Origin of the sequence: Mesorhizobium sp. 113-3-9 (assembly GCF_016756515.1) — a bacterium.
GTDB lineage: Bacteria > Pseudomonadota > Alphaproteobacteria > Rhizobiales > Rhizobiaceae > Mesorhizobium.
In genome coordinates, this window is sequence record NZ_AP023246.1 from 4,375,778 (window position 1) to 4,487,677 (window position 111,900).

115 protein-coding genes and 1 tRNA gene (2 of these 116 only partly in view) are annotated in these 111,900 nt (G+C 62.5%); 75 read left to right on the top strand and 41 right to left on the bottom strand.

What is annotated here, in order from left to right:
• The 9 genes from MesoLj_RS21170 to MesoLj_RS21210 all read right to left on the bottom strand — a co-directional run.
• Positions 1-275, bottom strand: the 5' portion of a protein-coding gene (locus MesoLj_RS21170; RefSeq protein WP_202322245.1) for a GGDEF domain-containing protein. Its footprint begins 874 nt before the window's first position; the window shows 275 of its 1,149 coding nt (coding positions 1-275); its start codon is at positions 273-275; its stop codon lies beyond the left edge, outside the window.
• A 170-nt stretch (positions 276-445) separates the two neighbouring features.
• Positions 446-1,252, bottom strand: a complete 807-nt coding sequence (locus tag MesoLj_RS21175; RefSeq protein ID WP_202322247.1) for a DUF72 domain-containing protein — start codon at positions 1,250-1,252, stop codon at positions 446-448.
• Positions 1,253-1,287: 35 nt separating this feature from the next.
• Positions 1,288-1,752: a GNAT family N-acetyltransferase gene (locus MesoLj_RS21180; protein WP_202322249.1), complete on the bottom strand. Its 465-nt coding sequence runs from the start codon at positions 1,750-1,752 to the stop codon at positions 1,288-1,290.
• The gene (locus MesoLj_RS21185; RefSeq protein ID WP_202322251.1) at positions 1,749-2,159 is read right to left on the bottom strand and encodes a DUF302 domain-containing protein; all 411 of its coding nucleotides are present in this window, start codon (positions 2,157-2,159) and stop codon (positions 1,749-1,751) included. Before MesoLj_RS21185 ends, MesoLj_RS21180 begins: the two co-directional genes overlap by 4 nt.
• Complete coding sequence (gene uvrA, locus MesoLj_RS21190) at positions 2,159-5,080, bottom strand: excinuclease ABC subunit UvrA (protein WP_202322253.1); 2,922 nt, start codon at positions 5,078-5,080, stop codon at positions 2,159-2,161. The genes MesoLj_RS21185 and uvrA overlap by 1 nt, the downstream gene beginning before the upstream one ends.
• Positions 5,081-5,783: 703 nt before the next feature.
• Complete coding sequence (locus tag MesoLj_RS21195; protein ID WP_202322254.1) at positions 5,784-6,083, bottom strand: hypothetical protein; 300 nt, start codon at positions 6,081-6,083, stop codon at positions 5,784-5,786.
• Between the two features lie 88 nt (positions 6,084-6,171).
• Entirely contained in the window at positions 6,172-6,777 is a 606-nt protein-coding gene (locus tag MesoLj_RS21200) for an ATP-dependent Clp protease proteolytic subunit (protein ID WP_140773421.1), read from the bottom strand.
• A gap of 20 nt (positions 6,778-6,797) precedes the next feature.
• Positions 6,798-7,274 carry an SRPBCC family protein gene (locus MesoLj_RS21205; RefSeq protein ID WP_202322255.1) on the bottom strand — a complete coding sequence of 159 codons (477 nt, stop codon included), beginning with the start codon at positions 7,272-7,274 and terminating at the stop codon, positions 6,798-6,800.
• Between the two features lie 14 nt (positions 7,275-7,288).
• On the bottom strand, positions 7,289-7,603 hold the full coding sequence (locus MesoLj_RS21210; protein ID WP_015317709.1) for an ArsR/SmtB family transcription factor: 315 nt from the start codon (positions 7,601-7,603) through the stop codon (positions 7,289-7,291).
• A 226-nt stretch (positions 7,604-7,829) separates the two neighbouring features.
• Between MesoLj_RS21210 and MesoLj_RS21215 the strand changes: the two genes are divergently transcribed.
• Both MesoLj_RS21215 and MesoLj_RS21220 read left to right on the top strand, forming a co-directional pair.
• A complete protein-coding gene (locus MesoLj_RS21215) occupies positions 7,830-8,351 on the top strand; it encodes a single-stranded DNA-binding protein (RefSeq protein ID WP_202322256.1) in 522 nt (173 codons plus the stop codon).
• Positions 8,352-8,497: 146 nt separating this feature from the next.
• On the top strand, positions 8,498-8,923 hold the full coding sequence (locus MesoLj_RS21220; protein WP_140773425.1) for an OsmC family protein: 426 nt from the start codon (positions 8,498-8,500) through the stop codon (positions 8,921-8,923).
• Positions 8,924-8,965: 42 nt separating this feature from the next.
• Here MesoLj_RS21220 and MesoLj_RS21225 read toward each other — a convergent pair whose 3' ends face one another.
• The 3 genes from MesoLj_RS21225 to MesoLj_RS21235 form a co-directional block, all read right to left on the bottom strand.
• Positions 8,966-9,595 (bottom strand): MarC family protein, encoded by a 630-nt coding sequence (locus MesoLj_RS21225; protein ID WP_140773427.1) that lies wholly within the window; start codon positions 9,593-9,595, stop codon positions 8,966-8,968.
• A 101-nt stretch (positions 9,596-9,696) separates the two neighbouring features.
• Positions 9,697-10,074, bottom strand: coding sequence for a VOC family protein (locus tag MesoLj_RS21230; protein WP_202322257.1), 378 nt, complete (start codon positions 10,072-10,074; stop codon positions 9,697-9,699).
• Positions 10,075-10,106: 32 nt separating this feature from the next.
• Complete coding sequence (locus tag MesoLj_RS21235) at positions 10,107-10,634, bottom strand: hypothetical protein (RefSeq protein WP_202322258.1); 528 nt, start codon at positions 10,632-10,634, stop codon at positions 10,107-10,109.
• 85 nt (positions 10,635-10,719) lie between these two features.
• Here MesoLj_RS21235 and MesoLj_RS21240 point away from each other — a divergent pair, with 85 nt between their 5' ends.
• Positions 10,720-11,613, top strand: coding sequence for a helix-turn-helix transcriptional regulator (locus tag MesoLj_RS21240; RefSeq protein ID WP_244735117.1), 894 nt, complete (start codon positions 10,720-10,722; stop codon positions 11,611-11,613).
• Here MesoLj_RS21240 and MesoLj_RS21245 read toward each other — a convergent pair.
• Both MesoLj_RS21245 and MesoLj_RS21250 read right to left on the bottom strand, forming a co-directional pair.
• A complete protein-coding gene (locus tag MesoLj_RS21245; RefSeq protein ID WP_140773433.1) occupies positions 11,577-12,200 on the bottom strand; it encodes a ParB-like protein in 624 nt (207 codons plus the stop codon). The genes MesoLj_RS21240 and MesoLj_RS21245 overlap by 37 nt on opposite strands.
• Positions 12,197-13,903 (bottom strand): SulP family inorganic anion transporter, encoded by a 1,707-nt coding sequence (locus MesoLj_RS21250; protein ID WP_202322259.1) that lies wholly within the window; start codon positions 13,901-13,903, stop codon positions 12,197-12,199. Before MesoLj_RS21250 ends, MesoLj_RS21245 begins: the two co-directional genes overlap by 4 nt.
• 210 nt (positions 13,904-14,113) lie before the next feature.
• On the opposite strand from MesoLj_RS21250, the gene gyrA reads away from it, so the two are divergent.
• Complete coding sequence (gene gyrA / locus MesoLj_RS21255; protein ID WP_202322261.1) at positions 14,114-16,918, top strand: DNA gyrase subunit A; 2,805 nt, start codon at positions 14,114-14,116, stop codon at positions 16,916-16,918.
• Between the two features lie 68 nt (positions 16,919-16,986).
• On the opposite strand, the gene MesoLj_RS21260 is transcribed toward gyrA, so the two are convergent.
• Entirely contained in the window at positions 16,987-17,139 is a 153-nt protein-coding gene (locus tag MesoLj_RS21260) for a hypothetical protein (RefSeq protein ID WP_081294748.1), read from the bottom strand.
• 193 nt (positions 17,140-17,332) lie between these two features.
• Here MesoLj_RS21260 and coaD point away from each other — a divergent pair, with 193 nt between their 5' ends.
• The 7 genes from coaD to tgt all read left to right on the top strand — a co-directional run bounded on the left by coaD (position 17,333) and on the right by tgt (position 21,912).
• Entirely contained in the window at positions 17,333-17,833 is a 501-nt protein-coding gene (coaD, locus tag MesoLj_RS21265) for a pantetheine-phosphate adenylyltransferase (protein ID WP_056576824.1), read from the top strand.
• A gap of 109 nt (positions 17,834-17,942) precedes the next feature.
• Entirely contained in the window at positions 17,943-18,437 is a 495-nt protein-coding gene (locus MesoLj_RS21270) for a peptidylprolyl isomerase (RefSeq protein WP_446720333.1), read from the top strand.
• A gap of 30 nt (positions 18,438-18,467) precedes the next feature.
• Complete coding sequence (locus MesoLj_RS21275; protein WP_202322263.1) at positions 18,468-18,980, top strand: peptidylprolyl isomerase; 513 nt, start codon at positions 18,468-18,470, stop codon at positions 18,978-18,980.
• Positions 18,981-18,992: 12 nt separating this feature from the next.
• Entirely contained in the window at positions 18,993-19,442 is a 450-nt protein-coding gene (locus MesoLj_RS21280; protein ID WP_140773445.1) for a DMT family transporter, read from the top strand.
• Positions 19,442-20,530 (top strand): tRNA preQ1(34) S-adenosylmethionine ribosyltransferase-isomerase QueA, encoded by a 1,089-nt coding sequence (queA, locus tag MesoLj_RS21285; RefSeq protein WP_202322265.1) that lies wholly within the window; start codon positions 19,442-19,444, stop codon positions 20,528-20,530. The genes MesoLj_RS21280 and queA overlap by 1 nt, the downstream gene beginning before the upstream one ends.
• Entirely contained in the window at positions 20,520-20,789 is a 270-nt protein-coding gene (locus MesoLj_RS21290; RefSeq protein ID WP_172350397.1) for a hypothetical protein, read from the top strand. The genes queA and MesoLj_RS21290 overlap by 11 nt, the downstream gene beginning before the upstream one ends.
• Positions 20,782-21,912, top strand: coding sequence for a tRNA guanosine(34) transglycosylase Tgt (gene tgt, locus MesoLj_RS21295; protein WP_202322267.1), 1,131 nt, complete (start codon positions 20,782-20,784; stop codon positions 21,910-21,912). The genes MesoLj_RS21290 and tgt overlap by 8 nt, the downstream gene beginning before the upstream one ends.
• Before the next feature lie 4 nt (positions 21,913-21,916).
• Here the strand turns inward: tgt and MesoLj_RS21300 are convergent, their stop codons facing one another.
• A complete protein-coding gene (locus tag MesoLj_RS21300; RefSeq protein ID WP_140773453.1) occupies positions 21,917-22,336 on the bottom strand; it encodes a DUF4864 domain-containing protein in 420 nt (139 codons plus the stop codon).
• A gap of 251 nt (positions 22,337-22,587) precedes the next feature.
• Between MesoLj_RS21300 and MesoLj_RS21305 the strand changes: the two genes are divergently transcribed.
• The 17 genes from MesoLj_RS21305 to MesoLj_RS36335 all read left to right on the top strand — a co-directional run bounded on the left by MesoLj_RS21305 (position 22,588) and on the right by MesoLj_RS36335 (position 39,390).
• Entirely contained in the window at positions 22,588-22,824 is a 237-nt protein-coding gene (locus MesoLj_RS21305) for an Lrp/AsnC family transcriptional regulator (RefSeq protein ID WP_010909609.1), read from the top strand.
• A gap of 170 nt (positions 22,825-22,994) precedes the next feature.
• Positions 22,995-24,407, top strand: coding sequence for a circularly permuted type 2 ATP-grasp protein (locus MesoLj_RS21310; RefSeq protein ID WP_056576849.1), 1,413 nt, complete (start codon positions 22,995-22,997; stop codon positions 24,405-24,407).
• A 134-nt stretch (positions 24,408-24,541) separates the two neighbouring features.
• A complete protein-coding gene (locus MesoLj_RS21315; protein WP_140773455.1) occupies positions 24,542-25,483 on the top strand; it encodes an alpha-E domain-containing protein in 942 nt (313 codons plus the stop codon).
• A gap of 7 nt (positions 25,484-25,490) precedes the next feature.
• Complete coding sequence (locus MesoLj_RS21320) at positions 25,491-26,282, top strand: transglutaminase family protein (protein ID WP_056576855.1); 792 nt, start codon at positions 25,491-25,493, stop codon at positions 26,280-26,282.
• 31 nt (positions 26,283-26,313) lie between these two features.
• Positions 26,314-27,045 carry a peptidase gene (locus MesoLj_RS21325; RefSeq protein WP_140773457.1) on the top strand — a complete coding sequence of 244 codons (732 nt, stop codon included), beginning with the start codon at positions 26,314-26,316 and terminating at the stop codon, positions 27,043-27,045.
• 207 nt (positions 27,046-27,252) lie between these two features.
• Entirely contained in the window at positions 27,253-28,674 is a 1,422-nt protein-coding gene (locus tag MesoLj_RS21330; protein ID WP_202322269.1) for a pyridoxal phosphate-dependent decarboxylase family protein, read from the top strand.
• Positions 28,675-28,792: 118 nt separating this feature from the next.
• Positions 28,793-29,560, top strand: a complete 768-nt coding sequence (locus MesoLj_RS21335) for a DeoR/GlpR family DNA-binding transcription regulator (protein WP_027044602.1) — start codon at positions 28,793-28,795, stop codon at positions 29,558-29,560.
• A gap of 125 nt (positions 29,561-29,685) precedes the next feature.
• Entirely contained in the window at positions 29,686-31,212 is a 1,527-nt protein-coding gene (gene glpD, locus MesoLj_RS21340) for a glycerol-3-phosphate dehydrogenase (RefSeq protein WP_202322271.1), read from the top strand.
• A 41-nt stretch (positions 31,213-31,253) separates the two neighbouring features.
• Positions 31,254-32,333, top strand: coding sequence for an ABC transporter ATP-binding protein (locus MesoLj_RS21345; protein WP_202322273.1), 1,080 nt, complete (start codon positions 31,254-31,256; stop codon positions 32,331-32,333).
• 10 nt (positions 32,334-32,343) lie between these two features.
• Positions 32,344-33,411: an ABC transporter ATP-binding protein gene (locus MesoLj_RS21350; RefSeq protein ID WP_140773465.1), complete on the top strand. Its 1,068-nt coding sequence runs from the start codon at positions 32,344-32,346 to the stop codon at positions 33,409-33,411.
• The gene (locus MesoLj_RS21355; RefSeq protein WP_140773467.1) at positions 33,412-34,278 is read left to right on the top strand and encodes a carbohydrate ABC transporter permease; all 867 of its coding nucleotides are present in this window, start codon (positions 33,412-33,414) and stop codon (positions 34,276-34,278) included.
• A gap of 1 nt (position 34,279) precedes the next feature.
• Positions 34,280-35,200, top strand: a complete 921-nt coding sequence (locus MesoLj_RS21360; RefSeq protein ID WP_056576877.1) for a carbohydrate ABC transporter permease — start codon at positions 34,280-34,282, stop codon at positions 35,198-35,200.
• Between the two features lie 2 nt (positions 35,201-35,202).
• Positions 35,203-35,490, top strand: a complete 288-nt coding sequence (locus MesoLj_RS21365; protein WP_056576880.1) for a DUF2160 domain-containing protein — start codon at positions 35,203-35,205, stop codon at positions 35,488-35,490.
• A gap of 79 nt (positions 35,491-35,569) precedes the next feature.
• Positions 35,570-37,294 (top strand): ABC transporter substrate-binding protein, encoded by a 1,725-nt coding sequence (locus MesoLj_RS21370; protein WP_202322275.1) that lies wholly within the window; start codon positions 35,570-35,572, stop codon positions 37,292-37,294.
• Positions 37,295-37,386: 92 nt separating this feature from the next.
• Positions 37,387-38,880: a glycerol kinase GlpK gene (gene glpK, locus MesoLj_RS21375; protein WP_202322277.1), complete on the top strand. Its 1,494-nt coding sequence runs from the start codon at positions 37,387-37,389 to the stop codon at positions 38,878-38,880.
• A 32-nt stretch (positions 38,881-38,912) separates the two neighbouring features.
• On the top strand, positions 38,913-39,227 hold the full coding sequence (locus tag MesoLj_RS21380) for a DUF6882 domain-containing protein (protein WP_244735118.1): 315 nt from the start codon (positions 38,913-38,915) through the stop codon (positions 39,225-39,227).
• Positions 39,228-39,237: 10 nt separating this feature from the next.
• Positions 39,238-39,390, top strand: coding sequence for a hypothetical protein (locus tag MesoLj_RS36335; protein WP_244735119.1), 153 nt, complete (start codon positions 39,238-39,240; stop codon positions 39,388-39,390).
• Between the two features lie 111 nt (positions 39,391-39,501).
• On the opposite strand, the gene MesoLj_RS21385 is transcribed toward MesoLj_RS36335, so the two are convergent.
• A complete protein-coding gene (locus MesoLj_RS21385) occupies positions 39,502-39,990 on the bottom strand; it encodes a BA14K family protein (RefSeq protein WP_202322279.1) in 489 nt (162 codons plus the stop codon).
• Between the two features lie 301 nt (positions 39,991-40,291).
• On the opposite strand from MesoLj_RS21385, the gene MesoLj_RS21390 reads away from it, so the two are divergent.
• Positions 40,292-40,367, top strand: a tRNA-Lys gene (locus tag MesoLj_RS21390).
• A 73-nt stretch (positions 40,368-40,440) separates the two neighbouring features.
• On the opposite strand, the gene MesoLj_RS21395 is transcribed toward MesoLj_RS21390, so the two are convergent.
• Both MesoLj_RS21395 and MesoLj_RS21400 read right to left on the bottom strand, forming a co-directional pair.
• Positions 40,441-42,507 carry an acyltransferase family protein gene (locus MesoLj_RS21395; RefSeq protein WP_202322281.1) on the bottom strand — a complete coding sequence of 689 codons (2,067 nt, stop codon included), beginning with the start codon at positions 42,505-42,507 and terminating at the stop codon, positions 40,441-40,443.
• Positions 42,508-42,764: 257 nt separating this feature from the next.
• The gene (locus MesoLj_RS21400; protein WP_202322283.1) at positions 42,765-43,262 is read right to left on the bottom strand and encodes a hypothetical protein; all 498 of its coding nucleotides are present in this window, start codon (positions 43,260-43,262) and stop codon (positions 42,765-42,767) included.
• A 168-nt stretch (positions 43,263-43,430) separates the two neighbouring features.
• On the opposite strand from MesoLj_RS21400, the gene MesoLj_RS21405 reads away from it, so the two are divergent.
• The 5 genes from MesoLj_RS21405 to MesoLj_RS21425 all read left to right on the top strand — a co-directional run bounded on the left by MesoLj_RS21405 (position 43,431) and on the right by MesoLj_RS21425 (position 49,583).
• On the top strand, positions 43,431-44,492 hold the full coding sequence (locus tag MesoLj_RS21405) for a glycosyltransferase family 4 protein (protein ID WP_202322285.1): 1,062 nt from the start codon (positions 43,431-43,433) through the stop codon (positions 44,490-44,492).
• Between the two features lie 42 nt (positions 44,493-44,534).
• Positions 44,535-46,697: an amylo-alpha-1,6-glucosidase gene (locus MesoLj_RS21410; protein ID WP_202327386.1), complete on the top strand. Its 2,163-nt coding sequence runs from the start codon at positions 44,535-44,537 to the stop codon at positions 46,695-46,697.
• A gap of 110 nt (positions 46,698-46,807) precedes the next feature.
• Complete coding sequence (locus MesoLj_RS21415) at positions 46,808-48,577, top strand: alpha,alpha-trehalose-phosphate synthase (UDP-forming) (RefSeq protein WP_202322287.1); 1,770 nt, start codon at positions 46,808-46,810, stop codon at positions 48,575-48,577.
• Positions 48,577-49,374 carry a trehalose-phosphatase gene (gene otsB / locus MesoLj_RS21420; RefSeq protein WP_140773484.1) on the top strand — a complete coding sequence of 266 codons (798 nt, stop codon included), beginning with the start codon at positions 48,577-48,579 and terminating at the stop codon, positions 49,372-49,374. The genes MesoLj_RS21415 and otsB overlap by 1 nt, the downstream gene beginning before the upstream one ends.
• Positions 49,371-49,583, top strand: a complete 213-nt coding sequence (locus tag MesoLj_RS21425; RefSeq protein ID WP_140773485.1) for a hypothetical protein — start codon at positions 49,371-49,373, stop codon at positions 49,581-49,583. The genes otsB and MesoLj_RS21425 overlap by 4 nt, the downstream gene beginning before the upstream one ends.
• A gap of 9 nt (positions 49,584-49,592) precedes the next feature.
• Here the strand turns inward: MesoLj_RS21425 and dprA are convergent, their stop codons facing one another.
• From dprA to MesoLj_RS21445, 4 genes are read right to left on the bottom strand one after another with little or no spacing between them, the layout of a single operon-like run.
• Positions 49,593-50,723, bottom strand: coding sequence for a DNA-processing protein DprA (dprA, locus tag MesoLj_RS21430; protein ID WP_202322289.1), 1,131 nt, complete (start codon positions 50,721-50,723; stop codon positions 49,593-49,595).
• Complete coding sequence (plsY, locus tag MesoLj_RS21435; RefSeq protein WP_140773489.1) at positions 50,720-51,307, bottom strand: glycerol-3-phosphate 1-O-acyltransferase PlsY; 588 nt, start codon at positions 51,305-51,307, stop codon at positions 50,720-50,722. The genes dprA and plsY overlap by 4 nt, the downstream gene beginning before the upstream one ends.
• A 56-nt stretch (positions 51,308-51,363) precedes the next feature.
• Positions 51,364-52,650, bottom strand: coding sequence for a dihydroorotase (locus tag MesoLj_RS21440; RefSeq protein ID WP_140773490.1), 1,287 nt, complete (start codon positions 52,648-52,650; stop codon positions 51,364-51,366).
• Positions 52,647-53,627 (bottom strand): aspartate carbamoyltransferase catalytic subunit, encoded by a 981-nt coding sequence (locus MesoLj_RS21445; protein WP_140773492.1) that lies wholly within the window; start codon positions 53,625-53,627, stop codon positions 52,647-52,649. Before MesoLj_RS21445 ends, MesoLj_RS21440 begins: the two co-directional genes overlap by 4 nt.
• Before the next feature lie 226 nt (positions 53,628-53,853).
• Between MesoLj_RS21445 and MesoLj_RS21450 the strand changes: the two genes are divergently transcribed.
• The 3 genes from MesoLj_RS21450 (at position 53,854) to MesoLj_RS21460 (ending at position 56,490) form a co-directional block, all read left to right on the top strand.
• Positions 53,854-55,482, top strand: coding sequence for a DNA alkylation response protein (locus MesoLj_RS21450; protein ID WP_202322290.1), 1,629 nt, complete (start codon positions 53,854-53,856; stop codon positions 55,480-55,482).
• Between the two features lie 118 nt (positions 55,483-55,600).
• On the top strand, positions 55,601-56,149 hold the full coding sequence (locus tag MesoLj_RS21455; RefSeq protein WP_140773496.1) for a hypothetical protein: 549 nt from the start codon (positions 55,601-55,603) through the stop codon (positions 56,147-56,149).
• Positions 56,149-56,490, top strand: coding sequence for a DUF6105 family protein (locus MesoLj_RS21460; protein WP_140773498.1), 342 nt, complete (start codon positions 56,149-56,151; stop codon positions 56,488-56,490). The genes MesoLj_RS21455 and MesoLj_RS21460 overlap by 1 nt, the downstream gene beginning before the upstream one ends.
• Here MesoLj_RS21460 and ruvX read toward each other — a convergent pair.
• The gene (ruvX, locus tag MesoLj_RS21465; protein ID WP_202322292.1) at positions 56,408-56,914 is read right to left on the bottom strand and encodes a Holliday junction resolvase RuvX; all 507 of its coding nucleotides are present in this window, start codon (positions 56,912-56,914) and stop codon (positions 56,408-56,410) included. The two genes, MesoLj_RS21460 and ruvX, sit on opposite strands and share 83 nt — an antisense overlap.
• Positions 56,915-57,038: 124 nt before the next feature.
• Between ruvX and MesoLj_RS21470 the strand changes: the two genes are divergently transcribed.
• From MesoLj_RS21470 to MesoLj_RS21500, 7 genes are all read left to right on the top strand, one after another.
• Positions 57,039-57,746, top strand: a complete 708-nt coding sequence (locus MesoLj_RS21470; protein WP_202322294.1) for a metal-dependent hydrolase — start codon at positions 57,039-57,041, stop codon at positions 57,744-57,746.
• A 24-nt stretch (positions 57,747-57,770) separates the two neighbouring features.
• Positions 57,771-58,187: a hypothetical protein gene (locus MesoLj_RS21475; RefSeq protein ID WP_140773503.1), complete on the top strand. Its 417-nt coding sequence runs from the start codon at positions 57,771-57,773 to the stop codon at positions 58,185-58,187.
• A gap of 5 nt (positions 58,188-58,192) precedes the next feature.
• Positions 58,193-59,041 (top strand): radical SAM protein, encoded by an 849-nt coding sequence (locus MesoLj_RS21480; RefSeq protein WP_244735556.1) that lies wholly within the window; start codon positions 58,193-58,195, stop codon positions 59,039-59,041.
• An 80-nt stretch (positions 59,042-59,121) separates the two neighbouring features.
• Complete coding sequence (gene gatC, locus MesoLj_RS21485; protein ID WP_027044576.1) at positions 59,122-59,409, top strand: Asp-tRNA(Asn)/Glu-tRNA(Gln) amidotransferase subunit GatC; 288 nt, start codon at positions 59,122-59,124, stop codon at positions 59,407-59,409.
• Between the two features lie 7 nt (positions 59,410-59,416).
• Entirely contained in the window at positions 59,417-59,872 is a 456-nt protein-coding gene (locus MesoLj_RS21490) for a GNAT family N-acetyltransferase (protein ID WP_202322296.1), read from the top strand.
• Positions 59,872-61,437 (top strand): amidase, encoded by a 1,566-nt coding sequence (locus MesoLj_RS21495; protein WP_140773506.1) that lies wholly within the window; start codon positions 59,872-59,874, stop codon positions 61,435-61,437. Before MesoLj_RS21490 ends, MesoLj_RS21495 begins: the two co-directional genes overlap by 1 nt.
• Before the next feature lie 55 nt (positions 61,438-61,492).
• Entirely contained in the window at positions 61,493-62,290 is a 798-nt protein-coding gene (locus tag MesoLj_RS21500; RefSeq protein ID WP_202322298.1) for a YdcF family protein, read from the top strand.
• Here MesoLj_RS21500 and MesoLj_RS21505 read toward each other — a convergent pair.
• On the bottom strand, positions 62,263-62,982 hold the full coding sequence (locus MesoLj_RS21505) for a DUF599 domain-containing protein (protein WP_140773509.1): 720 nt from the start codon (positions 62,980-62,982) through the stop codon (positions 62,263-62,265). The genes MesoLj_RS21500 and MesoLj_RS21505 overlap by 28 nt on opposite strands.
• A 178-nt stretch (positions 62,983-63,160) precedes the next feature.
• On the opposite strand from MesoLj_RS21505, the gene MesoLj_RS21510 reads away from it, so the two are divergent.
• The 3 genes from MesoLj_RS21510 to MesoLj_RS21520 all read left to right on the top strand — a co-directional run bounded on the left by MesoLj_RS21510 (position 63,161) and on the right by MesoLj_RS21520 (position 66,050).
• Positions 63,161-64,564 (top strand): L-serine ammonia-lyase, encoded by a 1,404-nt coding sequence (locus MesoLj_RS21510; RefSeq protein ID WP_202322301.1) that lies wholly within the window; start codon positions 63,161-63,163, stop codon positions 64,562-64,564.
• 69 nt (positions 64,565-64,633) lie between these two features.
• The gene (locus tag MesoLj_RS21515; RefSeq protein WP_202322303.1) at positions 64,634-65,071 is read left to right on the top strand and encodes a DUF1489 family protein; all 438 of its coding nucleotides are present in this window, start codon (positions 64,634-64,636) and stop codon (positions 65,069-65,071) included.
• Between the two features lie 277 nt (positions 65,072-65,348).
• Positions 65,349-66,050, top strand: coding sequence for a DnaJ domain-containing protein (locus MesoLj_RS21520; RefSeq protein WP_202322307.1), 702 nt, complete (start codon positions 65,349-65,351; stop codon positions 66,048-66,050).
• Positions 66,051-66,097: 47 nt separating this feature from the next.
• Here MesoLj_RS21520 and MesoLj_RS21525 read toward each other — a convergent pair whose 3' ends face one another.
• A complete protein-coding gene (locus tag MesoLj_RS21525) occupies positions 66,098-67,522 on the bottom strand; it encodes a D-alanyl-D-alanine carboxypeptidase family protein (protein WP_202322308.1) in 1,425 nt (474 codons plus the stop codon).
• A 285-nt stretch (positions 67,523-67,807) separates the two neighbouring features.
• Here MesoLj_RS21525 and MesoLj_RS21530 point away from each other — a divergent pair, with 285 nt between their 5' ends.
• The 4 genes from MesoLj_RS21530 (at position 67,808) to MesoLj_RS21545 (ending at position 71,923) form a co-directional block, all read left to right on the top strand.
• Complete coding sequence (locus MesoLj_RS21530; RefSeq protein WP_140773518.1) at positions 67,808-68,137, top strand: phasin family protein; 330 nt, start codon at positions 67,808-67,810, stop codon at positions 68,135-68,137.
• 276 nt (positions 68,138-68,413) lie between these two features.
• Positions 68,414-68,743, top strand: a complete 330-nt coding sequence (gene clpS / locus MesoLj_RS21535; RefSeq protein ID WP_010909565.1) for an ATP-dependent Clp protease adapter ClpS — start codon at positions 68,414-68,416, stop codon at positions 68,741-68,743.
• A 6-nt stretch (positions 68,744-68,749) separates the two neighbouring features.
• Positions 68,750-71,218 (top strand): ATP-dependent Clp protease ATP-binding subunit ClpA, encoded by a 2,469-nt coding sequence (gene clpA, locus MesoLj_RS21540; protein ID WP_056576958.1) that lies wholly within the window; start codon positions 68,750-68,752, stop codon positions 71,216-71,218.
• A gap of 63 nt (positions 71,219-71,281) precedes the next feature.
• Positions 71,282-71,923 (top strand): chloramphenicol phosphotransferase CPT family protein, encoded by a 642-nt coding sequence (locus MesoLj_RS21545; RefSeq protein ID WP_202322309.1) that lies wholly within the window; start codon positions 71,282-71,284, stop codon positions 71,921-71,923.
• Here MesoLj_RS21545 and MesoLj_RS21550 read toward each other — a convergent pair whose 3' ends face one another.
• The 5 genes from MesoLj_RS21550 to MesoLj_RS21570 all read right to left on the bottom strand — a co-directional run bounded on the left by MesoLj_RS21550 (position 71,924) and on the right by MesoLj_RS21570 (position 76,190).
• Complete coding sequence (locus MesoLj_RS21550) at positions 71,924-73,060, bottom strand: phosphatase PAP2 family protein (RefSeq protein ID WP_202322311.1); 1,137 nt, start codon at positions 73,058-73,060, stop codon at positions 71,924-71,926.
• 111 nt (positions 73,061-73,171) lie between these two features.
• Positions 73,172-73,609: an HIT family protein gene (locus MesoLj_RS21555; protein ID WP_202322313.1), complete on the bottom strand. Its 438-nt coding sequence runs from the start codon at positions 73,607-73,609 to the stop codon at positions 73,172-73,174.
• A 107-nt stretch (positions 73,610-73,716) separates the two neighbouring features.
• Complete coding sequence (locus tag MesoLj_RS21560) at positions 73,717-74,934, bottom strand: GNAT family N-acetyltransferase (RefSeq protein ID WP_202322315.1); 1,218 nt, start codon at positions 74,932-74,934, stop codon at positions 73,717-73,719.
• A 55-nt stretch (positions 74,935-74,989) separates the two neighbouring features.
• Positions 74,990-75,718 (bottom strand): glycerophosphodiester phosphodiesterase, encoded by a 729-nt coding sequence (locus MesoLj_RS21565; RefSeq protein WP_202322317.1) that lies wholly within the window; start codon positions 75,716-75,718, stop codon positions 74,990-74,992.
• A gap of 7 nt (positions 75,719-75,725) precedes the next feature.
• A complete protein-coding gene (locus MesoLj_RS21570; RefSeq protein WP_140773528.1) occupies positions 75,726-76,190 on the bottom strand; it encodes a RidA family protein in 465 nt (154 codons plus the stop codon).
• Positions 76,191-76,328: 138 nt separating this feature from the next.
• Here MesoLj_RS21570 and MesoLj_RS21575 point away from each other — a divergent pair, with 138 nt between their 5' ends.
• The 5 genes from MesoLj_RS21575 to tsf all read left to right on the top strand — a co-directional run bounded on the left by MesoLj_RS21575 (position 76,329) and on the right by tsf (position 80,072).
• Positions 76,329-77,159: a cell envelope integrity EipB family protein gene (locus tag MesoLj_RS21575; RefSeq protein WP_140773529.1), complete on the top strand. Its 831-nt coding sequence runs from the start codon at positions 76,329-76,331 to the stop codon at positions 77,157-77,159.
• A gap of 36 nt (positions 77,160-77,195) precedes the next feature.
• Positions 77,196-77,474 carry a DUF4031 domain-containing protein gene (locus MesoLj_RS21580; protein ID WP_202322319.1) on the top strand — a complete coding sequence of 93 codons (279 nt, stop codon included), beginning with the start codon at positions 77,196-77,198 and terminating at the stop codon, positions 77,472-77,474.
• Positions 77,471-78,082 carry a LysE family translocator gene (locus tag MesoLj_RS21585; RefSeq protein ID WP_202322322.1) on the top strand — a complete coding sequence of 204 codons (612 nt, stop codon included), beginning with the start codon at positions 77,471-77,473 and terminating at the stop codon, positions 78,080-78,082. The genes MesoLj_RS21580 and MesoLj_RS21585 overlap by 4 nt, the downstream gene beginning before the upstream one ends.
• Positions 78,083-78,259: 177 nt before the next feature.
• Positions 78,260-79,042, top strand: a complete 783-nt coding sequence (gene rpsB / locus MesoLj_RS21590; RefSeq protein WP_023777441.1) for a 30S ribosomal protein S2 — start codon at positions 78,260-78,262, stop codon at positions 79,040-79,042.
• A 109-nt stretch (positions 79,043-79,151) separates the two neighbouring features.
• Positions 79,152-80,072: a translation elongation factor Ts gene (gene tsf, locus MesoLj_RS21595; RefSeq protein WP_056576988.1), complete on the top strand. Its 921-nt coding sequence runs from the start codon at positions 79,152-79,154 to the stop codon at positions 80,070-80,072.
• 13 nt (positions 80,073-80,085) lie between these two features.
• On the opposite strand, the gene MesoLj_RS21600 is transcribed toward tsf, so the two are convergent.
• Complete coding sequence (locus tag MesoLj_RS21600) at positions 80,086-81,021, bottom strand: LysR family transcriptional regulator (protein WP_202322324.1); 936 nt, start codon at positions 81,019-81,021, stop codon at positions 80,086-80,088.
• A 116-nt stretch (positions 81,022-81,137) separates the two neighbouring features.
• On the opposite strand from MesoLj_RS21600, the gene MesoLj_RS21605 reads away from it, so the two are divergent.
• The 13 genes from MesoLj_RS21605 (at position 81,138) to lpxB (ending at position 94,264) form a co-directional block, all read left to right on the top strand.
• Complete coding sequence (locus MesoLj_RS21605; RefSeq protein ID WP_202322326.1) at positions 81,138-81,665, top strand: nuclear transport factor 2 family protein; 528 nt, start codon at positions 81,138-81,140, stop codon at positions 81,663-81,665.
• 37 nt (positions 81,666-81,702) lie between these two features.
• Positions 81,703-82,812, top strand: coding sequence for an aldo/keto reductase (locus MesoLj_RS21610; RefSeq protein ID WP_202322327.1), 1,110 nt, complete (start codon positions 81,703-81,705; stop codon positions 82,810-82,812).
• Positions 82,813-82,973: 161 nt separating this feature from the next.
• Complete coding sequence (gene pyrH / locus MesoLj_RS21615; protein ID WP_140773541.1) at positions 82,974-83,696, top strand: UMP kinase; 723 nt, start codon at positions 82,974-82,976, stop codon at positions 83,694-83,696.
• 109 nt (positions 83,697-83,805) lie between these two features.
• Positions 83,806-84,360 carry a ribosome recycling factor gene (gene frr, locus MesoLj_RS21620; RefSeq protein ID WP_027051885.1) on the top strand — a complete coding sequence of 185 codons (555 nt, stop codon included), beginning with the start codon at positions 83,806-83,808 and terminating at the stop codon, positions 84,358-84,360.
• A gap of 32 nt (positions 84,361-84,392) precedes the next feature.
• Positions 84,393-85,127, top strand: a complete 735-nt coding sequence (locus tag MesoLj_RS21625) for an isoprenyl transferase (protein WP_140773545.1) — start codon at positions 84,393-84,395, stop codon at positions 85,125-85,127.
• Complete coding sequence (locus tag MesoLj_RS21630) at positions 85,124-85,939, top strand: phosphatidate cytidylyltransferase (protein WP_202322328.1); 816 nt, start codon at positions 85,124-85,126, stop codon at positions 85,937-85,939. Before MesoLj_RS21625 ends, MesoLj_RS21630 begins: the two co-directional genes overlap by 4 nt.
• A 97-nt stretch (positions 85,940-86,036) precedes the next feature.
• Positions 86,037-87,179, top strand: a complete 1,143-nt coding sequence (rseP, locus tag MesoLj_RS21635; protein WP_140773548.1) for an RIP metalloprotease RseP — start codon at positions 86,037-86,039, stop codon at positions 87,177-87,179.
• 217 nt (positions 87,180-87,396) lie between these two features.
• Entirely contained in the window at positions 87,397-89,775 is a 2,379-nt protein-coding gene (gene bamA, locus MesoLj_RS21640) for an outer membrane protein assembly factor BamA (RefSeq protein ID WP_202322329.1), read from the top strand.
• A gap of 75 nt (positions 89,776-89,850) precedes the next feature.
• On the top strand, positions 89,851-90,906 hold the full coding sequence (gene lpxD / locus MesoLj_RS21645) for a UDP-3-O-(3-hydroxymyristoyl)glucosamine N-acyltransferase (protein ID WP_202322330.1): 1,056 nt from the start codon (positions 89,851-89,853) through the stop codon (positions 90,904-90,906).
• The gene (fabZ, locus tag MesoLj_RS21650; RefSeq protein WP_140773554.1) at positions 90,899-91,366 is read left to right on the top strand and encodes a 3-hydroxyacyl-ACP dehydratase FabZ; all 468 of its coding nucleotides are present in this window, start codon (positions 90,899-90,901) and stop codon (positions 91,364-91,366) included. The genes lpxD and fabZ overlap by 8 nt, the downstream gene beginning before the upstream one ends.
• Positions 91,367-91,379: 13 nt before the next feature.
• Positions 91,380-92,213: an acyl-ACP--UDP-N-acetylglucosamine O-acyltransferase gene (lpxA, locus tag MesoLj_RS21655; RefSeq protein WP_202322331.1), complete on the top strand. Its 834-nt coding sequence runs from the start codon at positions 91,380-91,382 to the stop codon at positions 92,211-92,213.
• A complete protein-coding gene (locus MesoLj_RS21660; protein ID WP_202322332.1) occupies positions 92,200-93,099 on the top strand; it encodes an LpxI family protein in 900 nt (299 codons plus the stop codon). Before lpxA ends, MesoLj_RS21660 begins: the two co-directional genes overlap by 14 nt.
• The gene (lpxB, locus tag MesoLj_RS21665; protein WP_202322334.1) at positions 93,092-94,264 is read left to right on the top strand and encodes a lipid-A-disaccharide synthase; all 1,173 of its coding nucleotides are present in this window, start codon (positions 93,092-93,094) and stop codon (positions 94,262-94,264) included. The genes MesoLj_RS21660 and lpxB overlap by 8 nt, the downstream gene beginning before the upstream one ends.
• A gap of 67 nt (positions 94,265-94,331) precedes the next feature.
• Here lpxB and gltA read toward each other — a convergent pair whose 3' ends face one another.
• On the bottom strand, positions 94,332-95,660 hold the full coding sequence (gltA, locus tag MesoLj_RS21670; protein ID WP_056577025.1) for a citrate synthase: 1,329 nt from the start codon (positions 95,658-95,660) through the stop codon (positions 94,332-94,334).
• A 184-nt stretch (positions 95,661-95,844) separates the two neighbouring features.
• On the bottom strand, positions 95,845-97,269 hold the full coding sequence (gltX, locus tag MesoLj_RS21675) for a glutamate--tRNA ligase (RefSeq protein ID WP_202322336.1): 1,425 nt from the start codon (positions 97,267-97,269) through the stop codon (positions 95,845-95,847).
• A gap of 102 nt (positions 97,270-97,371) precedes the next feature.
• Here gltX and MesoLj_RS21680 point away from each other — a divergent pair, with 102 nt between their 5' ends.
• On the top strand, positions 97,372-99,822 hold the full coding sequence (locus MesoLj_RS21680; RefSeq protein WP_202322337.1) for a ComEC/Rec2 family competence protein: 2,451 nt from the start codon (positions 97,372-97,374) through the stop codon (positions 99,820-99,822).
• On the opposite strand, the gene lexA is transcribed toward MesoLj_RS21680, so the two are convergent.
• The 3 genes from lexA to MesoLj_RS21695 all read right to left on the bottom strand — a co-directional run bounded on the left by lexA (position 99,816) and on the right by MesoLj_RS21695 (position 102,649).
• Positions 99,816-100,553: a transcriptional repressor LexA gene (gene lexA / locus MesoLj_RS21685; protein WP_096446241.1), complete on the bottom strand. Its 738-nt coding sequence runs from the start codon at positions 100,551-100,553 to the stop codon at positions 99,816-99,818. The genes MesoLj_RS21680 and lexA overlap by 7 nt on opposite strands.
• A gap of 351 nt (positions 100,554-100,904) precedes the next feature.
• Entirely contained in the window at positions 100,905-101,879 is a 975-nt protein-coding gene (locus MesoLj_RS21690; protein WP_202322338.1) for a threonine ammonia-lyase, read from the bottom strand.
• Entirely contained in the window at positions 101,876-102,649 is a 774-nt protein-coding gene (locus MesoLj_RS21695) for a GntR family transcriptional regulator (RefSeq protein WP_202322339.1), read from the bottom strand. Before MesoLj_RS21695 ends, MesoLj_RS21690 begins: the two co-directional genes overlap by 4 nt.
• Positions 102,650-102,803: 154 nt before the next feature.
• On the opposite strand from MesoLj_RS21695, the gene MesoLj_RS21700 reads away from it, so the two are divergent.
• The 4 genes from MesoLj_RS21700 to kynU are packed head-to-tail and all read left to right on the top strand — an operon-like array spanning position 102,804 to position 106,837.
• Positions 102,804-103,790 (top strand): ABC transporter substrate-binding protein, encoded by a 987-nt coding sequence (locus tag MesoLj_RS21700; protein ID WP_202322340.1) that lies wholly within the window; start codon positions 102,804-102,806, stop codon positions 103,788-103,790.
• Between the two features lie 57 nt (positions 103,791-103,847).
• A complete protein-coding gene (locus MesoLj_RS21705; protein ID WP_202322341.1) occupies positions 103,848-104,627 on the top strand; it encodes an ABC transporter ATP-binding protein in 780 nt (259 codons plus the stop codon).
• 5 nt (positions 104,628-104,632) lie between these two features.
• Positions 104,633-105,556, top strand: coding sequence for an ABC transporter permease (locus tag MesoLj_RS21710; RefSeq protein ID WP_202322343.1), 924 nt, complete (start codon positions 104,633-104,635; stop codon positions 105,554-105,556).
• 33 nt (positions 105,557-105,589) lie between these two features.
• Positions 105,590-106,837, top strand: coding sequence for a kynureninase (kynU, locus tag MesoLj_RS21715; protein WP_202322344.1), 1,248 nt, complete (start codon positions 105,590-105,592; stop codon positions 106,835-106,837).
• 65 nt (positions 106,838-106,902) lie between these two features.
• Here the strand turns inward: kynU and kynA are convergent, their stop codons facing one another.
• A complete protein-coding gene (kynA, locus tag MesoLj_RS21720; protein WP_081294742.1) occupies positions 106,903-107,739 on the bottom strand; it encodes a tryptophan 2,3-dioxygenase in 837 nt (278 codons plus the stop codon).
• Positions 107,736-109,361: an AMP-binding protein gene (locus MesoLj_RS21725; protein WP_202322345.1), complete on the bottom strand. Its 1,626-nt coding sequence runs from the start codon at positions 109,359-109,361 to the stop codon at positions 107,736-107,738. Before MesoLj_RS21725 ends, kynA begins: the two co-directional genes overlap by 4 nt.
• Before the next feature lie 315 nt (positions 109,362-109,676).
• Between MesoLj_RS21725 and MesoLj_RS21730 the strand changes: the two genes are divergently transcribed.
• Positions 109,677-110,507, top strand: coding sequence for an alpha/beta hydrolase (locus tag MesoLj_RS21730; protein WP_202322346.1), 831 nt, complete (start codon positions 109,677-109,679; stop codon positions 110,505-110,507).
• A gap of 45 nt (positions 110,508-110,552) precedes the next feature.
• On the opposite strand, the gene MesoLj_RS21735 is transcribed toward MesoLj_RS21730, so the two are convergent.
• Both MesoLj_RS21735 and moaC read right to left on the bottom strand, forming a co-directional pair.
• The gene (locus tag MesoLj_RS21735; RefSeq protein ID WP_202322347.1) at positions 110,553-111,758 is read right to left on the bottom strand and encodes a molybdopterin molybdotransferase MoeA; all 1,206 of its coding nucleotides are present in this window, start codon (positions 111,756-111,758) and stop codon (positions 110,553-110,555) included.
• A protein-coding gene (gene moaC / locus MesoLj_RS21740) for a cyclic pyranopterin monophosphate synthase MoaC (protein ID WP_140773598.1) crosses the window boundary here: on the bottom strand, positions 111,758-111,900 show its 3' portion. It continues 340 nt past the right edge of the window; the window shows 143 of its 483 coding nt (coding positions 341-483); its start codon lies off the right edge, out of view — the gene reads right to left on this strand; its stop codon occupies positions 111,758-111,760. Before moaC ends, MesoLj_RS21735 begins: the two co-directional genes overlap by 1 nt.

The following is a 111,900-nucleotide window of genomic DNA, read 5'->3' on the forward strand; positions in this document are numbered from 1 at the left end:
GGTGAATCGCCCGTTCTGAACTGATAGGCAGCGCCCAGCATGGTTGAAAAGCCGATCAGCAGGAAGCCCAGCGCGGCGATGCCGAGCAGGCGCCCGGGCATGTCGATATAGGCGTCATAGAAGAAGATATCGCCGACCACGAACACGAGGCTGATTGCCCATGTCAGCAGGAAACGCTCGGAGCGAGCGGTTAGCCACATGCCGAACAAGGTCAGACTAAGGCAGGCCGCGGAGAACCCGACAGCCAGCAGAAGCGAAGTGTAGTCGAGCGACATGCCCCTCTTTCCTTGCCGGCGGCGGTTCCAGCTCTGCGGCTTGGCGTCGCCGCATTCATGCAGCAAGGAAGTGTCGATAAGGTTACGATGGAGGCGAAGATGCCACCAAAAGGCGCTTTGCCAAGCGCAAAACGCACAGGTGGCGCCTATGGCATTTGGCCTGTTGCTCGTCAGTCCGCCAACCGTTTCATCAGCGCCATCGCCCCGAAGGGCGCGCGCACCTTGCCCTCGGTGATGAAGTAGACGAACACGTCGCGCGGCCGCACCGGAGCGTCGGTTGCAGGGTCGGCACGCCGCAGGTCGGACGGCTGCTTTCCTTCCGCCCAGATCCTTGCACGCGCCGCCCATTGATCGAGCCCCTTCGGCGTATAGCAGTCGGGATTGTCGTCTGAGCCGGTCTGCAGCCGGGCGTAAATGAAATCGCCGGTCACATCGGCGATATCGGGATATTTGGCATGGTCGGCATAGACGATCGCCGCCTTGTATTTGCGCGCGAGCGCGGCGAATTCCGGCACGATGAAACTGTCATTGCGCACTTCGAGTGCATGGCGAAGCGCGACACCATCCTGCTTTTCCGGCAGCAGTTTCAAGAAGGCTTCGAAATCGTCCGGATCGAATTTCTTGGTCGGTGCGAACTGCCACAGGATCGGGCCGAGCTTGTCGCCGAGCGCGGCAACGCCGGAACCGAGGAAGCGCATCATCGATTCACCGGCTTCGCCCAGCACACGCCGGTTGGTGACGAAGCGGTTGCCTTTCAGCGAATAGACAAAGCCGTCCGGCGCCTCGCTTGCCCATTTGACGAAGGTCGGCTCCTTGAAGCTGGAATAATAGGTGCCGTTGACCTCGATGCTCGGCACCTGCCGGCTGGCGTATTGCAACTGCTTGGCCTTCGAAAGCTTGTCCGGATAGAAGGACGTGTCCCAGGGCTCGAAGGTCCAGCCGCCCATGCCGGAGCGGATTGTTCCCGATTTGCTCATTGTCGTCCTCCCGAGTGCAGAAGTCTGGCTAAAAATCAGACCGTCGTGGTTTCGTCGACCGGTTTTGCCATGTCGACCAGCACCCATCCTGGCCTGTAAGGGTTGGGCCGACGACCCGTTTCGCGATAGCCGTAAGCGAGATAGAGCGCGATGTTCCGTTCCATTTTCGCGTTGGTGTAGAGCCGTATCTCCGGCAGGCCCCACGAACCCGTCCGCTCGTCGGTGTGTTTCAGCAATGCGATACCGAACCCCTTGCCCTGAAAGGCGGGCGACACCGCGACGGAGAAGATCATCGCGTGGTCCTGATGCCGTTCCAGCGTGAGCACTCCGGCAAGTTCGCCGCCGCTCTCGAGCAGCCAGACCTCGCCGTTGGCGATGCGCGGCGCATAGTCCTCGGTCACCGGGATCGGCGGCGCGTCGAGTACGGCGTTATAGGGAGCGTAGGCTGCTTCCGTCAGCGCGACGATCGCGGCGAGATCTTCGGAGCGCGCAAGCCTCATGATTGATCCATTCCAGCGGCAGCGGCGATCACCTTCTTCATGCCGGCAACCATCGCCTCGACCGCGGCGCGGCTGGCTTCGCCCAGGCCATGGCGCTCGGCGATCCAGCGCGGATCATTGTAGGACAGCCAGATCTTGCCATCTTCATTTTCCCAGGCCAGCGCCTTCACCGGCAGGTCGATGCCGGCAAGTTGCCTGTCCTGCATGAGTGGTGTGCCACCTCTGGGGTTGCCGAAAATCAGCAACTCGGTCGGCCGCAGCGAGGCGCCGACATCGCGTGCGCCGGCTGCGTGATCGATGCGTGCAAAGACAAGCAGCCCTGCGCGCTTGACCACCTCGGTGAGGCGGTCGATGGTTTCGGTCACGCCAAAACGGCTCTGGACCGTGATGAGACCATCCTCAGCCATCACTCCGCCGCTTCGCGCTTGCCTCCGGGGCGCCGCTCCAGCAATTCCTTGAGGAACTGGCCGGTGTAGCTGCGCTTCTCGCGCACGATCGCTTCCGGCGTACCCGAGGCAACCAGTTCGCCGCCGCCGTCGCCGCCTTCAGGACCAAGATCGAGCACCCAGTCGGCGGTCTTGATCACTTCGAGATTGTGCTCGATGACCACTACCGTATTGCCCTGGTCGACCAGTTCATGCAGCACTTCCAACAGCTTGGCGACGTCGTGGAAATGCAGGCCGGTGGTCGGCTCGTCGAGGATGTAGAGCGTCTTGCCGGTCGCCTTACGCGACAATTCCTTGGCGAGCTTGATGCGCTGCGCTTCACCGCCCGAAAGCGTCGTCGCCTGCTGGCCGATATGGATGTAGCCGAGACCGACCTGCTTCAGCGTGTCGAGCTTGTCGCGCACGCCGGGCACGGCGGCGAAGAAATCGACACCTTCCTCGACCGTCATGTCGAGCACGTCGGCGATCGACTTGCCCTTGAACAGGACATCGAGGGTTTCGCGGTTGTAGCGCTTGCCGTGGCAGACATCGCAGGTGACGTAGACGTCGGGCAGGAAGTGCATCTCGATCTTGATGACGCCGTCGCCCTGGCAGGCCTCGCAGCGGCCGCCCTTGACGTTGAAGGAGAAACGGCCCGGCTGGTAGCCGCGCGCCTTGGCCTCGGGCAGGCCGGCGAACCAGTCGCGGATCGGCGTGAAGGCGCCGGTATAGGTGGCGGGGTTCGAACGCGGTGTTCGTCCGATCGGCGACTGGTCGATGTCGATGACCTTGTCGAGGAATTCGAGGCCCTCGATGCGGTCATGCTCGGCCGGATGCTCGCGCGAGCCCATGATGCGGCGCGAGGCCGCCTTGAACAGCGTCTCGATGAGGAAAGTCGACTTGCCGCCGCCCGACACGCCGGTGACGGCGGTGAAGGTGCCGAGCGGGATTTCGGCGGTGACGTTCTTCAGATTGTTGCCGCGCGCGCCGACGATCTTCAGGCGCCGGTTCTTTTTCGCCTCACGCCGAACACCAGGGGTGGCGACTTCAAGCGCGCCCGACAGGTACTTGCCGGTGATCGAATTGGGGTTGGCCATCACCTGCTGCGGCGTGCCCTGGGCGATGATCTCGCCGCCATGGATGCCGGCCGCCGGTCCCATGTCGACGACATAGTCGGCATGCAGGATGGCGTCTTCGTCATGCTCGACGACGATCACCGTGTTGCCGATGTCGCGCAGGTGCTTCAGCGTATCAAGCAGGCGCGTGTTGTCGCGCTGGTGCAGGCCGATCGACGGCTCGTCCAGCACATAAAGCACGCCGGTGAGGCCGGAACCGATCTGCGACGCCAGCCGGATACGCTGGCTCTCGCCGCCCGACAGCGTGCCGGAATTGCGAGACAGCGTCAGATAGTCGAGCCCGACATCGTTGAGGAAGCGGAGCCGTTCACGGATTTCCTTCAGCACCCTGACCGCGATCTCGTTCTGCTTGTCATTGAGTTGGGCCGGGAGATCGGTGAACCACTGGTCGGCCTTGCGGATCGATTGTTCCGTGACTTCACCGATATGCTTGCCGCCGATCTTCACCGCCAGCGCCTCGGGCTTCAGCCGATAGCCTTTGCACACGGGGCAGGGCGTCGCCGACATGAAGCGCTCGATCTCCTCGCGCATCCAGGCGGATTCGGTCTCTTTCCAGCGCCGTTCGAGATTGGCGATGACGCCTTCGAAGGTCTTGGTGGTCTTGTAGGAGCGCAGCCCGTCATCATACTGGAAGGTGACTTCCCGCTCGCCGGTGCCGCGCAGGATCGCGTCCTGTGCTTCCGCGCTCAAATCCTTGAACTTGTCGCCGAGCTTGAAATCGTAAGCCTTGCCCAAGGCCTCGAGCGTCTGCACGTAATAGGGCGAGGTCGACTTCGCCCACGGGCTGACGGCGCCGTCGCGCAGCGACACGTTCTCGTCGGGCACGACGAGATTGGGATCGATGGCGCGCTGGCTGCCGAGACCATCGCAGGTCGGGCAGGCGCCGAACGGGTTGTTGAACGAGAACAGGCGCGGCTCGATCTCCGGAATGGTGAAGCCCGACACCGGACAGGCGAATTTTTCCGAGAACAGGATGCGCTCATGCGTCTCGTTCTTCGACTTGTTGACCGAATCCTCGCCGGTCTGGCTGGCGTCGAGCGGCTTGTCGGCGAACTCGGCCACCGCCAGCCCCTCGGCTAGCTTCAGTGCTGTTTCAATCGAGTCGGCGAGACGCGTGGCGAGATCGCCGCGCACCACGATGCGGTCGACGACGACGTCGATGTCGTGCTTGTATTTCTTATCGAGCGCCGGAACATCCGCGATCTCGTAGAAGACGCCGTCGACCTTTACGCGCTGGAAGCCTTTCTTCTGCAGTTCCAGCAATTCCTTGCGGTACTCGCCCTTGCGGCCGCGCACGATCGGCGCCAGCAGGAACAGGCGCGTGCCTTCCTCGAGCGCCAGCACCCGGTCGACCATCTGGCTGACCGTCTGGCTCTCGATCGGCAGGCCGGTGGCCGGCGAATAGGGCACGCCGACACGGGCGAACAGCAGGCGCATATAGTCGTAGATCTCGGTGACGGTGCCGACCGTCGAGCGCGGGTTCTTCGAGGTGGTCTTCTGCTCGATGGAGATGGCAGGCGACAGGCCGTCGATCTGGTCGACGTCAGGCTTCTGCATCATTTCGAGGAATTGCCTGGCATAGGCCGACAGGCTCTCGACATAGCGGCGCTGGCCTTCGGCATAGATGGTGTCGAAGGCGAGCGACGATTTGCCCGAGCCGGACAGGCCGGTCATGACGATCAGGCTGTCACGCGGCAGGTCGAGATCGACGTTCTTGAGATTGTGTTCGCGCGCCCCGCGAATGGAAAGGAATTTATGGTCGGCCATAGCCGGTCGCCGCCTCAGATCTGGAATTCGTGGGATTGGCGGGTTCTTCCCGGCCATCCCCTATGTAGGTCTTTTTGCCGCCACGTCGAGAGACGCCACAACTCCCGACAGAAGTCGTTTAACCGCCTTTCGCGCGAACGGGCAAGCGGAAAGAACAAAGGCTGAACACGCTCCTGACAAAGCTGTGTAAAAACCTGACCTGGACGTAACCTCCCAGCGATCACGTTTTTCGGTAACCGGCTATTGATGGTTGACGCGGCCGGCGCATGGGAGCAGTCTTCAAAAGTCAGCGAAGCCGGCCGTCTTTCGATGGCCTCGCCGCCCAAAGGCGGCCTGCGAGACGCCGCAGGCATTTGCGATTTGCGCTTCGCGACGGCAATGTCGCAACGGACACAGGAGCGGAGCATGACGCCACCGGACAGTCCCCAAGGGCTCCACGCCTCGTTGGAGCCGCGGCAGGCATAAGTGCCAGGGTTTAGCGTTTGCGCCACCCGACAAACCGTGACTTGCCGTATTCCCTAAAAATCAGAGACTGCTAGTCGGATCGTCGGCTGACGCCGCGAAGCATCCGAAATCAAACGCCGGCAGTACACTCCCGGCAAAAAATGGATTTGAGATCCAGAAAAGCCCCGTCCGTTTGCCCAAGGCACGGCGGGGCTGTTCTTTTGAGGAAATGGCTGAACTGGCCCTCGCGGAGGGCTGCTCACCTCGGGGGCTTAAACCCGCCCGTGGCCATATCGACCGTGATGCTGCCGGAAATCCTGACATCGGTATCGCCGATCTTGAACGTGCCGTTCCCGTTGCTGGGAAATGCGTCGTCGGGTTCCGGCTGGGGAGCCGGCTTGGCGATGCGATAATCGCCGGCCACGCCGGGCAGGGCGCCTTTCTGCGCCGGCGCTGCGCTGTCGTCGGCGAGTGCCATGCCGCTCGCAAGGCTGGCGAAAGTGAGCACCGCGGCGGCGATGACGCGATGCGACGTCCTGGGTGAATGAGTGTCGATCATCCCCGGATTATAGGGACGAGCCGCTGCCGGAACCAGACCGGTGTCGTCAAATCTTCGACAACCGCCAGGAATCCGATCTGGCTTGGGCTTATGCCGCCTTTTTTCGCGTATCGAAAACGTGGTCGACAATGCCCCATGCCTGGGCCTCGCGGGCGGTCATGAAATGGTCGCGGTCGAGCGTGCGTTCGACCTCCTCATAGCTGCGGCCGCAATGCTGGGCATAGAGTTCCGCCATACGCCGTTTGGTCTTGCCGATCCGCTCGGCATGGCGCTGGATGTCGGAAGCCTGGCCCTGGAAGCCGCCCAGCGGCTGATGCAGAAGGATGGTGGCGTTCGGCAGCGCAATGCGGCGCCCCGGCGTGCCCGCCATCAGCAGGAACGACCCCATCGAGGCGGCAAATCCCATGCACACGGTCGACACCGGGCAGCTGACATATTGCATCGTGTCGTAGATGGCGAAGCCGCTGGTCACCACGCCGCCCGGCGAGTTGATGTAGAGCGAGATCTCCTTGTCGGGATTGTCCGACTCCAGCGACAAGAGCTGCGCGCAGACCAGCGCCGAGACGTCGTCGTTGATCTCGCCATTGATGAAGACGATGCGCTCGCGCAGCAGCCGCGAGAAAATGTCGAAGGCGCGTTCGCCGCGGCTCGACTGCTCGATCACCATCGGCACCAGACTGGCAATACCGCTCATTTTCTTCTCCAATTCCGTGTTCAGGCCGCGCGCAGCACAAGGCGCGGTGTGTTCGCCGCGATGGGCTTTCCGGCCCCGCGCAGCCCGAGCGAAAGCCGGCAGCCGGCGCCCGCCATGACAACGGCAGGCATCGCCTTGCGGGAAAATCCGTCATGGACGATGCGCAGATGCGTGCCGCCCGAAACGGTGCGGGCGAGCGTGAAGGTGACGACGCTGTCGAGAGGATCCCGCCGTGCAGGATCGTCCGCCTGCTCTCGCCAGGAATAGCGCAGGAGGCGTTCGGGCTCGGCGTCGAGGATTTCGCACTCGATCGCAGCGTCCGTCCCGGCGAAAGCAAAGCGATTGCCGATTTCCGGCGTGATGTCGTTGGGCATCATCCAGGCGGCGAGCAGTTCCGGTACCGTCAGCGCCCGCCAAACCTTTTCCGGCGGCTCCGCAAGGTCATATTCGAACTCGAGCGCATCCGAGGCGGCTTCGCTTTGGCTTTCGGCGTTCATTGATCCGACTTCCTTCACTGGTCCATGTCCTTCAAAACCGTCTTCAGCCTTTCGATGCGCTCCGGCCAGAAGGTCCGGTAGCGTTCGATCCAGGAGAGCAAGGGGGCAAGCCCCTGCGGATCGGCACGGTAATAAGCGTTGCGGCCGGCCCGCCGCTCGACCACGAGGCCGGCCCCACGAAGTACCGCCAGATGCTGCGAGACGGCCGGCTGCGACACTGTCAGGCCGCTGCGCAATTCCGAAACGCTCATCTCACTTGTGGCGAGGCGCTCGAAGACGGCGCGGCGTGTCGGGTCGGCCAGGGCGCGGAAAATCTCTGCTTCGATCATGACAAAAGCATAAGTCGATACTTATTGATTTGGCAAGCGCTGTTTTGAAACCCATATGAAGGCCTCGGGCATTGCTGCCATTCCTTGACAATCAGCAGCAGTGCATATAGGAACGAAAAGGGAACAAAAACCTTGTGGGAAAAGCCAGCCTTAGCAGGCGGCAGACGTGCGCAGCCTGTAAGGTGCTGCGACAAAAATTTGTTTCGGATGAGCGCGGAGAAAAATCATGGCGGGTAGCGTCAACAAGGTCATTCTGGTCGGCAATCTTGGCGCGGATCCGGAAATCCGTCGCCTGAACTCGGGCGAGCCGGTCGTGAACATCCGCATCGCCACGTCGGAAAGCTGGCGCGACAAGAATTCAGGCGAGCGCAAGGAAAAGACCGAGTGGCACAATGTCGTCATCTTCAATGAGGGCATCGCCAAGGTGGCCGAGCAGTATCTGAAGAAGGGCATGAAGGTCTATGTCGAAGGCCAGTTGCAGACGCGCAAATGGCAGGACCAGACCGGCGCCGACAAGTACACGACGGAAGTCGTGCTGCAGAAATTCCGTGGCGAACTGCAGATGCTCGACGCGCGCGGCCAGGGCGAGGGCGGCCAGGTCGGCGGTTATTCCGGTGGCGGCAGCAGCCGCGGTTCCGATTTCGGCCAGTCCGGCCCGAACGAAGGCTTCAACCGTGGCGGCGGCGCTCCCAGGGGCGGCGGTGGCGGCGGTTCGTCGCGCGAGCTGGATGACGAGATCCCGTTCTGATCGAAAGCGATACCGAACGGCTGACGTCGTCATATGACTGACGTTACGTGATCGAAACGCCCCGAGGGTCCTGCATGGACTTTCGGGGTTTTGCGTTGTTGATTGGCCTGACAGCAGGCGCGATCTGGGACTGAAAGGACAAAGCGGTGAAGGCACGGGTAAAATGGGTCGAGGAGCGCACCTTCGTCGGTGAGTCCGGCAGCGGTCACAAGCTGGTGCTGGGAACGGCGTTCGGACCTGAAGGCAAGACACCGGGACCGAGCCCGATGGAACTGGTGCTGATCGGCACCGGCGGCTGTTCGGCCTATGATGTCGTGCATATCCTCGAAAAGGGACGCGAGGCGGTTGAGGATTGCGTCGTCGAACTCGATGCCGACCGGGCCGAGACCGAGCCAAAGGTGTTCACCCGCATCCACATGCATTTCATCGTCAAGGGCAGGGCGCTCTCGCCCGACAAGGTCAAGCGGGCGATCGACCTGTCGATCGAAAAATACTGCTCGGCCTCGGCGATGATGGCCAAGACGGCCACGATCACGCATGATTTCGAGGTGGTAGACACGTCGGCGAAGTAGGGCAGTAGGGCAGTAGGGCAGTAGGGCAGTAGGGGCTGCCGTTCACCCCACCATCAGCGCCTTGATGCCGTCGGCGACGAATTGCACGGCGAGTGCGGCCAGGATGACGCCGAGCAGGCGGGTCAGGATCGAGCGGCCGGTCTGGCCGAGGATGCGGTCGATGCGTTCCGACAGCACGAACACCAGATAGGTGATGGCCAGGCAGACGAAGATGATGCCGACAAGGGCGGCCTGCGCGGCAAAGCCCTGAAACGAGCCGGAGAGCAGCACCGTCGCTGAAATCGCACCGGGGCCGGCGATCAGAGGGATCGCCAGCGGGAAGGCGGCGATGTTGTGGATCATGTCCTTGGTGATGGCGACGTCGCCGATCTTCTCCTTGCGGTCCTGCCGGCGCTCGAACACCATTTCGAAGGCGATGAAGAACAGCAGGAAGCCGCCGGCGACGCGGAAGGCCGGCAGGGTGATGCCGAACACCGACAGGATGGAGGCGCCCGCCACCGCGAACAGCGCCATCACCAGGAAGCCGATGACCGAGGCGCGCACCGAAACCTGCTGGCGCTCCTCGCGGTTCATGCCGCGTGTCACGGCAAGAAACAATGGCGCCAGCCCGGGTGGGTCGATGGTCACGAGAATGGTGACGAAGGCATTGAACAGGCTGTCGAAACTCGGCATCGCTGATCCCTCCCACCGGGCCGAGCCCGCTCCACATTGGTAGAGCAAAGCCCGGTCGGTGGAAACAGTCAGGACCGCGAAAGCACGGGCTCCCGGCAGGGCTAGCCGGCAGCGTCGCAATAGGCCTCCAGGCGATAGCCGTCCGGGTCCACGACAAATGCAGCGTAGTAGGTCTCACCATAGTCGGCGCGCAGACCCGGACCGCCATTGTCGCTTCCGCCTTCGCGCAACGCACCGGTATGGAAGGCATCGACGCTGTCCCGCGTCGGTGCGGCGAAGCAGAAATGCAGGCCGGATTTTTCGTCCGCCGGTACCGGCCGCGATGCCTCGTTGACCCATAGTGCGACGCTGTGGGCACCATAACCGAGCGAACCCGGTGACTGGCTGAGACAGCTGTAGCCAAGAGGCCTCAGCGCTGCGTCATAGAAGCGCTTCGAGGCATTGCTGTCGCGAACGCCGATCGAAATATGGTCGAACATGGTTTTCTCCATTGTTACAAAGTGTTGCGACGTCATCTGGCAGATTGACGGCGTGCCAGGAACTCGACTTCGAGGTGCCAGTCCGCGCCGTCGTGCGAGCGCTCGCCGAGCCATCGAAAGGCGTTTTCGGTGATCCGCGAAAAACTCCAGCGCACCGAGGAGCCGATGCCGTCGGCGCCGACCTGCACGATCGTGTCGCCCTCGGCACGGCCGAGCTGGCGGCTGAAATACTGGTTGCGTGGATCGCTCCAGAAGATGTGCCAGGCGTCCGCGCCAGGATCATAGACCCGCAGCGTCGTGCCATAGAATGTCCACTTGCCGAGGGAAGGCTGAGAACCGGTGTTCCGCGCGGGCAGGATCCAGACATCCTGGATGGCGCGGCCTTCCAGCACCCAGCCGAAATGCACCTCGCCGCGTCCGGTCAGCACGGTGCCGTCCTCGAGGTGGCGTGAGGCGTCGAAGGTCCAGGCGCCGACGAAGCGGCCGTAAAGGTTCAGTTTTTCGGCAAGCCCGCCGATCGGTCCGGGACTGTGCAAGGCTTCGGCGAAGGGGGCGAACATGGCTGCGGTCTCTTTCTGTCAGGAGACCGGAAGGAGTAGGCGCTGACGGGGTTATGGGCTTGGGAAAAATTGCTATATTTCAGCCATGACCGCGACGACCCGCACTCTCGCATCCGGACCCGGCTGGCGCGTCGCGGACGTGATCTGCACGGCCGGCGCCGGCGACCGGCCGTTCGAGGAGGCCCATCAGGATTTCTGCGTCGCGGCGGTCACCAGCGGCACGTTCCGCTACCGTGCGCAGCAAGGCACGGCGATGCTGGCGCCGGGCGCATTGCTGCTCGGCAATTCCGGCACATGCTATGAATGCGGGCACGAGCACGGCAGCGGCGACCGTTGCCTCTCGTTCCATTTTGGACCGGCCTACATGGAGCGGATCGTCGCTGGCGTGCCGGGCGCCCGAACACTCACCTTCGAGGCGCCGCGCCTGCCGCCCTTGCCGGCCTTGGCACCGCTGCTGGCCGAGGCGGAAGCCGCGCGTGAGATGGCCGACAAGGATGCCTTCCGGGAACTTTCCCTGCGCATCGCGGGTGCGGCCGTGGCCGCGATTTCCGGCGCCACGTCCGCTAGGCGCGGACCGAGCCGCCGCGACCAGAAACGGGTGGCCGAAGCCGTGCGGCGGATCGAGCTGGATGCCGAAGGGCCGATTTCTCTGTCGGCACTGGCGGATGAGACGGCGACCAGTCCCTATCATTTCCTGCGTATTTTCCGGCAGGTTGCCGGCATGACGCCCTACCAGTTCCTGCTCAAGACCCGCCTGCACCGGGCAGCGGTGCGGCTGCGCCTGTCGGACGATGCGATCTCGGCGATCGCCTTCGACGCCGGTTTCAACGACCTGTCGACTTTCAACCGCCGGTTCCGACGCGTCATGGGCGAGACGCCAGGCGACTATCGCGCGCGCCGATCAAGCAGTTCCGGCATGCGGGTGCCTCGACGGAGACAAGCTCAATCCGAGGTCGGTCCGCACCAGCCCGGCAGATAGTCCGCGTCCTTGCCCTTGGCGAGCGTCAACGCCTCTTTCATCGCCTTGTCGAAATTCTTCGCAATCGCGTTGCGATCGATGCGCCGGCGCAGGAAATCCGCCCAGATGAATTCGCTGAACGGCGTCGTGTCCTTGGCGAAGCCGCCTTGCCGGCGCAACTCGCCGGCCATGCTCCTATAGGGATCATCGATCAGCTCGCCGATTGTCTTTGGAATTGCCGAGTAGTCGCGGCGCCGGCCGTTCTCATCGAACGGGTGCATCCAGCCTCTGTTGTCGAGCACGAAAAGAAACGCGTCCTTGTCGAGCGCGGACAGGTCGCTGATCACGGTCACAAGAACGTCCTTGACGCCTTCCTCGAGCAGGGCGCGAGCGAGGTGATGGTGATCGGTGACGTAGTTTCGATTTTTGGGCCCCAATACGACCGGCACCATGTGTCTGCCGAGAAAAGCGCCGGTCTTCTTCTTGGCGTCCTGTTCCCGGATCATCTGACGTTTCAACGCAACTTCCCGCATGCCGACCGTTATCTGCGTCGGCCTGAGGTCCTCGACGGGAACCGGCGTGACAATGGGTTCTCGGGGGTCAATCATGGCACTCCATCCTGTTCTTGCTGCTGCTGCTGTTGCCCCGGGCCAAGTGATTTGATCGCCGCGTCGACGCTGTGGAATATGCGCTGCGTGCCGACCATTTCAGCGATGCCGAACCGCGCCAGGGCCGCCTGGGCGCGCAGCGATTCCAGCCGCGCTATGGCAAAGATCGCGCCCGCCTTGCGGCAATGAAGGATGGTGTCGATCAGCGCCTGCGCGGCGGTGTAGTCGATTTCGACGATGTTGCTGGCCTCCAGCACGACCAGTTTCACGGTTTCGTTCCTGGCATCGATGAGATCGCAAAGCCCGCGCTTGAAACGGTCTGCATTGACGAAGGACAGCGGCGCCTGGAAGGCCGCGACCAGCACGCCTGGGAGCTGCTCGCCGGCGCTTGGCTTGCCGGGCGGCCACCAGACGGAAGTCCCCGGCACCTGTTCGAGCTCGATCGGCTGCGTCTGGGTGGCGCTCCAGATCCCGTGCAACAGCGACAGGCCGATGCCGACCGCCACGCCGGTCTCGATCGGCAACACGACGATCGCCGCCATGGTGATCAGGATCAAGGCGAATTCGACCGGCGCCTGCCGGTAGACGCTGGCGAACACCTTCCAGCGCAGTATGTGCTGGGCAACGAACATCAGGACGCCGGCAAGGGCTGCCTGCGGAACATTGGCGAGCAGGCCGCCACCAAAGGCGCCGAGCGCCAGCACGATGGCCGCGGCAATGAGGCCGGACAGTTGCGAGCGGCCACCCGACTGGGAGACGATTGCCGTGCGCGGCGGGCTGGCATTGACGGCAAAGGCACCGAACAGGCCTGACACGATGCTGCCGGCGCCGGCGCCGACGAAGTCGCGGTTGACGTCGGGGGCATCGTCCTGCTGCGAGGCGAAGGAACGCGAGGTGGCGGCCGTCTGCACCATGACGACAATGGCGATCAGCAGGGCCAGAGGAACCAGCGCCTGTACATCATCGAGGCCAGCCTCCGGCAGGTAGGCTCGCGGCAGGCCGTTTGGCACGGCGCCGAGCACCTCGACGCCGCGATCCCTGAGGTCGAAGACGATGACCGCGAGCGTGGCAAGCACCATGCCGATCAGGGCGCCAGGGATGCGGGCGCTGATCCGTTCCGAGCAGAACACGATCGCGAACACGCCGAGGCCGAGGCCGAGGGCCCAGGGATTGGTGAGATGGAGACTGCCGGCAATCTCGCCGATACGCCGCAAGGTCTCGCCGCTCTCGGCAGGCAGGCCGAGCAGCCCTGGCATTTGCGAGACGATGATGTGGACGGCGATGCCGGCCAAAAACCCCGTCGTGACAGGCACCGACAGGAGATCGGCGATCCAGCCGAGGCGAAAGACGCCGCTCAGCGTCACGATCGCCCCGACCATCAAGGCCAGCATGGCTGCCAGAGCCAGATAATGCGGCGAGCCGGATGTGGCGAGCAGCGCCAGGCTGCCGGCAAACAGTGGCGTGATGGTCGAATCCGCGCCAACCGAGAGGTGACGATTGGCGCCAAACAGGGCAAACGCCACCGAACCGGCGACAAAAGCGAAGAAGCCGACCTCGGGCGCAAAGCCGCCGAGCCGGGCCGTTGCCATCTGCTCGGGAATGGCGATCGCGGCCAGTGTCAAACCCGCGACCAGATCACCATTGATATCCCGGGGCTGCCAGCCGCTCAGCGCTCGCAAAGGCAGCCATTGGCTCCGATTCATCGTGCTTGCGGCTTTCGCTTGGGGAAATCGGTCCATTGCCGGCTTTTGCCTTGTGGCGGCGAAAAGCGTTGTGGCCATATCGTCGCAATTAGCGGTATCCTTTTGAAATTACCACCAAAAATGACACTGGAAAAGTGCCGCTAACATTGGAGTTTCGGCCGTGCTTCCTATATAAGCGGTCAGTGATTCCTGATTAGATTGTGATCCGATTTGACCGACCAAAAGACACCGCGCGGCGCCGACGGCGGCCCCACCGGCATCGAGCCGATCTCCATCATCGAGGAGATGCAGAGCTCCTATCTCTCCTACGCCATGAGCGTGATCGTCAGCCGTGCGCTGCCCGATGTGCGCGACGGCCTGAAGCCGGTGCATCGCCGCATCCTCTACGCGGCGCATGAAAGCGGCTACCACTGGAACCGCAAATATGTGAAGTCGGCGCGCCCGGTCGCCGACGTGATGGGTAAATACCATCCGCATGGCGACGCCTCGATCTATGATGCCTTGGTGCGCATGGCGCAGGATTGGTCGCTGCGCGTGCCGCTTATCGACGGGCAGGGCAATTTCGGCTCGATCGACGGCGATCCGCCAGCGGCGATGCGCTACACCGAATCGCGGCTGACCAAGGTCGCGCATGAGCTGCTGGAGGATATCGACAAGGACACCGTCGATTTCCAAGACACCTATGATGCCTCGGATACCGAACCAAAGGTCCTGCCGGCGCGCTTTCCCAATCTGCTGGTCAATGGCTCCGGCGGTATCGCCGTCGGCATGGCCACCAACATCCCGCCCCACAATCTTGGCGAAGTCTGCAATGGCGCCATCGCCGTCATCGACAATCCGGCGATCGACCTGCCGGCGCTGATGGAGATCATTCCGGGCCCCGATTTCCCGACCGGCGGCATCGTGCTTGGCCGTTCCGGCATCTACAGCGCCTATTCGACCGGCCGCGGCTCCATCGTGATGCGCGGCAAGGTCAACATCGAGCAGCGCGGCAATGACCGGGAATCGATCATCATCACCGAGGTTCCCTACCAGGTGAACAAGGCCTCGATGATCGAGAAGATGGCCGAACTGGTGCGCGACAAGCGCATCGAGGGCATTTCCGACATCCGTGACGAAAGCGACCGCCAGGGCTATCGCGTCGTCATCGAGCTGAAGCGCGACGCCGTCGCCGATGTCATCCTCAACCAGCTTTACCGGTTCACGCCCCTGCAGACCTCTTTCGGCGCCAATATGGTGGCGCTGAATGGCGGCAAGCCGGAACTGCTGACCCTGACCGACATGCTGAAGGCGTTTGTCTCCTTCCGCGAGGAGGTCATCACAAGGCGGACGAAATTCCTGCTGCGCAAGGCGCGCGACCGCGCCCATGTGCTGGTTGGTCTCGCCATCGCCGTTGCCAATATCGACGAGGTCATCAAGCTGATCCGCACCGCGCCGGATCCGCAGACGGCGCGCGAACAATTGATGGAGCGGCGCTGGCCCGCGGGTGACGTCGAATCGCTGATCCTTCTGATCGACGACCCGCGCCACCGCATCAATGAGGACGGCACCTACAATCTCTCCGAGGAGCAGGCGCGCGCCATCCTCGAACTGCGCCTGCAGCGCCTGACCGCGCTCGGCCGCGACGAAATCGCCGACGAGTTGAACACGATCGGCGACGAGATCAAGGACTATCTCGACATCCTGGCGTCGCGCGCGCGCGTCCAGCAGATCGTCAAGGACGAGCTCGCCGCAGTGCGCGACGAGTTCGGCACGCCACGCCGCACCGAACTCACCGACGGCGGCGCCGACATGGAAGACGAGGATCTGATCCAGCGCGAGGACATGGTCGTGACGGTGAGCCATTCCGGCTACATCAAGCGCGTTCCGCTGTCGCTCTACCGGGCGCAGCGCCGCGGCGGCAAGGGCCGCTCCGGCATGTCGACCAAGGAAGAGGATTTTGTCACCCGGCTGTTCGTGGCCAACACGCATACGCCGGTGCTGTTCTTCTCCTCGCGCGGCATCGTCTACAAGGAAAAGGTCTGGCGGCTGCCGATCGGCAATCCGCAGTCACGCGGCAAGGCGCTGATCAACATGCTGCCGCTGGAGCAGGGCGAGCGCATCACCACGATCATGCCGCTGCCCGAGGACGAGACGAGCTGGGGCGAACTCGACGTGATGTTCGCCACCACGCGCGGCACAGTGCGCCGCAACAAGCTGTCCGACTTCGTCCAGGTCAACCGCAACGGCAAGATCGCCATGAAGCTGGAGGAGGAAGGCGACGAGATCCTCGGCGTCGAGACCTGCACCGACAATGACGACGTGCTTTTGACCGCGAGTTCCGGCCAGTGCATCCGCTTCTCGGTCGGCGACGTGCGCGTCTTCCAGAGCCGCAACTCTGTCGGCGTGCGTGGCATCACCATGGCCGAGACCGACCGCATCATCTCCATGTCGGTGATCGAGAGTGTCGATGCGCCGCCGGCCGAACGCGCCGCCTATCTCAAGCGGGCCGCGGCCGAACGGCGGCTTGCCGCCGGTATCGCGGCCGGCGAAGAGGAAGAAATCGCGCTGACGAATGAAGAGGTCGGCGAGGAGACGGAGCTTTCCGACGAACGCTACGAGTTCCTCAAGGCGCACGAGCAGTATGTGCTGACGGTTACCGAATATGGCTACGGCAAGCGCTCGTCTTCTTACGATTTCCGCCTGACCGGGCGCGGCGGCAAGGGCATCCGGGCCACCGACGTGTCGAAGACGGCCGAAATCGGCCGGCTGGTGGCGACCTTCCCGGTCGGGAATGACGACCAGATCATGCTGGTGTCGGATGGCGGTACCGTCATCCGGGTGCCGGTCAACGGCATCCGTTTCGCCAGCCGCGCCACCAAGGGCGTGACCATCTTCAATACGGCTGAGGGTGAGAAAGTGGTTTCGGTCGAGCGGATCTCGGAGCCGCAAGCGGACGAAGAGAGCGAAGAGGCCGTCGAGGGTGGCGCTGAGTCCGGTCCGGTGACGGACACTGGCTCGGATAGTGCTGAATAAGTCCTGGACCGGTTTTTGACATAGCAACGCCGGCCCATTGGCCGGCGCGGCAGCAAGTCTGGAATGATTTAGTAGTGACGATACGGCTTGCGCGGGCCGAAGCCTTCGAAGCGCTTGACGGTTGCCTTGACGCGGACGCGTTGTGCCTCCTGATGCAGCCCAAAAACGGTGGCGATCAGCATGGCGACGGTCATTGCGGTGGCGAGCATGTAGATCAGCATTTGCGTGTTCTCCTGCGCCTTACAACGGATAGATGGGATTTTGGTTTCATCTTATTAAGGTGCAATCTAGTGAACGCTGCGTGAAGGCTTGGTGATCAGCGTGTTCATCTGTCGTTCATGTGCCGGAAAAGGTTCACGACCCGCCCGCCAATCGGATTTGCCTTTGTGAGAGAGGCTCGCTAGAAGCTCCGCCATGACCGAACGCATCGCCCTTTATGCCGGCTCCTTCGACCCGCTGACCAACGGCCATCTCGATGTGCTGAAGGCGTCGCTGGCGGTTGCCGACATCGTCTATGCCGCGATCGGCATTCATCCCGGCAAGAAGCCGCTGTTCTCCTTCGAGGAACGGGTCCAATTGATCGAAGCCGCCACGAAAGCCGAATTTGGCAGCGATGGCGCCCGCATCAGGGTGGTGGCCTTCGACGGGCTTGTCATCGATGCCGCGAGGAAGCAGGGCGCCTCGATCATGATCCGCGGCCTGCGCGACGGCACCGATCTCGACTACGAGATGCAGATGGCCGGCATGAACGAGACCATGGCGCCTGAATTGCAGACGGTCTTTCTGCCCGCCAGCCCGTCGGTACGCACCATTACCGCCACACTTGTACGGCAGATAGCCTCGATGGGCGGCAACATCCGCCCCTTCGTGCCGGCGGCAGTTGCTGGCGCGCTCACCGCCAAATTCGCGAAATAAGCCTCGGAGAAAACACATGCAGCTGAAAAGGCTCGCCTCGTTCCTTGTCGTGCTCGCCGGTCTTTTGACCGCTTCCGTTTCCGCCTATGCCGCCGATCCCGAAAACACCATGATCATCACGCTGAAGGACGGCGACGTCACCATCGCGCTGCGGCCCGACCTGGCGCCCAAGCACGTCGCGCAGATCAAGAAGCTCGTGCGTGACCATGCCTATGACAATGTCGCCTTCCACCGCGTCATCGACGGCTTCATGGCGCAGACCGGCGACGTCAAGTTCGGCAACATGAAGAAGGGTTTCAACTCGCAAGCCGTCGGCACCGGCGGTTCGGACCTGCCCGACCTGCCGGCCGAGTTCTCGCAGACCGAGCACTACAAGCGCGGCGTGGTCGGCATGGCCCGCTCGCAGGATCCGAACTCCGCCAATTCGCAGTTCTTCATCATGTTCGCGCCGGCGCCGCCGCTCGACGGCCAGTACACCATCGTCGGCAACGTCGTCAGCGGCATGGAACTGGTGGACAAGATCAAGAAGGGCGACGAGGCCGACAACGGTACGGTTGCCGACCCTGACCGGATGATCAAGGTGCGCATCGCCGCGGACAAGTAATTCTGTTTTTTGAGAAAAAGGATATCTGACATGGCTGAGATCAAGGACCGCGAGAACGCGCTCATCCTGGAAACGACCAAGGGCAAGGTTGTCATCGAACTTTTCCCCGACCTGGCTCCCGGCCATGTCGCCCGCATCAAGGAACTGGCCAGGGAAGGCGCCTATGACGGCGTGGTCTTCCACCGCGTCATCGACGGCTTCATGGCGCAGACCGGCGACGTGAAGTTCGGCAATTCGAGCAAGCCGACCTTTGCTCCTTCGCGCGCGGGCATGGGCGGTTCCGACAAGCCGGACCTGAAGGCCGAGTTCTCCAACGCCAACCATGGCCGCGGCACCTGCTCGATGGCGCGTTCGCAGAACCCGAACTCGGCCAACTCGCAGTTCTTCATCTGCTTCGACGACGCCGCCTTCCTCAACCGCCAGTACACGGTCTGGGGCCAGGTCATCGAAGGCATGGACAATGTCGACAAGATCAAGCGCGGCGAGCCAGTGGTCGATCCCGACAAGATCGTGTCGCTGAAGGTCGCGGCCGACGTCAAGTAAGGCGAAACGACAATGATGGGCGTCGTCTGGTCGCTTCTCGGCATCCTGTCCGGCGCCTTCATTGCCATTCAGGCCCCGATCAATTCGCAGCTGGCGCGCGGCCTGGGTCTCCCGGTCGCGGCTGCTGCCTTCTCGTTCCTGTCCGGCGCCGTCGTGCTTGGCATCATCTCCGTCACGGTGGTGAAGCTGCAAGGCATCTCGCTCGACTGGAAGGCGCCGGCGCCGTGGCTGTTCGTCGCCGGCGGCATGCTCGGCGGCTTCTATGTCACGCTCTCCACAATCCTGACGCCGCGCATCGGGGCCGCCGCCTTGATGGCGTTCCTGGTGGCCGGCCAGCTGCTGGCCGGCATGCTTATCGATCGCGTCGGCTTCCTTGGCGTCGCGGTGCGCGAGATCTCGCTCGGCCGGGTCGCCGGCGCGGTGCTGCTGCTGGTCGGAGCGCTGCTCGTCCGGCTCTACTGATGCGCGTCGATCTCTTTGATTTCGACCTGCCGGAAGAGCGCATCGCGCTCCGTCCGGCAGAGCCGCGCGACAGCGCCAAGATGCTGGTGGTCAAGCCGGGCGAAGAGCTTGAAGACCGGGCGGTTGGCGACCTGCCATCCCTGCTCAGGGCCGGCGATGTGCTGGTTTTCAACGACACCAAGGTCATTCCGGCGCAGCTCAAAGGCATCAGGCGGCGCGGCGAAGCGGCGGCGCAAGTCGAAGCGACACTGCATATGCGCGTTGCGCCGGACCGTTGGCTGGCCTTCATGCGGCCAGGCAAGCGTATCGCCGCCGGCGACCGCATCCAGTTCGGTCATGACGGCAATTCCTGTTTCCTCGGCCAGCTCGACGCCACGGTGATCGAGAAGGGCGAGGGCGGCGAGGCGCTGCTTGGCTTCGACCTGTCGGGGCCTTTCCTCGACGAAGCGCTGCATGCCGTCGGCCATATTCCACTGCCCCCCTACATCGCCTCGAAGCGCGACGACGACGAGCGCGACCGGGCCGACTACCAGACCATCTATGCAAGGGAGGAAGGCGCCGTTGCCGCCCCTACCGCCGGCCTGCATTTCACGCCGGAGCTTTTTGCTGCTCTCGACGCCGGGGGTGTCGAGCGCCACTTCGTGACCTTGCATGTCGGCGCCGGCACGTTCCTGCCGGTGAAGGCCGACGACACCGCCGACCACAAGATGCATGCCGAGATCGGATCGGTCAGTGAGGCGACTGCCAACGCGCTCAACGCGGCCAAGGCGAGGGGCGGGCGCATCATTGCCGTCGGCACGACCTCGATGCGGCTGCTGGAGAGTGCGGCGCGTGAGGACGGCACATTGGGTGCCTGGTCCGGCCCGACCGACATCTTCATCACGCCCGGCTACCGCTTTCGCACGGCCGACATGCTGATGACCAATTTCCATCTGCCGCGCTCGACGCTGTTCATGCTGGTTTCGGCCTTCAGCGGTCTCGATACGATGCGTGCCGCCTATGCGCATGCCATTGCGAACCGGTACAGGTTCTACTCCTATGGAGACGCAAGCCTGCTTCATCGAGCGGAGATGAGCGATGGACGATGATCTGCAAGCCCTCGATCGCGAAGGCCTGATCGCCGAAGTCAAAAAGCTGCGCGCCGGCATTCGCGCGCATCGTGACACGTCAGGCCATGATCTCTGCTGGCATCACCCGGATTTGTGGGACCTGCTGCCTGAAAAGACCGAGCCATCGATTGCCGTGCCGCCCTGGCCAAAATTCATGCGCGGCTGCGTGCAATACCGCCAGTCGCTCGACAGGCAGGCGCCTGACGCGCCGGTTCATGACAAGGAATTCAATGGTTAAGCCGTTCAGCTTCAAGGTTCTGGCGACCGACGGCAAGGCGCGGCGCGGTGTCATCGACATGCCGCGCGGCGAAATCCGCACGCCGGCCTTCATGCCGGTCGGCACCGGCGGCACCGTCAAGGCCATGTACATGGACCAGGTGCGCGGCGTCGGCGCCGACATCATCCTGGGCAACACCTATCACCTGATGCTGCGGCCGGGCGCCGAGCGCGTGGCGCGGCTCGGCGGCCTGCATGAATTCGCCCGCTGGCCGCATCCGATCCTGACCGACAGCGGCGGTTTTCAGGTGATGTCGTTGTCGAAGCTGAGGAAACTGACCGAAAAAGGCGTCACCTTCCGCTCACATATCGATGGCGCAGCCTACGAGATGTCGCCGGAGCGTTCGATCGAGATTCAAGGCCTGCTTGATTCCGATATCCAGATGCAGCTCGACGAATGCACGGCGTTGCCAGCTGAATTGAAGGAGATCGAGCGCGCGATGGAGCTGTCGCTGCGCTGGGCCGAGCGCTGCAAGGTGGCGTTCGGCGACCAACCCGGCAAGGCGATGTTCGGCATCGTGCAGGGCGGCGACAACGCCGCGCTCAGGGTGCGCTCGGCGCAGGCGCTGAGCGCGATGAATCTCAAGGGCTATGCGGTCGGCGGCTTGGCCGTCGGCGAGCCGCAAGCGGTGATGCTCGAGATGCTCGACATCACCTGTCCGGAACTGCCTGATGACAAGCCGCGCTATCTCATGGGTGTCGGTACGCCTGACGATATCCTGAAATCGGTGGCGCGCGGCATCGACATGTTCGATTGCGTCATGCCGACGCGGGCCGGCCGGCACGGCCTTGCTTACACAAGGCGGGGCAAGGTCAATCTGCGCAACGCGCGCCATGCCGACGACCCGCGCCCGCTGGATGAGGAAAGCGACTGCCCGGCAGCGCGGGATTATTCGCGCGCCTATCTGCATCATCTCGTGCGCTCGCAGGAGGCGCTTGGCGCGATGCTGCTCACCTGGAACAATCTTTCCTACTACCAGAAGCTGATGCAGGACATTCGCGCCGGGATCGAGACCGGCAGCTTCGAGACGCGTGGGGCCGAGATCACAGAGGGCTGGGCGAGGGGCGACATCCCCGTCCTGTAAGACCTCAGGTGCTCAACGAGTTCGATGCCCGCAGGCTGCAGCCGGTGATCTGGAACGTGCCGTCGGGCTGCTGCTGCAGCGTATAGACCGCCTCATAATCCTTGCCGTCGGGGCCGACGATCAGCACCTGCTGGATGATCGAACCCGGGCCTGTCTGCTCGACCTTGCCGAAGGCATAGGACTGTGGCTTGCGCACCGGCGGGTAGCCATTGGTCACCATGTTCATGAAGGCATCGACGGTCGGGAACACCTGCTTCACGTTCGGGGCGGCGAAGCTGTAGGCCTTGGCGCCATCATCGGCCAGCAAGGCCTTCAACTGACCATCGATGACAGTCTGGCCAGCCTTGATTTCGGCATCGCCGGCAAAGGCCGAGGATATGAAGATGAATGGAATGACTGCGAATGCGAAAAAGGCGCGGCGCATGGCCTGTCTCCGTCGTTCCTCGGAATGGTCCCTCAAAATGATGTCCGAGACCCACGATAACATACGCTTGGCGATGCATCCCGGTTTCACCGATCGCGAATATTCGCCACTGGAATGTCATGCCGGTTGCGGCGCTGCGCGAGGCCGCGGCCAGTGCCCGTGTCGGCCAAGTACGGATTCCAATGCTTGAAAGGCCGGCTCCAGTCTGCCAGAAGGGCCGCTTGGACTTGGACGTTTAGCGGGACGAAGCCATGAAGGCGTTTTTCGTGCAGATCAAATGCGAGCTGGGCAAATCCTATGAGGTTGCCAGCGCGCTTGCCGATGCCGAGATCGCCTCGGAAATTTACTCCACCGCCGGCAACTACGATCTGCTCGCCAAATTCTATGTCGACGATGAGGAAGATGTCGGCCATTTCGTCAACGAGAAGGTGCAGATTCTCCCCGGCATCAAGGACACGTTCACGGTCGTCACGTTTCGCGCCTTCTAGCCGGGAATGCATGTGCCCGGGCGCGAGGCAAAGCCTGATCAAGGCCGTATTTCAGCTGCCTCAATTTTAGGCAGGCGCGACATACTGATCGCCCGGATCTCCCAAATCACCGATTACGCTTGATTTTCTCCGGCGACGCCAGTGAAATGGCGTCACAGGGGAGTATGCGATTGGCAGCGTTCGATGAAATGCTTCCGGAAGTCTCCGGATTGAGAAGACCGTATTCGGCTTATGATCGCTGGCTGAAGGAGCAGGATCCAGCCAGGCTTACCGAGAAGATGCAGGACGCCGAACGCGTCTTTCGCAAAACCGGAATCACCTTTGCCGTCTATGGCGAGCAAGAGGCGTCCGAGAGACTTATTCCCTTCGACATCGTTCCGCGCATCATTTCAGGCAATGAGTGGCGCCGCCTGACGCAAGGCATCGAGCAGCGTGTGCAGGCGCTGAACGCCTTCCTCGACGACATCTACCATCGTCAGGAGATCCTGCGCGCTGGCCGTGTCCCCAGGGACCTCATCGCCAGGAACGAGGCTTTCCTGCCGGAGATGATCGGGGTGCGGCCGCCGGCCGGCGTCTACACTCATATTATCGGCGTCGATATCGTGCGCATCAGCGAGGACGAATTCTACGTGCTGGAGGACAATGCACGCACGCCGTCGGGTGTCTCCTACATGCTGGAGAACCGCGAGACGATGATGCAGCTGTTCCCCGAGCTGTTCCAGAAGATCAAGGTGCGGCCGGTCGAGAACTATCCGCAGCTGCTGCGCCAGTCATTGGCGGCGGTGCGGCCGCAGAGCACCAAGGGCGCGCCGACCATCGCGGTGCTGACGCCAGGCAGTTTCAACTCGGCCTATTTCGAGCACGCCTTTCTTGCCGACCAGATGGGCGTGCAACTGGTCGAGGGGCAGGATCTGCGCGTCGTCGACGGCCATGTCGCGATGCGCACGACCGAGGGCTACAAGCAGATCGACGTGCTTTACCGCCGCGTCGATGATTCCTTCCTCGACCCGCTGACCTTTCGGCCGGATTCGGCCCTTGGCATACCCGGCATCATGGATGTCTACCGCGCCGGCAACATCACCATTGCCAATGCGCCGGGCACCGGTATCGCCGACGACAAGGCGATCTATTCCTACATGCCCGAGATCGTCGAATTCTACACCGGCCGCAAGGCGATCCTCGGCAACATCCCGACTTGGCGCTGTTCCGAGCCGGACAGCCTGAAATATGTGCTCGAGCACATCCACGAACTGGTGATCAAGGAAGTGCATGGGTCCGGCGGCTACGGCATGCTGGTCGGCCCGGCGGCGACCAAGAAGGAATGCGAGGCGTTCGCCAAGAAACTGGCGGCGAAACCTTCCAACTATATCGCCCAGCCGACACTGGCGCTGTCGACCTGTCCGATCCTGACCGACAAGGGGCTGGCGCCGCGCCATGTCGACCTCAGGCCCTACGTGCTGGTTTCCGACCGCATCCAGATCGTGCCCGGTGGTCTGACGCGCGTGGCGTTGAAGGAAGGCTCGCTGGTGGTCAATTCCTCGCAGGGCGGCGGAACGAAAGACACCTGGGTGCTGGATGATTGAGATGAGTGAGTAGGGAATAGTCAGTAGTGAGTGGTCAGCTGTAGAGGGGAAACGCATGCCATATTCCATTGAAATTCAACTATTTGCTACGGACTACTCACTGTTCCCTACTCACTAGCCCGAAGGGCCATTCCATGCTTCTCGGCCGCACCGCCAACGGGCTCTACTGGATGAACCGCTATATCGAGCGGGCCGAAAACATGGCGCGGCTGGTCGATGCCGGGCTGCGCATGGCGCTGACGCGCACGCAAAGCGCGTCGGAGGAATGGAACTCGGTTCTGCTCAGCGCTGGCTCGGATGTCACTTTCACGCAGAAGTACTCGGACTACACGGCCGCGAACGTCGCCGATTTTCTGCTGCGCGACACCTCGAACCCGTCGAGCACGATGTCGTCGATCGAGACGGCCCGCAACAATGCCCGCATGGTGCGCACCGCGCTGACGCGCGAGACCTGGGAAAGCATCAACGAAGCCTGGATGTCGCTGAAGCGGATGCTGGCGAGGCCGATCGACGAGCGCGACCTGCCAAGCGTGCTCGATGCGATCAAGCGCGAGACGGCGCTGATCCGCGGTTCGTTCTACGGCACCATGCTGCGCAACGAAATCTTCGATTTCTCGCAACTCGGCACCTATGTCGAGCGCGCCGACAACACAGCGCGCATCCTCGATGTGAAATATTATGTGTTGCTGCCGTCGATCTCCTGGGTTGGCTCGACCCTCGACAACTATCAGTGGGAATCGATCCTGCGCTCGGTGTCGGCGCATCGCTCCTACCGCTGGGTCTATGATGCCGACTACAAGCCGACCAACATCGCCGACTACCTGATCCTCAACGTACGCATGCCGCGTTCGCTGACTTTCTGCTACCGCTTCCTGTCGGAACATCTGAAGTTCCTCAGCGACGATTACGGCGAGCGTCACGCCTGCCACGCAACGGCGGAGAAGACGCAGACCATGCTGAGGGCAGGGTCGATCAAGGACATTTTTGATGCCGGCCTGCATGAGTTCCTGGCCAACTTCATTCGCGACAACACCAGGCTCGGCGACGAGATCGCGCAGGATTACCGGTTTTATTGAGGAAGCCATGAGGCTCAAGATCACGCACCGGACCGAATACCGCTACGACGCGCCGGTGCAATATCTGCTGCAGCGGCTGCGGTTGCTTCCGGTGAGCGGGCAGACACAGACAGTGCTGTCATGGGCGCTGAAGGTCGAGGGCGCGCGCGAGGAAGTGCGATTTACCGATCACTACGGCAACGACACCAGACTGTTGAGCGTCGAGGGTGACCATGACTTCATCACGGTCGAGGCTTCTGGCGAGGTGGTGACGCGCGACACGTCAGGCGTTAGCGGTCCGCATCACGGCTTCGCGCCGCTGTGGTTGTTTGCGCAGGAGACGCCGCTGACCACCATAGGCGGCGGCATTCGCGATCTTGCCGAAGCGGTCGGCGCGGGCACCGATATCGAAAGGCTGCATCGGCTGATGGCAATGATCGGCGAGCGCGTCGCCTACACGCCGGGCACCACCAATGCGACGACACCGGCTGAAGAGGCGCTGGCGCTGAAAACCGGGGTTTGCCAGGACCACAGCCATATCTTTGCCGCCACCGCGCGCGCCATGGGTTTTCCGTCGCGCTACATCAGCGGCTATCTGATGATGGATGCCGTCGAACAAGCGGCAAGCCATGCCTGGGCCGAAGCGCATGTCCCGGGCCTCGGCTGGGTCGCCTTCGACCCCGCCAACGGTATTTCTCCCGACGAACGCTATGTGAAGGTGGCCACCGGCCGCGACTACCGCGATGCCTCGCCGGTATCGGGAATTCGGCTGGGGCAGGCGGAAGAACAGCTTGCGGTCACCGTCACGGTAGAGCAGTAATCCCGCAAGGATTAGTGCCAGAAGAGATTCCATGACCTATTGCGTCGGCCTGAAGATCGATCGCGGGCTCGTGTTCATGTCGGACACGCGTACCAATGCCGGCATGGATTCGATCTCGACCTTCAAGAAGATGCATGTCTGGGAGCAGCCCGGCGAACGCGTCATCGTGCTTATGTCGGCCGGCAATCTGGCGACGACACAGGCCGTGGTCAGCCTGCTCGACGAGCGTACGAAGGCGGTCGGCGATCGTCACGAGAAGCTCCTGGACACGCCGTCCATGTACCAGACGGTGCGGCTGGTCGGCGACACGGTCAAGGAGGTGATCGCGCAATCCTCGCCGGCCGGCGAGAAGGCCGATTCCTATTTCAACGCCTCCTTCATCCTGGGCGGGCAGATCAAGGGCAGTCCGCCGCGGCTGTTCATGATCTATCCCGAGGGCAATTTCATCGAGTCGACCGACGACACGCCGTTCTTTCAGATCGGCGAGACCAAATATGGCAAGCCGATCATCATTCGCGCCTATGAGCGGACCATGAGCCTGGCCGAGACGGTGAAGCTGCTCCTGGTGTCGTTCGATTCGACGCTGAAATCGAACCTGTCGGTGGGCTTGCCGCTCGACCTGCTGTTCCTGGAGAAGGATACTTTCAAGGTTGGCCTGAAGAAGCGGATCGGTCAGGACGACCAGTATTACCGCACGATCTCCGATGGCTGGTCGAATGCGTTGAAGACGGCTTTTGCCAGCCTGCCGGATTTCCCGGGCTAATGCATGCCGCCCAAAGCGGCTCCGGGTTGGGCGAACGACATGCATGAAAACAAGGGCCTAAAGCGCGTCGACGTCGATCCGATCAAGTACGATGCGATTCAGGGCGCGGCAGGCGAGAGTGTTGCATCTATTTCATGTGTTAACTAATAGCGGAATTCGAGAACCGGGCCAAGGGCTCCGGATGTGCGATCATGTCGGGAGGACAGGATGAACAACAACGAGTTCCGGCAATGGTCGCAGCGTGCCGCCGACTGGGGCGCCGACTATCGCAATTCATTGCGCGAGCGGCCGGTGCGGCCGCTGGTCGATCCGGGCGACATTTTCAGGAGCATCGAAGCCTCTCCGCCCGAAGACGCCGAACCGATGGACAGGATCTTCGCCGACTTCGAGGAGAAGATCGTGCCGGGGATGACGCATTGGCAGCATCCGCGCTTCTTCGCCTATTTCCCGGCCAACGCGGCGCCGGTCTCGGTGGTCGCCGAGTATCTGGTGTCGGCGATGGCCGCGCAATGCATGCTTTGGCAGACGTCGCCGGCTGCGACCGAACTCGAAACACGCACCGTCGACTGGATGCGCCAGGCACTCGGCCTACCCGAAGGGTTCTCCGGCGTGATCCAGGATTCGGCCTCGTCGGCGACACTCAATGCGGTGCTGACCATGCGCGAGCGGGCGCTGGATTGGCAAGGCAACAAAGAGGGATTGGCCGGCCAGGCACGGCTGCGCGTCTATTCCTCCGATCAGGTGCATACTTCGATCGACCGCGCGATATGGGTTTCGGGCATCGGCGAGGACAATCTGGTGCGCATTCCCGTCAGCGGCCGTTTCCGCTCCATGGATGCGACAGCCCTGGAAGCGGCAATCGTCGCTGATCGTGCGGCTGGAATGCTGCCTGCCGGCATCATAGGCAGCGTCGGTGGAACCAGCATCGGCGGCACGGACGATATCGCCGCTATCGCCGATGTGGCGCGCCGGCATGGGCTCTATCTGCATGTCGATGCCGCTTGGGCCGGGTCGGCAATGATCTGCCCGGAGTTTCGTCATTTCTGGGCCGGCGCCGAACAGGCGGATTCTGTCGTCTTCAACCCGCACAAATGGCTGGGCGCGCAGTTCGACTGCTCCATCCAGTTCTTGCGGCAGCCGGAAGACCTGGTGCGCACGCTGGCGATCAAGCCCGAATTCCTCAAGACGCACGGACGTGACGGCATCATCAACTATTCCGAATGGTCGGTGCCGCTCGGCCGGCGCTTCCGCGCCTTGAAATTGTGGTTCCTGCTGCGCGCACACGGACTGAAGAACCTGCGCGCCATGATTCGCAACCATGTCGCCTGGAGCGAAGGCCTTGCTGCACGGCTGGCAGGAGAGCCGGATTTCGAAATCGTCAGCGAACCGATGCTGTCGCTGTTTTCGTTCCGGCACAAAACGACCTCAAGTGCTGATGCCGACGAGCATAATCTGCGACTGGTCAATGCGATCAACGACGATGGCCGTATCTACCTGACGCAGACGAGGGTGGACGGCCAGGTGGCAATACGGTTCCAGGTTGGCCAGTTCGAAACGACCGCTGGTGACGTCGACGCGGCTTTTGCCATCATCACCGAAATCGCCAGGAATGGCGTGATCCAGCCTTGATGGCGTTGCGTTTCGGCTTTGTCTTGGTGATCAGGTAATTTCTGTTAGCCGGCTTATGCCTTTTCATGGCTTTCGCTTTCGTCTATAGACAGGAAAAACGAAAACGGGAGCTTGCCTTATGTATCTGTCTCCGCGCCATGCCGAGATCATCCAGATGGCCAAGGACCATGGCCGTGTGCTGGTCGACGACCTGGCCACTCATTTCAATGTGACGCCGCAGACCATTCGCAAGGATCTCAACGATCTCTGCGACCAGCGGCTGCTTTCGCGCATCCATGGCGGTGCCTTGTTCCCTTCCGGGATCGAGAACATGGAGTATGAGGCGAGGCGCAAGATCGCGGCGGACGAGAAGGAAGCGATCGGCCGCGCCGCGGCAAGGCTGATTCCCGACAATGCCTCGCTGTTCATCAACATCGGAACCACGACGGAGGCGGTCAGCAAGGCTTTGCTCGATCATAATGGCCTCATGGTCATCACCAATAACATCAATGTTGCCAACAGGATGCGCATATATCCTTCGATCGAGGTGGTGATCGCGGGCGGGGTCGTGCGCGGCTCGGACGGCGGCGTCGTCGGCGAAGCCGCGGTCGATTTCATCCGGCAGTTCAAGGTCGACTACGCCGTCATCGGCGCTTCGGCCATCGACCATGATGGCGCCTTGCTGGATTTCGATTTTCGCGAGGTGAAGGTGGCGCAGGCGATCATTGCCAATGCCAGGCACGTCATCCTGGTCTCCGACCAGACCAAGTTCGAACGCACGGCGCCGGTGCGTATCGGCCACCTGTCACAGGTCAACACCTTCATCACCGATCGTTGCGACATCGCATCGGTGCGCAAGATCTGCCAGGAGGCCGAAGTTCAGCTGATCGAGACGTCGCTTGGCTGAGGCTGGTCACGGCCCCCTCACGGTGTCGTGATATTTCGTTTGACATTCGTTATCAGTTCGAAATAATTCCGCCACGGTTTCGCAAAAGACCAAAATGGTGCAATGCGAAATCGTGGAGGCGTTAAGTGGACACAACTTCGGTCCGGGACATTTTCGTAATCGGCGGCGGCATCAATGGCTGCGGTATTGCCCGGGATGCCGTTGGGCGCGGGTTTTCGGTTTTTCTCGCCGAGATGAACGACCTCGCCTCCGGAACCTCCTCAGGTTCGACCAAGCTGATCCATGGCGGCCTGCGTTATCTCGAATTCTATGAGTTCCGCCTGGTGCGCGAGGCGCTGATGGAGCGTGAGGTTCTGTGGAAGAACGCGCCGCACATCATCTGGCCGATGCGCTTCGTGCTGCCCTATGCCAAGGGCCTGCGGCCCGCCTGGCTGATCCGGCTCGGCCTTTTCCTTTACGACCACATTGGCGGCCGCAAATTGCTGCCGGCGACCAGGACGCTCGACATGGCGAGCGATCCGGCGGGCAAGCCCTTGAAGCCGCTGTTCAAAAAGGCCTTCGAATATTCCGACGGCTGGGTGAACGATGCGCGCCTGGTGGCGCTCAACGCACGCGATGCCGCTGATCGTGGCGCGACGATTCGAACCCGTACGAAGGTTGTCGGCGCGCACCGCGAAGACGACCTTTGGACAATCAAGATCGAGAATCTGCAGAACGGCGAGACCGAGGAGGTCAAGGCCCGGCTGCTGGTCAATGCCGCCGGACCATGGGTCGATCACGTGCTGTCCGGCGTCGTCGGCTTGAACGATGTGCATAATGTCCGTCTCGTGCAGGGCAGCCATATCGTCATCGCCAAGAAATTCGACGATCCGCGCGCCTATTTCTTCCAGAACAAGGATGGCCGCATCATCTTCGCCATTCCCTACGAGGAAGAGTTCACGCTGATCGGAACCACCGACCGGGACTATCCCGGCGATCCGCACGACGTGAAGATCAGTGATACCGAGATCGACTATCTCTGCGCCGCGGCCAGCGAGTATTTCGCGCAACCCGTCAAGCGCACGGACATTGTCTGGACCTATTCGGCGGTGCGTCCGCTCTATGATGACGGCGCCTCCAAGGCGCAGGAAGCAACACGCGACTACGTGCTGAAGGCCGATGGCGGCGAGGGCGCTGCGCCGCTCGTCAATGCCTTTGGCGGCAAGATCACCACCTACCGCCGGCTGTCGGAATCGATGCTGGAGAAGATCGAGGGTTTTCTCGGCAAGCGCGGCAAGCCGTGGACGTCGGATGCACCGCTGCCGGGCGGGGATTTCCCGGCCACCGGTTTCGATGCGCAGGTGGCCAAGCTGAAGGCTGCCTATCCGTTCCTCGATGCGCGCCTCGCCCGGCGGCTGACGCGGCTCTACGGGACGCGCGCTCAGGTTCTGCTCGGACTTGCCAAGTCAAATGCCGAGCTCGGCCGCAATTTCGGTGGCGACCTCTACGAGGCCGAGGTTCGCTATCTCGTTGAAAACGAATGGGCCATCACGGCAGAGGATGTGCTGTGGCGCCGGACCAAGCGCGGCCTGCATCTCGCCCGCGAGCAGGTCGCGGCCCTCGATGAATTCATGCGCGGCATAAGCCGCCGGCATGTCGCGGCCGCCGAATGAGGAGATTTTGAGCTGATGCAGAAAGCCTGGGAGGAGGCGTCATGCTTGAACTGAGGAACGTCACCAAGACAGTCGGTGCGGTGGAGCACATACACGACGTGTCGCTGACCCTTCAGCACGGCTCGCTCAACGTCCTGCTTGGGCCGACGCTTTCCGGCAAGACCAGCCTGATGCGGCTGATGGCCGGCCTCGATGCGCCGACCTCCGGTTCGGTCTGGTTCGATGGCCGTGATGTCACCGGCACACCGGTGCAGAAGCGCAAGATCGCCATGGTCTACCAGCAGTTCATCAACTATCCGGCGATGACGGTCTATGAGAACATCGCCTCACCGCTGAGGGTGGCCGGCGTCGAGCAGGGCAAGATCGACAGCCAGGTGCGCGAGGCCGCCGCACTCCTCAAGCTGACGCGCTATCTCGACCGCACACCGCTCAACCTGTCGGGCGGCCAGCAGCAGCGCACAGCGCTGGCGCGCGCCATCGTCAAGAATGCCAGCCTGGTGCTGCTCGACGAACCACTGGCCAATCTCGACTACAAGCTGCGCGAGGAGTTGCGAGCCGAACTGCCGAGGATTTTCGCCGCCGCCGGCACCATCTTCGTCTATGCCACCACGGAGCCGCACGAGGCGCTGCTGCTCGGCGGCAACACGGCAACACTATCGGAAGGCCGCATCACCCAGTTCGGGCCGACAATCGACGTCTTCCGCAGGCCGGTCGACCTGGTGACGGCCAGGACCTTCGCCGATCCGCCGCTCAACACCATCGTGCTGGCCAAGAAAGGCGCCGACTTCCTGCTCGAAGGCGGGGTGAAGCTGCCGGTGCCGTCCGAACTTGTCGGCATCGCCGACGGCAACTACACGATCGGCTTCCAGCCGCACCATCTTTCGCTCGAGCGGCCAAATGCCTCGGCGGTGCCGGTGCGGGCAAAGGTCACCATCACCGAGATCACCGGGTCCGAGAGTTTCATCCATCTCGATTTCGCCGATGTGCGCTGGGTGATGCTGACCCACGGCATTCGCGATTTCGAGACCGACGCGGTGGTCGAGGTGTTCATCGATCCGCGTCACATCATGGTCTTCGACGAGCACGGCCGCGCCGTGACCGCGCCGAAGCTGGCGGCTTGAGGAGGACGATATGGCGCGCATCGACGTCAACCATGTCAGGCATTCCTACCTGCCGAACCCGCGGAAGGATGCCGATTTCGCGCTGCGGGAAGTGCACCACACTTTCGAGGATGGTGGCGCCTATGCGCTGCTCGGCCCGTCCGGCTGCGGCAAGACCACGCTGCTCAACATCATTTCGGGGCTGCTTCATCCCTCGCACGGCCAGTTGCTGTTCAACGGCAGGGACGTGACCAATCTGTCGACGCAGGAGCGCAACATCGCGCAGGTGTTCCAGTTCCCGGTCATCTACGACACCATGACCGTCTATGACAATCTGGCCTTCCCGCTGCGCAATCGCGGCGTGCCGGAGGCCGATGTCGACCGCAAGGTGCGCGAGACGCTGGAGATGATCGACCTGGCGTCGTGGGCGAAGAAGAAGGCGAGGGGCCTGACCGCCGACCAGAAGCAGAAGATCTCGCTTGGCCGCGGGCTGGTGCGCTCAGATGTCAACGCCATCCTGTTCGACGAGCCGCTGACCGTCATCGACCCGCACATGAAGTGGGTGCTGCGCTCGCAATTGAAGCTGCTTCATCGCCGCTTCGGCTACACCATGGTCTACGTCACCCATGACCAGACCGAGGCGCTGACCTTCGCCGACCAGGTCGTGGTCATGTATGACGGCGGTATCGTCCAGATCGGAACGCCGGCGGAGCTCTTCGAGCGGCCGCGCCACACTTTTGTCGGCTATTTCATCGGCTCGCCCGGCATGAACGTCATGCCGGTGGCGATCGACGGCAGGACGGCGACGCTCGGCTCCCAGCGGATCGAATTGCCGGGCGCACCCAAGGCGGCCGGCGGTGCCGTCGAACTCGGCATCCGTCCCGAATATGTGCGTCTCGGCCGCGACGGCATGGCTGTTTCAATCAGCAAGGTCGAGGATCTGGGCCGCCACAAGGTGGTGCGCGCCAAACTGGAGGGGCGCGACATCGCCGCCGTCATCGGCGAGGACGAGGCCGTTCCGGCCGAACCGAAGGTGCGGTTCGAGCCTGCGGGCATCAACATCTATGCCGATTCCTGGCGTGTCGAGATGGGGGCATAGATGGACAAGACCTGGAACAACAAGGCCTGGTTCCTGGTGCTGCCGGTGCTGGTGCTGGTGGCGTTCTCGGCCGTCATCCCGCTGATGACCGTCGTCAATTATTCGGTGCAGGACACGTTCGGCAACAACGTCTTCTTCTGGGCCGGCACCGAGTGGTTCGAGGAACTGCTCCATTCCAGCCGCTTCTGGGAGGCGATGAGCCGCAACCTCATCTTCTCCTTCATCATCCTCGCCATCCAGGTGCCGCTCGGCATCTTCATCGCGCTCAACATGCCGAAGAAGGGCTGGGGGGTGCCGGTCTGCCTGGTGCTGATGGCGCTGCCGCTGCTGATCCCGTGGAACGTCGTCGGCACCATCTGGCAGGTGTTCGGGCGCAATGATATCGGCCTGCTCGGCTATTACCTCAATGCGCTCGGCATCGACTACAACTACGTGCAGGATCCATTCGACGCCTGGGTGACGATCATCATCATGGATGTCTGGCACTGGACGAGCCTCGTCGTGCTGCTCTGCTATGCCGGCCTGGTCTCGATCCCGGACGCCTTCTACCAGGCGGCCAAGATCGACGGCGCCTCGCGCTGGGCGGTGTTCCGCTACATACAGTTGCCGAAGATGCAGCGGGTGCTTTTGATCGCCGTGCTGCTGCGCTTCATGGACAGTTTCATGATCTACACCGAGCCCTTCGTCGTCACTGGCGGCGGCCCGGGCAACTCGACGACGTTCCTGTCGATCGACCTGGTCAAGACGGCGCTTGGCCAATTCGACCTCGGTCCGGCGGCCGCCATGTCGCTGGTCTACTTCCTCATCATCCTGTTGTTGTCATGGGTGTTCTACACCGTGATGACCAATTACGACGCGGAGCGCTGAGATGGCCGGCGCCAATGAACGAACCGAGCGCAATGCGATGAACGGGGCCGCCGCCGCGGAGGGTCTCGCCAGTTCGCTGTCGCAGAGCGAGCTCGACAGGCGCATGCGCCGCCGCGGCGAGGAATCGCGCTGGTGGTGGATCGTGCCGACGCTCTACATCTTCGTGCTGCTGTTGCCGATCTACTGGCTCATCAATATGAGCTTCAAGACCAATGCGGAGATCGTCAACTCGCTGACGCTCTATCCGCATGCGCCAACCATCGCCAACTATGTCACGATCTTCACGCAGAAGGCCTGGTATTCCGGCTATATCAATTCGATCACCTATGTCGTCATGAATATGGTGATCTCGGTGTCCGTGGCCTTGCCTGCGGCCTACGCCTTCTCGCGCTATCGCTTCCTTGGTGACAAGCATCTGTTCTTCTGGCTTCTGACCAACCGCATGGCGCCGCCGGCGGTGTTCGCGCTGCCCTTCTTCCAGCTCTATTCCGCCTTCGGCCTGATCGACACGCATATTGCGGTGGCGCTTGCGCACTGCCTGTTCAACGTGCCACTGGCGGTGTGGATTCTCGAAGGCTTCATGTCGGGCGTGCCGAAGGAAATCGACGAGACCGCCTATATTGACGGCTATTCCTTCCCGCGCTTCTTCATCAAGATCTTCATGCCGCTGATCGCCAGCGGCATCGGTGTCGCCTGCTTCTTCTGCTTTATGTTCTCGTGGGTCGAACTGCTGATCGCCCGCACACTGACCACGACCGACGCCAAGCCGATCGCGGCGACCATGACCCGCACAGTGTCGGCATCGGGCATGGACTGGGGGCTGCTGGCCGCCGCGGGCGTGCTGACGCTGATCCCCGGCGCGCTCGTGATCTGGTTCGTGCGCAACTACATCGCCAAGGGCTTCGCCCTGGGGAGGGTCTGACCATGAATCTCGACTTCTCCTGGATGGCGTGGACCTGGCCTACGGCCGCCTTCTTTATCGTCATCGCGCTGCTGCTGGTCGGCATGGGGGTCTGGGAATACGCGTCGCCAGGCGGCAACCCGCGTGTCGGCGTGCTGCGCTTCGAGACGACGCGCGGCGATCGCCTCTTCGTTTCGCTGCTTGGCAGCGCCTTTATCCATCTCGCTTGGCTGGGTCTGATTGGGCCCAGCCTGTGGTGGGCTCTCGCTCTCTCCGTGGTCTACGCCATCGGCGTGTTCCGCTACGTATAGAGGGGGAAACTGTTGGAGCGGCCGCGTGCTGGCGACCGCTCCAGATCGCACTTGAACCTTGAAAAGTGGAGGAAACACAATGCGACGGCAATTCCTAACATCAACGACTGCCCTTGCGCTATTGCTCGGCGTGGGCAACGCCTATGCCGGTATGGATGAGGCAAAAGCCTTTCTGGACAAGGAGATAGGCGACCTTTCGTCCCTATCACGCGCCGATCAAGAATCCGAGATGCAGTGGTTTATCGACGCCGCCAAGCCGTTTGCCGGCATGGAAATCAAGGTCGTGTCGGAAACGCTGACGACACACCAGTATGAGTCGCAGGTGCTGGCTCCGGCTTTTGCCGCCATCACCGGTATCAAGGTCACGCATGACGTCATTCAGGAGGGCGACGTCGTCGAGAAGATCCAGACCCAGATGCAGACCGGCCAGAACCTCTATGACGGCTGGGTCAACGATTCCGACCTGATCGGCACCCACTGGCGCTATCAGCAGGTGCGCAACCTGACCGACTGGATGGCCAATGAAGGCAAGGATGTCACAAATCCGGGCCTCGACCTGAAGGACTTCATCGGCTCCTCCTTCACCACCGCGCCGGACAAGAAGCTGTACCAGCTTCCCGACCAGCAGTTCGCCAACCTCTACTGGTTCCGCTACGATTGGTTCAACGACGAGAAGAACAAGGCCGATTTCAAGGCCAAGTACGGCTATGACCTCGGCGTGCCGGTCAACTGGTCGGCCTATGAGGACATTGCCGAATTCTTCACCGGCCGCGATGTCGGCGGCAAGAAGGTCTATGGCCACATGGACTACGGCAAGAAGGATCCGTCGCTGGGCTGGCGCTTCACCGACGCCTGGCTGTCGATGGCCGGTAACGGCGACAAGGGCATCCCGAACGGCCTGCCGGTCGACGAATGGGGCATCAAGGTCAATGAGAAATCGCAGCCGGTCGGCTCCTGCACGGCGCGCGGCGGCGACACCAATGGCCCGGCGGCGGTCTATTCGATCCAGAAATACCTCGACTGGCTGAAGGCCTACGCGCCGCAGGAAGCGCAAGGCATGACCTTCTCCGAATCGGGTCCGGTGCCGGCGCAGGGCAACATCGCCCAGCAGATCTTCTGGTACACCGCCTTCACCGCCGACATGGTCAAGCCCGGCCTGCCGGTGATGAATGACGATGGTACGCCGAAGTGGCGCATGGCGCCGTCGCCGCATGGCGTCTACTGGAAGGACGGCATGAAGCTTGGCTACCAGGACGTCGGTTCCTGGACGCTGATGAAGTCGACGCCGGAAGACCGGGCGAAGGCGGCCTGGCTCTACGCCCAGTTCGTGACCTCGAAGACCGTGGACGTGAAGAAGAGCCATGTCGGCCTCACCTTCATCCGCGACTCCACCATCCACGACAAGAGCTTCACCGAACGTGCGCCGAAGCTCGGCGGCCTGATCGAGTTCTACCGCTCGCCGGCTCGCGTGCAGTGGTCGCCGACCGGTACCAACGTGCCGGACTATCCGAAGCTGGCACAGCTGTGGTGGCAGGCGATCGGTGACGCTTCTTCTGGTGCCAAGTCGGCCCAGGAAGCGATGGACTCGCTCTGCGCCGAGCAGGAAAAGGTCATGGGCCGCATCGAGAAGTCCGGCGTCCAGGGTGACATCGGGCCGAAGCTCGCCGAGGAACATGATCTCGCCTATTGGAACGCCGACGCGGTCAAGGCCGGTAATCTCGCTCCTCAGCTGAAGATCGAGAACGAGAAGGAAAAGCCGCAGACCATCAATTACGACGAACTGGTCAAGAGCTGGCAGAAATAGGACTGTCTATGCGGGCGTTCGCGCCCGTGTGAAATTGGGGGAGGCGGCGCGTTGCCGTCTCCCTTCTTTGTGTCAAGGCGGAGGACGCTGGAATGAACGGTTTTGTGCTGGCAATCGACCAGGGAACGACGTCGACCCGGGCGATCCTGTTCGATGGCCAGATGAAAGTCGTGGGCAGTGGACAGAAGGAATTCACCCAGCACTATCCTGCCTCCGGCTGGGTCGAGCATGACCCGGAGGAGATCTGGGTGAGTGTCGTGACGACCGTGAAGGCCGCGCTGAAGGCCGCTGACCGTGAGGCATCCGACGTTGCCGCTATCGGTATCACCAACCAGCGCGAGACCGTCGTCATCTGGGACAGGGCGACAGGCAAGCCGATCCACAATGCGATCGTCTGGCAGGACCGCCGCACCGCGCCGCTGTGCCAGAAACTGAAGAAGCAGGGCCTGGAGAAGAAATTCACACGCAAGACCGGGCTGCTGCTCGATCCCTATTTTTCTGGCACCAAGATCGCCTGGATGCTCGACAAGGTGAAGGGCGCCAGGAAACGCGCCGAGAAGGGCGAGTTGCTGGCCGGCACCATCGACAGTTTTCTGATCTGGCGGCTGACCGGTGGCAAGGTCCACGCCACAGACGCCACCAACGCGTCGCGCACGCTGGTCTACAACATCGCGGAAAACGCCTGGGACGACGAGTTGCTGGCCATTCTCAACATCCCGGCGAAAATGCTGCCTGAGGTCAAGGATTGCGCCGATGACTATGGAGCGACCGAGAAAAATCTGTTTGGCGCCGAGATAAGAATCCTCGGTGTTGCAGGCGACCAGCATGCCGCGACCATCGGCCAGGCTTGCTTCGAGCCCGGCATGATGAAATCCACCTATGGAACCGGCTGTTTTGCGCTGCTCAACACCGGCAGCGATCTGGTGCGTTCGAAGAACCGGCTTTTGACCACCATTGCCTATCGGCTGAACGGCAAGACCACCTACGCGCTGGAGGGTTCGATCTTCATTGCCGGGGCGGCCGTGCAATGGCTGCGCGACGGTATCAAGGTGATCGGTAAGGCCGAGCATAGCGGGCAACTGGCTGCCGAGGCCGACCCGACGCAGAATGTCTACCTGGTGCCGGCTTTCGTCGGTCTTGGCGCGCCGCATTGGGACGCCGACGCGCGCGGCGCCATCTTCGGGCTGACGCGCAATTCCGGCCCGGCGGAATTTGCGCGCGCTGCACTCGAATCCGTCGCCTACCAGACCCGTGACCTGCTCGACGCCATGCGCAAGGACTGGAAGGGGACTTCGGTCAAAACAGTTCTCCGGGTCGACGGCGGCATGGTGGCGTCGGACTGGACGATGCAGCGCCTGGCCGACATTCTCGACGCGCCGGTCGACCGCCCGACCATCCTCGAGACGACCGCGCTGGGTGCGGCCTGGCTCGCCGGCTCCAAGGCAGGGGTCTGGCCGAAGGCGAAGGAGTTCGCGAAAAGCTGGGCACTGGAGCGGCGTTTCAAGCCGGAGATGGACAATTCCATGCGGTCCGCGAAGCTGGCGGGCTGGCGCGATGCTGTGCGCAGGACGTTGAGCGTGCCATAACGGTCACCACGGAATGAGCTGAAGGTGGGGGCATGCAGCCAGACTGGTATCCCGCTTGGCGTGACGAGGCTTTTGAACAGCTACGCGCCAAGAATGCCCGTTTGGAGAAGGAGTTCCGCCTCGGTCACTGGCCGCGCTATGACTACGACCTGACGACCGGCAGGCTTCTGTTCTCGGACCAGGGTGTCGTAAAAGTCGTCACCGAGATTCAGATTGCAGGCTCGACGGGCGCCAAGGCTGGTAACTGGCTTTGGGCCTGGTCGAATTCGAACCTGCCCGACAACCTTCTCGGCGATGCCAAGCGGGTTCGTTCCTTTCGGGGAGAAGAACGATATCGCCGAACTTGAGCAGGCCTATGTGATCGACACGAAAGATGATCTGGAAGCGCTCGGCTGGGAACTGACAGCAGCGATGGTGCGTGTCTGCGAAGCACTCGGTGCTTACCGCTCTCCGCGCGGGGAAGGGGGCGGTCTTTATCTGATCTTCAAAAGCGCAGGCTGGGCCAGCTGACAGGAACTTCATTCCGCCGATCGGGATGGTGCAATTCCAACGCAAAAGGCCCGCGCCATTTCCGACGCGGGCCTTCCGTTCAGAGTTTCCAGCTACTGATATTCGCCTGGGTCAGTAAGGCGAACGGCACTCCTGCCGCGGGCCGTAGTTCGGCTGGAAGGTGTTGTCCGAGGAACGGTAGCTACGGTAGTGGTCGTAGCACCACTGCACATGGGAATTGCCTTCGTAGACGCGGTGGTTCTCGCTGTTGACGATCGCACCCGTGATCAGGGCGCCAGTCGCGAAAGCCGCGAGCGGGAACCAATAGTCGCCATGACGGCGATAGCCGCGATGGTATTCGCGATAACCGCGATGGCCGTTCCAATAGCCGCCGCCGTCATTGTTGCGAGCAAAGTTACGATTGCCGTTGAAATGACGGTTGCCGAAATTGCGGTTGACGTGACGGTTGTTCATCCACGGCTTGTAATCGACCGTCTGCACATCGCTCGAAGCCGATGCCGCCTGCGGCACGAACATCTGCGCTGCATTGGCAGGCACAGCAGCCGCGGCAAACGAAGCTGAAAGTGTGGTCGCCAGTATACCCGTTACGATCTTATTCATGGTCTTCTCCTTCGAAAGGGTGATTGACGTCCCTTGTGGCGAGACAACGGGTGATGTGGGCGAAGGTTCCTCGCCAAATCCCAAGTTGCTGATTTGTAATGTTTCTCCGGCCTGTACCAGGTGCCGACGGGAGGCTGCGCCTCTGCTTTGCCAGGAGCCCGCCACTCGTAACCGAAGCGGGCAGGGAGGCCCGGCGGCGATGCTTGAGAAGTCTGACCAGTGGACCTCTTTTTCCGGTTGACCGGTCGAGGCACTCTCCCTATGTTCCGCGCAATTTCGAGGGCGCCCTTCAAGCCCGCGGGAGCGCGTAGCTCAGCCGGTAGAGCAACTGACTTTTAATCAGTAGGTCATGGGTTCGAATCCCATCGCGCTCACCATTGTTTCCCGAAAACGTCTTCGGTTTCAGTTGGCGGACCGCATGCGCAGGCGCCAAGTCGGCCGGCAGGTAGTTTACATGCCAAAGTCCGGTGCTTGGTCTTTAGAAATTATGGCCTCGATCTCTGACACGAAGCCCTCCACCAGAAGCGAATTGGCGTAGGCCGTGACATGATCGCCGTCGAAGAACAACGGGTGTCCATCCCTGAACGCCGAACATGTAACTTGCGGGCAAAGCGTAGGCAAAGGATCCCAGACGTGAATGTTCGTCAGAGCCGCTGATATCTCAGCGTAGCCCTTCAAAATTGGTGATCGAAGATTTTCTATCAACTTTCGATCGATGTCGAATCCGTTAGTACAGGACGGATTCATTGAATTGAACCAATCACTGCATCGAAAGGCCGGGGCCCTAAAGATTGGCTTTGGGGCTTCGAAAACAATCGATAGTCCCGCCTTGGAGAGGTGGGTAAGTTGATTGATAGCGTTCTTGACGGCTTGTTCTCTCTGCTGCTCGCTGCTCTCCGCGCTACTGTTGGGGCCTGCAGCCTCTTGAAAGCTAAGTCGGGGTAGACGGAGCGAGGGCAGGAACAGCAGGTCGCGAGGCTTGGCAATCTTGGCTATGTAGGCCGCACTGGCAGTCGTGGCATGAGCGCACGTTGGGTCAGTGTCGTGGCGAAGATTCAAGCTGACAAACGGGCAACCGGCGGTCGACACCACCACTGTTCGGATGCCGGTTTCGAGCGTGAAGCGCTTCAGAAGAGGAATGTAGGCTCCGGCGTGAGAGTCGCCCAGCACGAACAAGGTCTCACTGCGCCCTTCGCCCGGGCACCCGTGTTTGGTGAAGAACAGTGCTTCTTCCACGGTTTCTGTGACGACGGCGCAGCCAGCAGACTGGGGAGAGGTGTCTGGTGAGGTCGCATACCATTCGCCTCGATTCCTCATGACTGTGCTCAAGGCGATGTCATATCGATGGTCACGCATCAGTTTGAAGCCGCAAAACACAGCAGCGATGGCAACCAAAAAGAGGGCAACAACGGCTATGTCGGGGGCGGTTCTCAGAAGCCGCAAACGACGCGTCGGTGTTTCGATCCAGAAATACGAGCCGAGGCTGAACGCCACCGCGACCAGCAACGCTGCCAATTTTGTGGCGGTGGTTTCGGTGCCTATCGTCCATCTTGCGATCACGAAGACTGGCCAATGCCATAGGTAGAGAGAGTATGAGATCCACCCGACGAACCTGACCGGCTTTATCTCCAACGCCGCAAAGTGCGGCGCACGATTGCTTCCCAGATGGTAGAGGCATCCGATCAAGACAGTTGTGCAGGCAACTGCGGCGATGTTCTCAAGCCCATGCGAACCCGTGCCAAAGTCGAACGCGAATGTCGCCACGAGCCCTATCAACGCGATCGTGGCTGCAAGATTGCAATGCCTTTCGAAGCCCGGCCGCTTCCCTATCCGGCTGACAAGCTGAAAGCACAATATGCCGCATGCCAACTGCCAAAAGCGAGCATAGGGCATGTAGAAGGCGTGAAGCGGGTTCGCAGCCAGAAGATGAAGCCATATCGCCACCGACGCGACAGCGAGCGCACCATAAACAAGCGCCGAGAATCTCTTCCCGCGCGGTCCTATAACCCAAGGAAAAAACAGCAGCGGGAAAACAACGTAGAATTGTTCCTCAACCCCAAGAGACCAGGTGTGGGTGAATGGGTTAAACTCGGTCACGGGTGAAAAATAGTCGGTTCCCTTGGCCAGGAAGATGTTGCTCAGGCCGACGAAGGCGGAAGAGGCGGTTCTACTGATTGATGTGCTGAGCCAGGCGTCTGGAACAAACAGAAAGGTGGCGAGCGCACTGAACAGCAAGCACACCAACAGCGCCGGCATAATTCTCGTGAATCGGCGCGCATAGAATTCCAAGACAAAATGAAAAGCGGACTGGCCCCGGTAGCGCCTCGACACGGTATAGCTGACGACGAAACCAGAAATTACGAAGAAAACATCAACCCCCAAAAAACCATTGGGGAGACGGTCGCCATACAGATGGTAGAATACGACTGACAGGATCGCGATGGCCCGGAGGCCATCAAGGAAAGCCAGGTAGTCCTTCGACGAGCGTTCCGAGGTCGAACCAAAATTATCGGCCATTGGACGAGACATGCGTTCCTGTAGCTGGAAAATCCAATCGGACAACGTTCTGGTTCAGGCCAGCCTACAGTTGACGCGCAGCAGCCCTAGTCTGCGGGCAATTACAGGATGTGCCGACCATGGGAAAGGCCGGAGACAGGATTTGTTTCGTTCGAAGGCGCTGTGAGGCTGATCCGTGGCTTTCAGTTGCAACCGAATGTCGCCAGCGAGGACATTCGACTTGCTCGTAAGCCTCCGTAGCGCGCCGCGATCGACGCTCAGCCGTTCCGCGACAGATGCACGTCCAGAACGGCGGCCTTCTTGGCGATCAGGCCTTCCAGATCCGCGTCCGAGCGCTTGGTGCCGGTCCGTTCGCGCAGCAGCGAGATCACAGCGCTCATCGAAAGTGGGGTGGTTTGGGAAAGCGGGGCTGTCCGGGTGCCCAGAATGGCATCCACCGCGCCGGCAACATCCGGAGCCTCCGTTGGTGCTCGCATGGGCGGTTCCTTTCTGTTCAGGTCGGCCTCGGTGCCTTCAGCCGGTCCCCTGGCGCCGCGATCGAAGACGACCGCCAGGCGGTTCTTCACCGCGAGTGCGGCGACCATATCGTCGAGCTTGCGGTCGGAAAGGGCTGGATCCGCTGGTTTCAGCATCTTGCGGATAACCCTGGCAGCCTGATCCGTCGATACGAAGCCATAACGCCGTTTTCTGGCCTCGACATATTGCTCGATGATCATGCTCAGGCGTCGGGCCGCGATATCCCTGGGCTCCTGCACTGAGGCCTCCTTGAGCCGAGTGCAACTCGGCAGCCAAAACGAAATAGGGCGGCTCGATCAAACATCAAATGCTCCCGACCATTTGACGCATCTGCGAATGAGGCCGGAACGATCCTGCGGCTGAGGCATTCTCGCTGCATCACCAGCTCATTGAGGGAAGGCCGGGCCATGAAGATTGCCCACGTCGCGCCGCTATACGAATCCGTGCCGCCAAGGCTTTATGGCGGCACCGAGCGCATCATTTCCTACCTGACCGAGGCTCTCGTCGCCCTTGGCCACGATGTGACATTGTTCGCCAGTGGCGACACGAAGACCTCCGCCAGGCTCGTGCCATGCCGCGAGCGGGCACTTCGGCTCGATCCGCGTCCATTGAAGTCCGAGATCGCGGCGCATCTGTCGATGCTCGACGAGGTGAGGAAGCGGGCCGACGATTTCGACGTCATTCATTTTCACCTCAGCCATTTCCTGCACTTCCCGTTCTTCCGAGAGATCCCGCAGCGCACGGTCACGACCCCGCATGGCAGGCTGGATTACGCCGACCTCGCACAAGCCTATGACCGGTTCCCGCGCTTTCCGATGATTTCCATATCCCGCAGCCAGCGGGCGCGGTTCGCGTCCGCGAACTGGCTGGCGACGATTCATCACGGACTGCCCGTCGATCTCTACGAACCCGATTTCGAGGCAGGTTCGGACGGCGGCTATCTCGCCTTTCTCGGCAGGATGTCGCGCGACAAGCGGCCGGACAGGGCGATCGAGATCGCCCGCCGCACCGGGCTCAAACTCAAGCTTGCGGCCAAGGTGGGCGATGGCGATCGAGCCTATTTCGAGGAAGTCGTCCAGCCGATGATCGATGGCGACAGGGTCGAATATGTCGGCGAGATCGGCGAGGACCAGAAGAGCATGTTTCTTGGCAACGCAGCCGCCCTCTTGTTTCCCATTGATTGGCCCGAACCCTTCGGCCTTGCCGTGATCGAGGCCATGGCCTGCGGAACCCCGGTCATGGCCTGGAGTTGCGGCGCCATGCCCGAGATCATCGATTATGGGGTTACCGGCTTCGTCGTCGAAACCATCGAAGATGCCGTCGCCTCGATGCCGGCTCTCCTGCAACTCGACAGGCGGCGCATAAGAGCGGTGTTCGAGAGGCGGTTCTCAGCCGACAGAATGGCCAGGGATTACGTCGCGGCCTATTCGCGGCTGAACAACGGACATGAGCAAAGCAGAGCCTCGTAGGCCTTCACCCGTTCGAAACCAGCACGGGACGATCTTTTGACCATCACCCACCTCGACGAGCGCAAGCTCGATCCTGCCATAGCACTGGCTTCCCTGGACGAAACCGCGCCCAGGGAGCCGCATCGTCTTTTCGCGCTCAAGCATGGTGACTGCTTCGCCGTTGCCGACGCCTATGGCGACATACGCGGTGTCGGCGACGGGTTCTTCCGCGACGACACGCGCGTGCTTTCCGAATTTCGCTTGACCGTCGGCGGGCGGTCGACATCGTTGCTTGGCGCGTCGCTCAGCCAGGACAATGTGCTGTTCACCTCCAATCTGACCAATCTGCCGATCGAGAGCGCGGCGGGTCGCCAGATACCGCAAGGCGCTATCCATATCGAGCGCGTCCGGCTGCTGTGGGAGGAACGGCTGTATGAACGCATAACGCTGTCCAACTACAGCCGTGAGCATTCGACGATCCTGCTGTCGCTGCGTTTTGCCGCCGATTTTCGCGATATGTTCGAGGTTCGGGGCTCGACCCGCTCGAAGCGCGGAACCGCCCATACGGCCGAGATCGCCAGGAGCGCGGTCGTGCTCCGCTACGAAGGCCTGGACAACGTGGTGCGGACATCGGCGATTTCATTTTCTCAGACGCCCGATCAACTGACCTCTGAGCGGGCGGATTTCATCATCGCCGTCACCAAGCGCAGCAGCCAGACGCTTTACGTGGAAGTGGGCAACGAGACGGTTGCCAGTCCCGAAAGCCAGCGGTTTCGCGCTGCCGCCGCCCGTGCTCGTTTCGGCATGCGCGCCAAACGCCGGCATGGCGCGACGCTGCACAGTTCGGGCCGCGTTTTCAATGACTGGATGGCGCGGGCTCGCGCCGATGTCGCGCTGCTCACCACGGAACTGGCGACCGGGCCCTATCCCTATGCCGGCATTCCCTGGTTTTCCACCGCCTTTGGCCGCGATGGTGTGATTTCAGCCTTGCAGATGCTTTGGCTCAATCCTGGCCTGGCGCGCGGCGTTCTGGCGTTTCTCGCCCAGCACCAGGCGACCGAGACCTCTCCCTTCAGCGATTCCGAACCCGGCAAGATCATGCACGAGACGCGCAAGGGCGAGATGGTGGCGCTGAGCGAGCTGCCGTTCGGGCGCTACTATGGCGGTGTCGACACGACGCCGCTCTATATCCATCTTGCCTGCGCCTATGCGGACCGCACGGGAGACACGGCCTTCATCGATGACCTGTGGCCCTCGCTGTGCGCCGCGGCCGAATGGATCGAGACGGCGAGCCGTTCGACGGGATTCCTCACCTACCAGCGTGCCGCGGAATCCGGCCTTGCCAACCAGGGATGGAAAGACAGTTTCGATTCCGTCTTTCACGCCGATGGCCGCATCCCGAAAGGGCCGATCGCGCTGGTCGAGGTGCAGGGCTATGTCTTTGCGGCATTCCAGGGCCTGGCGAAGCTGGCACGGCTGCGCGGTGAAGCGGAGCGGGCGGAAAGCTGGGAAATACGCGCCGACGCCATTCGGCAAAAAGTCGAGCGCCATTTCTGGATCGAGGACCTCAGCTACTATGCGCTGGCGCTGGATGGCGACGGCCAACCCTGCAAGGTGCGCACATCCAATGCCGGTCACCTGCTTTATGTCGGCCTTCCCGAACCGGATCGAGCGCGCATGGTCGCCGACCAGCTGCTGTCGGCCTCGTTCCATTCCGGCTGGGGATTGCGGACGCTGGCGGACGACGCGATCTTCTTCAATCCGATGTCCTATCACAACGGATCCATCTGGCCGCACGACACGGCGATCTGCGCAGCCGGGCTGGCGCGATACGGCATTCGCGACAGCGTTGTGCGGCTGATGAGCGGCACCTTCGAATCCGCCGTTCATTTCAACATGCGGCTGCCGGAACTCTTTTGCGGCTTCACGCGAGCGGCCGGCGAAGCGCCGATTGCCTATCCGGTGGCCTGCCTGCCGCAAGCCTGGTCCGCCGGCTCCGCCTTCATGCTCATGCAGTCGTGCCTCGGCCTGCGGATCGATGGCTGGACAGGCGAGATCCATGTGACCCGGCCGCGCCTGCCTATCGGCATCGACAACCTCGTCATCCGCCATCTTTCGGTAGGGCAGGCGGCGGTGGATCTGACATTCCAGCGCGTGGGAGACCGTGTCGGCGCCTTCCTTGCCGAACCGCATGAGGGGCTGGTGCCGCTCGTGGTCAGGAGCTGAAAAAATCGGAACCATCACGTCCCGCGGGCGTTGGACCACCAGACTATGGGGTGCCGAAACTCCAGCCGATAAAGCCGCTGCGGCATCCCATCGAAGGGTCATCGATTTCAATGCCTGACAACAGTTCGTACCTCGTCGTTCCCGTATTCGCATTGTGGCTGTTTATTCTTGTCGCCGTCTGCGTCCTGGCCGTTGTGCTGGTGACGATGGTGGTACGGGCGCGCAAGGGCAGCAGGCCTACCGCCTCGGAGCTTGAACCCGCTCGCAGCCCTTTGCCGGAATTCGAGAAAAATGGGCAGTCGGCGGCCGCGGCACTGGTGCAGTGGTCGCCCGAAACGCTGCGTCATATCCTTGCGACCGAACTTCCCGATGCCCAGGTGATCGTCGTCTCGAACCGCGAGCCGTATATCCACAACCGCGAAGGCGACGACATCCGGCTGGTCGTACCCGCCAGTGGGCTCGTCTCCGCCCTGGAGCCGATCACGCGGGCATGTGCCGGCACCTGGATCGCCTATGGCGGCGGTTCGGCCGACGCGCTCGTGGTCGACAAGAACGATCGGATCGAGGTGCCGCCCGACAATCCTTCCTACACGCTGCGCCGCGTCTGGCTGAGCGAGGAAGAGCAGCAAGGTTATTATCTCGGCTTTGCCAATGAAGGCCTCTGGCCGCTGTGCCATATCGCGTTCACCCGGCCGATATTCCGCGCCTCGGATTGGGAAGCCTATGAGGCGGTCAACCGCAAATTCGCCGATACAGTCGTCGCGGAAGCCCGCAACGAGCGGCCGATCGTGCTGGTCCAGGATTACCATTTCGCGTTGCTGCCGCGGATGATCCGGGAGCGCCTGCCCGAGGCGATCATCATCACCTTTTGGCATATTCCGTGGCCGAACTCGGAGGTGTTCAGCATATGCCCGTGGCGCGAGAAGATTCTCGAGGGCCTGCTTGGCAGTTCGATCGTTGGTTTTCACACCCAGTTTCATTGCAACAACTTCATCGACAGCGTTGACCGTTTCCTGGAGAGCAGGATCGAGCGCGAGGACTCGGCCATCTCCTATGGCGGCCAGATCAGCCTGGTTCATGCCTATCCGATTTCCATCGAATGGCCGCCGGCGCAACTGGCCAAGCTGCCTGACGTGGCGCAATGCCGTAGGCAGGTCCGCGAGAAATTCGGCCTGGCCGAACATGTCAAACTGTGCGTCGGCGTCGAACGTCTCGACTATACAAAGGGTATCCTTGATCGCTTCAATGCACTCGATGAACTGCTGACGCTTCATCCGGAATGGATCGGCAAGGTGGCATTCCTGCAGATCGCGGCGCCCAGCCGCGGCACTCTTCCTGCCTATCAACAATTGTATGAGGAGTGCCTGCGCCATGCCGAGGATCTCAACCAGCGCTACGGTCGCGAAGGCTATACGCCGGTTCTGATGGTGACGGAACATCACTCGCAAGAACAGGTCTACGAAATCTACCGCGCGGCCGATGCCTGCATGGTGACCAGCCTGCACGACGGCATGAACCTCGTCGCCAAGGAGTTTGTCGCGGCGCGTGAGGATGAACAAGGTGTGCTGCTGCTCAGCATGTTCGCCGGCGCCTCCAAGGAGCTGCTGGAGGCGCTGATCGTCAATCCCTATGACGCGGCTATGATGGGCGATGCCTTGCTGCAGGCCCTGACCATGTCCGAGGACGAGCAACTCCAGCGCATGCGACGCATGCGCGAGATCGTGCGCGACAACAATGTCTATCGGTGGGCGGGCAGCATGCTTCTCGATGCCGCGCGCCTGCGCAAGCGTGATGCGGTCGATCGTGCCGTGGGCGTCGCTCCGACGCCCCCTGGCAATGTGATATCGTTGCTCGATCGCAGACGCGTGGCGGCGCTGTGATGTCGATATCGCCAAACCTGTCCGTGCCTGACGTACCGCAAGCACGGTGGGCACTGTTCCTGGACATTGACGGCACGCTTCTCGAACATGCCGCGCATCCAGATGCGGTGGTTGTCAGTGAGGAGTTGCGCATGCTGCTGGCACGGCTCGAAGCGCAACTGGACGGAGCATTGGCGTTCATCACGGGACGGTCGATCGCCGCTGTCGACCATCTATTCCAACCCCTCAGATTGCGCGCCGCGGGGCTTTATGGTCTCGAGCACAGGCTGGCGCGCGATGGTGCGGTCGAGGCGGCCGGTGAACCGGCGGACATCGCGGCCCTTGCCCGGGAAATCGAAGCGGAATTGGGCAGTGCGGATGTCTATATCGAGCGCAAGGGACCGATCCTGGCCATTCATACACGCGCGGCGCCGCATTTGCTGCGGCACGCCATACAACTGGTCGAACAGGCACTGGACAGGCTGCCCGCAGGCTATCGGGTGTTGGCCGGCAATGCAGGGGTTGAACTGATGCCGCTGGAGGCGGTGAAGGGAGCGGCCATCCGGCGCTTCATGGAGCAACCGGCTTTTGCCGGCCGCAGCCCTGTATTCCTCGGTGATGACACTTCGGATGAAAGCGGCTTTGACGTCATCAATGAAATGGATGGCGTCTCCGTGCGTATCAGACCGCGCGGACCGACCGCCGCGCGCCATGCGCTTGCCGGGGTCGACGAGGCGCTGGCCTGGCTTGATGCCGTTAGCCACGGCAACGCGGAGAGATCGACTGGTCGCCCCACGGAACGAAGGAGCCGGCAATGACCCAGTTCACCAGCCTCATCCGGGAGATCATGCCTGCCTGGCTGCGGCGGCGCTCGCGCCCGAACGTGCATGAGACCGATCCCGACTTCGATCCGTCCCGCCCGGGGGATGCGGACATGGTCTGGCGCGGGATTGTCGAAAGGGATCTTTTTGGAGCGAACACGCAGGACTATGCGGAAAATCAGGACAAAAATACCAATCGGCACTGACGATCGGCTTTAAGGCGCGAAAACCAGCGAAACATTGCCGCCGGCATGGCGTTCGAGCCGACCGGCAAGGTCGAGTTCCAGCAACACCATGAAAACCTGGGCCGGGTGCAGGCCGGTGTGACGGATGATCTCGTCGACCGGCACCGGCGTCGGGCCGAGCGCCTCAATGACGCGGGCGCGGTCACTTTCGCCGGGCGGCGGGGTGGCTGAAAAGTCGGGCGGGTCCTCAAACGGCGGCACATCAGGCGCCCGCATGCCTGTCAGCGGTGCGATCGCCCTGGAAACATCCGATGCCTCGGTGACCAGAGTGGCGCCGTCCTTGAGCAGGCCGTTGCAGCCTGCGGCGCGCGGATCGAGTGGGGAGCCGGGCACGGCAAAGACCAGCCTGCCCATTTCGCCGGCAAGCCTGGCGCTGATCAGCGAGCCGGAACGCTGCGCCGCCTCGACCACCACCAGCCCAAGGGCAGCCCCCGCGACGAGCCGGTTGCGGCGTGGAAAATCCTGGGCGCGCGGCTGCCAGCCGAATGGCATTTCAGAGATGATGGCGCCACGCGCGGCGATCTCCTCGCACAGGCCGGCATTGTCAGGCGGGTAGGGCAGGTCGAGGCCCCCGGCGAGCACACCGACCGTGCCAGTCGCCAGACTGCCCTGGTGCGCCGCCGTGTCGATGCCGCGCGCCAGGCCGGAGACGATGCCGTAGCCGTCGCCGCCAAGATCGGCCGCCAGCTTGCGCGCCATCTTTATGCCGGCCAGCGATGCGTTACGGGCGCCGACGATGGCAATCCCCGGCAACCGGAACACGGCGGCATTGCCCTTGACCGCCAGAAGCGGGGGAGGATTGTCCATGGTTCTCAGCAAGGATGGATAGTCTGGCTCGCCGATACCGACAAAACGCGCGCCAGCCTTGCGAGCTGCCTCGAGCTCGGCTTCGGCTTCGGCGATCGAGGGAATGCGGGCGATCCGGCTGGCGCCGCCCGAAATCATCAGTTCCGGCAGGATCTCCAGCGCCACTTCGGCGGAACCGAAGCGGTTGATCAGGTCGCGAAAGGAAGCGGGGCCGACATTCTGGGTGCGGATCAGCCGCAGCCAGCTCAGCCGCTGCCGGTCGCTGAGGCGCGGCCCGGCGGCTGGCTCGCTCATCCCTTGGCTCCGATCTTGCCCTCGGTGCCGGCAAGCAGCCGTGAAATGTTCGCCCTGTGCTTGATGAAGACGATGATGCTCATCACCACGAACACGACGGCTATCTGCGGTGCGCTCATGAAATACAGGGCGATCGGCACGACGACGGCCGCCGTCAGCGCCGCCAGCGAGGAGAAGCGAAACAGGAAGGCCATCACCAGCCAGACGGCGGCGAAGATCAGCGCCACCTGCCAGGCAAGGCCGATCAGCACACCGAGATAAGTCGCGACGCCCTTGCCGCCCTTGAAGCCCAGCCAGACCGGGAAGAGGTGGCCGAGAAAGGCGCCAAGGCCGGCCCAGACCGCCATTTCCTGCGCGAAATGGCCTGCAATCAGCACGGCGGCCGTGCCCTTCAGCGCATCAAGCAGCAGTGTCGCGGCGGCCAGGCCCTTGTTGCCGGTGCGCAGCACGTTGGTGGCACCGATGTTGCCCGAGCCGATCTTGCGCACGTCACCGAGGCCAGCGGCACGGGTCAGTAGCAAGCCGAATGGGATCGAGCCCAGCAGATAGCCGAACACCAATGCCAGGATCAGGCCGTAAGTCATTGTTTCCCCCGCATTTCCCCTGGCCAGCCGGATCAGGTGCGATGCCTGTTCCCGGTCTATGCCGAGTACACTGTGCGGCCCGCGACCAGTGTTTGCAAGACCTTGCCCTGCAGGCGCGCGCCTTCGAAACAGGTGTTTTTCGAGCGCGAGCGAATGCCGCTTTCACTGACGATCCAGGGTTCGTCCAGATCAACAATCGCAAGGTCGGCGACAGCACCAGGCTTCAGTGTGCCGCCGGGCAATCCGAACAGCCTTGCCGGCGCGGTGGACAGGGTTTCGATCAGACGCAGCAGCGGCACATCGCCATTGTGGTGGAGCCGCAAGGCGGCGCCAAGCAACGTCTCCAATCCGATGGCTCCGGCCGCGGCGTCGGCGAAGGGCAGGCGCTTGGTGTCGACATCCTGTGGATCGTGCGAGGAGACAATGATGTCGACCGTGCCGTCCCTGACCGCCTCGATCATCGCCAGCCGGTCTTCCTCGGCGCGCAGCGGCGGTGTCAGGCGGAAGAAGGTGCGGTACTCGCCAACATCGTTTTCATTGAGCGACAGATTGTGGATCGAAACGCCCGAGGTGACGGCAGCGCCGTCGGCTTTGGCGCGCGTCACGGCGTTTGCCGCCATAGCCGTCGAGATCTTCGCCGCGTGATAGGAACCGCGCGTCAGCCGCGCCAAAGCCAGATCGCGCTCCAGCGGGATGGATTCGGCTTCACGCGGAATGCCGGAGAGGCCGAGCCAGCTGGCGTACAGGCCTTCGTTCATGACGCCGGACGAACCGAGGTCGGCATCCTGCGTCTCATGCACAATGGTGGCGCCGAAGTCGCGCGCATAGGTCAGCGCCCGGCGCATCACCAGCGCGCTTGCTATGGTGTGGCGGCCATCGGTGAAGGCGACGGCGCCCGCCTCGCGCAAAAGGCCGAATTCCGTCATCTCGCGGCCGTCGAGGCCCTTGGTGATCGCCGCCGCCGGAAAGACGTTGACGATCGCCGTGTCCTTGGCGGTACGCAGCACGAATTCGACCAGTGCGACATTGTCGATCACCGGATCGGTATCGGGCATCATGACGATGGAGGTGACGCCGCCGGCCGCGGCCGCAACACTCGCCGAAGCGATGGTTTCGCGATGCTCGCCACCTGGTTCGCCGATGAAGACGCGGCCATCGATCAGGCCGGGGATGATCGCCTTGTTGGCGCAGTCGATGACGGTCGCTCCCCCGGGCACGCCCTGGTTCAACGCCGCCTTGCCGGCGGCAACGATCTTCTTGCCATCGACAATGACGGAGCCGACTTCGTCGATGCCGCGCGAGGGGTCGACGATGCGGGCGCGTTCAAAGACCGTCGTGCTCATGCGCCGCGACCCTCTTGATTGCGGCCCTCTTGATTACGACGGGGATCAAGCAGCGCTTCCATCACCGCCATGCGAACGGCGACGCCCATCTCCACCTGTTCCTGGATGACGCTTTGCGGGCCGTCGGCGATTTCCGAGGCGATCTCGACACCGCGGTTCATCGGGCCCGGATGCATCACCAGTGCGTCCTCCTTGGCCGCCTTCAGCTTTTCGGCGTCGAGGCCGAAATAGCGGAAATATTCGCGCACCGAAGGCACGAAAGCGCCCTCCATCCGCTCGCGCTGCAGGCGCAGCATCATCACCACGTCGGCGTCCTTCAGGCCCTCCGCCATCGAGCGCGTGACGATGACGCCCATCCTGTCGATGCCGGAGGGCAGCAATGTCGAAGGCGCCACCACCCGCACCTGCGCGCCAAGCGCGTTGAGCAGCATGATGTTGGAGCGCGCCACGCGCGAATGCAGGATGTCGCCGCAGATCGCCACGATCAGCTTCGACAGCGGACCCTTGGCGCGGCGGATGGTCAGCGCGTCGAGCAGCGCTTGTGTGGGATGTTCATGCGCCCCGTCGCCGGCATTGACCACCGAGCAGCCGACTTTCTGTGCCAGAAGAGCGGCGGCACCCGCCGACTGGTGGCGGATGATCAGGATGTCGGGCCGCATGGCGTTCAGCGTCATCGCGGTATCGATGAGCGTCTCGCCCTTCTTCACGGAAGAACTCGCCACCGACATGTTCATGACATCGGCGCCGAGCCGCTTTCCGGCCAGCTCGAACGAAGACTGCGTACGGGTCGAGGCCTCGTAGAAGAGATTGATCTGGGTGCGTCCGCGCAGCGTCGAGGTCTTTTTCTCGGACTGCCGCGAGATCGCGACCGCCCTGTCCGCCCTGTCGAGCAAAAGCTCGATATCGGCCGGCGAAAGATCGCTGATGCCAAGAAGATGGCGGTGGGGATAGAGTGGCAGGGACGAAGCGTCGGTCATCTCAAGGGGCTGCTATAGGGTGCGGATTTTGCGCCCGCAAGCACCAGCTTTCGATTGGCGCCGTTCTCCTCGATTTTTTTCGTGTAGATAGCCGATTATATCGGCCGGTATTTTCGTCGCGCACGCGGCGACGCTTGGCTATATCTAGCCGAGGGCCTCGGATTCGTGGCTTTCGCACGATAAGGACCTTCTACCGACACAAGGTCTACCGATAAAAGGATTGGGCGTGACCGACGACGTAACGAACCAGCCGCCGCCGTTGACGGGCGGCAACGCCTGGCGAGGCGATCCGTTGCTGATCCAGCTTGCCGAGCGCTTTTCCGACCCGGTGCGCAAGGACCTGGACGGGCTCGGCCGTTTCGTGCTGACGCAGGAGGCGCAGGAACTGGCCCGCCTCGCCAATGTCGAGACGCCGAAGCTCAGGACCCATGACCGCCAGGGACGACGCATCGACCTCGTCGAATTCCACCCCGCTTATCACGCCTTGATGCGCCGTTCGGTGGCGAACGGCCTGCATTCCTCGGTCTGGGAAAATGGCGACGCCGAGATCGGCCGCCGCCATCAGGTGCGCTCCGCCCGCTTCTATTTGACGGCAGAGCTGGAGACCGGGCATCTCTGCCCGATAACCATGACCAGCGCCTCGCTTGCGGCGTTGATGGCCAGCCCGAAACTGTTCCGCGAATGGGCGCCGCGGGTCACGACGCGCAAATACGACCAGAGCCAGAAGCCGCCGGTCGAGAAGACCGGGCTGACGCTCGGCATGGGCATGACCGAGAAGCAGGGCGGCACGGATGTGCGCGCCAATACGACAAGGGCGGAACGCGCCGGCAGCGGCTTCTACCGCCTGACCGGCCACAAATGGTTCATGTCGGCGCCGATGTCGGATGCCTTCCTGGTGCTGGCACAGGCGCCGGAGGGACTGTCCTGCTTCCTCGTGCCGCGTGTTCTCGGTGATGGATCGGGCAATGGCTTCCGCTTCCAGCGGCTGAAGGACAAGCTCGGCAACCGCTCCAACGCGTCTTCCGAGGTCGAGTTCGTCAACGCCATCGGCGAGATGGTCGGCGAACCCGGCGCCGGCGTGAAGACGATCATGGACATGGTGACCCTGACCCGGCTCGACTGTGCCGTTGCGTCCTCGGCGATCATGCGGGCAGGGCTGGCGGAAGCGGTTCATCATGCCCGCCACCGCCAGGTGTTCGGTTCGACCTTGATCGAGCAACCGTTGATGCAGCGCGTGCTGGCCGACATGGCGCTCGATGTCGCTGCGGCAACCGCGCTGTCGTTCAGGCTGGCGCGCTCCTTCGACGAAGCGGCCAGCGATCGCGGCGAGGCGGCATTCGCCCGCGCCATGACCCCGGTCGTCAAATACTGGGTGTGCAAGATCGCGCCGCCGCTGCTCTTCGAGGCGATGGAGTGCCTCGGCGGCAATGGCTATGTCGAGGAAGCGCCGCTCGCCCGTTATTATCGCGAGGCCCCGGTTAACGCGATCTGGGAAGGTTCGGGCAACGTCATGGCGCTCGACGTGCTGCGTGTGCTCGGCCGCGCGCCGGGCCTGTTCGAAGAGGTGCTGGGAGGAATCGACCGCGACCTCGGCGCCGGTGGGCGCGGCACGATCGGCGTGCTGAAGGCAGCAATGCAGGTTGCTTCAACCGATGAGGGCTCGGCCCGGCTGCTGACCGAACAACTGGCGCTGTCGGCAGCGGCGGCGGAATTGCGCCGGCTGGGGGCAGGGCGGATCGCCGATGCCTTCGTCGAGACGCGCCTGGCCGGCCAGTGGCGCAACACCTATGGCATGCTCGATTCGCGCCACGATGCCCGCATGATCATCGACACGCTCTATCCGCCGGTGAACTGAGCCGAGAACCGCCGGGTCGCTGTGCGCCCTGTGGATCGCCGTTAACCTTAACAAATGGTTTCCATTGCGGCGGCGGGCGGCAAAGCCCACTGTCATGCCTGCCGAAGCAGGATCCACGATGCGACACGTATTGACCTCCTTTCTGTCCGTGCACTGGGCGATTGTTTTCGCCCTGCTGGCACTGATCTGCATCGATGGAAACCGCGGCGTGGCCGCAGCCCTCGGCGTGCTCGGCGTCACCGTCGAGAGCGCCCGGTTCGTCAATCTGGAGAATGTCATCGTTGTCGCGCCGCTGGCGACAGCATTGCTGGTTGTCTCGGTGCTGTTCTTCTGGGCCTTTGTCGATTCCTTGATCAACGATGCGGCCAATCCGGGCGCAGACAGCGTCGTTCGCATGGCCTTCATTTCCGCTTCAGGCGTGCTGTCGATGATCCTGATCGGTGGCGCCGCGCAGGGCATCAACGGGCTTTTCATGGTCGTCGCGGTGCAACTGGCCGCGCTTCTGGCCTCCTATGTCGCTATGCTCGCCGAGCGGCGCTCGGCAGCCGCGTCCGATGACGCGGATTTCCATGCCATGGCGCACAGCATGGCGAAGGCAGCGGCCCATAATTCGCTGCTCTCCCTGATATCGGGCCGAACTGGACCGAACGGGAAGGGAGGCCGCTGATGCGTTATATCTTCGGAATGTGGGCGGCCCCGATGGCGATCTTCTGGGGCTGGTTCTATCTGTCGGCCAACGACCTCAATTTCGGCTACGTCATGCTCAGCCGGCAGACGCACGACTTCTTCTTCCAGCTCTACGGTCAGATGCTGGGCATCGACCCGTCGATCATCCCGGGAATGGTAGCGAAGACGTGTATCTTCGACGGGTTTCTGCTGCTGGCCCTGTGGGCGTTTCGCCGCCGTCGCGAAATCGCCGGCTGGATCAGTCGGCGTTGGGCGGTCCAGGTTCCGTTCGTTCGGCTGCATCGAGCGACCGAAGCCGGTCCAAAACTCCCTGCAGAATAAAGGCGGCCGCCGCCGAATCGATCTTGCCGGCGCGTTTGGCGCGCGAGAAATCCATTTCTATCAGCGTCCTTTCGGCCGCGACCGTCGACAGCCGTTCATCCCACAACACGAAGGGCAGGTCGCTCAGCTGCGCCATGTTGCGCACGAAGGCGCGCGATTTCTGCGCGCGCGGACCTTCCGACCCATCCATGTTGATCGGCAGCCCGATCGCCACCGCGCCGACATTCTCCTTCTCCAGCAAGGCCAGAAGCACGGCGGCGTCGAGGGAGAATTTCCTTCGCATGATGACCGGGCGTGGATGGGCGAAGGAGAATCCCCGATCGGAAACCGCGACGCCGATCGTCTTGTCGCCGAGATCGAGCCCCGCCAGCGTCCTGCCATTGGCGAGCCGCGCCGGCAATTGCTCAATCGTGATGATAGCCAACGGTTTTTCCTTGTCTTTTTCAGCGGCACGCATCCTTCCGGATAGGCGGCGGACACTATACCCTTTGATCTCGGGGCTATCGGCGTTCTATCCTTTGGCCCGGCAAAAATCGAGGAATGCATACATGAAACTGACCTGGTACGGCCATTCGGCCTTCCGTATCGAGACCGCTGACGCCAAGATCCTCATCGACCCCTATCTGATCGGCAACCCATCCTGGACGGGCGGCTGGGAAGGGCCGGCGGAAGGGATCACGCATGTCCTGCTGACGCACGGGCATAGCGACCACATCAGCGGCGCGCTGGAAGTGCTCGGCAAGAGCGGTGCCCAGCTGGTCGCCAATTTCGAGATATGCATGTATCTGGTCGGCAAGGGTGTGGACGGCAACAAGATCAATCCCGGCAACATCGGCGGCACGGTCGATTGCGGCGGCTTCACCACCACTTTTGTCCAGGCGCTGCACTCCTCCTCGTTTGGCGAAGACGGCGGCAGGAATGTCTATCTCGGCAATCCCGGCGGGCTGGTCCTGCATTTCCCGGAAGACCGGACGCTCTACCATATGGGCGATACGGACATTTTTTCCGACATGGCGCTGATCAACGAACTGCATGAGCCGAAGATCGGCATCGTGCCGATCGGCGACCGTTTCACCATGGGCGGCGCGGTGGCGGCACTTGCATGTCGCCGCTTCTTCAACTTCGACACAGTCGTGCCTTGCCACTTCGGCACGTTTCCAATGATCGATCCGACGCCCGAGAAATTCGAGGCCGGCCTGGAAGGGTCCGGCGTGAAGGTCGCATTGCCTGATATCGGTCAGACGATTACGATCTAGAAACAGCCAAAGCGGAACAAATCCATGGCGTTGGGGCGATCTCTTTGTGTGTCGATGTTTGTCGCGGCGTCGCCCGCGCTCGCCGCGGATGATTTCATCGAAGGCGTATATCTGCAGTCCGAGGAGCTTTGCACGCAGGCCAGGAAGGACACGCTGCAGACGTTGATCGACGCCGGCAACATCGTGCTTTCCGTGCATGGCTTGCAGGGCGTCGAATACAATTGCGAGTTCGTCCAGGTCAGCAAGGCGACGCGCTCGCCGAGCTGGGCGGTGACTGCCATCTGCCAGGAACCGGGCTATGTCTTTCCCGATCTCCTGTCGGTGACGCGGATCAGCCCGACGCAACTCGATCTCGTGTCGGTCCGGCCGATCGACGACGAAAGTGAGGCGAGCGGCAACAGCGGCAGCTACTATCTATGCGAGGGCGTTGCCCTGCCATGACGATGATGCAACGCGTCAGGTCGCTTTTTCGCCGTGAGCGGCTGGTGTTCCCAAAACTGGAACTGCACGTCGCGCATGGCTGCAATCTGTCTTGCGAAAGTTGCTCGCACTACTCCAATCACGCCCATTCCGGCACCGTCTCGCTCGATGAGGCGGATCGCTGGATGGGATTGTGGAGCCGGCGCATAGACGTCGTGTGGTTCTCTCTACTGGGCGGAGAGCCCACCATCCATCCGGAGCTGCCTGCCTTTGTCGGGCTGGTCCGGCGGCATTGGCCGGGTGCGCGCATAGAAATCGTCAGCAACGGCTTCTTCCTGCACCGTCACCCGACATTGCCGGCAATTCTGGCCGCCGATGGCAATACCCAATTGTGCGTCTCGGTTCATCACCCCTCCGAGGAGTATCAGGCGAGATTGAAATCGGTCTTCGATCTCGTGGAGGCGTGGCGCCGGGAACACGGGCTGCATATCGAGATCCGCCCATCCGACAAGAACTGGACCCGGCGTTACGAAGGCTTCGGCGACACCATGTCGCCGTTCGAAGACGGCGATCCTCGCGCCAGTTGGGAAATCTGCCCGGCTCGCCATTGCAAGCAACTCCACGACGGGCAGATCTGGAAATGCGGTCCTCTCGCCTATCTGCCAATGCAGAAGGCAAAATACCGGCTTTCCGGCAAATGGGATCCTTATCTGGCATATCGACCGCTTGAGCCAGGTTGCTCCATGGCGGAATTGCGAGCCTTCGCGGCGCTGGAAGACGAGGACGCATGCGGCATGTGTTCGTCCACGAAGCGATTGTTCGAGTTGCCCAACCCGCTGCGGCGCTCCAAGGACCGGGTCGGCACCGCTGCCTAGCGCGATGCCAGGCACGATGCATGTTGCGCAGTGCGCGCCGCGCCGCTATAGCCCGAACTGGTTTTCCCCGAGGCAAATGTATGTCCGTTGATGTCAAGACAGTGAAGCGCGTGGCGCGTCTCGCCCGCATTGCGGTCAGCGAAGAAGATGCCGAGCGCATGACCGGCGAGCTGAACGCCATCCTTGGTTTTGTCGAGCAGCTGAACGAGGTCGATGTCTCCGGCGTCGAGCCGATGACCTCGGTGACGCCGATGGAGATGAAGAAGCGCCAGGACGTCGTCACCGACGGCAACAAGGCGGCCGACATCGTCGCCAACGCGCCGGCGACCGAAGAGAATTTCTTCCTCGTGCCGAAGGTCGTGGAGTAGGGCGCCGATGGCAATCGAGATCGCCATCGAGACGCCGCTGCAGGACGATGTGCGCGGGCTGGTCCAGGAACTCAACGAGACCTTGCTCGAACTGACGCCGCCTGAGCATTGCTACCATCTGACGGTCGAGCAGATGGCGGGCCAGGATACGACCGTTTTCATCGCTCGCGACGACGGAATCGCCATCGGTTGTGGGGCGCTGAAACGCCATGGCGACGCCATCGGCGAGGTCAAGCGCATGTACACGCGGCCTTCGCATCGCGGCCGCAAGATCGGCGCGGGGATCGTCGAACGGGTCGAGGCGCTGGCGCGGCAGGAAGGACTGAGGCGGCTGGTGCTGGAGACGGGCGATCGTCATCCCGCGGCCTGGGCCGTCTACGAACGTGCCGGGTTCTCGCGCTGCGGCCCGGTGCTGGATTATCCCGATTCCGAGTGGTCGGTATTTTACGAAAAGAGCCTTTGATGAGCGACCTGACCCGACTGACGATTTCGCAGGCCCGCGCCAAGCTGCGCGGCAAGGAAATCACCGCGACCGAGATCACCGAGGCCTATCTCTCGGCGATCGATCGCGCCAATCCGGCGCTCAATGCCTATGTCGCTGTGACCGGCGACAGAGCGCGCGACATGGCCAAGGCGTCCGATGCCAGGCTGGTCAAGGGCGAGGGCGGTGCGCTGGAAGGCATTCCGCTGGGGATCAAGGATCTGTTCGGCACCGAAGGCGTTCATACCCAGGCCTGCAGCCATGTACTCGACGGCTTCAAGCCGCGCTACGAATCGACTGTCACCGCCAATCTGTGGGCCGACGGCGCGGTGATGCTCGGCAAGCTCAACATGGATGAGTTCGCCATGGGCTCGTCCAACGAGACATCCTATTATGGCCCGGTCATAAACCCGTGGCGGCGTTCTCGCCTCGACACGGTGGTGATGCCGACGACGCATCAGGGCGACGGCGGCTTCGTATCGGCCGGCGGCACGAAAACCCAGCGCAGCCTGGACAATGCGCAACTGGTGCCGGGCGGCTCTTCCGGTGGTTCGGCGACCGCCGTCTCGGCCTTCCTGTGCGCCGGCGCCACGGCCACGGACACTGGCGGTTCCATCCGTCAGCCGGCCGCGTTCACCGGAACCGTCGGCATCAAGCCGACCTATGGCCGCTGCTCACGCTGGGGCATCGTCGCCTTCGCCTCGTCTCTCGACCAGGCCGGACCGATCGCGCGCGACGTGCGCGACGCCGCGATCCTGCTCAGGTCGATGGCCTCCGTTGATCCGAAGGACACGACCTCGGTCGACCGGCCGGTGCCCGACTATGAGGCGGCGATCGGCAAGCCGATCAAGGGCATGAAGGTCGGCATTCCCAAGGAATACCGCGTCGCCGGCATGCCCGAGGAGATCGAGGCACTGTGGCAGAAGGGCATTGCCTGGCTCAAGGATGCCGGCGCCGAGATCGTCGACATTTCCTTGCCGCACACCAAATACGCGCTGCCGGCCTACTACATCGTTGCGCCGGCGGAAGCTTCATCCAACCTCGCGCGCTATGACGGCGTCCGCTACGGCTTGCGCGTGCCAGGCAAGGACATTGTCGAGATGTATGAGAAGACCCGCGCGGCCGGTTTCGGCCGCGAGGTCAAGCGCCGCATCATGATCGGCACCTATGTGCTGTCGGCCGGCTACTATGACGCCTACTATCTGCAGGCCCAGAAAGTCCGCAACCTGATCAAGCGCGACTTCGAAAACGTCTTCGCGGCCGGCGTCGACGTGATCCTGACCCCCGCGACCCCGTCGGCCGCCTTCGGCATCGCCGACGAGGACATGGCCGCCGACCCGGTCAAGATGTACCTCAACGACATTTTCACGGTCACCGTGAACATGGCCGGCTTGCCGGGCATCGCCGTGCCGGCCGGTCTCGATCCCAAGGGCCTGCCGCTTGGCCTGCAGCTCATCGGCAGGCCGTTCGAGGAAGAGACGCTGTTCCAGACCGCCGCCGTCATCGAGCAGGCGGCCGGCACATTCCAGCCGGAAAAGTGGTGGTAAGGGTATCGCTCGTCTAGCGCGTAAAGGGATGCGCGACGCCGCAATGGGGTGAGCGATGTTCTTCCTTCTTTCCAAGGTCTTCTGGTTCTTCATCCAGCCACTCAACCTGACGATCTTCCTGCTTCTGGCGGGGCTGATCGCCGGGATGATCGGCCGGCGGCGGCTGGCAGTCACCGGCAGCGTGCTCGGGTTTCTGATCCTTGCGCTCTCGACCTGGACGTCGCTTGGCGCGATGATGCTCAACCCGCTGGAAGAACGCTTTCCGCGCCCGCCGTTGCCGCAAAAGGTCGATGGCATCATCGTGCTTGGCGGCGGCTTCGAGGGCGCCATCAACTTGGCGCGTGGCGGCTATGAATTGGGCAGCAGCGGCGACCGCATGGTCGAGACCGCAATCCTCGCCCGGCGCTTCCCACAGGCCAAGGTGGTTGTATCGGGCGGACACGGCTCGTTTTTCATCGACGCCGAGGGGGACGCCGACACCGCGTCCCGCCTGCTCGTCCCGCTTGGTGTATCGGCCGATCGTCTTGTCCTCGAGGACAAGTCCCGCAACACGTACGAAAATGCGGTCTTCAGCCGCAAACTCGTCGAACCGAAGCCGGGCGAGACCTGGCTGCTGGTGACCTCTGCCTTCCACATGCCAAGGGCCAAGGCGCTGTTCGACAAGGCTGGGTTTCCAACCGTTCCATGGCCGGTCGACTATCACACTTCCGGCAAGGAAGGTGTCGGCTTGTTTCGCGACAATCCGATCGATTCCGTGCAGAACACCACCATAGCGCTCCGCGAATGGATCGGGCTTTTCGCCTATTGGCTTTCGGGCCGCATCGATCAGCCGTTTCCGGCGCCGGGCGGCTGACCGATGACGGCGCGCCGCGCCGCCGAGAAGAACTGGCGGCGCACCAGCACGGCCAGCAACAGCAGCGTCGACAGCACAAACACCACCGGGTCGACGAACCAGCCGAGATAGCCGATCGAGAAGAACACGCCGCGCAGGCCCGAGTTGAAATGCTTGCCGGCCAGCATGTTCATCTGCGCCGCCCGCCACACCGCCGTTTCCGTGACCGGATTGCGTGAGGCTTCGCCGTGCGGGATCGGCACCGCGCCGATCAGGATCGAGCAGTAGTTGAACAGCCGGTAGGCCCAGCCGAATTTGAAGAAGGAAAAGGCGAGGATCAGCACCAGTCCCAGCACCTTGATCTGGAAGGCCGGGCGCGACGGCGCTCCGCCGAGCGGCAGGTTGCTCAGCACTTCAAGCACCCGGTCGGACGCGCCGAGCAAGGCAAAGCAGCCGCCGAGCGCGATCAGGGAACTGGAGGCGAAGAAAGCGGTTCCCTGCTGCAGGCCGCTCATGATGGCGGTGTCGACAATACGGATTTCGCGTTCGGCCATGGTGCGCATCCAGGCTTCGCGCTGCGCATTCATCGCCGTCGTCAGCGACATGCGGCTGACCAGCTTGCCGTCGGAGGCGAGCGTGTGCAGCAGCCACGCGATCAGGAAGAAGGCCAGCGCCCCGAAATCAGCCATCGAAAGATAGAAGGAATCGCCCATGGGCTGAATTTATCACATCCAGCGTGGTCGCTTCGATGCGGGCTCACGTGATCGACGGCAATGTCGCTGCCGGAGCAAACAAGGTCGGCAGGTGCTGCGCCGCGATTGCCAAAAGAGCGGAAACATCCGGGGAATTCCTATATCTGTATGTAGTCCTCGACGTGCCCCAGGAGACAGCGTGTTCCTTTCGGTTTTCGACCTGTTCAAGATCGGCATCGGCCCCTCCAGCTCTCACACGATGGGGCCGATGACTGCCGCGCGTCGGTTTCTCGACGAGGTCGCGGGGGACGACTGGCCGCGTCCCGCCGGCGCCAAGGTCGCCCGCATCGGGGCCAGCCTGCACGGCTCGCTCGCCTATACCGGAATCGGCCATGGCAGCGACCGCGCCGTTATCCTCGGCCTCGCCGGCCAGACGCCGCAAACAGTCGATCCCGACCAGGCCGACGGCATTGTCGGCCGCATCACCGCCGACAGGCTGATTTCACCGCCCGGTCACCCGTCCTACCATTTCGACCCGGCCACGGATCTGGTGCTCGACCGCAAGACGCCGCTCACGGGTCACGCCAACGGCATGGCGTTCTATGCCTATGATTCCGGTGGCCGTCTGCTTCTCAAGCGCATCTACTATTCGATCGGCGGCGGCTTCGTGGTCTCGGAAGAAGAATTGCAGCGGATGAAGGCCAAGGGGTCGGTGACGACTGAAGGCAAGAAAGTGCCTTATCCCTTCAAGAACGCGGTCGAGATGCTGAAGATGGCGGCCAAGAGCGGCCTTTCCATCGCCGAGATGAAGCGCGTCAACGAGGAAACGCAGATGTCGCGCGAGGAGCTCGATGCCGGCCTCGACGCGATCTGGAACGCGATGAAGGGCTGCATCGACCGTGGCCTGTCGCAGGACGGCATCATGCCTGGTGGGCTGAAGGTGCGGCGCCGCGCCCGGCAACTCCACGACAAGCTGCAGGAACAGTGGCAACAGAACCGGCCAAATCCGCTGCTCGCCAATGACTGGCTGTCGATCTACGCGATGGCGGTCAACGAGGAGAATGCGGCGGGCGGGCGCGTCGTCACCGCGCCGACCAATGGCGCAGCCGGCACGCTGCCGGCGGTGCTTCGCTACTGGCTGCATTTCCATCCCGAGGCCGACCAGCCGAGCATCCGCGACTTCCTGCTGACGGCAGCGGCCGTCGGCGGCATCATCAAGACCAATGCGTCGATCTCGGGCGCCGAGGTCGGATGCCAGGGCGAGGTCGGTTCCGCCTCGGCAATGGCCGCGGCCGGCTTGTGCGCCGTCATGGGCGGTACGGCAATGCAGGTGGAGAATGCGGCCGAAATCGCGCTCGAACACCATCTCGGCATGACCTGCGATCCGGTCGGCGGGCTGGTGCAGGTGCCATGCATCGAACGCAATGCTCTCGGCGCGGTCAAGGCGGTGACCGCCGCGTCATTGGCCATCAAGGGCGACGGCGTTCACTTCGTGCCGCTCGACTCGGCGATCGAGACCATGCGCCAGACCGGCCTCGACATGAACGAGAAGTACAAGGAAACCAGCCTCGGCGGGCTCGCCGTCAATGTCGTGGAGTGCTGAGGGCGTCTGGCACTGTGGAGAAGTTCGTCAGGCCGTTGACGTGTCGGCGCTCCGGACTAACCTTAGCGAATGGCTCTCAATCTCCTAAAACTGTGCGTCGGCTGCGACAGCGTCGAGGATCTCGAGGAATGGATCGAGTTCCGTCTCGACGAACGGCGCCGGGCCGGTGAACCGGTCGAACACTGGCACACCACGCGCATGGTGCCGACGCGGGGCGCCGAGATCACCGATGGCGGTTCACTCTACTGGGTGATCAAGGGCAACGTGCAGTGCCGCCAGCTGATCACCGAAATCCGGCCGTTCACCGACGACGAGGGCATCGGCCGCTGCCATTTGATGCTCGATCCGCAAGTCGTGCGCACTGACTGGCAGCCGCGGCGGGCTTTCCAGGGCTGGCGCTACCTGAAACCTTCGGACGCGCCACTCGATCTCGGCAAGGGCAAGGCCGGACTGGTCGAGATGCCGCCCAAACTCAGGCGCGAGCTCGCCGACCTCGGCTTGCTGTAGGTCTCCGCGCACAAGCGTTGCCTGTCCTGGCGCGGGCTGTTTCTGGCCCTCAATCTTGCCTCGCACTGGACTTGCAAGCGGAGCCACAACGCCACATCTTGAAATTCATGCGCGATCAAAAGCTGTCGAACTCGACGAAAGCCGCGGCGTTCGCCGGGCCGGCCTGCATGGCGGCCTCTTCCCGCCCGAGGGAAGGCCATCATTCCGGCGCAGAAAAAGTGTTTGATGACATCACGCGGCTGTCCGGGCCGACAGGGTATCCGCGGGGCGGTGGGAAATGTTAGGCGCAATTATCGTTCTGGTCGCATTGCTGCTGGTGCTCTTGGCCGTAGTCTCGGCCTTCCTCCGGGCAGACCCGGCCCGGCTCGCGAGCGCGACGAGAACACTGGGTCCGGTGCTGCTGGCGCTGGCAGGCGGCGCCGTGCTTCTGGTCGGTCGAAGCGGAATCGGCGGCGTCATCCTGTTCGTGGCAATCGGCTGGTATGCCGCCACGCACGCGAACCGACCCAAGGTCAGTTCGGCGTCGGGAAAACGCTCAACGGTGCGGACGGCAGCACTCGAGATGGAACTGGATCACAATACGGGCGGCCTTGAAGGACTGGTTCTGGCCGGCCGTCACGACGGCAAGATGCTTGGCGCGATGGGCCTTGCGGAGCTGCAGCATCTCTACCGCGAACTCTCCGGCGATGCGGAGAGTCGCCAACTGCTAGAGACGTATCTTGACGGCAGATTTCCCGTCTGGCGCAAAAACACTGAGGCGAACGGTGGCGAAGGGCTGGGTGTTGCGCCAGGTCCGGGCTCCATGACTAAGGAGGAGGCCTACAAGGTCCTTGGTCTTGAAGCGGGGGCCGCCGCGGCGGATGTCCGCAAGGCGCACCGCCGCCTGATGCAGCGCCTGCACCCCGATGTCGGCGGCACGTCTTTCCTGGCGGCGCGAATTAACGAAGCCAAGGACGTCTTGCTCTCCAATCACAATTAGTTCTCCTTCGACGCAGCAATTTTCCGGGAGATCGCTTCCACGCCGTCCTATTGCTGGACGGCGTAGCACTCGATTTTCTTCTTCTTCAAAGCAGTGCAGGCCTTCCAAGCGGCGTCCTTCGATCCGAAGCCGCCGAAGCGGGCGCGGTAATAGGTGACGCCGTCCTTGTCGAAGGCAACGGTGAAGCCGGCGGCATCCGCCAGCACCTTGGGTGCCTGCTTGGTGGTCTTGTCGAGGAATGCCTGGGCTTCCGACTGCTTAGGCGACGATGCGACCTGGATGGCCCAGCCCGACGGTACCGACGCCGTGTTGACCGGATCGACAGCCGGTGTCGGTTCGGCATAGGCGGCCACGACCTGTGCCGTGGCGACCTTGGGGGCAGCGACGATGACGGTCTTCACCTTCTTTGCCGGGACTACCAGCTTGGGTGCCTCGGCCTGAGCGGTCTCCTCGTCCTCGCTGTCGCCCTGGGCAACGGTTGCGTCGTCGGCGACGGCCGTGTCGTCTTCAGCGACGGCTACCGGCTTTTCGTCCGGGGTCGGCGCGTCGTGCTTGGGCAGCAGAACCTTGGCAAGTGCCTTGATCGGATTGTTGCTGTCAGCCTTGGCGACCAGATCGCCACCACCGCGGGTCGATGCCCTGGGCATATAGGTGTTGATCAGGCTTGCCATCTGGTTGTCGCGGCTGCCGCCCGACGTTCCGCCCATGACAACGGCGACGAGCCGGCGGTTGCCGTCGGAGACGGACGAGACGAGATTGAAGCCGGAGGCGCGGGTGTAGCCGGTTTTGATGCCGTCGACGCCCTTGATGCGTCCAAGCAGGCGGTTATGCCCGTTGATGCGCTGGCGGCCGTAGAGAAAGGAGCGCTGCGAGAAATAGCCATAGTACTGGGGAAAATGCTCCCGCAGTGCGATGCCCAGCGTGGCCATGTCGCGCGCGGTGGTGAACTGGCCAGGGTCGGGCAGGCCGTTGGCGTTGCGGAAGACGGTGCCGTTCATGCCGAGCTGCCGCGCCTTGGCGGTCATCATGCGGGCAAAGGTGCTTTCATCACCGCCGAGCATTTCGCCGAGCGCGGTGGCCGAATCATTCGCCGACTTGGTGACGATCGACAGGATCGCGGTCTCGACCGTTACCGAACCGCCAGGCTTCACGCCAAGCTTCGTAGGCGCCTCGGCGGAGGCATGGGCCGAAAACACCACCGGCGAGTTTCTGCTGATCTTGCCCTTCGCCATGGCTTCGAAGGTCAGATAGAGCGTCATCATCTTGGTCAGCGACGCCGGATAGCGCCTGCCGTTGGCATCCGCGGAGTACAGCACCTTGCCCGTCTTGGCGTCCACGACAATGGCTGCCGGCCGCGCTGCCAGCGACGTGGCGACGTCAGCGCAAACGAATGTCATCGCCAAGGCGAAGACCATGATCGCTTTGAGGGGGGAGGTGGATTTGGAAACGATGCCCAACAACGCCTGACGCACTGATATTTCCCTTGAATTCTTCGTTGCGCTGGAGGCGGCAAAGGGTCCTGCCTCACTTCCGGCCAAGCTACCGGGGCAGCGTTACCAATCCGTTTATGGTAACCGCCGCGTTCACCATTTTCTTCGGGCTTGAAACTCACTTTATTTGATTTTTAGCCATTGCCTGCGCAGGCAGGCTCCGCACGCGGGCCAAATATTGACTTTTGTGCGGCGCACAATATATTTGAGTGCATTGCACAAGGGCGCCCCGAAGAAGGACGCCTCAACCGTCAAGGGAATCGTGAAATGACCCAGACCTATGAGGACTTCAGCAAATACGGCAAGGAATTCGCCGATACCGGATTGAAGAGCTTCGCTTCGCTCTCCAAGGGCGCGCAGGCGATCGCGACCGAAGCCGGTGAATACACCAAGAAGAGTTTCGAGGCCGGCAGCGCCGCTGCAGAGAAGCTTTTTTCGGCCAAGTCGCTGGAAAAGGCGATCGAGATCCAGTCTGACTACGCCAAGCAGTCCTACGAGGCGTTCGTCGCCGAGGCCACCAAGATTGGCGATCTCTATGCCGAACTCGCCAAGGAAGCCTACAAGCCGTTCGAATCGATCGTTGCCAAGGCGAAGTAATTTTCGCCCGACAGCTGCAAGTCAGGCCCTTTGGGTCTGGGACAAACCCGGTCGCGGAAGCGCGGCCGGGTTTTTTCATGCCAATTTCCGCTCCAGGGCGGCGTAGCGCTTCACGATTGCGAAAATCCGCGAAGTTTGGTCACCTAGCCATATTGTCAGCTAACCAGAAGGGCTTAAAATCGTCCATCGAACACCTACATGTCGAACTCGCATGAGGATTCGAAGAGGCAGGATTACGTGACGATCGGTTTGACTGCCACGAAACAAGTGGCGCGGATGCAAAACGGCGGCGGCGACGGCAATGAGGCCGGCCGCGGGACGGCCGTCATCACGCGCACCAAAACCAAGACCAAGAAGCCCAGCCTTTACCGGGTCCTCATCCTCAACGACGACTACACTCCGATGGAGTTCGTGGTTCACGTTCTGGAGCGTTTTTTCCAGAAGGACCGCGAAGCCGCCACACGCATCATGCTCCATGTTCACAATCATGGAGTGGGCGAGTGCGGGGTCTATACATTCGAGGTGGCCGAGACCAAAGTGTCTCAGGTCATGGATTTCGCCCGACAGAATCAGCATCCGCTGCAATGCGTGATGGAGAAGAAGTGAGGTAACATGCCGGCTTTCTCCCAAGGCCTGGAAAAGGCGCTTCACCAGGCGCTGACGCTCGCCAATGAGCGGCACCATGAATACGCAACCCTAGAACATCTGCTGCTCGCGCTGATCGACGACACCGAGGCGGCCGCCGTCATGCGCGCCTGCAACGTCGATCTCGACGAGCTGAAGCACACTGTTCTCACCTATATCGACACCGAGCTCGACAACCTCGTCACCGGATACGACGAGGACTCCAAGCCGACCGCGGGGTTCCAGCGCGTCATCCAGCGCGCGGTCATCCATGTGCAGTCGTCGGGCCGCGAGGAAGTGTCGGGCGCCAACGTGCTCGTCGCCATCTTCGCCGAGCGCGAGAGCCACGCCGCCTATTTCCTGCAGGAACAGCAGATGACCCGCTACGACGCGGTCAACTACATCTCGCACGGCATCGCCAAGCGCCCGGGCGCATCGGAGACGCGCTCGCCGCGCGGTGCCGATGACGAACAGGGCGGCCAGAATGGCGCCGAGCCGCAAGAGGAAGGCGGCAAGAAGAAGCAGCAGCAGGACGCGCTGACCGCCTATTGCGTCAACCTCAACAACAAGGCCAAGGCCGGCAAGATCGATCCGTTGATCGGGCGCGAGTCGGAGATCAACCGCACCATCCAGGTGCTGTGCCGCCGCTCCAAGAACAATCCGCTCTATGTCGGCGACCCCGGCGTCGGCAAGACGGCGATCGCCGAGGGCCTGGCCAAGCGCATCGTCGAGGGCGATGTTCCCGAAGTGCTGCACAACGCCACCATCTTCGCGCTCGACATGGGCACGCTGCTGGCCGGTACGCGCTATCGCGGCGATTTCGAGGAGCGGCTGAAGCAGGTCGTCAAGGAGCTCGAGGATTATCCGGGCGCCGTTCTGTTTATCGACGAGATCCATACGGTGATCGGCGCCGGCGCCACGTCGGGCGGCGCAATGGACGCGTCCAACCTGTTGAAGCCGGCCTTGTCGTCGGGCGCGATCCGCTGCATCGGCTCGACCACCTACAAGGAATTCCGCCAGTTCTTCGAGAAGGATCGCGCTCTCGTGCGGCGCTTCCAGAAGATCGACGTCAACGAGCCGACCATCGAGGATGCCATCGAGATCATGAAGGGGCTGAAGCCCTATTTCGAGGAATTCCACAAGGTCCGCTACACGAGCGAAGCCATCAAGGCCTCGGTCGAGCTGTCGGCGCGCTACATCAATGACCGCAAGCTGCCGGACAAGGCGATCGACGTGATCGACGAGACCGGTGCCTCGCAGATGCTGGTGCCTGAAGCCAAGCGCAAGAAGACCATCGGCATCAAGGAGATCGAAGCAACGATCGCCACCATGGCGCGCATCCCGCCAAAGACCGTTTCGGCCGATGACGAGAAAGTGCTGCAAGGCCTCGACATCGAACTGAAGCGTGTCGTCTATGGCCAGGACACCGCCATTACCGCGCTGACCTCGGCGATCAAGCTGGCACGTGCCGGCCTGCGCGAACCGGAGAAGCCGATCGGCTCCTACCTGTTCTCAGGCCCGACAGGCGTCGGCAAGACCGAAGTCGCCAAGCAACTCGCCGCCTCGCTCGGTGTCGAGCTGATCCGCTTCGACATGTCGGAATACATGGAACGCCATACCGTTTCACGGCTGATCGGCGCGCCTCCCGGCTATGTCGGCTTCGACCAGGGCGGCCTGTTGACCGATGGCGTCGACCAGCATCCGCACTGCGTGCTTTTGCTGGACGAGGTCGAGAAGGCACATCCGGACCTGTTCAACATCCTGTTGCAGGTGATGGATCACGGCAAGCTGACCGACCACAACGGCAAGCAGATCGACTTCCGCAATGTGATCCTGATCATGACCACCAATGCGGGTGCATCGGATGCGCAGCGCGCGGCGATCGGTTTCGGTTCGACCAAGCGCGAAGGCGACGATGTCGAGGCGATCAATCGGCTGTTCACGCCGGAGTTCCGCAACCGTCTCGATGCGATCATCCCATTCGGCTCGCTGCCGGTGCCGGTGATCCATCAGGTGGTGCAGAAGTTCGTCATGCAGCTCGAGGCCCAGCTCTCCGAGCGTGGCGTCACCTTCGACCTGTCGCCGGATGCGATCGCCTGGCTCGCCGACAAGGGCTATGACGAGCGCATGGGTGCGCGGCCGCTCGGTCGCGTCATCCAGGAGCACATCAAGAAGCCATTGGCCGACGAGGTGTTGTTCGGCAAGCTGAAGAAGGGCGGCACGGTGCGCGTCACCGTCGAGAAGAAGGAAACCGGCGAGACCGGCCTGAAGCTCGAATCGCTGGCCGACGAGGCGCCGGTGCAGCCGAAGAAGGAAGAGCCGGAAGACGCACCCAAGCCAAGGAAGGCGGTGGCCAAGAAGCCCGCGGCAAAGAAGGTTGTGGCGCAGAAGCCGGAGCCCAAGGGCAAGGATGGCGGCAAGCGCAGCCTTGTACCGCAACTGCCAAGAAAGAACTGATCATTTCGCAGTCGAGAAAAGCCCCGGAAACGGGGCTTTTTTCATTTGAACAATGGGGTGGCCATGGCCGGCCAGATCATCATCCTCAACGGCGCGCCGCGATCGGGAAAGTCGAGCATCGCCAGAGCCATTCAGGAAAGCTTCGATGGCCCGTGGATGAATCTGGGCGTCGACAGCTATGAGCGGATCACACCCCCGCGATATCGTCCGGGAATAGGCCTGCGCCCTGGCGGCGAGCGACCTGACCTCGAGGTCTTCGTGCCCCGCTTCTATGCGGCCCTCTACGAATCGATCGCGGCCCATAGCCGGCTGGGCCTGAATGTCGTGACGGATGTCGGCCATCACGATGCGTATTCGAAGCCCCTCGACTGCCTGATCGATTGCGCGCGCCGGCTCGCCGCCCTGCCAGTGCTGTTTGTCGGCGTTCGCTGTCCAATTGAAATCATTATGGAAAGGCGAGCCGCCAGCGAGGCGAGCAGGGGTTATGTCACCGGCTCGCCGGCTGATCCCGTACCTTCGCCGGTGCGTCTGTGGCAGGATGAGGTACACCGGCCGGGCCTATATGACCTTGAGGTCGACACTTCGTTGCTGAGCCCGGTGCAATGTGCGGATGCGATCCGCGAACGGCTTCTACCGGGAGCGGCGAACCCGACAGCCTTTCAGGGGCTTGTGGATCCGTCCCCCGCAACCCACCAGCGTTCCTGACTATACCGACGCAGCTTCCTGGCGGGCCAAAGGAACCTCGCTCGCGAAACGTGAAGCAATCGTCGTCCGGGACAATACCACGCCGGTGATTTTCCAGATGGCGACCGAGATCAGTATGCCCGCGTAACCGTCCAGGGCGTAGTGCCACCCAAGAACCACTGAGCCGAGCATGATGATCGCCGCGAATATCCACAGTACGACGCCCAGCCGTGGAGACAGCCTCGTTACATACAGTGCAAAAAGCACGGATGACGCGACATGAATGGAAGGGAACGCTGATATGCCCATGGTTCCTGAGGACACACCCTCATAGCCGTTCCACAATCGGTCCTGCAGGGACAGGGCCCAGATCGGATACTGGCTATTCGCCGACTGAAGTGCGTCCATCAACGGCTGATAGAGATCGCCGAAGCCCAACCTTGCAAAGTAGCAGGGGCCGGCGGATGAGAATGTCAAAGCAACGAAGAAGCCGCCGATCAGCCAGAGCAGCATGAAGCTGAGCAGGAACTGATGACGCAGAAGAGTATCGCGGGTCGCCGCGACACTTGAAAAGACAGTCACGATCAGCACCGCAAACCAAAAATTATAGCAGAAATTGAGAAGACGGAGGGCTAGCGGGCTTTCAAGAATCCACCAAAGCCATTGGTAAGAAGCGCGCCCGAAATGCAGCTTGGTGCTGAAGTGAGCGATGGCCTGGTCCCAGGAGAAAGGCGCCAGTACCGCGATCGCGCCCTTCAGCACTGAAAAGCCCGAAACAAAAATCAGGATCGCGACAAGGCCGTTCACGCCATTGGCAATGCGGTTTCTATCGGCCAGCAATTGCCGGAAGGAAACCAACAAATGGTTGGCTGGCGATCTTGCGCGGTGGACCAACGCCAGTTGAAGCAGCCGGAAGGCTGCATATGCACATCCAAAAATCCAGAAATAGACCACCAGATAAAAGGCATATTCGTAAAGCAACCCGAAATCCGGCAAATTTCCGACCCGGGCGCCAACCGCAAAGCCTAATCCCAGAGTAAACAGCGCAACCGCATGAATAATACGGTGCCGAAGAAACGATTCGACCAAGAGTTTTGAAAAAGCGGCCTCACCATTGGCCCCGGACCGCCGGCTCAAATATTCGAAAGTATCTTGCAATGCATGTCCCTCGCGCAGGAAAAATGCCTCGCAAGGGCTTGCTGGAATATTAAGAATGCCGCCGCCGGGTGATGTCCCAGTCGCTGCGATGATCGCTCGGTTTACAAAGGCTTAAGATTCGGCCGACAGGGCGGCGCGGATCTTTTCGGCGTTCTCAGCCAGCACTTCGGGCTTTTCCATTGCACCGGTATGCGGCTTCAGGGGGATGCCGTCGAAGCGCGGGATGACATGCACATGCAGGTGGTAAACGGTCTGCCCGGAGGCCGGTTCGTTGAACTGCAGGATGGTGACGCCATCGGCGTCGAGAGCCTTCTTCACGGCCAGCGCCACTTTCTGGACGACCGTGAAAAGCGGGCCGAAGGTCGACGGGGCAGCGTCGAGCAGATTGCGCGACGGCGCCTTTGGCACCACCAGCGTGTGGCCCGGCCCCTGCGGCATCACATCCATGAAGGCCACGACCGCATCGTCTTCGTAAACGCGGTGCGAAGGAATTTCGCCGCGCAGGATCTTGGCGAAGATGTTGTCGGTGTCATAGGCGGCTTGGGCCATGGCGAACGCTCCGGATTCTACCTCGCCATCCCGTGTAGCGAAGCTCTTCCGGAGCGGCAAGACGATGCGGCGGGCGATCAGGCGAGATCGACCATGCCAAAACCTGCTTACTCCTCCTCCAAGTCCTTGCGGAACGGGGTATGCTCTTCCAGATATTCGCCCATCCGCTCGACTTCGCGCCGCTCGCGCCTGAGATAGTCGGCGACCGCGTTGCGCAGGCCAGGATGCGAAATGTAGTGGGCGGAATGCATTGTCACCGGCCTGTAGCCGCGCGCCAGCTTGTGCTCTCCCTGCGCGCCAGCCTCGACCACCTTCAACTTGCGTTCGATGGCGAAATCGATGGCCTGGTGGTAGCAGACCTCGAAATGCAGGAAGGGGTGATCCTCGATGCAGCCCCAGTTGCGGCCATAGAGCGCGTCGGAGCCGATGAAATTGATGGCGCCGGCAATGTAGCGCCCGTTGCGCCTGGCCATCACCAGCAGGATGTCGTCCGCCATGCGTTCGCCGATCAGCGAGAAGAACTGGCGGTTCAGATAGGGGCGGCCCCATTTGCGGCTGCCGGTGTCCATGTAGAAAGCGAAGAAGTCGTCCCAGGCTTTCTCGGTCAGGTCCTTGCCGGTCAGCCACTCGATGGTGATGCCATCGGCAAGCGCTTCGCGCCGTTCCTTCTTCATCGCCTTGCGCTTGCGCGAGGCAAGTGTGGCGAGAAAGTCGTCGTAAGTCGAAAAGCCTTCGTTGAAGAAGTGGAACTGCTGGTCGGTGCGATGCAGGAAGCCCGCGGCCTCAAGCGTCGCGACGTCGCTTTCCTGCGCGAAGGTGACATGCGCCGAGGACACGCCGAGCTTGTCGGTCACCATTTTGAGGCCGGCGGCGAGCCCGGCCTTGACCGCATCGGGATCCTCGCCTTTGCCGACCAGCAGGCGAGGGCCGGTGACGGGCGTGAGCGGCACGGCGCATTGCAGTTTCGGGTAGTAGCGGCCACCAGCGCGCTCGAAGGCATCCGACCAGCCGTGGTCGAACACATATTCGCCCTGGCTGTGCGACTTGAGATAGCAGGGGACCGCACCCAGCAGCCTGCCTTGCGCGGTCTCCAGCCGCAGGTGATGTCCTTGCCAGCCGGTGCGCCGCACGGCGCAGCCGGAATCTTCGAGTGCGCTCAAGAACGCGAATGAAACGAGCGGGTTATAGCCATTTTCCGCATCGCCGCGCGTGGTGCCGGCAAAGCCGTTCCATTCATCGCAGGTGAAAGCACCAATGCCGGCGGCGATGCGGATCGAATAGTCCGCGTTTGCTGTTTGCCCGTCGCCGTCGTCATCCTGATCCATGAGGCTTATTTAAGCTCCATCGGGGCCGCTACAAGTCACGTTTCAGACACACCGCTCAGGCGACCTTCACCGGGTCGGGCTCGAACCCTTCGAATGTCATCTGATCTGCATATTTGAAGGTCAGATCGATCGCGGGCTGGTCATGGACCGTCCAGGTGATGACGGGCATCTTGAGCTTTTCACGCACGAAGCTGACGAACGGGTTCGGCAAGTCGCCGGCGGCGTAGGAGGTGAAGGAGAGTTCGTGCGCCAGCATGGAAAAATGCGCTTCGATCAGCTTGAGGTCCTTGCCGTAGGCGGTCAAACCAGCGGGAATGCCGGGCGCATGTTTCGGGAAATCGCGGATCAGCCAGTGATCGAACGACATGATCGCCGCCTTGCCCTTGTAACGCTTGAGCATCTTGCCGACACGCGCCACCAGGCCTTCATCGCGGCCGGGAATCCCTTTCAGTTCGACGACCATGGGGACGCGGCCGTCAACCAGGTCGAGCGCTTCCTGCAGCGTCGGCAAATGGTCGGATGTGCCGCCAACCTTGAGCGCGGTCAGTTCGGCCGCGCTACGTTGCCAGACGAAACCATCCTGTCCGGTCAGCCTTTTCAGGTCGTCGTCATGGATGATGATGGGAACGCCGTCCGACGACAGATGCACGTCGCATTCGATGGCGTAGCCGCGTTCAGCCGCGGCGGCGAAGGCCGACAGCGTGTTTTCCCAGCGCGTCTTGTTCATGTCGTGGAAGCCGCGATGGGCAACCGGCCGGGCCGTCAGCCAGGAGAGGTCGGTCATGTCAGCCTCATTCGACTTCGAAGATCGCTTCGATTTCCACTGCGGCATTAAGCGGCAGGGAGGCGGTGCCGACAGCCGAGCGGGCGTGCTTGCCGCGCTCGCCAAGGGCGGCGACCAGGAAATCGGAGGCGCCGTTGGCGACCAGATGCTGCTCGACAAAGTCAGCCGTGGAGGCGACGAAGACGGTGATCTTGACCAGCCGGCGGATCTTCTCGAGGTCGCCGAGCGCGGCTTTGGCCTGCGCCAGAATGTTGATTGCGCAGTATTTTGCCGCGTCCTTGCCGCTTGCCGTGTCGACGTCACGGCCGAGCAGGCCGCTCGCCTGCAGCTTGCCGTCCTTGAGCGGCAATTGTCCGGCGGTGAACAGCAGATTGCCTGACCTGCAATAGGGCACGTAGTTGGCGGCAGGTGCGGCGGCGACAGGAAGCGCCACGCCAAGATCGCTTAGCCGCTTTTCGATTGTTTCACTCATTGCTTTTCCCTATTGCTGGAAGGCGCCGCGATGGCCGGGCCGAAATTGCTATTTTTGCCTCGCTTCCGCCACGACTTTTTTTAAGCTGGACCATCTTTCCCTGCGGCCTGCCATCAGCCGCGACGATCGGAGTACCTCATGCGCGCAACGCGCCTTGCATTCCACGCCGTCCTGTTGTCGGCGGTCTTCTCGATAGGACCCGCTTTCGCCGTCCCGGCGCTGCAGGCGCACCGCGCCGTGTATGACCTCACCCTCAACAAGGCCTCCGACCGGTCCGGGATAACAGGCATATCCGGTCGCATGGTCTACGAATTCAACGGTTCGGCCTGCGAAGGCTATACGGTGAAGTTCCGTTTCGTGACCCAGATCGTCACCAACGACAACACGAGACTCACCGACCAGCAGACGACGACTTTCGAGGATGCCGAAGGCAAGACCTTTTCGTTCGTGACCAAATCCTTTGTCGACCAGAACCTCGACAAGGAGGTCAAGGGTATCGCCACGAAAGATGCGAAAGGGCTGAAGGTCGATATCGACAAGCCTGAGAAGAACAGCCTGGAACTCGCCGCCACCCAGTTTCCGACCCAGCATCTGGTCGAACTGATCGGCAAGGCCGAGAAAGGCGAGAACTTCTACCAGACAAACCTGTTCGACGGGTCGGAGGACGCCAACAAGGTGATGACGACCACCGTCGTCGTCGGCAAGAAGACCGAGGCCGACAAGGCCGATCCGGAAGCTCCGGCTCTGGCGAAACTCGCCACCGACAAATACTGGCCTGTCGACATCGCCTATTTCGATGACAGCGCCCAGAACGGTGAAGAGGTGCCGGAATACCGGATCAGCTTCAAGCTGCACGAGAACGGCATCACCCGCGATCTCACCATGGACTATGGCGACTTCTCGATGACGGGCAAGCTGGTCAATCTTTCGCTGTTCGACCAGACAAAGCCTTGCCCGGTATCGAAATAGCCGGGGCGCGCAATTGAGCTGGCCGCGGCGGGCTTGATGGCGGTCTACGTCGATGCGGCGATCTGGAAGTGGGCCGGCCATCGCTGGTGCCACCTGATGGCCGACGATACCCACGAGTTGCATCGATTCGCCGCCGAACTGGGCGTCAAGCGCTCGTCCTACCAGGGCCCGCCCAAGACATCGGCTCCGCACTATGACATAACCGGCCTGGAGCGCGACCGCGCGGTGCGGCTCGGCGCCATCGAATGCAGCCGCGAGGAGATCGTCGCGATCTTCCGGCGGGTGCGGGTGCCCAATGGAAAGGCCAAGCCATGACGCCAACTGCATTTCTCGCCTATTGCGCCGCCGTCACACTCGCCGCCGCCACACCGGGACCCGCGATGTTCGCGGTCATCACCAATGGCGTGTCGCGCGGCTTCCTTCGTGCCTTCATGGCCGGCATTGGGGTTGCCGCCGGCGATGCGGTGCTGGTCACCCTGGCGCTGCTCGGGCTGGTGGCGCTGGCCCAGACCTTCGAATGGATCTTTCTCCTGCTGAAATATGCCGGTGCTGTCTATCTGATCTTTCTCGGCATCAGGATGTGGCGCGCCTCGGCCGCGCAATCGGATGAGCCGCGGACGGCCGAGGCGAGATTGTCGCGGTCCTTCTTGCTTGGCGCATCCATTGCGTTGGGGAACCCGAAGGCAATCCTGTTCCATGCCTCGATCATGCCGTTGATCCTCAACCTCGACACGCTCACCTTTGTCGATGGCCTGCTGGTGGTGGCCGTCGTCATCAGCGTCAACGTCCTCACCATGGGGGCCTATGCGGCGCTTGCGGGCCGGGCTTCGGGCTGGTTCAGGACACCCAGGCGCATGCGGCTGATGAACCGGTTTGCCGGCAGCGCCATGATCGGCACCGGAGCGCTGATTGCCGCACGCTGAGCCGTAAAACGGCACCCCGCTTGCGTTTGTCGCACTTCCCCTCTATATGCGCGCTCATTCCACACACGGACTTTGGTGTCTGCCCGGGAGAAATCCGGCTGAAACCTCCGGTGGCGTTCGAGGACCTGGTCCGAAAATGCCTGTGTCCGTGGAGGCTAACCGGAAAGGAAAATAAGAATGGCTCTGCCTGATTTCAGCATGCGCCAGCTTTTGGAAGCTGGCATTCACTTCGGCCACCAGACCCACCGCTGGAATCCGAAGATGGCGCCCTACATCTATGGCGCCCGCAACAACATCCACATCATCGACCTCTCGCAGACAGTGCCCTTGCTGCACCAGGCGCTGAAGCAGGTTTCCGACACCGTCGCCAAGGGCGGCCGCGTGCTGTTCGTCGGCACCAAGCGCCAGGCGTCGGACATCGTCGCCGATGCGGCTCAGCGTTCGGCCCAATACTATGTCAACTCGCGTTGGCTCGGCGGCATGCTGACCAACTGGAAGACGATCTCGAATTCGATCCAGCGCCTGCGCAAGCTCGACGAGATGCTGGCCGGCGAGGCCCAGGGCCTCACCAAGAAGGAGCGCCTGAACCTCGATCGCGAGCGCGAGAAGCTGGACAAGGCGCTGGGCGGCATCAAGGACATGGGCTCGACGCCCGACCTGATGTTCGTGATCGACACCAACAAGGAAGCGATCGCCATCCTCGAGGCCAAGCGCCTTGGCATCCCGGTCGTCGCCATCATCGATTCGAACTGCGATCCGGACAAGATCGATTTCCCGATCCCCGGCAATGACGACGCGGCCCGCGCCATCCAGCTCTATTGCGACCTGATCGCCAAGGCTGCGATCGACGGCATCGCCCGTCAGCAGGGCGCGCTCGGCGTCGACATCGGCGCTTCGGTTGAAGCTCCGGTCGAGCCGGCGCTCGATCCGGCTCCGGCATCGGAAGCCCCCGAGGCTTGATAATCGAAGGCCGGCAACGGCCTTCATCTTTCTCATATTTTGGCACGCTAAACAGACGCACCATCGAGTACCGATGGTGCGTCGGTGCATTTAAAACAAAGAGGCGACAATGAGCATTTCGGCTGCACAGGTCAAAGAACTCCGCGACTTGACCGGCGCGGGCATGATGGACTGCAAGGCGGCGTTGAACGAGACCAACGGCAATATGGAAGAGGCCGTCGACTGGCTGCGCAAGAAGGGCATTTCGAAGGCCGACAAGAAGGCCGGCCGCACCGCCGCCGAAGGCCTGATCGGCGTCGACAATGGCGTGCGCGAGGCCGCGGTCGTCGAGGTCAATTCCGAGACCGACTTTGTCGCCCGCAACGCCGCGTTCCAGGAAATCGTCGCCAACGTTGCCAAGGTCGCTCTCGCCTATGGCACGACCGAGGCGGTTGCCGCCGCCAAATATCCGGGTTCGGACAAGTCGGTCACCGACACCATCAAGGACGCTGTCGGCACGATCGGCGAGAACCTGGGCTTCCGCCGCTCGGCCAAGCTCACCGTACCGCATGGCGCGGTGGCGACCTATGTCCACAACGCGGTTGCCGACGGCCTTGGCAAGCTCGGCGTGCTGGTCGCGATCGAAACCACGGGCAATGAGCATGCGGCCAACGCCTTCGGCCGCCAGGTCGCCATGCACGTCGCCGCCACCAACCCGATGGCGCTGACGGCAGAGCAGATCGACCCGGCCGCGGTAGAACGCGAAAAGGCGATCTTCTCAGACCAGGCGCGTCAATCCGGCAAGCCGGAAGCGATCATCGAGAAGATGGTCGAAGGCCGCATGCGCAAGTTCTACGAGGAAGTCGTGCTCTTGAAGCAGGCCTTCGTGCTCAATCCCGACATCACCGTCGAGAAGGCGCTGAAGGATGCCGAGAAGGAAATCGGCGCGCCGGCCAAGATCACAGCCTATCTGCGCTTCGCGCTTGGCGAGGGTATCGAGAAGGAAGAGACCGATTTCGCGGCGGAAGTCGCGGCGGCGGTCAAGAAGTAAGCTTCCTACCGCTTTATTCCGACAGTGTTTTTCGGCCTGATGTCCGCATGGATGTCAGGCCGATTTCTTGTGCGGTGTCGATAAACGCCCTCAGCTTCGGCGCCATCGCCGCCCGGCGCGGGAAATAGAGGAACAGGCCAGGCTCCTCGATCACCGATTGCGGCAGCACCTGCACCAGGCGGCCGGCCGCAAGATCCGCGCGCGCCAGCGGTTCGAACATGTAGGCAAGGCCCACTCCGGCAAGCGCGAGATCAATGGCGGCCAGCGAATCCGTGACGATGGCCGTTCCGCCGGTCTCCATGACCACATCCTTGCCGCCCTCCGCCAAATCCCAGCGATAGAGCGCGCCGGAGCGAACCAGCCGGTAACCGATGCAATTGTGGTTGGCGAGATCGGCCACGCTGCGCGGGCGGCCACGGCGCCCGATATAGGCGGGAGAGGCGACGATGACGGCTTTGAACGGAGGCGTGAGCCGCACGGCGACCATATCCTGCGCGATCATCTCGCCCAGCCGGATCCCGGCGTCAAAACCTTCGCCGACGATGTCGACCAGCCCCTGATCGGCGAAGACCTCCACCGTGATGTCCGGATAGCGCTCGGCCATGGCGGCAACGACCGGCGTCACCGCCAATGGGATCGCGATGTTGGAGGCATTGATCCTGAGCAGGCCGGACGGCTTGCCCTTGACGCTGCGGATACGGTCCATCCGTTCGGCAATATCCTGGAGGGCAGGGGCCGCCGCTTCCACCAGAGCCTTGCCGGCCTCGGTGAGCGAAACGCTGCGTGTCGTGCGCGCAAACAGCGGCTGACCAATGCGCTCCTCGACAAGGCGCACCGCATGGCTGACGGCGGACGGACTCATGCCGAGTTCGGCGGCTGCAAGCGCGAAGCCGCCGCGCCGGGCAACGGCAACGATGACAGGCAGATGGCTGAGCAGATCCCGATCCATTCATGAATGATATCGCATGGTCCTTGCGAACAATGCAATCTTATCGATGCCAAGACACCGATCCACATTGTCGCCGACACATCCGCGGTTGGCTGATGGCATTGAGGAGACGAGACATGAATGCGTTGAAGCACGTAACTTTCGCGGCCGGCATGGCGCTGTCGCCGGTCGATGCCGGCGGGGCGGAACCATCCGGCTGGCAAGCGCTCGCGGACGAACGCGCGGTCATCCGGATTGCCGATGCCATCGACCGCGCCGTCGACGCGCAGGACTGGAAACTCGCGCGCAGCTATTTCGCGGATCGGGTTGCCGCCGACTTCAGCAGCCTGTCGGGACAGCCCGCGGCCATCATCGCCTCCGACGATCTGATCGGCGCCTGGGCCGGCAACCTCAAGGGTGCGAAGACAAGCCTGCACCTGCGCACCAATCACCAGGTCGTTCTCGAGGCGGACACGGCGACCGTCCTGTCCAACGGTTATGCCTGGAACCGGATGGAAGGCAATGGCGACCCGCTTTGGGAGGTCTGGGGCACGTATGAGCACAAGCTGACGCGCGCCGCCTCCGGTTGGAAGGTCGATGGCTTCGCCTTCCGCATGACGCACGAGCGCGGCAACCCCTGGGTCAAGGCGACGCCGGGCCAGTGACGCGGCGGCATTCACCATCAAGCATTGGAAGACGATCATGACCATGACCTATTACACGCTCGGCAACAGCGGCCTCAGGCTCAGCCGGCTGGCGCTGGGCACCATGACGTTCGGCAAGGAGTGGGGCTGGGGAGCCGACAGGGACACGGCCCGCGCGATGTTTAACGCCTATGTCGAGGCAGGCGGCAATTTCTTCGACACGGCGGACCTCTACACCGGTGGCACCGCCGAAGCCTGGCTTGGCGAATTCATCGCCGAGCGGGGCTTGCGCGATACCGCGGTGATCGCCAGCAAGTTCACCATGAACATGCAGCCCGGCAATCCCAATGCCGGCGGCAACGGCCGCAAGAACATCATGCGCGCGATAGACGCCTCACTGAAGCGGCTGGGCACCGACTATATCGATCTCTACCTCATGCATGTGTGGGACAGGCTGACGCCGGCCGAAGAGGTCATGCGTACGCTCGATGACCTGGTGCGGGTGGGCAAGGTGCGCCATGTCGGCCTGTCCGACGTGCCGGCCTGGTATGCGGGGCGGGCACAGGCGATCGCCGAGCTGCGCGGATATGAACCGGTTTCGGCCCTGCAGCTCGAATACTCCCTCGCCGAGCGCTCGATCGAGAATGAGTTCGTACCGTTCGGCACGCGCCATGGCGCCGGCATCATGGTCTGGAGCCCGCTGGCCAGCGGGCTGCTCAGCGGCAAATATCGGCCGGTCCAGGCCGGAAACGCGGGCCGGCTCGACGGGTTTCGCAACTCGACGCATCCGGGCTTCCAGAAATTCACGGAGCATAACTGGGCCATCGTGGCCGAGCTCGAGAAGGTTGCGTGCGAGCTCGGCCGCAGCATGCCGCAGGTCGCTCTCAACTGGGTGGCGACGCAGCCCGGAATCGCCGCCGTTATCCTCGGTGCGACGACGCTCGGCCAGATCAAGGACAATCTTGGCGCGCTGGACTTCGAGATACCGGCAGGGCTTCGCAACCGGCTGGATTCGGTCAGCGCAACGCCGGCGCCGTTTCCCTATTCCTATTTCGGGCCGCAGATACAGGCGCGCGTCACCGGCGGCGCGGCAACGGGCGACAAGCCTCCCGGCTACGCCTCGCCGGTGCTTGTCGAGGGCGAGCCGGCCAGCGTATCCACCGACTGATCGATCGGCCAGGGGTTGCCGTGAATTCGCCGATTGGGCGCCGCGTGACATCGCGGCGCCCTTCGTGTATCGGAACTCGGCATCGCGCCAATGTTCGGGGCGCGGCGCCTGCGCGAGGGCGGCCAGCCCAGGCGCGCCACATGCAAAATGACGAGGACCAAATGACGGTGAAGCCCCTCTACCGACGTGTCTTGTTGAAAGCGTCGGGCGAAGCGTTGATGGGCGAACAGCATTTCGGCATCGATGTCTCGGTCGTGGATCGCATTGCCGCCGACATCGCCGAGGCCCGCGCGCTGGGCATCGAGGTCGGAGTCGTCATCGGCGGCGGCAACATCTTCCGCGGCGTGGCCGTCGCCTCCAAGGGCGGTGACCGCGTCACCGGCGACCATATGGGCATGCTTGCCACGGTCATCAACTCGCTGGCACTGCGCACCTCGCTGCACAAAATCGGCGTCGATGCTGTGGTGCTGTCGGCGATCGCCATGCCAGAACTCTGCGAGAGTTTTTCGCAACGCCAGGCGGACGCTTACATGAACCAGGGCAGGGTGGTGATCTTTGCCGGCGGCACCGGCAATCCGTTCTTCACCACTGATTCGGCCGCAGCGCTTCGCGCGGCTGAAATCGGCGCCGACGCGCTGTTCAAGGGCACGCAGGTCGATGGTGTCTATTCGGCCGACCCGAAAAAGGACCCACATGCGACGCGTTTCGAGCGCATCAGTCATGCCGAAGTCATAAATCGCGGCCTTTCCATCATGGATACTGCTGCGATTGCACTTGCGCGTGAAAACAACATTCCGATAATCGTCTATTCGATCCACGAAAAAGGTGGTTTCGGCGATATTCTGAGGGGCGGCGGCCGCTGCACGGTCGTCGCGGACGATTGATCCGGGGCCTGATCCCTAGAAAAGGGAAACCGGCTTTTCGAAAATCAGGCTCGAACGGGGCCTTGCCCCGAAGCAGTGAACCCGCGGCAGACGGGTCGAGGAGACTAAGATGAGTGGTGAGTACGACGATCTCAAGCGGCGCATGGATGGGGCAATCGCCGCGTTCAAGCATGACCTGGCTTCGCTGCGGACCGGTCGCGCCTCCAGCAATCTGCTCGATGCCATCCAGGTGCAGGCCTACGGCACCACCATGCCGATCAACCAGGTCGCCAACGTTACCGTTCCGGAACCACGCATGATCTCGGTGTCGATCTGGGACAAGTCGATGGTTGGAGCTGTCGACCGCGCCATCCGGGAATCCAATCTGGGCTTCAACCCGATCGTCGACGGCACCAATCTCAGGATTCCGCTGCCGGAGCTCAACGAGCAGCGCCGCAAGGAACTGGTCAAGATCTCGCACGGCTATGCCGAGAACGCCCGCGTCGCCGCGCGCCATGTGCGCCGCGACGGCATGGACTTCCTGAAGAAGGCGGAGAAGGACGGCACCATCAGCGAGGACGATCAGCGCAAGCGTTCGGACCAGGTCCAGAAGCTCACAGACGAAACGATCAGCACCATCGATCATCTGCTTTCCGACAAGGAAGCTGAAATCATGCAGGTTTAGGGTTGGCCGCAGGCTGACCCGAAAGCGAGATCATGACAACGCCCGCGCATGTCGCGATCATCATGGATGGAAATGGACGCTGGGCCAAGTCGCGCGGCATGCCGAGGCTCGCCGGTCATCGCGCCGGCGTCGAGGCGCTGCGCAAGACGGTGCGCGCGGCACCGGATCTCGGTATCTCCTTCCTGACCGTCTACGCTTTCTCGTCGGAGAACTGGTCGCGGCCGAAGTCCGAAGTCAGCGACCTGATGGGACTGTTGAAGCTGTTCATCCGCCGCGATCTCGCCGAACTCCATCAGAGCGGTGTGCGGGTCAGGATCATCGGCGACAGGGCAGGGCTGCAGGCCGACATCAGAGGGCTGCTCGACGAGGCCGAATCGCTCACCGCCGGCAACGAAGCGCTGACGCTGGTCATCGCCTTCAACTATGGCGGACGCGACGAGATCGTACGCACGGCGCGCAAGCTTGCTTCGGCCGTGGCGCGCGGCGAGATCGACAGCGAAGCGATCACCGCCGAAAGCTTTGCCGGCTGTCTCGACACGCAAGGCATCCCCGATCCGGAACTGGTCATACGCACCAGCGGCGAGCTTCGCCTGTCCAACTTCCTCTTGTGGCAGGCCGCCTATAGCGAGTTGGTGTTCCTGCCTTGTTATTGGCCCGATTTCAGCCGCGAGCACCTCGCCGAGGCCTTGCGCGAATTTGCCGGCCGTGAGCGCCGTTTCGGCGGATTGGGCCCGCAAGACGTCGCGTCGCGACCGGCCGCGGGATGAGCAACCTTCAGCTCCGCGTCATTTCAGCGGTTGTGCTTGCCGTCATCGCCCTTGGCCTGACGTGGCTTGGCGGTCTGCCTTTCCGACTGCTGTGCGCAGCCATGGTGGCGATGATCTTTTACGAGTGGACACGGATGTCGCGGCCTGTCACGCCCCATGGGCTGGGCTTCCTGCCCGAGGCGCTGGCTGTCGTTTTCATCGGCGCCCTGATTGCCGGGCTCCCTGCGTTCTGGCTGCTGCTGCTCGCCGTGATTCTGATTGCCGTGACGGCGATTGCCGCCCTGGTTCGCCAGACCGGGCAGTGGGAGGCAAGCGGTCTTGCCTATGCCAGCGTGTCCGGCCTGTCGCTCGCCCTGCTGCGCGATGGCGACCATGCGGGCCTCGTCGCCATCCTGTTTTTGTTCGCGGTCGTCTGGGCGACCGACATTTTTGCCTATTTCGTCGGGCGCGCCGTTGGCGGTCCCAAACTTGCGCCGGCGATTTCGCCCGGCAAGACGCGCAGCGGCGCGCTTGGCGGTGCTGTCGGTGGTGTCGTTGCCGGGGTTACGCTGGCAGCCGTCGCCGGTGCCGGGAACCTGGCGCTGCTCGGCCTTGTGGCGCTGGTGCTTTCGATTGTAGCCCAAGCCGGTGACCTGTTCGAATCCTGGGTAAAGCGGCGGCACGGCCGCAAGGATTCGGGTGTGCTCATTCCGGGGCATGGCGGCGTGATGGACCGTGTCGACGGGCTTGTCGCGGCGGCTCTCGCCCTGTACGTCATCGGCTGGATTTCGGCGGGCGCCGATCATCCGGCACAGGGGCTGTTTCCGATTTGAATGATGCCGTTCCACGATCTGGTGCGGACGCGCCTTGGATTCGCCTGGATTGATGTCACAGTCACGGCGCAACTGCGGAAGAATTTGAGGACCTGAATTGAACGAGATTCTTCACGCGATTTTCAGCACGGAAGGTTTCTTTCTCGGCACGCTCGTGCCGTTTCTCTTCGTGCTGACCGTGGTGGTGTTCGTCCACGAAATGGGCCACTACCTCGTCGGCCGCTGGTGCGGCATCGGGGTCAAGGCCTTTTCGATCGGCTTCGGTCCCGAACTCATCGGTTTCAACGACAGGCATGGCACGCGCTGGAAGCTTTGCGCCATACCACTTGGCGGCTATGTCAAATTTGTCGGCGACATGAACGCCACCTCCAGCCAGCCCACCTCGGATGAACTCGAGACGCTGACCGACGAGGAGCGCAAGGTCGCCTTTCATACCCAGGCGATCTGGAAGCGCGCGGCGACGGTCGCGGCCGGGCCTCTGTTCAATTTCCTGCTGACGATCGTCGTCTTTGCCGTCCTGTTTGCGGCCTATGGGCGTTATGTCGCGGAGCCCATGGTGGCGGAGGTTACGACGGATAGTCCCGCGGCGAAGGCCGGCATCCTGCCCGGGGACCGATTCGTCAGCGTCGACGGCAGCAAGGTCGAAACCTTCGGCGATGTGCAGCGGCTGGTCTCGGGCCGGGCCGGCGATACCATCACCTTCGTCATGCTGCGCGATGGCAAGGAAGTCACGGTCACCGCGACCCCGCAGTTGATGGAGCAGGAAGACGCGCTCGGCAACAAGGTCAAGGTCGCCGTGATCGGCGTCGTCAACAACAAGGAACTCGGCCAGCCCCGTCTCATCACCTACACGCCGGTCGGTGCCGTGGCGGCGGCCGTTGAGGAAACGGGCCACGTCATCGAGCGCACCGGCCAGTTCCTGCAGCGTTTCGCCGCGGGCCGCGAGGACAAGTGCCAATTGGGTGGTCCGGTCAAGATCGCCGACATGGCGGGCAAGGCTGCGAAACTGGGTTTCGAGTGGCTGGTTCAGCTCGTCGCGCTGCTGTCTGTCGGGATAGGTATTCTCAACCTTTTGCCGATTCCCCCCCTCGACGGCGGCCATCTGTTGTTCTACGGGGTGGAGGCCGTCATTCGCCGACCGGTGTCGGAACGGATGATGGAAATGGCCTATCGGGCCGGTCTGCTCCTTGTCCTGTGCTTCATGGGTTTCGTGTTCTGGAATGATCTCTTTGGATGCTGAAATCATGAAGAAATTCGGCTTCGGCATGGCCAATGTTGAGACGCCGTTTACCATGCACGGGGATATGAGTGACGCGAAAGCCACGCACCAGGGTTAAGTAAATACAAATTAACCAGAAGCCTTGCGTGTAGGGAAAATCCGGTTAATACGGTAGGGGAAATTACCGCACGTCCGGTTTTCTCGCCGTGGGGACTACGAGAAAAGGTTATTAAGCCCGATGAAGGCAGCATCCAAGTTTCTGAACGCCGCGTCAGCGGCGGCACTGTCCGCCGCTCTGGTCGTACCAGGTGCGCTCGCAGTGCAATTCGTTGCCACATCGGCGGCTGAAGCCGCTGTCGTCAGCAGGGTGGAGGTCACCGGCAACCAGCGTGTCGACGCCGAGACCATCCGCAACTACATCACCATCAAGCCGGGCAAGGCCTTCTCCAGTTCCGATATCGACGCGGCCGTCAAGGCGCTGTTCGGCACCGGCCTGTTCTCGGATGTCCAGATCAACCAGGTCGGCTCGACGCTGGTGGTCAAGGTCGCCGAGTACAAGGTCGTCAACCAGGTTCTGTTCCAGGGCAACAAGAAGCTCAAGGACAATGCGCTTCAGGCCGCGGTTCAGCTGAAGCCGCGCGGCACGTTCTCGCAGGCGACGCTCGATTCCGATGTCGAGGCGGTCAAGGCCGCTTACAAGCGCATCGGCCGCGACGATGCCGGCGTGACCGCGCAGATCATGGATCTCGGCGACAACCGCGTGAATGTGGTCTTCCACATCACGGAAGGCGACCGCACGCAGATCGCGGCGATCAACTTCGTCGGCAACAGCGCCTATTCGAGCCGTCGCCTGTCGGACGTGATCAACACCAAGCGCTCCTCCTGGGTTTCGTTCATCCTGCGTGACGACGTCTATGACGAGGACAAGCTGCGCGCCGACCAGGAGCTGCTGCGCCGTTTCTATTACAATCACGGCTATGCCGATTTCCAGGTCGTGTCGGCAGTCGGCGAACTCGACAGCGCCACGAATAAGTACACGGTCACCATCACCGTCCAGGAAGGCGAGCGCTACACCTTCGGTGACATCAGCGTCGAAAGCACGATCCCGGAAGTCGACTCCAAGTCGCTGGAATCAGTAGTCGAGACCAGCAAGGGCGACGTCTACAATGCCAAGAACGTCGAAGACTCCATCATCGCGCTGACCGAGAAGGTGGCCGGCTCCGGCTATGCCTTCGCGCAGGTGACGCCGCGCGGCGACCGCAATTTCGAGAACCATACGATTTCGGTGGTCTATACGGTCGACCAGGGCACCAAAGCCTATATCGAGCGCATCGAAATCCGCGGCAACGATCGCACGCGCGACTATGTCATTCGCCGCGAATTCGACGTCAGCGAAGGCGACGCGTTCAACCAGGTGCTCATCCAGCGCGCGAAGAAGCGCCTGGAAGACCTCAATTATTTTGACAAAGTCGATATCTCGACCGTGCCCGGCTCGCAGCCGGACCAGGTCGTGCTGGTGGTCGATGTAGTCGAGAAGTCGACAGGTGAATTCTCCATTGGCGCCGGCTATTCGACCGGTGGTGACGCGGCGGGTCCGTCCGTCGAAGGATCGATCACCGAGCGCAACTTCCTCGGCCGTGGCCAGTTCATCAAGCTGTCGGCGGGTGGCGGCAAGAATTCGCGCGACTACAGCATTTCGTTCACCGAGCCTTATTTCCTCGGGCGGCGTATCGCTGCCGGCTTCGACATCTACAAGTCGACGAGGCAGTACAACAACAACTACGACAGCGACACCACGGGTGCGACGGTTCGCTTCGGACTCCCGATCACCAACAACATCACGACACAGCTGGCGTACAATATCTCTCAGGAGAAGTATAAGGTCGACGACAGTTGCAATCCCACCGATGCGCTCCCGCAAGGCACCTGCAATATTTCGGCAGCCATCTTGGATGCCATAGAAAACCAAAGTCCGTGGATCAAGTCGTCGGTCAGCTTGGGGCTGGTCTATAACACCATCGATGACATGAAGAACCCGCATGAGGGTATCTACGCGAACACGACGGTGGAAGTTGCCGGTCTAGGTGGTGATGCCAAGTTCGTGAAGGTCACTGGGCGGGGCAGCATCTATCAGACGCTGTCGGAACAGCTTGATCTAGTGGGGTTGATTTCAGGCGGCGCTGGTCACGTCCAAGGTTATGGTAGCGATGGCGACCTGCGCGTATTCGATCATTTCCAGAGCACCGACCGCATGATCCGCGGCTTTGCTTACGGTGGTATCGGTCCGGTCGCTTCAGGTACGAGCGGTGACCATCTGGGTGGTACGACCTATTTCAATGCGTCGGCCGAGGCCCAGTTCCCGCTGCCGGTTATTCCTGAGAGCTTCGGCTTGCGTGGCGCGGTGTTCGCAGATGCGGCGACGCTCTATGGCAGCAAGCTTTCCAGCGGGCTGGTCAATCCGGATTCTACCGGCATGAAATTGCGCGCTTCGGTCGGTCTCGGCCTGATGTGGGCTTCGCCGTTCGGTCCGATCCGTATCGACTATGCGATCCCGGTCAAGAAGGAAGCGAGCGACGACGTGCAGGAATTCAACTTCGGCATATCGACCCGCTTCTGATCGGCGGCCAACGATGCTCCCGGGTTTTTTGGATCCGGGAGAAATGTTCCGACCTAGCTGGATATAGCTTCTGGAATGACCGACCCGGTGTTCTTCGCGCCATCACGCCGGTATACGGCGGCCGAAGTCGCGAATCTGACCGGCTCGGTGCTTGTCGATTCCGGCCAATCCGACGTTTCGATCGAAGCGCTGGCACCAGCCAACGAAGGCGCTGCGAACGCGCTCGTGTTCGTCGACGGCAGACGCAATTCCGCGCTGATGCCGTCGCTGCGGGCGGCTGCGGTCCTGTGCCCGGCGGAATTCGCCAACAAGGCGCCGGCCGGTGTCGCTGTGCTGATACACCCGCGGCCGCAACAGGCATTCGCGCTCGTCGGCCGGCTGTTGTTCCCAACAGCCGCCACGCCGGGGCCAATGACAGGTGAGACCGGTGTTTCGCCGCATGCCCATGTCGATCCGACCGCGCATATCGAAGCCGGCGCTATCATCGAGGCCGGCGTGGTCATCGGGCCAGGCGTCTCGATCGGCAGCGGTACCGTCGTCGCACCCAACGCGGTCATTGGACAGTTCTGCCAGATCGGCCGTGACGGCTATGTCGGCCCGGGAGCCAGCATCCAGTATGCGCTGATCGGCAACCGGGTCATCATCCATGGCGGCGCCAGGATTGGCCAGGACGGCTTCGGCTTTGTCGGCGGCGCCAAGGGGCCGGAGCGGGTTCCCCAGATCGGGCGGGTCGTCATCCAGGACGATGTCGAGATCGGCTCCAATTCGACCGTCGATCGTGGCGCCATGTCCGATACGATCATCGGCCAGGGTACCAAGATCGACAATCTCGTCCAGATCGCCCATAACGTCCGCATCGGTCGCAATTGCATAGTAGCCGGGCTTTCAGGTATTTCCGGTTCCGTGGTCGTGGGTGACAATGTCACGATGGGCGGCGGCGTCGGACTTGCCGATCACCTGACCATCGGCACAGGAGCCAAGCTTGCCGCCAGAAGTGGATTTATGAGCAATGTCCCTGCCGGCGAGATCTGGGGCGGTTATCCGGCACAGCCGATGGCGGAAGCCATGCGGGAGATAGCCATGTTGCGCACGATGGCCAGGGCACGCAAGCAGGGCAAGGACAATGGCTGATATGGTGGCGGCGACGACGCTGGAAGCGGTCGACATATTGGGGCTGATGAAGCTTCTGCCGCACCGCTATCCCTTCCTGATGATCGACCGCATCGTCGACATCGATGGCGATGAATCTGCCATCGGCATCAAGAACGTCACCATCAACGAGCCGCATTTTCAAGGGCATTTCCCGGAGCAGCCTGTGATGCCGGGCGTGCTGATCGTAGAGGCCATGGCACAGACGGCGGGCGCCATCTGCATCCGAAGCCTTGGGGCCTCGAAGCCGTCGCTGGTCTATTTCCTGACCATCGACAACGCCAAATTCCGCAAACCGGTCGTTCCCGGCGACCAGTTGAAGATCCACGTCAAGAAAATCAAGAAGCGCGGCAACCTGCTCAAATTCGCCTGTGAAGCCCTGGTCGATGGCACCAAGGCGGCCGAGGCCGAGATTTCAGCCATGATGGTCACCGGCGACTGACGATCGAGTGCCTATGAAAATCAAGACTTCAATCCATCCTTCTTCCGTCGTGGAAGAGGGCGCTCAAATCGGCCAGGGCGTGCGCATAGGGCCGTTCTGCCATGTCAGCGCCGATGCCGTGATGGGTGAGGGCGTCGAACTGGTCAGCCATGTCTCGGTGATGGGCGCGACCACTATCGGGGCGTCCACCAAGGTCTATCCGATGGCGATATTGGGCGCGCCGCCGCAGAACACCAAGCACAAGGGCGGCCGCACCACGCTGGTCATCGGCGCCAATTGCACCATCCGCGAAGGCGTCACCATGCATGTCGGCACGGATACCAGCCGCGGCGAGACGACGGTCGGCGACAACGGCAATTTCCTTGCCTATGCCCACATCGCCCATGATTGCGTGGTCGGCAAGAACGCCACCTTCGCCAATGGCGCGACGCTGGGCGGACACTGCGAGATTGGCGACAACGTCTATATTGGCGGCCTCAGCGCCGTTCATCAGTTCGTGCGTGTCGGCGATAACGCCTTTCTTGGCGGGTGCTCGGCTTTTGTCGGCGATGTCATTCCCTATGCCATTGCCGTTGGCAACCGCGCCAGCTTGCGCGGCTTGAACATCATCGGCCTCAAGCGTGCCGGTCTGCCGCGTTCCGAAATCTATCTGTTGCGCAAGGCTTACAGGACGATCTTCGACCGCTCCCGCACTGTCGGCGAAAACATCGAATTCGCCAAGGCCGAGTTCGCCTCTTCGCCGACCGCCATGAAGATCATCGATTTCATCACCAGTCGCGGCAAGCGGCACTATGCGGTGCCATCGCTCAAGGGCAGCGACGGCGACGATGCCGATGATGAAGACTGAGACGGCTTCTGCTGATCTTGATCTCCCGCCTGATGCCAGGGTCGGCATCATCGCCGGCGGCGGCAGTCTTCCCGTTGAAGTCGCGGCCGGCTCGGCCGAGCAGGGGTATCCGCCCTTCGTCGTCCTCATGGACGGCGAGGCCGACCGATTGGTGGAATTGCGCCAGTATGACCATGAGACCCTGGCCCTGGAGGCGATCGGCTCGCTTGTTCCATTGCTCAAGCGCCACCGGATTACCCATCTTGTGCTTGCCGGCGAGATCAAGCGCCGGCCAAGACTGACGCATCTGCGCCCAAGCCTCAGCCTGCTCGCCGTGATACCCCTTGTCGTGATGGCACTGGCGCGCGGCGATGATGGCCTATTGAAAGTGGTGGCGCGGGGCCTTGAGGCACGAGGAATAAAGGTCGTGGGTGCCCATGAAATCGTGCCGAACCTTGTGGCAGCCGAAGGGACCTTGACCAAGGTGGAGCCGCAGAAGCCCGACTGGCGCGACATCAAGGCGGGCTTTGCGGCGGCAAAGGCCATCGGAGCGCTGGATATCGGCCAGGCGGCGATCGCGGTCGGCGGCCGGACCATCGCGCTCGAGGGCATCGAAGGCACGGCCGGATTGCTCGACCGCGCCAGGCTGCTGCGTGGCCACGGCCGCATCGCCGGCAAGACACGCGGCGTCCTGGTCAAATGCGCCAAGCCCGGCCAGGAGCTGCGCGCTGATCTTCCGTCCATAGGACCGCAGACGATCGAAGCAGCCCACGCGGCCGGGCTTGCCGGCATTGCCGTCGAGGCGGGACGCTCGCTGATCCTCGAGGGTCCCGCAACCCTGTCGCGCGCCAACGAACTCGGTCTGTTCATCGTCGCCCTGGCCGCCGCGGAGCCGGCGCATGGCTGACAGGGTACTCAAGATCGCGATCGTCGCGGGTGAGGAATCAGGCGATCTGCTTGGAGCCGACATCGTGCGTTCTCTCCGCCAGATGACGGGCCGCGAGGTGCAACTCGTCGGCCTCGGCGGCCGGCATCTCGGCGAATTGGGCCTGGTGTCGCCTTTCGATGCCGGCGAGATCGCTCTGATGGGGTTCAGTGCCGTCCTGCGCGATCTGCCGCGCCTCATCAGGCGGATCGGCCAACTGGCCAAAACCATCGCGGACGAGAAGCCGGACTGTCTGGTCACCATCGACAGCCCCGACTTTTCCTTGCGTGTCGCCAGGAGGGTGCGTGCGGCCAAGCCGTCGATTCCCATCATCCACTATGTCTGTCCAAGCGTCTGGGCGTGGCGGCCGGGCAGGGCGGTGGCAATGAGGCCTTACGTCGACCATATCCTGTGCATCCTGCCGTTCGAGGTGAAGGAGCTCGAGCGGCTGGGTGGCCCGCCAGGCACCTATGTCGGGCATCGCCTCACGCATGAGGCGGGCGTGCTTGCTGCCGCGAAGGCGCAGGAATTGCCGCGCGATCTTGCCCAGGACCGCATCAAGACATTGCTCGTGCTGCCCGGCTCGCGGCGCGGCGAGGTGCGCCGGCTGATCGAACCATTCGGCGAGACGGTGTCGATGCTGCGCGCGCGCGGACATAGGCTGCGGCTGTTGCTGCCGACGGTTCCCCACGTCGTCGACCTCGTAAAATCCTCGGTCAACCGCTGGGATGAAAAGCCCGAGATCATCGTTGATCCCCAACGCAAATGGCAGGCTTTCGGCAAGGCCGATGCCGCGCTGATCGCATCGGGAACCGTATCGCTGGAGCTGGCGCTGTCGGGTGTGCCGATGGTCTCGTGCTACAGGCTCGATCCCATAGCACGCGCCGTTGCGCCCTATTTCGTTTCCGTCTGGTCGGCGCTGCTGCCCAACCTGATTGCGGATCGTGCGCTTATTCCGGAGTTCTACAACGAGTACGTCAAGCCGAACAATCTGGCCCGGCAGATGGAGGCGCTGTTCGCCGACAGCGGCATGCGCGCCTGGCAGAAAGACGGCTTTGCCGAGATCGCGCGTCGCATGGCGACGGACAGGCCGTCGGGCGAGATCGCGGCGCAGGTGGTGATGGGGTACGTTAAGAGAGCGAGGTAGTGAGTAGTGAGTAGTGAGTAGTTAAGTGGACTATCACTATTCACTACTGACTACTCACTTCTTCCGATCACCGCTTGGCGATCGGCACGTAGTCACGCTCCGGCGCGCCGGTGTAGAGCTGACGCGGACGGCCGATCTTCTGGCGCGGATCCTCGATCATCTCCTTCCACTGCGCGATCCAGCCCACGGTGCGGGCGACCGCGAACAGCACGGTGAACATGGTGGTGGGGAAGCCCAGCGCCTTCAGCGTGATGCCGGAATAGAAGTCGACATTCGGATAGAGCTTCTTCTCGATGAAATAGGGATCGGTCAGCGCGATCTTCTCCAGCTCCATCGCGATGTCGAGCAGCGGATCGTCCTTGATGCCGAGTTCGCCCAGGACTTCGTGCGCCGTCTTCTGCATGATTTTCGCACGAGGATCGTAGTTCTTGTAGACGCGGTGGCCAAAGCCCATCAGCCGGAACGGATCGTTTTTGTCCTTGGCGCGGGCGATGAACTCCGGGATGTGATCGACATGGCCGATCTCGCCCAACATGTTGAGCGCCGCTTCATTGGCGCCGCCATGGGCCGGGCCCCACAGGCAAGCGATGCCGGCGGCGATGCAGGCGAACGGGTTGGCGCCAGAAGAGCCGGCGAGGCGAACCGTCGAGGTCGAGGCATTCTGCTCGTGATCGGCGTGCAGGATGAAGATGCGCTCCATGGCGCGCGCCAGCACCGGGTTGATCTTGTACTCCTCGCACGGCACGGCAAAGCACATATGCAGGAAGTTTGCCGCGAAACCGAGATCGTTCTTTGGATAGATGAAGGGCTGGCCGATGTGGTATTTGTAGGCCATGGCCGCGATCGTCGGCATCTTGGCGATCAGCCGCATGGAAGCGACCATGCGCTGGTACGGGTCGGAGATGTCGGTGGAGTCGTGATAGAAGGCCGACAGCGCGCCGACCACGCCGCACATGACCGCCATCGGGTGCGCATCGCGGCGGAAGCCGGTGAAGAAGCGCGACATCTGCTCATGCACCATGGTGTGGCGCGTTACGCGGTAATCGAAATCGTCCTTCTGCGCCTTGGTCGGCAGTTCGCCGTAGAGCAGGAGATAGCAGACTTCGAGGAAGTCGCCGTGTTCAGCCAACTGGTCGATCGGATAGCCGCGATGCAAGAGGATGCCGGCATCGCCGTCGATGAAGGTTATCTCGGACTCGCAGCTTGCGGTCGAGGTGAAACCGGGGTCGTATGTGAAGGCGCCGGTGGTGCTGTAGAGCGAGGCGATGTCGATGACGTCAGGTCCGACGGAGCCGCTTCGCACCTTGAATTCATGGGTCTTGCCGGCGAATTCAAGCGTTGCCGTAGCTTCTTGGTTCTTGCCGCCCACATCCAGTTTCTTCGCAGCTTCGGTCATTGCAAACTCCTTCTTGTTTCCTCATGCCGGCAAAGGCAAATTTCTGCAGAGCGACACGTCGAAATCACCGCAATGCGCGTATTCGCCACCGCATTTTAGGAGGTGCGTGCCAGATTGGGCCAAGGCCTAATGTTGCACTGCGAAACGCGCCTTTCAATGCCAATCTTCTTGGGCCAGTTTGCTCCTAATCGATTTGATCCGCTATGCGCGCCAGGCTCTCCTCGCGTCCAAGCACGGCAAGCACGTCGAACACACCCGGTGAGGTGCTTTTGCCAGTCAGCGCGGCCCGCAGGGGCTGGGCCACGGCGCCAAGCTTATGGCCACCGGCCAGCGCATAATCGCGGATCGCGGCCTCCGCCGCGGCAGCCGTCCAGTCGCCAGAAACCGCGTTCAAAGCTTCGTGAGCGCCACGCAGGATCTTGCGCGCATCGTCATTGAGCAAGAGCGCCGCCTTGTCGTCGATCGGCAGCGGGCGCGTGGCGAACAGGAAGGCCGCGCCATCGACAAGCTCGACCAGCGTCTTGGCGCGCTCCTTCAGCCCCGGAAGGGCTGCCAGCAGCTGCGCCTTGTTCGCGTCGTCAAGGCGTGCGGCCATCGCCGGGCCACCCTCGAGATAGGGCAGCGTGGCGATGAAGATGTCGAACAGTTCGGCATCGGCCATGCGGCGCATATGCGCGCCATTGATCGCTTCCAGCTTGGCGAAATCGAAGCGGGCCGCGCCCTTGTTGACGTCGCCGATATCGAACCAGGAGATCATGTCCTTGATCGACATGATCTCGTCGTCGCCGTGGCTCCAGCCCAGGCGCGCCAGGTAGTTGAGCAGCGCCTCCGGCAGGTAGCCCATGGCGCGATAAGCCTCAACGCCGAGCGCGCCGTGACGCTTCGAGAGCTTGGCGCCGTCGGCGCCATGGATCAGCGGTATATGCGACATCGATGGCACGTCCCAACCCATGGCATTGTAGATCACAGTCTGGCGGGCGGCATTGGTCAGGTGGTCGTCGCCACGGATGATGTGGGTGACGCCCATGTCGTGGTCGTCGACGACGACGGCATGCATGTAGGTCGGGTTGCCGTCCGAACGCAGGATGATGAAGTCGTCGAGATCCTTGTTGGGGAAGCGCACCTCGCCCTGGACGCGGTCGTGGACGACCGTCTCGCCCTCGGTCGGCGCCTTGATGCGGATGGCGCCCTTGACGCCGGCTGGCGCCTCGGACGGATCGCGATCGCGCCACTGGCCATTGTAGCGTGGCGGCAGACCCTTGGCGCGAGCCGCTTCGCGCATTGCCTCCAGTTCGGCAGGCGTCTCGTAGCTGTAATAAGCCTTGCCCAGGCGCACGAGCTCCTCCGCGACTTCGCGGTGGCGCGGGGCGCGATCGAATTGCGAAACCGCATCGCCGTCCCAGCCAAGACCGAGCCAGGTGAGTCCGTCCAGGATGGCGGCCGTTGCCGCATCGGTGGAACGCTCGCGATCGGTGTCCTCGATGCGCAGCAGCATCGTGCCGGCGGTATGTTTGGCATAGAGCCAGTTGAACAGCGCCGTGCGCGCGCCTCCGATATGCAGGTAACCGGTGGGCGAGGGGGCAAAACGGGTGACGACCTTGTCGGACATGAAACTCTCGGAAACCATCTGAAGCGGGGCGCGGCGGCGCGGACTTTCGCGCGTTGCGCGTTCATGTAGCATAGGGCGTCAGGGGTGCAAGGGGCAGACCCGATGGCTGGACGTGGCCGGGGCTCGGATCAGGGCGAGGACGCTGTTGTTGGCGTCAGCGAGCGGTCCCTGTTTGCGATCCCGCCGCCGGCCTCGCTGCCGCCATCACCTCTCGTTCCCGGCTCCGGCAGCCAACCTTTGCCAGCGGGTGCCCCAGCACCAATTCCGCCCGCCACTGGCAGGATTGCGCGTATCGGGCGGCAAATCGGCCAGGCTTCCTTGCCTCGCCTGCGCCACGGTGTGACGACAGCAGCGGAACTGGAACTCGACCGAGGCGTCGCCTTCCTGCTGGTGCCGGTCTGCCTGGCCGCTGGTGCGATCGGCTATTATTCGCTGGCGGCGGAGCCTGACTTTGCAAAGCCTGTCGCGATCGTCGCGCTGATGGCGATCTGTGCGCTTGTCTCGCGCTCATGGCCGAAAACCCATCTGGCCTTCATGGCGGCATTGTTATGCGCGCTGGGCCTGCTTGCCGCCAAGGTCGAGACCTGGCGGGCGGACACCCGGATGCTGGGCTCGGAAATCTCGACGCAAGTGACCGGCCGCGTCGTCTCGCTCGACCGCATGGAGACCGGCCGCATCCGATTGACCATAGACGTGACGTCGACGGCGCGGCCAAAACTGCGTTACGCGCCGGAAAGGGTCCGGCTCTCGGCGCGCAAGATACCTGACGACATGACCGCCGGCTCGCTGATATCGGGCTATGCCAAACTGCTGCCGCCGACCGGTCCGGTGCGACCGGACAGCTACGATTTCTCCTTCGACAGCTACTTTGCCGGCATCGGTGGCAGCGGCTTCTTTCTCGGCAATCCAAGAATCGTCTCCGCTGACGACGATGAGATGCCGCTGTCTGCCCGCCTGTTTTCAGGGATAGAAAATGCCCGCGAGGCCATCGCCGACCACATCAGGGGCGCTGTTGGTGGCGCCGAAGGCGAGATCGCGGCAGCGCTGATCGTTGGCGTGCGCGCCGGCATTCCCGATGAAATCAACGAAGCGATGCGGCGCACCGGCATCTATCATATCATCTCCATTTCGGGACTGCATATGGCGCTGGTCGCCGGCACCATCATGGGCCTGCTGCGCGGTGCCTTCGCGCTGTTCCCGGATTTCTCCGCGCGCCGGCCGGTGAAGAAATATGCGGCCGCCGCGGCACTGTTCTCGATCGCCGCCTACCTCATCATCTCAGGCGTCGTCGTTGCAGCCGAGCGCAGTTTCATCATGCTGGCGGTGATGCTGATTGCCGTATTGTTCGATCGCGCGGCGCTGACCATGCGCAATCTGGCGATCTCGGCGATCGCCGTCATCGTGGTGTCGCCGCACGAAGTTGTCGGCCCGAGCTTCCAGATGTCGTTCGCCGCAACGGCCGCGCTGGTCGGCGCCTATGCCGGCTGGGCGGATCACCGTGCGGGAAAGGCAAGACCGCCACCGCCAAAGCGGTCCCTGCCGGGGTTCCTGATGCGAAAATTCCTTGCGCTTACGGGAGGGGTGGCGATGACGTCCATCATTGCCGGCAGCGCCACGGCGCTGTTTGCCATATGGCACTTCCAGCGCGTTTCGCCGCTCAGCCTGTTCGCCAATCTGGCTATCATGCCAATTGTCTCGGTCGTCATGTTTCTGGCGGTTGTCAGCGCCTTGACAATGCCCTTCGGTCTGGACGGGCCTTTTCTCTACCTCATGGGCAAGGGCCTGACAGCGATGATCGCCATATCGGCGTGGATATCGGAACGCTCCCCCGTCGATGCGATCGGGATGATTTCACAACACTCCGTACTGCTGGTGACGATTGCCCTGGTCATCGCGACGATGGCGACGACATGGCTACGGCTGGCGGCAGTGCCATTCGCACTCGCCGGCCTGTTGACCGTGTCTGATACGCGCGTGCCGGATGTGCTGATCTCCGAAGACGCGCGGCTGGTCGCGGTGCCGATCGGCGGTGGCGAACTCGCGGTCAGCCGGGCTCGTCCGAACGAATTCACCGTCGACAATTGGAAACGCGCGCTGGTGTCCGAAACCATTGTCACACCAGAGATGTTCAACAAGGCGGACGGGCAATTCGACATTGCAGATGCCGTCAATCTGCCGCCAGGGGCGCCGTTCTACTGCACGGAGGGCATCTGTCTCGCCCGGCATCCGTCTGGCGCGATCATCGCGCATGTCGAAGACCGCAAGGCTACCTGGAAGGCCTGCGGTTTCGCCGATCTGATCGTTGTCAATGACGCGACAGGCTACGATGCCTGCCACAACCCGCTGGTTCTCGTCATCACCAAACGGCAACTTGCACGCAAGGGCAGTGCCGCCGTGTTCTTCGATCGTCAATCGGCGACCGGCCCGCCGACCGTCAGCTTCGCCGTGGACGGGCCGTATCGGCCCTGGCACGAGCAACGAAAGTTTTCGCGTGAGGCGAGGGGGCTGCCACCCTATCAAAAAGCCGAAACGCCGGCTGCTCCTGCTCAGTAGCGCCTGATCAGCCCGACCAGCTTGCCTTGCACCTTGACCCTATCCGGCCCGAAAATGCGTGTCTCGTAGGCCGGGTTGGCGGCCTCAAGGGCAATCGAGGCGCCCTTGCGGCGGAACCGTTTCAAGGTCGCTTCCTCCTCGTCGACCAGCGCCACGACGATCTCGCCCGGGCTCGCCGTATCGGCGTTGCGGATAATGACCGTGTCGCCATCGAAGATGCCGGCCTCGATCATCGAGTCGCCCTTGACCTCCAGCGCATAGTGCTCGCCACCCATGATCATGTCCGGCGGCACCGAGATCGAATGCGTCTGATGCTGGATCGCATCGATCGGCACGCCGGCGGCGATACGGCCCATCACCGGGATCGACACGGCGGAGACCGCGTCGTCGTCATTGCCGGCAGAAGGCAAGCGCGACGGCGCCGGCTTGATCTGGCGGCCGAGGCCACCCTGACCGAGACTGCCCTGAATGACACTCGGCGAGAATTTCTTTGCGGCGTTGAGGCCGGGCGCGATCGAATCCGGTAGCCGCAGCACTTCCAATGCCCGCGCCCGGTTGGGCAGCCGCCTGATAAAGCCGCGTTCCTCCAGTGCCGTGATCAGGCGATGGATCCCTGACTTGGAGGCGAGATCGAGCGCTTCCTTCATCTCGTCAAAGGAGGGCGGGATACCGCTTTCCTTCAGCCGTTCATGGATGAACATCAGAAGTTCATGTTGCTTGCGCGTCAGCATGGCGCCCCCCAGGCATTGAACGAAGGGTGTGAATCGGAATCGAAAAACAAACCCAGAACAAACACTATCTGTTCCAGTTGTGTTCCGCAACTGTTTAAAGTTTAGTGAATTTGTTAAGGCATCTGAAATTATCTGCCGCCGGCAGCGGGCAGCAATCGACCACCTCCGCGCCAAGGCGAGCATTGAAATCATTTTGGTTAATGGCCTGTGGCCCACCCTCTTGTCCCGCTTGGCATCAGCGTTTGAAGGGCATTCACAGGGCGGATTGCATGGGCCAATCGATCCATTTCGAGCGGAACGAAACGAAATCAAAACGCCAACAATCGCTGGCTATCCGGGGATAGAACGCGTTCAGGCTTCCGGCATCGCTCCGCCCAGAATCTGCGCATAGGCGCCGGCATCGATATTGCCGCCGGAGATAACGCAGACGACGTTGCCGGTTGCCCGCTCGCTGCGGAGAGCGGCGGCGAGCGAGGCGGCTCCCGCGCCTTCGGCCACGATCTTTGCCTTCGAGAACAAAAGGCGCATCGCTTCCGTGACCTGATCGAGGCTGACGGCAATGGCGCCGTCGATAGACTGGCTTGCCAAGGGCCATAGGCCAGGCACCAGCGATGGGCCGCCTATGCTCTTGATGAAGGAGGGGCGCGTCTCGATCTCGACAATGCGTCCGGCCGCCAACGCCGCCGTGACCGGAGCCGCATTCTCATCCTCGACGGCGAAGACCTTGGCCTGGCTCCGCATCGCCTTGACCGCACTGGCGACACCGGTTGTCATGCTCCCTCCGCCATAAGGTGTCAGGACGCAATCGACCTCGGGCAGATCTTCGGCAATCTCGAGGCCAATGGTCGCGTTGCCGGCAAGCACCGCCTGGTCGGTGACCGGGTTCACCAGGAGTTCCGCGCCCTCCGGCCGCTCCGTTCCGATGATGTAGCGCCACCATGTCTCGTGCGAGACGAAGCGCACGTCGCCACCAAGGCCGCGGACCCCGTCGATCTTGGTCTGGGGTGCATCGGCATACATGTAGGCGGCCACCGGAACGCCAAGCGCCCGTGCCGCCCAGGCCATTCCGTAGGCCATGTTGCCGGAACTGATAGTCGCAACGCCATGCCTGAGTTCATCGGCATCGCGGCAGAGCAAGGCATTGAGCGCCGGCCTGATCTTGAAGGCGCCAATGGGCGACAATGTCTCGAGCTTGAGGAATATCCGCTGATCGGCGCGACCGAGATCGAGGCGCAGCAGCGGCGTGCGCGGCAACCAGGCAGCCAGCCTGTCGCGGGCCGCGACCATCTCATCGAGAGTCGGACGTCGCGGAAGCGCTGAAGTCATCCCGAAATTGCCTTCAGGCTGCCGGCGCGTGCGGTGTAGGTGTTAGCGCCGCCGTCCTCGCTGTGAACGTAGACATGCAGCGTGTAGCCGATATGCGCCGTCATCAGCGCCTTTGCCCGCTCGACATCGCGATCGAGGGCCGCTTCCATGATCGCGGTGTGATGCTCGATCGCGATCGCCTCGCGCAGGGCGTCCATTGCCTCGCCATAGCCATCCTTGAGGCCGGCGGCCGCCCGCAATGTCGGCGCCAGGCCGAGAAAACGATGATGCCGCCGCAACTGATCGGCGATTGTCGAACGGAAGCGCAACAGCCAGTTGGACGTCGCAGCACTCAGCAGTGCCGCGTGAAAGGCCTCGTGGCTCTCGTCCCATTGGTCGACGGCCGCATCCGAGGGGTCGTCGACCGCGGTCTTGCAGCGGGAGAGCCGGTAGTGGGCGGTGACAACCGCGTCCTCCCATTCCCTGCCGCCTTTCTCGATCGATTCCAGGAACAGCGGCATCTCCACAACCATCCTTGCGCGAGCCAGGTCCTCGAGCTCGGCCCGCGACACCGGAGCCACGGCAAAGCCGCGATTGCTGATGGCGGTAACCAGGCGCTCGGCCTCAAGTCGAGACAAGGCTTCACGCAGCGGTGTCCAGCCGACACCGTATAGACCGCGCAGCGCGCTCAGTTTGAGCGGTGCGCCCGGCATGAGGCGTGTGGTCAGGATATCGCGCCGCAGCAGCTGATAGGCCGCCTCGGTTTTCGTGGAGTTGTTCTGATCCTGCATCGCGATCCGTCCATCGTCGGGCATGTGAAAATTATATATGATGGCGGCCCATGGCAAGAATTATATATAATGTTTGACAGGTGGCGACGGACTGACCATGATCGCCACAGTTGCCGTCCCGATGAGCGGCGCTGATCAAATCTGGGAGGAAATGATGTTGAAGTCGAAATCCGCTTGGCTGTCGGGATTGGCCCTGGCAGGCGCATTGATGGTCAGCGCGGGGAGTGCCGCCGCCGACCAGATTCGCATCGGCATCGCCAATTTCGGCGAGCATCCGCAGCTCAACGCCGCCATAGCCGGCTTCAAGAAGGCGCTGACGGACAATGGCTTTGTCGAGGGCAAGGATGTCGTCTACACGGAGAGCCATACCAATTTCGATGCGTCGCTGGTGCCGCAGATGATCGCCAAGCTGCAGGCGGAGCAGCCCAAGCTGATCTACACCATCACCACGCCGGTCTCGCAGATCGCCAAGAAGGCGCTTGCCGGTTCCGGCATTCCGATCGTCTTTGCCGCCGTCACCGATCCGGTCGCGGCCAAGCTGGTGCCATCGTGGGACGCCGGAGACGAAGGCATGACCGGCGCCAGCGATCTGCAGGACGTCGCCGCTGTCATGGCCTTCACCAAAAAGCTGCTGCCGAACGCCAAGCGCTTCGGCGTGCCTTACAATCCAGGCGAGGCCAATGACGTTGCCTTGGTCGAGAAGATCAAGGCGGCCGCACCGGCGGCCGGTTTCGAAGTCGTCGAAGTCGGCGTCGACAACGTCAATGACATCCAGCAGCGCATCGCCGCGCTCGCCGGCAAGGCAGACGTGATCTACGGCCCGGCTTCGAACCTGATCCAGCCGGCGATCGCCGCTGTCTCCGCGGCGGCTCGCCAGGCCGGAATCCCGATCGTCAACTCCGATGACAGCGCGGTCCGCAATGGCACGGTGCCGGCAAGCTTCGCGGTCAATTACACGCAGGTCGGCGTCAACGCCGGCAACATCGCCGCCGAAATCCTCAAGGGCAAGGATCCCAAGACGATCGCGCCGTCGCGCCCGGCCTACAAGGGTCACATGGCAACGATTTCCCGCAAGGCGATGGCCGCGTTCGGCATCGAGATACCGGCGTCGATGGCTGATTGCGGCTGCATCGTCGACTGACATCGGCACTGAAGGATGACGGCGTCGGCGCCGTCATCCTGAGGTCAGGGAGGAACGATGCTCGAGATCCGATCCGCGCGCAAAGTATTCTACAAGGGCCAGGCCGACGAGAAGATCGCGCTGGACGGTCTCAGCCTGTCGCTGGCCACGGGCGAGTTCGGCATCGTTATCGGCTCCAACGGAGCCGGCAAGAGCAGCATGCTCAATGCCATTTCCGGAGCTCTTGTCCTGGATTCCGGCAGAATCCTGATCAATGGCGCCGATGTGACAGCCATGCCGGTGTACAAACGGGCGACAAGACTGGCGCGCGTCTTCCAGGATCCGATGCGCGGCACAGCCGCCAGCATGACGGTGGCGGAGAACATGCTGCTGGCCGACCTGCGCAGCCAAAAACGCACGCTGCGGCAAGGGCTGAACGCCACGCGGCTAGCGTCCTACAAGGAGCGCCTGTCGATATTGGGCCTCGGCCTTGAAAATCGCCTCGATACCCGTGTCGACCTGCTCTCGGGGGGGCAGCGTCAGTCGCTGTCGCTGATCATGGCCGTCGGCGGATCGCCGGATTTGCTGCTGCTCGACGAGCATACGGCCGCGCTCGACCCGCGCACAGCCGAGATCGTCATGCAAGCGACGGTGCGCGCCGTCAACGCGCTGAAGCTGACCACCCTTATGGTGACCCACAACATGCAACACGCCGTCGACTATGGCAGCCGGGTGATCATGCTCGATGCGGGCCGGGTCCTGCTTGAGGTCACTGGCGAGGAGAAGGCGAGGGTCACGGTCATCGACCTGATCGGCCATTTTTCGGTCAAGACCGACCGCATGTTGCTGGCGAGCTGATCATCATGGGCTTTGTTCAGGAGGTTCTCACCAGCTTCGTCGCGATCATACCGGTCACGTTGGCGCAAAGCCTGATCCTGGCCTTCGTCGTACTCGGAATCATGATCCCGTTTCGCATGCTGAATTTTCCCGACCTAACCAGCGAAGGCGCGTTTCCGCTGGGTGGCTGCGTCTGTGGCGTGCTGCTGGCTGCCGGCGTATCACCGCTGGCGGCCATCGTGGTTGCGTTCGCGGCGGGCTTCGCGGCGGGTTGCTGCACCGCCTTCATCCACCTGCGTTTCCGCATCCACACGCTTCTCGCGGGCATCCTGATGATGACGATGCTCTACAGCATCAACCTTCGCATCATGGGCAAGTCCAACCTCTCCGTCTTCGGCTCGCCCACCGTGTTCGACTGGGTGCCGTTCGCGCGGCCGGGTTTTCCGGCCAGCAAGATCGTTGTCGCCGGCTTCATCGCGCTCATCGTCTTCCTTGCGCTCTATATGTTTTTCAGGACCGAGAAGGGGACTGCCGTGCGTGCCGTGGGCGCTAACCCCGATATGGCCGAGGCTCAAGGCATCAATGTCTGGGCGGCGACCATTGGTGGTGTCGGGCTGGCGAGTGCATTTTCGGCATCGAGCGGCGCACTGATGGTGCAGTCGCAGGGCTTCGCCGACGTCAATATGGGGCTGGGAATTCTCATCAACGGGCTTGCCGCGCTGATGATCGGCGAGGCGGTCGTCGGCAAGCAGACGGTCTGGCGCCAGCTGCTGGCGCCCTTTGCCGGCGCGATCATCTACTACCAGCTGGTGTCGTTCTGCCTTGCCGCCGGCATGCCGCCTCCCGACCTGAAGCTTGCCACGGGCCTGTTCGTGCTCGCCATGCTTGCTCTGCCCAGCCTCAAGCACAGCCGGGGCCCGGCACCCGCGCGCGAAGCGATCCGTGAGTAATCAGACTTGAATAACCGAGGAACGCCACAAATCATGCGTGCAACGCTCGATCTCGCAGCAGTCGAAGCCATGGATGCGGCGGATCCGCTGCGTGCCATGCGCGACCGGTTCATCTTGCCGGAAGGCGTGATCTACCTCGACGGCAATTCGCTGGGCGCCGCGGCGCCAGCCGTCTTCAACGAGCTGCAGAAGGCCGCGACGCAGGAGTGGGCGCAGGACCTCATCCGCGCCTGGAACACCGCCGGCTGGTTCGATATGCCGGTCGCGCTTGGCGACCAGCTGGGGCGCCTGATCGGAGCAGCGACGGGCCAGACGGTGGTCTGCGATACGACGTCGATCAACATCTACAAGGTGCTGCATGCCGCACTCAACATGAGGCCGGACCGCACGGTCATCGTCGCCGAGGGCGACAGCTTTCCAACCGATCTCTACATGGCCGAGGGCGTGGCCTCGACACGGCCGGGCACGGTGCTGCGGCTCGAGGGTGTCGATGCGCCGACTATTGAAGAGCTGATCGACAGCCAAGTCGCGGTTATCCTGGTCAACCACGTCAACTACAAATCCGGACAGCTGCGCGACATGGCAGCCCTGACGCGCAAGGCCCATCAGGCCGGCGCGCTGATCGTCTGGGATCTCTGTCACACCGCTGGTGCCTTGCCGGTCGAACTCGATGCCGCCAATGCCGATTTCGCCATCGGCTGCACCTACAAATATCTCAATGGCGGCCCCGGCGCGCCGGCCTTCATCTATGCCGCGACACGCCATCACGACGATGTCCATCAGCCGCTGAGCGGCTGGTGGGGCCATGCGCGGCCATTCGCCTTCGAGCAGGGTTTTGCCGCCGGCAGCGGCATCCGCCGGTTCCTGTGCGGCACGCAGCCGGTGCTGTCGATGCGGGCGCTGAAGGGCGCGCTGGATATCTGGGACGAGGTCGACATGGCGGCGGTGCGCGAGAAGAGCATTGCCTTGACTGACCTGTTCATCCAGCTCGTCGAAGCCAAATGCGGCGCCTATGGGCTCGAACTGGAAAGCCCGCGCGACGGCAATGCGCGCGGCAGCCAGGTGTCGTTCCTTCATCCGCATGGCTACCAGGTGATGCGGGCCCTGATCGAGCGCGGCGTGATCGGCGATTTCCGCGCGCCGTCGACCATCCGCTTCGGCTTTACGCCGCTCTATGTCGGCTACAGGGACGTGTGGCAGGCGGTCGAGGTGCTGGAGGACATCCTACGCACCGGCGCCTGGCAGGAGGCGCGTTTCGCGGTCAAAACGGCGGTGACTTGAGACGTCGGCGCAATTTCAGGAAAAGTGTTGGCGGTTTTCCGTCCGAAATTGCGCCAAGCAAAAAGTCAGAGCCGAGTTCGGACCGTCCACAGTTCAGGAAACAGCACGACCTCGAGCATCTTCTTGAGGTAGGAAGCGCCTGAGGTGCCGCCGGTGCCGCGCTTCAGGCCGATGATGCGCTCGACCGTGGTGACGTGGTTGAAACGCCAGCGGCGGAAATAATCCTCGAAATCGACCAGCTTCTCGGCAAGCTCATAAAACATCCAGTAGCGCTGAGGATCGCGGTAGACGGTCTGCCAGGCAACCAGGACCTCTTCGTTCTCGGTGCGGGTTTCACGCCAGTCAGTGCGCTTGGCATCGGCGCCGATGTCGAACCCGTTGCGCGCCAATAGGAGCAGCGCTTCGTCGTAGAGCGACGGCTCGGCCAGGATGGCTTCCAACTTGCCGCTCAAGTCTGGCCGATGCTTGTGTGGGCCAAGCATTGCGAGGTTGCGGTTGCCGGCCATGAATTCGATGGCGCGGTACTGCCAGGACTGGAAGCCCGAGGATTGGCCGAGCGCGTCACGGAACTCGGTGTATTCGCTTGGCGTCATGGTCCGCAGCACGTCCCAGGCGTTGTTCAACTGCTCGAAAATGCGCGCGACGCGCGACAGCATCTTGAAGCTAGGCTCGAGCCGATCAGCGCGGATGGAGCGGATCGCGGCGGCGATCTCATGCAAGGCGAGTTTCATCCACAGTTCCGAGGTCTGGTGCTGGATGATGAACAGCATCTCGTCATGCGCCGACGACAGCGGCGTCTGTGCCTCCAGCACTTTTTCCAGATGCAGATAGTCGCTGTAGGACATGCGTTCCTTGAACGACATCTGCGCGCCTTCCGACGCCGGATCGTAGGGCTCGCTCAATGGATTTTCTCCGTGCGCAGGCGGAAGCGCTGGATCTTGCCGGTCTGGGTCTTGGGCAGCGCGGCGATGAACTTGACCGAGCGCGGATATTTGTAGGGCGCGATCGTCGCCTTGACGTGGTCCTGCAGGCGCTTGATGGTCAATGCATCCGCTGCCACGCCTTGCACCAGCACGACATGCGCCTCGACAATCTGGCCGCGTTCGCCATCCTCGGCGCCGATCACGGCGCATTCGGCGACATCGGGATGCGACAGCAGCGCCGCTTCGACTTCGGGGCCGGCAATGTTGTAGCCGGCGCTGACGATCATGTCGTCGGAGCGCGCGGCGAAGTGGAAGAAGCCGTCCTCGTCCTGGGTAAACGTGTCGCCGGTGAGGTTCCAGCCGTCGCGCACATAGTCCTTCTGCCTGTCATCGGCCATGTAGCGGCAGCCGGTGGGCCCGCGCACCGCCAGCCGTCCGGTCTCGCCGCGCGGCACTTCGCGCATCGCGTCGTCGACGATGCGCGCTTCGTAGCCGGCTACCGGCTTGCCGGTGGACGCGGGCTTCATGTCGTCAAAACGGTTGGAGATAAAGATGTGCAGCATTTCGGTGGCACCGATGCCGTCGAGGATCGGCTTGCCGGTCTTCTTGGTCCATTCCTCGAAGACCGGAGCCGGCAAGGTCTCGCCGGCCGAAACGGCGACGCGCAGCGATGACAGGTCGGCGCCTTCATCCATGGCCTTCAGCATGGCGCGATAGGCGGTCGGCGCGGTGAAGGAGATGGTCGCTCTGTAGGTCTCGATGATGTGGATCATGTTGGGCGGCGTCGCCTGTTCCAGCAGTGTCGCCGCCGCGCCGAAGCGCAGGGGGAAGATGGCGAGGCCGCCAAGGCCGAAGGTGAAGGCGAGTGGCGGCGAGCCGACAAAGATGTCATCCGGCGTCACCTGGAGGATTTCGCGCGCATAGGCGTCGGCGATGATCAGAAGGTCGCGGTGGAAATGCATCGTTGCCTTCGGCACGCCCGTCGTGCCCGAGGTGAAGCCGAGCAAGGCGACGTCGTCGCGACCGGTGTTGACGGCAGTGAAGGTCACCGGCTTGTCGAGGGCGGCGCGATCGAGCTCGGCATCATGGTTGGCGGTGCCGTCGAAGCCGATCACCTGCTTCAGGAACGCACTGTCCTTGGCGCAGGCGGTCATCTCGTCCATCAGCCTGGTGTCGCAGAGCGCGGTGGTGATCTCCGCCTTGTCGACGATCTTGGTGAGCTCGCCCGCGCGCAGCATCGGCATGGTGTTGACGACCACGGCGCCGACCTTGGTGGCGGCCAGCCAGCAGGCGACCATTGCGGGGTTGTTGGCAGAGCGGATCAGCACCCGGTTGCCCGGTTTGACGCCATAATTCTCGACCAGCGCATGGGCCAGCCTGTTCGTCCAGTCGGACAGTTCCTTGTAGGTGCGGCGGCGGCCATTGCCGATCAGCGCGGTGTGATCGCCGAGGCCCTTCTCGACCAGCCTGTCGGTCAACTCGACGCCGGCGTTGAGGCGGTCGGGATAGTCGAAGCCATCGAGCAGGAAATCCGGCCATTGATCCGGCGGCGGCAGATGATCGCGCGTGAACGTGTCGATATGCGCTGAAGGCCCAAGCATGTCGCCGCCATCCTGTCTGCTGCCTGGCCAGTGCGCGAAAAGCACATGTCCGAGGTGGTGGATCTGAAGTTCCCGTCTTTTCGCGAGAGGCTTCGTGCAGCCAGCTACACCTGTTCGGCGACGCCACCGGGAAAGGGTGAACATCCGCAGGTTTGGACAGCACAGCAGACCTCCCATTGTCGGCTGTTCGTGAGGCAGGATCGCACCAGTCGAAATTTGTTTCAAGCCTAAAATGTTTTGCGCTGGAGCATTGACGCATGGCATGGTGGTGGCCATTGCTAGCGTGAAAACCGAAGCGCTTGGGGGAGGGTGCGGATGCTTGGACATCGCATTGAGGATTGGGACAATGCCTACGCCAACAGCGCGAACATTGCCCGCAGTGACCGCTGGCCGGCCGCGTGGACGGAACCCGCGCAAGCCTTTCGCGACGCGATGTCGGCGCAAGGCCGGGCACGCATCGACATCGCCTATGGTGAGCGACCACGCAATCGGTTCGATCTTTTTCTTCCAGAGGCTTCGCCCAAGGGCCTCGTCGTGTTCATCCATGGCGGTTACTGGATGGAGTCCGACAAGAGCACCTGGTCGCACCTGGCCAAAGGCTCGGTCAGCAGCGGTTTCGCGGTGGCGATGCCGTCCTACACGCAATGCCCGGCCGTACGCATAGCCGGCATCGTGCGCGAAATCGGCGTGGCGATCGGCACGGCGGCGGCAATGGTGGACGGGCCGCTGATGCTGACCGGGCATTCGGCCGGCGGACATCTCGCCAGCCGCATGGTGACCATATCAACGCCTCTGGCCGCCGATGTGGCAAAGCGCATACGCCATGTCGTTTCGATTTCGGGTCTCCATGACCTGCGCCCGCTCATGCGCACCTGCATGAACGAGGCCCTGGCAATCGACGAAGCCGAAGCCCAGGCAGAAAGCCCGGCGTTGCTGCGCCCCATGGACGGCGTTCGCCTCACCTGCTGGGCCGGAGGCGGGGAGCGGTCCGAGTTCCTGCGCCAGAATGCGCTGCTGGCCAACATCTGGACCGGGCTTGGCGCCGTCACCAGCACCGTGGTTGAGCCCGACCGGCATCATTACGATGTCCTCGATGGCCTAGCCGATCCGGCGCATGCACTGACACAGACCTTGATCTCGGAATAGCCGAGATCATTTTTCTATATTATCAGCGATCTATGGGACGATTCTTCAGCGTAACATAAGCACGCTGCAGGAGTCTCCCGCAGCGGATGCGAGAGCAAAAGGAGCCCGCACGATCAAACCGTTGGCGTCGGAGAGCATCCTCAGCATCGAGGAATCCTGGATGCCGAACGGCGTCGCCACCAGTTCGCCATCGTTCTCCTCGACCACCGCCCGCACATAATCCTGGCGCAGGTCATTGGCCGGCATCCCGACGCCCAGCCGTGCCTGACGAATGTCCTGGCGATAGTTGCGGCCGCCGAGCCTTGCCAGAAGCGGTTTCAGGAACAATTGCGAGCAGACCAGGCTTGCCACGGGGTTGCCTGGCAGCCCGATGCACCTGATATCGCCGAGGCGCCCGAACATCAGCGGCTTGCCGGGGCGCATGGCGATTTTCCAGAAGCCGAGCGTCATGCCTTCGCCAGTCAGCACGTCATGGATCAAATCGTGGTCGCCGACCGACGCGCCGCCAAGCGTGACGATGACATCCGCACCGGCCGCGACCGCTTTCCTGACCAGCGCGGCAATGGCCTCCTGGCGGTCAGCGGCAATGCCGAGGTCGAGCGCTCGGGCGCCGACCGATTGCGCGGCGGCAGCAACACCGTAAGCGTTGGACGAGATGATCTGGTCCGGCCCGAGTTCGCTGCCGGGCGGCAACAACTCGTCGCCGGTGGCGATGATGGCGACCAGTGGCCGTTTGACCACGTTCACCCGCGGATGATTGGCCGATGCAGTCAGCGAAAGAGCCGCCGGATCCAGCACCCGGCCTTTTTCCAGCAAGACGTCGCCTTGGGAAAAGTCGAGCCCGACGCGGCGGATGTTGCGCCATTCGGCGGTGGGCTCGATCACTTCTATGTTGCCGCCGCCAAGATCCCGGACGTTTTCCTGGATGACGATGGTGTCGGCGCCGTCAGGCAGCGGGGCGCCGGTGAAAATGCGCACCGCCTGGCGTTCGGCGACCGTGCGGTCAAAGCCACGGCCGGCCGGCGCCATGCCGATCACCGAGAGTTTCGATGGCACGGACGCCACGTCGGCCGCGCGCGCGGCATAACCATCCATGGCCGAGGCATTGAAGGGCGGCTGGGTGCGAAGCGCCACGACCGGTTCGGCCAGCACGCGATCGACCGCCTCGATGAGGGGAACGCTTTCGCCGGCCAGCGGCGCGGCACCATCAAGCAGGCGTTCGAGCGCCTCCGCGACCGGAACCAGCGCCATCAGGCGTCGGCCTTGTAGTCGCCGGACTTGCCGCCGGTCTTCTCGACCAGCCGAATGCCGGAGATAACCATGGCGCGGTCCACTGCCTTGGCCATGTCGTAAATGGTCAGGCAGGCCACGGAAGCAGCGGTCAGTGCTTCCA

Bases quoted from the DNA above. Each gene is read 5' to 3' on its own strand.
- otsB (WP_140773484.1), top strand. From the start codon at position 48,577: ATGTCGATATCGCCAAACCTGTCCGTGCCTGACGTACCGCAAGCACGG.
- MesoLj_RS21555 (WP_202322313.1), bottom strand. From the start codon at position 73,609: ATGGCCCAAGCCGCCTATGACACCGACAACATCTTCGCCAAGATCCTG.
- MesoLj_RS21440 (WP_140773490.1), bottom strand. From the start codon at position 52,650: ATGAGCACGACGGTCTTTGAACGCGCCCGCATCGTCGACCCCTCGCGC.
- MesoLj_RS21600 (WP_202322324.1), bottom strand. From the start codon at position 81,021: ATGGATCGGGATCTGCTCAGCCATCTGCCTGTCATCGTTGCCGTTGCC.
- MesoLj_RS21490 (WP_202322296.1), top strand. From the start codon at position 59,417: ATGGCAATCGAGATCGCCATCGAGACGCCGCTGCAGGACGATGTGCGC.
- MesoLj_RS21605 (WP_202322326.1), top strand. From the start codon at position 81,138: ATGAATGCGTTGAAGCACGTAACTTTCGCGGCCGGCATGGCGCTGTCG.
- MesoLj_RS21585 (WP_202322322.1), top strand. From the start codon at position 77,471: ATGACGCCAACTGCATTTCTCGCCTATTGCGCCGCCGTCACACTCGCC.
- MesoLj_RS21355 (WP_140773467.1), top strand. From the start codon at position 33,412: ATGGACAAGACCTGGAACAACAAGGCCTGGTTCCTGGTGCTGCCGGTG.
- MesoLj_RS21680 (WP_202322337.1), top strand. From the start codon at position 97,372: ATGGCTGGACGTGGCCGGGGCTCGGATCAGGGCGAGGACGCTGTTGTT.
- MesoLj_RS21415 (WP_202322287.1), top strand. From the start codon at position 46,808: ATGCCTGACAACAGTTCGTACCTCGTCGTTCCCGTATTCGCATTGTGG.
- MesoLj_RS21515 (WP_202322303.1), top strand. From the start codon at position 64,634: ATGGCTCTCAATCTCCTAAAACTGTGCGTCGGCTGCGACAGCGTCGAG.
- MesoLj_RS21580 (WP_202322319.1), top strand. From the start codon at position 77,196: ATGGCGGTCTACGTCGATGCGGCGATCTGGAAGTGGGCCGGCCATCGC.
- MesoLj_RS21425 (WP_140773485.1), top strand. From the start codon at position 49,371: ATGACCCAGTTCACCAGCCTCATCCGGGAGATCATGCCTGCCTGGCTG.
- MesoLj_RS21710 (WP_202322343.1), top strand. From the start codon at position 104,633: ATGGGCTTTGTTCAGGAGGTTCTCACCAGCTTCGTCGCGATCATACCG.
- MesoLj_RS21350 (WP_140773465.1), top strand. From the start codon at position 32,344: ATGGCGCGCATCGACGTCAACCATGTCAGGCATTCCTACCTGCCGAAC.
- MesoLj_RS21570 (WP_140773528.1), bottom strand. From the start codon at position 76,190: ATGAGTGAAACAATCGAAAAGCGGCTAAGCGATCTTGGCGTGGCGCTT.
- bamA (WP_202322329.1), top strand. From the start codon at position 87,397: ATGAAGGCAGCATCCAAGTTTCTGAACGCCGCGTCAGCGGCGGCACTG.
- MesoLj_RS21240 (WP_244735117.1), top strand. From the start codon at position 10,720: ATGACCGCGACGACCCGCACTCTCGCATCCGGACCCGGCTGGCGCGTC.
- MesoLj_RS21235 (WP_202322258.1), bottom strand. From the start codon at position 10,634: ATGTTCGCCCCCTTCGCCGAAGCCTTGCACAGTCCCGGACCGATCGGC.
- MesoLj_RS21455 (WP_140773496.1), top strand. From the start codon at position 55,601: ATGCGACACGTATTGACCTCCTTTCTGTCCGTGCACTGGGCGATTGTT.
- MesoLj_RS21545 (WP_202322309.1), top strand. From the start codon at position 71,282: ATGGCCGGCCAGATCATCATCCTCAACGGCGCGCCGCGATCGGGAAAG.
- MesoLj_RS21445 (WP_140773492.1), bottom strand. From the start codon at position 53,627: ATGACCGACGCTTCGTCCCTGCCACTCTATCCCCACCGCCATCTTCTT.
- glpK (WP_202322277.1), top strand. From the start codon at position 37,387: ATGAACGGTTTTGTGCTGGCAATCGACCAGGGAACGACGTCGACCCGG.
- MesoLj_RS21560 (WP_202322315.1), bottom strand. From the start codon at position 74,934: ATGGATCAGGATGACGACGGCGACGGGCAAACAGCAAACGCGGACTAT.
- MesoLj_RS21200 (WP_140773421.1), bottom strand. From the start codon at position 6,777: ATGAGCGGTATTGCCAGTCTGGTGCCGATGGTGATCGAGCAGTCGAGC.
- MesoLj_RS21365 (WP_056576880.1), top strand. From the start codon at position 35,203: ATGAATCTCGACTTCTCCTGGATGGCGTGGACCTGGCCTACGGCCGCC.
- MesoLj_RS21730 (WP_202322346.1), top strand. From the start codon at position 109,677: ATGCTTGGACATCGCATTGAGGATTGGGACAATGCCTACGCCAACAGC.
- lpxA (WP_202322331.1), top strand. From the start codon at position 91,380: ATGAAAATCAAGACTTCAATCCATCCTTCTTCCGTCGTGGAAGAGGGC.
- MesoLj_RS21210 (WP_015317709.1), bottom strand. From the start codon at position 7,603: ATGATCGAAGCAGAGATTTTCCGCGCCCTGGCCGACCCGACACGCCGC.
- MesoLj_RS21250 (WP_202322259.1), bottom strand. From the start codon at position 13,903: ATGAATCGGAGCCAATGGCTGCCTTTGCGAGCGCTGAGCGGCTGGCAG.
- plsY (WP_140773489.1), bottom strand. From the start codon at position 51,307: ATGACTTACGGCCTGATCCTGGCATTGGTGTTCGGCTATCTGCTGGGC.
- MesoLj_RS21475 (WP_140773503.1), top strand. From the start codon at position 57,771: ATGGCGTTGGGGCGATCTCTTTGTGTGTCGATGTTTGTCGCGGCGTCG.
- MesoLj_RS21205 (WP_202322255.1), bottom strand. From the start codon at position 7,274: ATGAACGCCGAAAGCCAAAGCGAAGCCGCCTCGGATGCGCTCGAGTTC.
- MesoLj_RS21175 (WP_202322247.1), bottom strand. From the start codon at position 1,252: ATGAGCAAATCGGGAACAATCCGCTCCGGCATGGGCGGCTGGACCTTC.
- MesoLj_RS21345 (WP_202322273.1), top strand. From the start codon at position 31,254: ATGCTTGAACTGAGGAACGTCACCAAGACAGTCGGTGCGGTGGAGCAC.
- MesoLj_RS21315 (WP_140773455.1), top strand. From the start codon at position 24,542: ATGCTTCTCGGCCGCACCGCCAACGGGCTCTACTGGATGAACCGCTAT.
- MesoLj_RS21725 (WP_202322345.1), bottom strand. From the start codon at position 109,361: ATGCTTGGGCCTTCAGCGCATATCGACACGTTCACGCGCGATCATCTG.
- MesoLj_RS21300 (WP_140773453.1), bottom strand. From the start codon at position 22,336: ATGCGCCGCGCCTTTTTCGCATTCGCAGTCATTCCATTCATCTTCATA.
- gatC (WP_027044576.1), top strand. From the start codon at position 59,122: ATGTCCGTTGATGTCAAGACAGTGAAGCGCGTGGCGCGTCTCGCCCGC.
- lpxD (WP_202322330.1), top strand. From the start codon at position 89,851: ATGACCGACCCGGTGTTCTTCGCGCCATCACGCCGGTATACGGCGGCC.
- MesoLj_RS21280 (WP_140773445.1), top strand. From the start codon at position 18,993: ATGATGGGCGTCGTCTGGTCGCTTCTCGGCATCCTGTCCGGCGCCTTC.
- MesoLj_RS21565 (WP_202322317.1), bottom strand. From the start codon at position 75,718: ATGACCGACCTCTCCTGGCTGACGGCCCGGCCGGTTGCCCATCGCGGC.
- MesoLj_RS21185 (WP_202322251.1), bottom strand. From the start codon at position 2,159: ATGGCTGAGGATGGTCTCATCACGGTCCAGAGCCGTTTTGGCGTGACC.
- MesoLj_RS21260 (WP_081294748.1), bottom strand. From the start codon at position 17,139: ATGCTGATCTACATGCTCGCCACCGCAATGACCGTCGCCATGCTGATC.
- gltX (WP_202322336.1), bottom strand. From the start codon at position 97,269: ATGTCCGACAAGGTCGTCACCCGTTTTGCCCCCTCGCCCACCGGTTAC.
- MesoLj_RS21735 (WP_202322347.1), bottom strand. From the start codon at position 111,758: ATGGCGCTGGTTCCGGTCGCGGAGGCGCTCGAACGCCTGCTTGATGGT.
- MesoLj_RS21460 (WP_140773498.1), top strand. From the start codon at position 56,149: ATGCGTTATATCTTCGGAATGTGGGCGGCCCCGATGGCGATCTTCTGG.
- MesoLj_RS21505 (WP_140773509.1), bottom strand. From the start codon at position 62,982: ATGGGCGATTCCTTCTATCTTTCGATGGCTGATTTCGGGGCGCTGGCC.
- MesoLj_RS21245 (WP_140773433.1), bottom strand. From the start codon at position 12,200: ATGATTGACCCCCGAGAACCCATTGTCACGCCGGTTCCCGTCGAGGAC.
- tgt (WP_202322267.1), top strand. From the start codon at position 20,782: ATGGTTAAGCCGTTCAGCTTCAAGGTTCTGGCGACCGACGGCAAGGCG.
- MesoLj_RS21380 (WP_244735118.1), top strand. From the start codon at position 38,913: ATGCAGCCAGACTGGTATCCCGCTTGGCGTGACGAGGCTTTTGAACAG.
- lpxB (WP_202322334.1), top strand. From the start codon at position 93,092: ATGGCTGACAGGGTACTCAAGATCGCGATCGTCGCGGGTGAGGAATCA.
- MesoLj_RS21575 (WP_140773529.1), top strand. From the start codon at position 76,329: ATGCGCGCAACGCGCCTTGCATTCCACGCCGTCCTGTTGTCGGCGGTC.
- MesoLj_RS21405 (WP_202322285.1), top strand. From the start codon at position 43,431: ATGAAGATTGCCCACGTCGCGCCGCTATACGAATCCGTGCCGCCAAGG.
- gltA (WP_056577025.1), bottom strand. From the start codon at position 95,660: ATGACCGAAGCTGCGAAGAAACTGGATGTGGGCGGCAAGAACCAAGAA.
- MesoLj_RS21395 (WP_202322281.1), bottom strand. From the start codon at position 42,507: ATGGCCGATAATTTTGGTTCGACCTCGGAACGCTCGTCGAAGGACTAC.
- MesoLj_RS21270 (WP_446720333.1), top strand. From the start codon at position 17,943: ATGATCATCACGCTGAAGGACGGCGACGTCACCATCGCGCTGCGGCCC.
- MesoLj_RS21325 (WP_140773457.1), top strand. From the start codon at position 26,314: ATGACCTATTGCGTCGGCCTGAAGATCGATCGCGGGCTCGTGTTCATG.
- MesoLj_RS21305 (WP_010909609.1), top strand. From the start codon at position 22,588: ATGAAGGCGTTTTTCGTGCAGATCAAATGCGAGCTGGGCAAATCCTAT.
- MesoLj_RS21275 (WP_202322263.1), top strand. From the start codon at position 18,468: ATGGCTGAGATCAAGGACCGCGAGAACGCGCTCATCCTGGAAACGACC.
- MesoLj_RS21370 (WP_202322275.1), top strand. From the start codon at position 35,570: ATGCGACGGCAATTCCTAACATCAACGACTGCCCTTGCGCTATTGCTC.
- MesoLj_RS21495 (WP_140773506.1), top strand. From the start codon at position 59,872: ATGAGCGACCTGACCCGACTGACGATTTCGCAGGCCCGCGCCAAGCTG.
- clpS (WP_010909565.1), top strand. From the start codon at position 68,414: ATGCAAAACGGCGGCGGCGACGGCAATGAGGCCGGCCGCGGGACGGCC.
- MesoLj_RS21480 (WP_244735556.1), top strand. From the start codon at position 58,193: ATGCAACGCGTCAGGTCGCTTTTTCGCCGTGAGCGGCTGGTGTTCCCA.
- lexA (WP_096446241.1), bottom strand. From the start codon at position 100,553: ATGCTGACGCGCAAGCAACATGAACTTCTGATGTTCATCCATGAACGG.
- MesoLj_RS21320 (WP_056576855.1), top strand. From the start codon at position 25,491: ATGAGGCTCAAGATCACGCACCGGACCGAATACCGCTACGACGCGCCG.
- frr (WP_027051885.1), top strand. From the start codon at position 83,806: ATGAGTGGTGAGTACGACGATCTCAAGCGGCGCATGGATGGGGCAATC.
- MesoLj_RS21385 (WP_202322279.1), bottom strand. From the start codon at position 39,990: ATGAATAAGATCGTAACGGGTATACTGGCGACCACACTTTCAGCTTCG.
- MesoLj_RS21195 (WP_202322254.1), bottom strand. From the start codon at position 6,083: ATGATCGACACTCATTCACCCAGGACGTCGCATCGCGTCATCGCCGCC.
- coaD (WP_056576824.1), top strand. From the start codon at position 17,333: ATGACCGAACGCATCGCCCTTTATGCCGGCTCCTTCGACCCGCTGACC.
- MesoLj_RS21690 (WP_202322338.1), bottom strand. From the start codon at position 101,879: ATGACTTCAGCGCTTCCGCGACGTCCGACTCTCGATGAGATGGTCGCG.
- MesoLj_RS21500 (WP_202322298.1), top strand. From the start codon at position 61,493: ATGTTCTTCCTTCTTTCCAAGGTCTTCTGGTTCTTCATCCAGCCACTC.
- pyrH (WP_140773541.1), top strand. From the start codon at position 82,974: ATGACGGTGAAGCCCCTCTACCGACGTGTCTTGTTGAAAGCGTCGGGC.
- MesoLj_RS21630 (WP_202322328.1), top strand. From the start codon at position 85,124: ATGAGCAACCTTCAGCTCCGCGTCATTTCAGCGGTTGTGCTTGCCGTC.
- MesoLj_RS21225 (WP_140773427.1), bottom strand. From the start codon at position 9,595: ATGCCGAGTTTCGACAGCCTGTTCAATGCCTTCGTCACCATTCTCGTG.
- MesoLj_RS21470 (WP_202322294.1), top strand. From the start codon at position 57,039: ATGAAACTGACCTGGTACGGCCATTCGGCCTTCCGTATCGAGACCGCT.
- fabZ (WP_140773554.1), top strand. From the start codon at position 90,899: ATGGCTGATATGGTGGCGGCGACGACGCTGGAAGCGGTCGACATATTG.
- MesoLj_RS21520 (WP_202322307.1), top strand. From the start codon at position 65,349: ATGTTAGGCGCAATTATCGTTCTGGTCGCATTGCTGCTGGTGCTCTTG.
- dprA (WP_202322289.1), bottom strand. From the start codon at position 50,723: ATGAGCGAGCCAGCCGCCGGGCCGCGCCTCAGCGACCGGCAGCGGCTG.
- MesoLj_RS21610 (WP_202322327.1), top strand. From the start codon at position 81,703: ATGACCATGACCTATTACACGCTCGGCAACAGCGGCCTCAGGCTCAGC.
- MesoLj_RS21230 (WP_202322257.1), bottom strand. From the start codon at position 10,074: ATGTTCGACCATATTTCGATCGGCGTTCGCGACAGCAATGCCTCGAAG.
- MesoLj_RS21625 (WP_140773545.1), top strand. From the start codon at position 84,393: ATGACAACGCCCGCGCATGTCGCGATCATCATGGATGGAAATGGACGC.
- MesoLj_RS21660 (WP_202322332.1), top strand. From the start codon at position 92,200: ATGATGAAGACTGAGACGGCTTCTGCTGATCTTGATCTCCCGCCTGAT.
- MesoLj_RS21360 (WP_056576877.1), top strand. From the start codon at position 34,280: ATGGCCGGCGCCAATGAACGAACCGAGCGCAATGCGATGAACGGGGCC.
- kynU (WP_202322344.1), top strand. From the start codon at position 105,590: ATGCGTGCAACGCTCGATCTCGCAGCAGTCGAAGCCATGGATGCGGCG.
- MesoLj_RS21290 (WP_172350397.1), top strand. From the start codon at position 20,520: ATGGACGATGATCTGCAAGCCCTCGATCGCGAAGGCCTGATCGCCGAA.
- queA (WP_202322265.1), top strand. From the start codon at position 19,442: ATGCGCGTCGATCTCTTTGATTTCGACCTGCCGGAAGAGCGCATCGCG.
- clpA (WP_056576958.1), top strand. From the start codon at position 68,750: ATGCCGGCTTTCTCCCAAGGCCTGGAAAAGGCGCTTCACCAGGCGCTG.
- MesoLj_RS21180 (WP_202322249.1), bottom strand. From the start codon at position 1,752: ATGAGGCTTGCGCGCTCCGAAGATCTCGCCGCGATCGTCGCGCTGACG.
- MesoLj_RS21215 (WP_202322256.1), top strand. From the start codon at position 7,830: ATGGCGGGTAGCGTCAACAAGGTCATTCTGGTCGGCAATCTTGGCGCG.
- rpsB (WP_023777441.1), top strand. From the start codon at position 78,260: ATGGCTCTGCCTGATTTCAGCATGCGCCAGCTTTTGGAAGCTGGCATT.
- MesoLj_RS21335 (WP_027044602.1), top strand. From the start codon at position 28,793: ATGTATCTGTCTCCGCGCCATGCCGAGATCATCCAGATGGCCAAGGAC.
- tsf (WP_056576988.1), top strand. From the start codon at position 79,152: ATGAGCATTTCGGCTGCACAGGTCAAAGAACTCCGCGACTTGACCGGC.
- MesoLj_RS21330 (WP_202322269.1), top strand. From the start codon at position 27,253: ATGAACAACAACGAGTTCCGGCAATGGTCGCAGCGTGCCGCCGACTGG.
- MesoLj_RS21695 (WP_202322339.1), bottom strand. From the start codon at position 102,649: ATGCAGGATCAGAACAACTCCACGAAAACCGAGGCGGCCTATCAGCTG.
- MesoLj_RS21530 (WP_140773518.1), top strand. From the start codon at position 67,808: ATGACCCAGACCTATGAGGACTTCAGCAAATACGGCAAGGAATTCGCC.
- MesoLj_RS21705 (WP_202322341.1), top strand. From the start codon at position 103,848: ATGCTCGAGATCCGATCCGCGCGCAAAGTATTCTACAAGGGCCAGGCC.
- MesoLj_RS21700 (WP_202322340.1), top strand. From the start codon at position 102,804: ATGTTGAAGTCGAAATCCGCTTGGCTGTCGGGATTGGCCCTGGCAGGC.
- uvrA (WP_202322253.1), bottom strand. From the start codon at position 5,080: ATGGCCGACCATAAATTCCTTTCCATTCGCGGGGCGCGCGAACACAAT.